Annotated in this window: 109 protein-coding genes, 7 tRNA genes and 9 pseudogenes (2 of these 125 only partly in view); 55 read left to right on the forward strand and 70 right to left on the reverse strand. The window is 65.0% G+C overall.

Going from position 1 to position 110,881, the window contains the following annotated elements:
* Nucleotides 1–523 carry the 3' end of a carboxy terminal-processing peptidase gene (locus tag KDW96_RS04465; protein WP_370295322.1) on the forward strand. 1,556 nt of this gene lie to the left of the window's left edge, so the window shows 523 of its 2,079 coding nt (coding positions 1,557–2,079); the start codon falls outside the window, past its left edge; it ends in the stop codon at nt 521–523.
* Nucleotides 524–620: 97 nt separating this feature from the next.
* A complete protein-coding gene (locus KDW96_RS04470; protein WP_255839228.1) occupies nt 621–2,381 on the forward strand; it encodes a bifunctional diguanylate cyclase/phosphodiesterase in 1,761 nt (586 codons plus the stop codon).
* Here KDW96_RS04470 and KDW96_RS04475 read toward each other — a convergent pair.
* From KDW96_RS04475 to KDW96_RS04505, 7 genes are all read right to left on the reverse strand, one after another.
* Entirely contained in the window at nt 2,378–2,845 is a 468-nt protein-coding gene (locus KDW96_RS04475) for an SEL1-like repeat protein (RefSeq protein ID WP_255839229.1), read from the reverse strand. The genes KDW96_RS04470 and KDW96_RS04475 overlap by 4 nt on opposite strands.
* On the reverse strand, nt 2,845–3,210 hold the full coding sequence (locus KDW96_RS04480) for a hypothetical protein (RefSeq protein WP_255839230.1): 366 nt from the start codon (nt 3,208–3,210) through the stop codon (nt 2,845–2,847). The genes KDW96_RS04475 and KDW96_RS04480 overlap by 1 nt, the downstream gene beginning before the upstream one ends.
* Nucleotides 3,207–3,524: a helix-turn-helix domain-containing protein gene (locus KDW96_RS04485; RefSeq protein ID WP_255839231.1), complete on the reverse strand. Its 318-nt coding sequence runs from the start codon at nt 3,522–3,524 to the stop codon at nt 3,207–3,209. Before KDW96_RS04485 ends, KDW96_RS04480 begins: the two co-directional genes overlap by 4 nt.
* Nucleotides 3,525–3,764: 240 nt before the next feature.
* Nucleotides 3,765–4,214: a YkvA family protein gene (locus KDW96_RS04490; protein WP_255839232.1), complete on the reverse strand. Its 450-nt coding sequence runs from the start codon at nt 4,212–4,214 to the stop codon at nt 3,765–3,767.
* Between the two features lie 368 nt (nt 4,215–4,582).
* Entirely contained in the window at nt 4,583–5,287 is a 705-nt protein-coding gene (bamJ, locus tag KDW96_RS04495) for a BamJ family beta-barrel-assembly machinery protein (protein WP_255839233.1), read from the reverse strand.
* Between the two features lie 208 nt (nt 5,288–5,495).
* Nucleotides 5,496–5,572, reverse strand: a tRNA-Asp gene (locus KDW96_RS04500).
* Nucleotides 5,573–5,592: 20 nt separating this feature from the next.
* Nucleotides 5,593–5,668: transfer RNA gene (locus tag KDW96_RS04505), tRNA-Val, on the reverse strand.
* Nucleotides 5,669–5,829: 161 nt separating this feature from the next.
* Here KDW96_RS04505 and rdgC point away from each other — a divergent pair.
* Together rdgC and sugE are read left to right on the forward strand one after the other, a co-directional pair.
* Complete coding sequence (rdgC, locus tag KDW96_RS04510) at nt 5,830–6,750, forward strand: recombination-associated protein RdgC (RefSeq protein WP_255839234.1); 921 nt, start codon at nt 5,830–5,832, stop codon at nt 6,748–6,750.
* 151 nt (nt 6,751–6,901) lie between these two features.
* Nucleotides 6,902–7,216 carry a quaternary ammonium compound efflux SMR transporter SugE gene (gene sugE / locus KDW96_RS04515; RefSeq protein ID WP_255839235.1) on the forward strand — a complete coding sequence of 105 codons (315 nt, stop codon included), beginning with the start codon at nt 6,902–6,904 and terminating at the stop codon, nt 7,214–7,216.
* Between the two features lie 54 nt (nt 7,217–7,270).
* On the opposite strand, the gene KDW96_RS04520 is transcribed toward sugE, so the two are convergent.
* From KDW96_RS04520 to KDW96_RS04540, 5 genes are all read right to left on the reverse strand, one after another.
* The gene (locus KDW96_RS04520; RefSeq protein WP_255839236.1) at nt 7,271–9,148 is read right to left on the reverse strand and encodes an MFS transporter; all 1,878 of its coding nucleotides are present in this window, start codon (nt 9,146–9,148) and stop codon (nt 7,271–7,273) included.
* 105 nt (nt 9,149–9,253) lie between these two features.
* Nucleotides 9,254–9,583: an AzlD domain-containing protein gene (locus tag KDW96_RS04525; protein WP_255839237.1), complete on the reverse strand. Its 330-nt coding sequence runs from the start codon at nt 9,581–9,583 to the stop codon at nt 9,254–9,256.
* A complete protein-coding gene (locus tag KDW96_RS04530; protein ID WP_255839238.1) occupies nt 9,583–10,296 on the reverse strand; it encodes an AzlC family ABC transporter permease in 714 nt (237 codons plus the stop codon). Before KDW96_RS04530 ends, KDW96_RS04525 begins: the two co-directional genes overlap by 1 nt.
* A 236-nt stretch (nt 10,297–10,532) precedes the next feature.
* Nucleotides 10,533–11,372: an AraC family transcriptional regulator gene (locus tag KDW96_RS04535; RefSeq protein ID WP_255839239.1), complete on the reverse strand. Its 840-nt coding sequence runs from the start codon at nt 11,370–11,372 to the stop codon at nt 10,533–10,535.
* A 3-nt stretch (nt 11,373–11,375) separates the two neighbouring features.
* Nucleotides 11,376–11,945, reverse strand: a complete 570-nt coding sequence (locus tag KDW96_RS04540; RefSeq protein ID WP_255839240.1) for a GNAT family N-acetyltransferase — start codon at nt 11,943–11,945, stop codon at nt 11,376–11,378.
* Between the two features lie 245 nt (nt 11,946–12,190).
* On the opposite strand from KDW96_RS04540, the gene KDW96_RS04545 reads away from it, so the two are divergent.
* Both KDW96_RS04545 and KDW96_RS04550 read left to right on the forward strand, forming a co-directional pair.
* The gene (locus KDW96_RS04545) at nt 12,191–15,673 is read left to right on the forward strand and encodes a hybrid sensor histidine kinase/response regulator (protein WP_255839241.1); all 3,483 of its coding nucleotides are present in this window, start codon (nt 12,191–12,193) and stop codon (nt 15,671–15,673) included.
* 81 nt (nt 15,674–15,754) lie between these two features.
* The gene (locus tag KDW96_RS04550; RefSeq protein ID WP_370295434.1) at nt 15,755–17,041 is read left to right on the forward strand and encodes an MgtC/SapB family protein; all 1,287 of its coding nucleotides are present in this window, start codon (nt 15,755–15,757) and stop codon (nt 17,039–17,041) included.
* Nucleotides 17,042–17,046: 5 nt separating this feature from the next.
* On the opposite strand, the gene KDW96_RS04555 is transcribed toward KDW96_RS04550, so the two are convergent.
* The 4 genes from KDW96_RS04555 to KDW96_RS04570 all read right to left on the reverse strand — a co-directional run bounded on the left by KDW96_RS04555 (nt 17,047) and on the right by KDW96_RS04570 (nt 20,718).
* The gene (locus KDW96_RS04555) at nt 17,047–18,411 is read right to left on the reverse strand and encodes a DNA recombination protein RmuC (RefSeq protein WP_255840474.1); all 1,365 of its coding nucleotides are present in this window, start codon (nt 18,409–18,411) and stop codon (nt 17,047–17,049) included.
* 187 nt (nt 18,412–18,598) lie between these two features.
* Nucleotides 18,599–19,006 carry a tetratricopeptide repeat protein gene (locus KDW96_RS04560; protein WP_255839243.1) on the reverse strand — a complete coding sequence of 136 codons (408 nt, stop codon included), beginning with the start codon at nt 19,004–19,006 and terminating at the stop codon, nt 18,599–18,601.
* A 515-nt stretch (nt 19,007–19,521) separates the two neighbouring features.
* Nucleotides 19,522–20,274: an RES family NAD+ phosphorylase gene (locus KDW96_RS04565; RefSeq protein ID WP_255839244.1), complete on the reverse strand. Its 753-nt coding sequence runs from the start codon at nt 20,272–20,274 to the stop codon at nt 19,522–19,524.
* Between the two features lie 75 nt (nt 20,275–20,349).
* On the reverse strand, nt 20,350–20,718 hold the full coding sequence (locus tag KDW96_RS04570) for an antitoxin Xre/MbcA/ParS toxin-binding domain-containing protein (RefSeq protein ID WP_255839245.1): 369 nt from the start codon (nt 20,716–20,718) through the stop codon (nt 20,350–20,352).
* A 138-nt stretch (nt 20,719–20,856) separates the two neighbouring features.
* Between KDW96_RS04570 and KDW96_RS04575 the strand changes: the two genes are divergently transcribed.
* From KDW96_RS04575 to KDW96_RS04585, 3 genes are read left to right on the forward strand one after another with little or no spacing between them, the layout of a single operon-like run.
* Nucleotides 20,857–23,466, forward strand: coding sequence for an intermembrane phospholipid transport YdbH family protein (locus tag KDW96_RS04575; RefSeq protein ID WP_255839246.1), 2,610 nt, complete (start codon nt 20,857–20,859; stop codon nt 23,464–23,466).
* Between the two features lie 13 nt (nt 23,467–23,479).
* On the forward strand, nt 23,480–23,671 hold the full coding sequence (locus KDW96_RS04580) for a YnbE family lipoprotein (RefSeq protein WP_255839247.1): 192 nt from the start codon (nt 23,480–23,482) through the stop codon (nt 23,669–23,671).
* A gap of 11 nt (nt 23,672–23,682) precedes the next feature.
* Nucleotides 23,683–24,027 carry a YdbL family probable chaperone protein gene (locus tag KDW96_RS04585; protein WP_255839248.1) on the forward strand — a complete coding sequence of 115 codons (345 nt, stop codon included), beginning with the start codon at nt 23,683–23,685 and terminating at the stop codon, nt 24,025–24,027.
* 226 nt (nt 24,028–24,253) lie between these two features.
* Here the strand turns inward: KDW96_RS04585 and KDW96_RS04590 are convergent.
* The 4 genes from KDW96_RS04590 to dapA all read right to left on the reverse strand — a co-directional run bounded on the left by KDW96_RS04590 (nt 24,254) and on the right by dapA (nt 27,509).
* Nucleotides 24,254–24,343 (reverse strand) — tRNA-Ser (locus tag KDW96_RS04590).
* A gap of 176 nt (nt 24,344–24,519) precedes the next feature.
* The gene (locus tag KDW96_RS04595) at nt 24,520–25,389 is read right to left on the reverse strand and encodes a phosphoribosylaminoimidazolesuccinocarboxamide synthase (RefSeq protein WP_255839249.1); all 870 of its coding nucleotides are present in this window, start codon (nt 25,387–25,389) and stop codon (nt 24,520–24,522) included.
* Nucleotides 25,390–25,494: 105 nt separating this feature from the next.
* Nucleotides 25,495–26,613: an NlpB/DapX family lipoprotein gene (gene bamC, locus KDW96_RS04600; RefSeq protein WP_255839250.1), complete on the reverse strand. Its 1,119-nt coding sequence runs from the start codon at nt 26,611–26,613 to the stop codon at nt 25,495–25,497.
* Nucleotides 26,614–26,630: 17 nt separating this feature from the next.
* Nucleotides 26,631–27,509: a 4-hydroxy-tetrahydrodipicolinate synthase gene (gene dapA / locus KDW96_RS04605; RefSeq protein ID WP_255839251.1), complete on the reverse strand. Its 879-nt coding sequence runs from the start codon at nt 27,507–27,509 to the stop codon at nt 26,631–26,633.
* Between the two features lie 227 nt (nt 27,510–27,736).
* On the opposite strand from dapA, the gene KDW96_RS04610 reads away from it, so the two are divergent.
* Nucleotides 27,737–28,294: a glycine cleavage system transcriptional repressor gene (locus tag KDW96_RS04610; RefSeq protein ID WP_255839252.1), complete on the forward strand. Its 558-nt coding sequence runs from the start codon at nt 27,737–27,739 to the stop codon at nt 28,292–28,294.
* 11 nt (nt 28,295–28,305) lie between these two features.
* Complete coding sequence (locus KDW96_RS04615; protein WP_255839253.1) at nt 28,306–28,779, forward strand: peroxiredoxin; 474 nt, start codon at nt 28,306–28,308, stop codon at nt 28,777–28,779.
* A 45-nt stretch (nt 28,780–28,824) separates the two neighbouring features.
* On the opposite strand, the gene KDW96_RS04620 is transcribed toward KDW96_RS04615, so the two are convergent.
* Both KDW96_RS04620 and KDW96_RS04625 read right to left on the reverse strand, forming a co-directional pair.
* Nucleotides 28,825–29,892, reverse strand: a complete 1,068-nt coding sequence (locus KDW96_RS04620) for an AI-2E family transporter (protein ID WP_255839254.1) — start codon at nt 29,890–29,892, stop codon at nt 28,825–28,827.
* A gap of 40 nt (nt 29,893–29,932) precedes the next feature.
* Nucleotides 29,933–30,184, reverse strand: a complete 252-nt coding sequence (locus KDW96_RS04625; RefSeq protein ID WP_255839255.1) for a sulfurtransferase TusA family protein — start codon at nt 30,182–30,184, stop codon at nt 29,933–29,935.
* A gap of 106 nt (nt 30,185–30,290) precedes the next feature.
* Here KDW96_RS04625 and KDW96_RS04630 point away from each other — a divergent pair, with 106 nt between their 5' ends.
* Nucleotides 30,291–31,724 (forward strand): M48 family metalloprotease, encoded by a 1,434-nt coding sequence (locus KDW96_RS04630; protein ID WP_255839257.1) that lies wholly within the window; start codon nt 30,291–30,293, stop codon nt 31,722–31,724.
* Between the two features lie 54 nt (nt 31,725–31,778).
* Here KDW96_RS04630 and nadA read toward each other — a convergent pair whose 3' ends face one another.
* From nadA to aspS, 16 genes and pseudogenes are all read right to left on the reverse strand, one after another.
* Entirely contained in the window at nt 31,779–32,837 is a 1,059-nt protein-coding gene (gene nadA, locus KDW96_RS04635) for a quinolinate synthase NadA (protein WP_255839258.1), read from the reverse strand.
* A 112-nt stretch (nt 32,838–32,949) separates the two neighbouring features.
* A tRNA-Lys gene (locus KDW96_RS04640) sits at nt 32,950–33,025 on the reverse strand.
* Nucleotides 33,026–33,082: 57 nt separating this feature from the next.
* Nucleotides 33,083–33,757 carry a 7-cyano-7-deazaguanine synthase QueC gene (gene queC, locus KDW96_RS04645; RefSeq protein ID WP_255839260.1) on the reverse strand — a complete coding sequence of 225 codons (675 nt, stop codon included), beginning with the start codon at nt 33,755–33,757 and terminating at the stop codon, nt 33,083–33,085.
* On the reverse strand, nt 33,758–34,405 hold the full coding sequence (queE, locus tag KDW96_RS04650; protein WP_255839261.1) for a 7-carboxy-7-deazaguanine synthase QueE: 648 nt from the start codon (nt 34,403–34,405) through the stop codon (nt 33,758–33,760).
* Nucleotides 34,406–34,523: 118 nt separating this feature from the next.
* Nucleotides 34,524–35,336 (reverse strand): tol-pal system protein YbgF, encoded by an 813-nt coding sequence (ybgF, locus tag KDW96_RS04655; RefSeq protein WP_255839262.1) that lies wholly within the window; start codon nt 35,334–35,336, stop codon nt 34,524–34,526.
* Between the two features lie 6 nt (nt 35,337–35,342).
* Nucleotides 35,343–35,840: a peptidoglycan-associated lipoprotein Pal gene (gene pal, locus KDW96_RS04660; protein WP_255839263.1), complete on the reverse strand. Its 498-nt coding sequence runs from the start codon at nt 35,838–35,840 to the stop codon at nt 35,343–35,345.
* A gap of 49 nt (nt 35,841–35,889) precedes the next feature.
* Nucleotides 35,890–37,191, reverse strand: a complete 1,302-nt coding sequence (gene tolB / locus KDW96_RS04665; protein WP_255839264.1) for a Tol-Pal system beta propeller repeat protein TolB — start codon at nt 37,189–37,191, stop codon at nt 35,890–35,892.
* Nucleotides 37,188–38,177, reverse strand: coding sequence for a cell envelope integrity protein TolA (gene tolA / locus KDW96_RS04670; protein ID WP_255840475.1), 990 nt, complete (start codon nt 38,175–38,177; stop codon nt 37,188–37,190). Before tolA ends, tolB begins: the two co-directional genes overlap by 4 nt.
* The gene (tolR, locus tag KDW96_RS04675; protein WP_255839265.1) at nt 38,174–38,626 is read right to left on the reverse strand and encodes a protein TolR; all 453 of its coding nucleotides are present in this window, start codon (nt 38,624–38,626) and stop codon (nt 38,174–38,176) included. The genes tolA and tolR overlap by 4 nt, the downstream gene beginning before the upstream one ends.
* A gap of 30 nt (nt 38,627–38,656) precedes the next feature.
* A complete protein-coding gene (gene tolQ / locus KDW96_RS04680; RefSeq protein ID WP_255840476.1) occupies nt 38,657–39,328 on the reverse strand; it encodes a protein TolQ in 672 nt (223 codons plus the stop codon).
* Nucleotides 39,329–39,332: 4 nt separating this feature from the next.
* Nucleotides 39,333–39,813, reverse strand: a pseudogene (gene ybgC / locus KDW96_RS04685) (tol-pal system-associated acyl-CoA thioesterase).
* A gap of 50 nt (nt 39,814–39,863) precedes the next feature.
* The gene (gene ruvB / locus KDW96_RS04690; RefSeq protein WP_255839268.1) at nt 39,864–40,916 is read right to left on the reverse strand and encodes a Holliday junction branch migration DNA helicase RuvB; all 1,053 of its coding nucleotides are present in this window, start codon (nt 40,914–40,916) and stop codon (nt 39,864–39,866) included.
* Nucleotides 40,917–41,072: 156 nt separating this feature from the next.
* Nucleotides 41,073–41,678: a Holliday junction branch migration protein RuvA gene (ruvA, locus tag KDW96_RS04695; protein ID WP_255839269.1), complete on the reverse strand. Its 606-nt coding sequence runs from the start codon at nt 41,676–41,678 to the stop codon at nt 41,073–41,075.
* Between the two features lie 21 nt (nt 41,679–41,699).
* Nucleotides 41,700–42,224 (reverse strand): crossover junction endodeoxyribonuclease RuvC, encoded by a 525-nt coding sequence (ruvC, locus tag KDW96_RS04700; protein WP_255839270.1) that lies wholly within the window; start codon nt 42,222–42,224, stop codon nt 41,700–41,702.
* Between the two features lie 175 nt (nt 42,225–42,399).
* Complete coding sequence (locus KDW96_RS04705) at nt 42,400–43,146, reverse strand: YebC/PmpR family DNA-binding transcriptional regulator (RefSeq protein WP_255839271.1); 747 nt, start codon at nt 43,144–43,146, stop codon at nt 42,400–42,402.
* 82 nt (nt 43,147–43,228) lie between these two features.
* Nucleotides 43,229–45,004, reverse strand: a complete 1,776-nt coding sequence (aspS, locus tag KDW96_RS04710) for an aspartate--tRNA ligase (RefSeq protein ID WP_255839273.1) — start codon at nt 45,002–45,004, stop codon at nt 43,229–43,231.
* 295 nt (nt 45,005–45,299) lie between these two features.
* Here aspS and KDW96_RS04715 point away from each other — a divergent pair, with 295 nt between their 5' ends.
* From KDW96_RS04715 to KDW96_RS04730, 5 genes and pseudogenes are all read left to right on the forward strand, one after another.
* Nucleotides 45,300–46,418 (forward strand): HD domain-containing phosphohydrolase, encoded by a 1,119-nt coding sequence (locus KDW96_RS04715; RefSeq protein ID WP_255839274.1) that lies wholly within the window; start codon nt 45,300–45,302, stop codon nt 46,416–46,418.
* Nucleotides 46,419–46,553: 135 nt separating this feature from the next.
* Nucleotides 46,554–47,024, forward strand: a complete 471-nt coding sequence (locus KDW96_RS04720) for a Dps family protein (RefSeq protein ID WP_255839275.1) — start codon at nt 46,554–46,556, stop codon at nt 47,022–47,024.
* A 109-nt stretch (nt 47,025–47,133) separates the two neighbouring features.
* Nucleotides 47,134–48,201, forward strand: coding sequence for a GGDEF domain-containing protein (locus tag KDW96_RS04725; protein WP_255839276.1), 1,068 nt, complete (start codon nt 47,134–47,136; stop codon nt 48,199–48,201).
* Nucleotides 48,202–48,371: 170 nt separating this feature from the next.
* Nucleotides 48,372–48,644 (forward strand): annotated as a pseudogene (locus tag KDW96_RS22060) (cold shock domain-containing protein membrane protein); the annotation flags it as partial.
* Nucleotides 48,645–48,740: 96 nt separating this feature from the next.
* A complete protein-coding gene (locus KDW96_RS04730; RefSeq protein WP_255840477.1) occupies nt 48,741–48,974 on the forward strand; it encodes a cold-shock protein in 234 nt (77 codons plus the stop codon).
* A 51-nt stretch (nt 48,975–49,025) separates the two neighbouring features.
* Here KDW96_RS04730 and KDW96_RS04735 read toward each other — a convergent pair whose 3' ends face one another.
* Nucleotides 49,026–49,232, reverse strand: coding sequence for a SlyX family protein (locus KDW96_RS04735; protein WP_255839277.1), 207 nt, complete (start codon nt 49,230–49,232; stop codon nt 49,026–49,028).
* Between the two features lie 3 nt (nt 49,233–49,235).
* On the reverse strand, nt 49,236–49,658 hold the full coding sequence (locus KDW96_RS04740; RefSeq protein WP_255839278.1) for an HIT family protein: 423 nt from the start codon (nt 49,656–49,658) through the stop codon (nt 49,236–49,238).
* 713 nt (nt 49,659–50,371) lie between these two features.
* Between KDW96_RS04740 and KDW96_RS04745 the strand changes: the two genes are divergently transcribed.
* Nucleotides 50,372–51,634 (forward strand): OprD family porin, encoded by a 1,263-nt coding sequence (locus KDW96_RS04745; RefSeq protein ID WP_255839279.1) that lies wholly within the window; start codon nt 50,372–50,374, stop codon nt 51,632–51,634.
* Nucleotides 51,635–51,727: 93 nt separating this feature from the next.
* On the opposite strand, the gene KDW96_RS04750 is transcribed toward KDW96_RS04745, so the two are convergent.
* Nucleotides 51,728–52,138, reverse strand: a complete 411-nt coding sequence (locus KDW96_RS04750; RefSeq protein WP_255840478.1) for a PaaI family thioesterase — start codon at nt 52,136–52,138, stop codon at nt 51,728–51,730.
* 115 nt (nt 52,139–52,253) lie between these two features.
* On the opposite strand from KDW96_RS04750, the gene KDW96_RS04755 reads away from it, so the two are divergent.
* The 3 genes from KDW96_RS04755 to KDW96_RS04765 are packed head-to-tail and all read left to right on the forward strand — an operon-like array spanning nt 52,254 to nt 55,527.
* Nucleotides 52,254–53,969, forward strand: coding sequence for a proline--tRNA ligase (locus KDW96_RS04755; RefSeq protein ID WP_255839280.1), 1,716 nt, complete (start codon nt 52,254–52,256; stop codon nt 53,967–53,969).
* Nucleotides 53,970–53,993: 24 nt separating this feature from the next.
* A complete protein-coding gene (locus tag KDW96_RS04760) occupies nt 53,994–54,947 on the forward strand; it encodes a hypothetical protein (protein ID WP_255839281.1) in 954 nt (317 codons plus the stop codon).
* Between the two features lie 7 nt (nt 54,948–54,954).
* Entirely contained in the window at nt 54,955–55,527 is a 573-nt protein-coding gene (locus KDW96_RS04765) for a lytic transglycosylase domain-containing protein (RefSeq protein ID WP_255839282.1), read from the forward strand.
* Here KDW96_RS04765 and KDW96_RS04770 read toward each other — a convergent pair.
* Nucleotides 55,524–55,799 (reverse strand): acylphosphatase, encoded by a 276-nt coding sequence (locus KDW96_RS04770; RefSeq protein ID WP_255839283.1) that lies wholly within the window; start codon nt 55,797–55,799, stop codon nt 55,524–55,526. The two genes, KDW96_RS04765 and KDW96_RS04770, sit on opposite strands and share 4 nt — an antisense overlap.
* 3 nt (nt 55,800–55,802) lie before the next feature.
* Nucleotides 55,803–56,282 (reverse strand): TlpA disulfide reductase family protein, encoded by a 480-nt coding sequence (locus KDW96_RS04775; RefSeq protein WP_255839284.1) that lies wholly within the window; start codon nt 56,280–56,282, stop codon nt 55,803–55,805.
* Between the two features lie 30 nt (nt 56,283–56,312).
* Between KDW96_RS04775 and KDW96_RS04780 the strand changes: the two genes are divergently transcribed.
* A complete protein-coding gene (locus KDW96_RS04780) occupies nt 56,313–57,719 on the forward strand; it encodes a PilZ domain-containing protein (RefSeq protein ID WP_255839285.1) in 1,407 nt (468 codons plus the stop codon).
* A gap of 126 nt (nt 57,720–57,845) precedes the next feature.
* Nucleotides 57,846–58,250 carry a hypothetical protein gene (locus tag KDW96_RS04785; RefSeq protein ID WP_255839286.1) on the forward strand — a complete coding sequence of 135 codons (405 nt, stop codon included), beginning with the start codon at nt 57,846–57,848 and terminating at the stop codon, nt 58,248–58,250.
* A 9-nt stretch (nt 58,251–58,259) separates the two neighbouring features.
* Here the strand turns inward: KDW96_RS04785 and KDW96_RS04790 are convergent, their stop codons facing one another.
* Nucleotides 58,260–58,445, reverse strand: a complete 186-nt coding sequence (locus KDW96_RS04790; protein ID WP_255839287.1) for a hypothetical protein — start codon at nt 58,443–58,445, stop codon at nt 58,260–58,262.
* Between the two features lie 170 nt (nt 58,446–58,615).
* Nucleotides 58,616–59,833: a virulence factor BrkB family protein gene (locus KDW96_RS04795; RefSeq protein ID WP_255839288.1), complete on the reverse strand. Its 1,218-nt coding sequence runs from the start codon at nt 59,831–59,833 to the stop codon at nt 58,616–58,618.
* Between the two features lie 119 nt (nt 59,834–59,952).
* On the opposite strand from KDW96_RS04795, the gene arsC reads away from it, so the two are divergent.
* Genes arsC through KDW96_RS04810 form a run of 3 tightly spaced genes read left to right on the forward strand, consistent with a single transcriptional unit; the run spans nt 59,953 to nt 61,311 of the window.
* Nucleotides 59,953–60,306 (forward strand): arsenate reductase (glutaredoxin), encoded by a 354-nt coding sequence (arsC, locus tag KDW96_RS04800; protein ID WP_255839289.1) that lies wholly within the window; start codon nt 59,953–59,955, stop codon nt 60,304–60,306.
* Nucleotides 60,303–60,908, forward strand: coding sequence for an NAD(P)H:quinone oxidoreductase (wrbA, locus tag KDW96_RS04805; protein ID WP_255839290.1), 606 nt, complete (start codon nt 60,303–60,305; stop codon nt 60,906–60,908). The genes arsC and wrbA overlap by 4 nt, the downstream gene beginning before the upstream one ends.
* Complete coding sequence (locus KDW96_RS04810) at nt 60,901–61,311, forward strand: DUF2069 domain-containing protein (RefSeq protein WP_255839291.1); 411 nt, start codon at nt 60,901–60,903, stop codon at nt 61,309–61,311. Before wrbA ends, KDW96_RS04810 begins: the two co-directional genes overlap by 8 nt.
* Nucleotides 61,312–61,403: 92 nt before the next feature.
* On the opposite strand, the gene hda is transcribed toward KDW96_RS04810, so the two are convergent.
* From hda to KDW96_RS04825, 3 genes are all read right to left on the reverse strand, one after another.
* Nucleotides 61,404–62,108 (reverse strand): DnaA regulatory inactivator Hda, encoded by a 705-nt coding sequence (gene hda / locus KDW96_RS04815; protein WP_255839292.1) that lies wholly within the window; start codon nt 62,106–62,108, stop codon nt 61,404–61,406.
* Nucleotides 62,105–63,196 carry an AI-2E family transporter gene (locus KDW96_RS04820; protein ID WP_255839293.1) on the reverse strand — a complete coding sequence of 364 codons (1,092 nt, stop codon included), beginning with the start codon at nt 63,194–63,196 and terminating at the stop codon, nt 62,105–62,107. Before KDW96_RS04820 ends, hda begins: the two co-directional genes overlap by 4 nt.
* Nucleotides 63,197–63,341: 145 nt before the next feature.
* On the reverse strand, nt 63,342–64,376 hold the full coding sequence (locus KDW96_RS04825; RefSeq protein ID WP_255839294.1) for a DUF2066 domain-containing protein: 1,035 nt from the start codon (nt 64,374–64,376) through the stop codon (nt 63,342–63,344).
* 205 nt (nt 64,377–64,581) lie between these two features.
* On the opposite strand from KDW96_RS04825, the gene purM reads away from it, so the two are divergent.
* Genes purM through KDW96_RS04840 form a run of 3 tightly spaced genes read left to right on the forward strand, consistent with a single transcriptional unit; the run spans nt 64,582 to nt 67,015 of the window.
* On the forward strand, nt 64,582–65,640 hold the full coding sequence (purM, locus tag KDW96_RS04830; protein WP_255839295.1) for a phosphoribosylformylglycinamidine cyclo-ligase: 1,059 nt from the start codon (nt 64,582–64,584) through the stop codon (nt 65,638–65,640).
* Nucleotides 65,640–66,290, forward strand: a complete 651-nt coding sequence (gene purN / locus KDW96_RS04835) for a phosphoribosylglycinamide formyltransferase (protein ID WP_255839296.1) — start codon at nt 65,640–65,642, stop codon at nt 66,288–66,290. Before purM ends, purN begins: the two co-directional genes overlap by 1 nt.
* Nucleotides 66,291–66,298: 8 nt before the next feature.
* On the forward strand, nt 66,299–67,015 hold the full coding sequence (locus KDW96_RS04840; RefSeq protein WP_255839297.1) for a DUF3108 domain-containing protein: 717 nt from the start codon (nt 66,299–66,301) through the stop codon (nt 67,013–67,015).
* Between the two features lie 47 nt (nt 67,016–67,062).
* On the opposite strand, the gene KDW96_RS04845 is transcribed toward KDW96_RS04840, so the two are convergent.
* The 6 genes from KDW96_RS04845 to cysM all read right to left on the reverse strand — a co-directional run bounded on the left by KDW96_RS04845 (nt 67,063) and on the right by cysM (nt 73,650).
* Complete coding sequence (locus KDW96_RS04845) at nt 67,063–67,338, reverse strand: Rho-binding antiterminator (RefSeq protein WP_255839298.1); 276 nt, start codon at nt 67,336–67,338, stop codon at nt 67,063–67,065.
* Between the two features lie 82 nt (nt 67,339–67,420).
* On the reverse strand, nt 67,421–67,960 hold the full coding sequence (locus KDW96_RS04850; RefSeq protein ID WP_255839299.1) for a DUF2058 domain-containing protein: 540 nt from the start codon (nt 67,958–67,960) through the stop codon (nt 67,421–67,423).
* Nucleotides 67,961–68,032: 72 nt separating this feature from the next.
* A complete protein-coding gene (gene mazG / locus KDW96_RS04855; RefSeq protein WP_255839300.1) occupies nt 68,033–68,869 on the reverse strand; it encodes a nucleoside triphosphate pyrophosphohydrolase in 837 nt (278 codons plus the stop codon).
* Nucleotides 68,870–68,980: 111 nt separating this feature from the next.
* Complete coding sequence (gene relA / locus KDW96_RS04860) at nt 68,981–71,224, reverse strand: GTP diphosphokinase (RefSeq protein ID WP_255839302.1); 2,244 nt, start codon at nt 71,222–71,224, stop codon at nt 68,981–68,983.
* Nucleotides 71,225–71,392: 168 nt separating this feature from the next.
* Nucleotides 71,393–72,745: a 23S rRNA (uracil(1939)-C(5))-methyltransferase RlmD gene (gene rlmD / locus KDW96_RS04865; protein ID WP_255839303.1), complete on the reverse strand. Its 1,353-nt coding sequence runs from the start codon at nt 72,743–72,745 to the stop codon at nt 71,393–71,395.
* The gene (gene cysM / locus KDW96_RS04870; RefSeq protein WP_255840479.1) at nt 72,745–73,650 is read right to left on the reverse strand and encodes a cysteine synthase CysM; all 906 of its coding nucleotides are present in this window, start codon (nt 73,648–73,650) and stop codon (nt 72,745–72,747) included. The genes rlmD and cysM overlap by 1 nt, the downstream gene beginning before the upstream one ends.
* A gap of 172 nt (nt 73,651–73,822) precedes the next feature.
* Here cysM and KDW96_RS04875 point away from each other — a divergent pair, with 172 nt between their 5' ends.
* The 4 genes from KDW96_RS04875 to KDW96_RS04890 are packed head-to-tail and all read left to right on the forward strand — an operon-like array spanning nt 73,823 to nt 78,474.
* The gene (locus KDW96_RS04875) at nt 73,823–76,579 is read left to right on the forward strand and encodes a response regulator (RefSeq protein ID WP_255839304.1); all 2,757 of its coding nucleotides are present in this window, start codon (nt 73,823–73,825) and stop codon (nt 76,577–76,579) included.
* A 32-nt stretch (nt 76,580–76,611) separates the two neighbouring features.
* Entirely contained in the window at nt 76,612–77,607 is a 996-nt protein-coding gene (locus KDW96_RS04880; protein ID WP_255839305.1) for a 2-hydroxyacid dehydrogenase, read from the forward strand.
* Between the two features lie 28 nt (nt 77,608–77,635).
* Nucleotides 77,636–78,061, forward strand: coding sequence for a hypothetical protein (locus KDW96_RS04885; RefSeq protein ID WP_255839307.1), 426 nt, complete (start codon nt 77,636–77,638; stop codon nt 78,059–78,061).
* An 8-nt stretch (nt 78,062–78,069) separates the two neighbouring features.
* Nucleotides 78,070–78,474, forward strand: coding sequence for an META domain-containing protein (locus KDW96_RS04890; protein ID WP_255839309.1), 405 nt, complete (start codon nt 78,070–78,072; stop codon nt 78,472–78,474).
* 86 nt (nt 78,475–78,560) lie between these two features.
* Here KDW96_RS04890 and dinB read toward each other — a convergent pair whose 3' ends face one another.
* Nucleotides 78,561–79,616 (reverse strand): DNA polymerase IV, encoded by a 1,056-nt coding sequence (gene dinB, locus KDW96_RS04895; protein WP_255840480.1) that lies wholly within the window; start codon nt 79,614–79,616, stop codon nt 78,561–78,563.
* Between the two features lie 338 nt (nt 79,617–79,954).
* Between dinB and KDW96_RS04900 the strand changes: the two genes are divergently transcribed.
* From KDW96_RS04900 to KDW96_RS04920, 5 genes are all read left to right on the forward strand, one after another.
* A tRNA-Met gene (locus KDW96_RS04900) sits at nt 79,955–80,031 on the forward strand.
* 123 nt (nt 80,032–80,154) lie between these two features.
* Nucleotides 80,155–80,231: transfer RNA gene (locus KDW96_RS04905), tRNA-Met, on the forward strand.
* Between the two features lie 123 nt (nt 80,232–80,354).
* Nucleotides 80,355–80,431: transfer RNA gene (locus KDW96_RS04910), tRNA-Met, on the forward strand.
* Nucleotides 80,432–80,735: 304 nt separating this feature from the next.
* The gene (gene rimO / locus KDW96_RS04915) at nt 80,736–82,058 is read left to right on the forward strand and encodes a 30S ribosomal protein S12 methylthiotransferase RimO (RefSeq protein ID WP_255839311.1); all 1,323 of its coding nucleotides are present in this window, start codon (nt 80,736–80,738) and stop codon (nt 82,056–82,058) included.
* A gap of 88 nt (nt 82,059–82,146) precedes the next feature.
* Nucleotides 82,147–82,503: a thiol-disulfide oxidoreductase DCC family protein gene (locus KDW96_RS04920; RefSeq protein ID WP_255839313.1), complete on the forward strand. Its 357-nt coding sequence runs from the start codon at nt 82,147–82,149 to the stop codon at nt 82,501–82,503.
* 8 nt (nt 82,504–82,511) lie between these two features.
* On the opposite strand, the pseudogene KDW96_RS22150 reads toward KDW96_RS04920, so the two are convergent.
* A pseudogene (locus tag KDW96_RS22150) lies at nt 82,512–82,676 on the reverse strand (tyrosine-type recombinase/integrase); the annotation flags it as partial.
* A gap of 201 nt (nt 82,677–82,877) precedes the next feature.
* Nucleotides 82,878–83,078 (reverse strand): annotated as a pseudogene (locus KDW96_RS04930) (IS110 family transposase); the annotation flags it as partial.
* Nucleotides 83,079–84,111: 1,033 nt separating this feature from the next.
* On the opposite strand from KDW96_RS04930, the gene KDW96_RS04935 reads away from it, so the two are divergent.
* Nucleotides 84,112–84,393, forward strand: a complete 282-nt coding sequence (locus tag KDW96_RS04935; protein ID WP_255839314.1) for a hypothetical protein — start codon at nt 84,112–84,114, stop codon at nt 84,391–84,393.
* A gap of 155 nt (nt 84,394–84,548) precedes the next feature.
* On the opposite strand, the gene KDW96_RS04940 is transcribed toward KDW96_RS04935, so the two are convergent.
* Entirely contained in the window at nt 84,549–85,583 is a 1,035-nt protein-coding gene (locus tag KDW96_RS04940) for a GlxA family transcriptional regulator (protein ID WP_255839315.1), read from the reverse strand.
* 208 nt (nt 85,584–85,791) lie between these two features.
* On the opposite strand from KDW96_RS04940, the gene KDW96_RS04945 reads away from it, so the two are divergent.
* Complete coding sequence (locus tag KDW96_RS04945; protein WP_255839317.1) at nt 85,792–86,760, forward strand: homocysteine S-methyltransferase family protein; 969 nt, start codon at nt 85,792–85,794, stop codon at nt 86,758–86,760.
* A gap of 102 nt (nt 86,761–86,862) precedes the next feature.
* Nucleotides 86,863–87,435, forward strand: a complete 573-nt coding sequence (locus KDW96_RS04950) for a GNAT family N-acetyltransferase (RefSeq protein ID WP_255839318.1) — start codon at nt 86,863–86,865, stop codon at nt 87,433–87,435.
* 6 nt (nt 87,436–87,441) lie between these two features.
* Here KDW96_RS04950 and KDW96_RS04955 read toward each other — a convergent pair whose 3' ends face one another.
* Nucleotides 87,442–88,059, reverse strand: a complete 618-nt coding sequence (locus tag KDW96_RS04955; protein WP_255839319.1) for a TetR/AcrR family transcriptional regulator — start codon at nt 88,057–88,059, stop codon at nt 87,442–87,444.
* Between the two features lie 83 nt (nt 88,060–88,142).
* Between KDW96_RS04955 and KDW96_RS04960 the strand changes: the two genes are divergently transcribed.
* Together KDW96_RS04960 and KDW96_RS04965 are read left to right on the forward strand one after the other, a co-directional pair.
* Complete coding sequence (locus KDW96_RS04960) at nt 88,143–88,610, forward strand: hotdog fold domain-containing protein (RefSeq protein WP_255839320.1); 468 nt, start codon at nt 88,143–88,145, stop codon at nt 88,608–88,610.
* Between the two features lie 316 nt (nt 88,611–88,926).
* Nucleotides 88,927–89,241, forward strand: a complete 315-nt coding sequence (locus tag KDW96_RS04965) for a YciI family protein (protein ID WP_255839321.1) — start codon at nt 88,927–88,929, stop codon at nt 89,239–89,241.
* A gap of 170 nt (nt 89,242–89,411) precedes the next feature.
* Here KDW96_RS04965 and KDW96_RS04970 read toward each other — a convergent pair.
* Both KDW96_RS04970 and KDW96_RS04975 read right to left on the reverse strand, forming a co-directional pair.
* Nucleotides 89,412–89,702: pseudogene (locus KDW96_RS04970) on the reverse strand (cell division protein ZapA); the annotation flags it as partial.
* Nucleotides 89,699–89,947: an MreC domain-containing protein gene (locus tag KDW96_RS04975; protein WP_255839322.1), complete on the reverse strand. Its 249-nt coding sequence runs from the start codon at nt 89,945–89,947 to the stop codon at nt 89,699–89,701. The gene KDW96_RS04975 and the pseudogene KDW96_RS04970, both read right to left, overlap by 4 nt.
* Before the next feature lie 477 nt (nt 89,948–90,424).
* On the opposite strand from KDW96_RS04975, the gene KDW96_RS04980 reads away from it, so the two are divergent.
* Nucleotides 90,425–90,841 (forward strand): CBS domain-containing protein, encoded by a 417-nt coding sequence (locus KDW96_RS04980; protein WP_255839323.1) that lies wholly within the window; start codon nt 90,425–90,427, stop codon nt 90,839–90,841.
* Between the two features lie 12 nt (nt 90,842–90,853).
* On the opposite strand, the gene KDW96_RS04985 is transcribed toward KDW96_RS04980, so the two are convergent.
* Both KDW96_RS04985 and KDW96_RS04990 read right to left on the reverse strand, forming a co-directional pair.
* Nucleotides 90,854–91,837, reverse strand: coding sequence for a 1-phosphofructokinase family hexose kinase (locus KDW96_RS04985; protein ID WP_255839324.1), 984 nt, complete (start codon nt 91,835–91,837; stop codon nt 90,854–90,856).
* A gap of 65 nt (nt 91,838–91,902) precedes the next feature.
* The gene (locus KDW96_RS04990) at nt 91,903–92,328 is read right to left on the reverse strand and encodes a 3-isopropylmalate dehydratase (protein ID WP_255839325.1); all 426 of its coding nucleotides are present in this window, start codon (nt 92,326–92,328) and stop codon (nt 91,903–91,905) included.
* A 959-nt stretch (nt 92,329–93,287) separates the two neighbouring features.
* On the opposite strand from KDW96_RS04990, the pseudogene KDW96_RS22155 reads away from it, so the two are divergent.
* The 5 genes and pseudogenes from KDW96_RS22155 to KDW96_RS05015 all read left to right on the forward strand — a co-directional run.
* Nucleotides 93,288–93,378: pseudogene (locus KDW96_RS22155) on the forward strand (methyl-accepting chemotaxis protein); the annotation flags it as partial.
* 169 nt (nt 93,379–93,547) lie between these two features.
* A complete protein-coding gene (locus KDW96_RS05000) occupies nt 93,548–94,147 on the forward strand; it encodes a hypothetical protein (RefSeq protein WP_255839326.1) in 600 nt (199 codons plus the stop codon).
* Nucleotides 94,148–94,283: 136 nt separating this feature from the next.
* Nucleotides 94,284–95,276: a chemotaxis protein CheX gene (locus KDW96_RS05005; protein ID WP_255839327.1), complete on the forward strand. Its 993-nt coding sequence runs from the start codon at nt 94,284–94,286 to the stop codon at nt 95,274–95,276.
* 88 nt (nt 95,277–95,364) lie between these two features.
* The gene (locus KDW96_RS05010; protein WP_255839328.1) at nt 95,365–95,733 is read left to right on the forward strand and encodes a response regulator; all 369 of its coding nucleotides are present in this window, start codon (nt 95,365–95,367) and stop codon (nt 95,731–95,733) included.
* A gap of 103 nt (nt 95,734–95,836) precedes the next feature.
* Nucleotides 95,837–98,995, forward strand: a complete 3,159-nt coding sequence (locus tag KDW96_RS05015; protein ID WP_255839329.1) for a GAF domain-containing protein — start codon at nt 95,837–95,839, stop codon at nt 98,993–98,995.
* Between the two features lie 23 nt (nt 98,996–99,018).
* Here the strand turns inward: KDW96_RS05015 and KDW96_RS05020 are convergent, their stop codons facing one another.
* Nucleotides 99,019–99,456 carry an HIT family protein gene (locus KDW96_RS05020; RefSeq protein ID WP_255839330.1) on the reverse strand — a complete coding sequence of 146 codons (438 nt, stop codon included), beginning with the start codon at nt 99,454–99,456 and terminating at the stop codon, nt 99,019–99,021.
* Nucleotides 99,457–99,607: 151 nt separating this feature from the next.
* Here KDW96_RS05020 and KDW96_RS05025 point away from each other — a divergent pair, with 151 nt between their 5' ends.
* Both KDW96_RS05025 and KDW96_RS05030 read left to right on the forward strand, forming a co-directional pair.
* Nucleotides 99,608–100,180, forward strand: a complete 573-nt coding sequence (locus KDW96_RS05025; protein WP_255839331.1) for a COG3904 family protein — start codon at nt 99,608–99,610, stop codon at nt 100,178–100,180.
* A gap of 80 nt (nt 100,181–100,260) precedes the next feature.
* Nucleotides 100,261–100,581 (forward strand): hypothetical protein, encoded by a 321-nt coding sequence (locus tag KDW96_RS05030; RefSeq protein ID WP_255839332.1) that lies wholly within the window; start codon nt 100,261–100,263, stop codon nt 100,579–100,581.
* A gap of 56 nt (nt 100,582–100,637) precedes the next feature.
* Here KDW96_RS05030 and KDW96_RS05035 read toward each other — a convergent pair whose 3' ends face one another.
* On the reverse strand, nt 100,638–101,543 hold the full coding sequence (locus tag KDW96_RS05035) for a DMT family transporter (protein ID WP_255839333.1): 906 nt from the start codon (nt 101,541–101,543) through the stop codon (nt 100,638–100,640).
* Nucleotides 101,544–101,676: 133 nt separating this feature from the next.
* On the opposite strand from KDW96_RS05035, the gene KDW96_RS05040 reads away from it, so the two are divergent.
* From KDW96_RS05040 to KDW96_RS22165, 3 genes and pseudogenes are all read left to right on the forward strand, one after another.
* A complete protein-coding gene (locus KDW96_RS05040) occupies nt 101,677–102,144 on the forward strand; it encodes an Lrp/AsnC family transcriptional regulator (RefSeq protein WP_255839334.1) in 468 nt (155 codons plus the stop codon).
* 253 nt (nt 102,145–102,397) lie between these two features.
* Nucleotides 102,398–103,075: pseudogene (locus KDW96_RS22160) on the forward strand (MCP four helix bundle domain-containing protein); the annotation flags it as partial.
* Between the two features lie 93 nt (nt 103,076–103,168).
* Complete coding sequence (locus tag KDW96_RS22165; RefSeq protein ID WP_370295435.1) at nt 103,169–103,969, forward strand: methyl-accepting chemotaxis protein; 801 nt, start codon at nt 103,169–103,171, stop codon at nt 103,967–103,969.
* Here the strand turns inward: KDW96_RS22165 and KDW96_RS05050 are convergent.
* Nucleotides 103,959–104,183: pseudogene (locus KDW96_RS05050) on the reverse strand (DUF3418 domain-containing protein); the annotation flags it as partial. The gene KDW96_RS22165 and the pseudogene KDW96_RS05050 sit on opposite strands and share 11 nt — an antisense overlap.
* Nucleotides 104,184–104,211: 28 nt before the next feature.
* On the opposite strand from KDW96_RS05050, the gene KDW96_RS05055 reads away from it, so the two are divergent.
* A complete protein-coding gene (locus KDW96_RS05055) occupies nt 104,212–104,409 on the forward strand; it encodes a hypothetical protein (RefSeq protein WP_255840627.1) in 198 nt (65 codons plus the stop codon).
* 161 nt (nt 104,410–104,570) lie between these two features.
* Here KDW96_RS05055 and KDW96_RS05060 read toward each other — a convergent pair.
* The 4 genes and pseudogenes from KDW96_RS05060 to hrpA all read right to left on the reverse strand — a co-directional run.
* Nucleotides 104,571–104,791: pseudogene (locus tag KDW96_RS05060) on the reverse strand (IS110 family transposase); the annotation flags it as partial.
* Nucleotides 104,792–104,889: 98 nt separating this feature from the next.
* Nucleotides 104,890–105,858 carry a mechanosensitive ion channel family protein gene (locus KDW96_RS05065; RefSeq protein ID WP_255839336.1) on the reverse strand — a complete coding sequence of 323 codons (969 nt, stop codon included), beginning with the start codon at nt 105,856–105,858 and terminating at the stop codon, nt 104,890–104,892.
* A 569-nt stretch (nt 105,859–106,427) separates the two neighbouring features.
* Nucleotides 106,428–106,952 carry a DUF3087 domain-containing protein gene (locus KDW96_RS05070; RefSeq protein ID WP_255839337.1) on the reverse strand — a complete coding sequence of 175 codons (525 nt, stop codon included), beginning with the start codon at nt 106,950–106,952 and terminating at the stop codon, nt 106,428–106,430.
* Nucleotides 106,953–106,970: 18 nt separating this feature from the next.
* Nucleotides 106,971–110,881, reverse strand: partial view of an ATP-dependent RNA helicase HrpA gene (gene hrpA / locus KDW96_RS05075; protein ID WP_255839340.1) — the 3' portion only. 112 nt of this gene lie beyond the right edge of the window; the window shows 3,911 of its 4,023 coding nt (coding positions 113–4,023); its start codon lies beyond the right edge, outside the window; it ends in the stop codon at nt 106,971–106,973.

Below are 110,881 nucleotides of genomic sequence, written 5' to 3' on the forward strand. Positions count from 1 at the left end.
GTTCTACCGCGTTTCCGGGCAGAGCACCCAGCATCAGGGGGTGATCCCGGACATCCAGTATCCCGACGTGATGGACACCAAGGAAATCGGCGAGAGCGCCCTGCCCGAGGCCCTGCCGTGGGACAGCATCCGCCCGGCGATCAAGGCCGAGCGCGACCCGATCATGCCGTTCCTCGCCGAGCTGCAGTCGCGCTACGACAGCCGCACCGCGAAGAATCCAGATTTCGCCTTCACCCGCGAACGCCTGGCCTTGGCGAAGAAGCTGATGGACGAAACCACCGTCAGCCTCAATGAGACCAAGCGCCGCGCCCAGCAGGCCGACATCGAGGCCCAGCAGCTGGTCATCGAGAACAATCGACGCAAGGCCAAGGGCCAGCCACCGTTGACCGAGCTGAAGGAAGAAGACGAAGACGCCTTGCCGGACGAGGAGAATGTCAAGGGCGATGAGGATGCCTTCCTCGCCGAAAGCGGACACATTCTCCTGGACTTCCTGGGCCTCAATGCCGCGGTGGCCAAGCAGTAATACTGCCCAGTCATCAAACGGTCACAAAACCGTCGTGAAATGCAGGGGCTGGTCGCAGGATCAGCCCCTTCGCTTTTTCCGGATATAGAGACCCTAGATGACCGTCACCGAGCAGTTGAGCGCGCTGGGCCATATCCTCGCTCACGGCGACCTGCATAGCCTGTTCCAACCCATCGTCTGCCTCTCCGAGCAACGTATTTTCGGCTACGAAGCGCTGATTCGCGGCCCCTCCAACAGCGCACTGCATTCACCGATCAACCTGTTCGCCGTGGCCCGTCACGGCGGACGCCTGAGCGAGCTGGAGCGGGCCTGTCGCAAGAGCGCCTGCGAGGGCTTCAGCGCCCTGAAGCTGGACGGCAAGCTGTTCCTCAACGTCTCGCCGGACTCGCTGCTGGAGTCCGGCCACCAATCCGGGCGCACCCTGCAGCTGCTGCAGAGCCTGGGCATCCCGCCAAGCCGGGTGGTCATCGAGCTGACCGAGCAATCGCCCACCGAGGATTTCGCCCTGCTCGACAACGCCCTGCACCACTACCGCGCCATGGGCTTCTCCATCGCCCTGGACGACCTCGGCGCCGGCTACTCCAGCCTGCGCCTGTGGTCCGAGCTGCGTCCGGACTACGTGAAAATCGATCGCCATTTCATCGAGGGCATTCATCAGGATTCGGTCAAGCGCGAGTTCGTCGGCTCCATCCTGCAGATGGCCAAGGCCTCGCGCGCCGAGGTGATCGCCGAGGGTATCGAGCAGGCAGAAGAGCTCGCCGTGCTGGCGGAGATGGGCGTCAACCTTGTGCAGGGCTACCTGATCAGCCGCCCGCAGGAGCAGCCACCACGCGAAGTGCGCGGGCTTCTGCCGGTACCGGCCAGTGCCCCGAGCACCCTGGTCGCGGGCGAAAGCGACCTGTCCGCCCTGCTCATCGCACAATCGGCGGTTTCCGTGCACACCTGCACTGCCGAGGTGCTGGAGGCCTTCCGTGCTCAGCCCAGCCTCAACTCCCTGGCGATACTCGACGAGGCGCAACAGCCAGTGGGCATCGTCCACCGCCACTCGCTGGCTGATGCCCTGCTCAAACCCTTCGCCACCGAGCTGCACGCGCGCAAGCCGATCAGCCGCCTGATGAGTGACGACTTTCTCGCCGTCGAGCGCAGCCAGTCGCTACAGAAAGTCAGTCGCCTGCTTACCAGCCGGGCACGCCAACGCATCGAGGAAGACTTCATCATCACCCTGGGCGGCCGCTACCAGGGCATGGGCCGGGTGATCGACGTGCTCAGGCAGATCACCGAACTGAAGATCCAGCAGGCCCGGCATGCCAACCCACTGACGATGCTGCCCGGCAACGTGCCGATCCAGCAGTGCCTGGCCCGCCTGCTGCAGCAGGGCCGCGAAGCGGTGGTCTGCTACGTCGACATCGACAGTTTCAAGCCGTTCAACGACCTGTACGGCTACGCCAAGGGCGACGAGGTGCTGCTGTCCCTGGCTCAGAGCCTGAACGAGCGGGTCGACACGGCGCGCGATTTCGTCGGCCACATCGGCGGCGACGACTTCCTCCTGGTGCTCGGCTCTGAAGACTGGCGCGCCCGCCTGAATCGCCTGCTGGAGGACTTTCAGAGCCGCTGTCGGCGCTTCTACAGCGAGGAGCATTTGCACGCAGGCTTCTTCACCTCATACAACCGCCTCGGCCAGCGCCAGGACTTCCCGCTACTGTCCCTGTCCCTCGGGGTTGTCCAGCTGCGCGGGGGCCACGCCCCCCAGCTGGACGCCGACCAGCTCGCCGCCCTGGCCTCGGAGGCCAAGCGGCAAGCCAAGGCGATACCCGGCTACAGCCTGCACATCATCGATACGGCGAAATTGTCGGCCTAGAGTCCAAGCGCCTGTGCCCGAGCGGCCAGTCGTGCCGCCGCCTCGGTATCGGCCGGCAGGCCAGGGGCACCGTCACGGTACAGGTCGGCCAGACGCCGGGTGGCCAGGGGATGCCCCGCGGCACTGGCCAAGGTCCACCAGCGCGCGGCCTGCCGAGCGTCTGGCGCCTGCCGGGCATCGCCGGCCAGGCTCAGCACGCCCAGTTGATAGGCAGCCTTGCCGTCGCCGCCGTGGGCGGCCAGGCGCAGCAGGCGAAGGCCCTCGTCCCGCGCACCCAGGCCCTGACCGCGAAACAGCAGGATATGCCCATAGAAGCTCTGCGCGCCGACATCGCCCAGGTTGGCCATGCGTGCGAACTGGCCCTCGAGCCAGCGCCAGCCACGCGGCTGCCTGACCCACCAGGACCAGTGGAACAGGCGCCTGGCCAGGGCGTAACTCAGACACGCGCGCAGCTGTCGGAGCACTAGACCTCTTCCGGGTAACTGAACTCGAACACCCGTGCCACTTCCCCGGCGTGCCAGGAAGCCGCGGCGACGCCGTCGGAGGCGCCACTGAAACGACCCAAACGGGTCACGCAGTCGAAGAAGCCGGTGCGCGGCAGGCGACTGGCGCCCTGACTGATCACCAGGGCGCTGCGCAGTGGTCGCTCGGCGCGGGCATCCAATGCGGCCAGGTGCTCGAGCGCGGCGGTCAGCGTCTGCATCGCCGGGCTCGGCAAGGCCAGGCGCTCGATCAACGCGCGATAGGTCAACAGATGGCGCTGGCGCCGCGCCTCTTCCAGTTCGGTGAGCAATGCCTGCCAATGCTGGCGACTGATACTGACGGTCAAGACTCCGCCTCCCAGCCCGCAACTCCGAGCGTCCAGGCCAGCGCACGCTGGATGGCGGCATCCGGCTGACGCTCACCGCTTTCAATCATCCCCAGGTAGTGCGGGCTGATGCCCACAGCTCGCGCCAACTCGTCTACCGACATGCCCTTGGCTTCGCGCAGGCGCGCCACCTGAGCCAGCGCCGGCGTACTTTCCGCTGGCGGCTCCGCCACCGGGCCTGGGCGGCCGGCGGCCTGCAGCAGCGCCTGGTACTCCGCCCATGGCAACACCGCATATTGCGGCTCGCCGTCATTCTTGATCACTTGCACATTCATCTTCGACTCTCCATCGAAAGCGGTACCGAGCCTTTCAGTACATTCCTTGCAGGGTCCCATGTTAACAGCCCGACGCTGCCAGGGGCGTGAACTATCCGGCCCACAGGCCACCTGTCCGAGCCAGCTGGCAGCGGAAGGGCATCATTGCGTCGTGAGATCACAGGGTCCGAACGACAGTGTCGGCAACCGCGTCACCCAAAGGACGCGGCACCTACCCCCTGCCCGCGCAATGCACGCCGCTCAGCGCTGCGGCCCGTCAATTGCCCCACCCTCTTCCTCCGGCAGCCGCTCGATAGCCTCGAGCGCCTGCGGCGCCTGGGCCTCACGCCAGGCACGAAAGGCGTCCAGCTCGGCGCTCCAGGTGCGCAGCACCCAGGCCAGCACGGCCAGGTCATCGATGAAGCCCACCCCGATCAACCAGTCCGGCAACGCATCCAGGGGTGTTACGAAATACAGCAGGGCGGCGACCACCGCCAACAGCGCGTCGGAACCAATCTCCCGGTATTCGCCGCGCCACCAGGCCAGGCAGAGGTTCTGCAGCAGGCGCAGGTCCTCCTTCAATTCGCTAAAGCGCTGGCCTCGACGACCGCTCTTGCGTGCCACCGCCAGCAGCAGACCCGGCAACCGGGCCCGGCTCAAATATTCTCGCGCCAACGGCAGAAACCGGGCGAAACCCCAGGGTGCTTTCATGGTCACTCCTCGCCAACCCGCATGCTTGCTGGGCTTCTTTGGGTTATCCACGCAAGCTGTGGATAACCCTGTGAACATAACCTGAATGAGGCGGCCAAAGGCCCGCCGTATCGGGCCTCGCCACAGATCGGCGATTTTTTGCTCAACCTATAAAAACCATTTAAATCAAACACTTAAAAAGTCAAAAGGTTTTTACTCGACCACCCGACCCGGCCTCGGCACGACGACAGGGAGAATGTGCATAACCGTAACACCGAAACGTCGAACCGGGCCCCTTTCAGACCCGACGGTCGATAGATTGCGCCCTTTTAGGCAAGCCAGAAACGACAACGCCCCGTCGAGACGGGGCGTTGCGCTGAACCGAACTGTTACTCCGCGGGGGCGGCGTCCTTGATGGACAGCAGCTCCAGCTCGAAGACCAGCACGGAGTTGGCTGGAATCGCCGGCGTCGGGCTCTGCTCGCCATAGGCCAGCTCGCTGGGGATGTACAACTTGTACTTCTCGCCGACATGCATCAGCTGCAGACCTTCGACCCAGCCCGGAATCACGCCACTGACCGGCAGATCGATCGGGCTGCCGCGCTCGATCGAGCTGTCGAACACGCTGCCATCGGTCAACTTGCCTTCATAGTGCACGGTCACCACGTCGGAGGCCTTCGGCTGGGCACCGTCCGCCTTCTTCAGCACTTCGTACTGCAGGCCCGATTCGGTGGTCACCACGCCCTCGCGCTTGGCGTTGTCTTCGAGGAATTTCTTGCCGGCCTTGGCCGACTCTTCATTCATCTCGGCCATGCGCTCTTCGGCGCGCTTCTGCAGGAAGGCGAAGGCTTCGATCAGCTCCTCGTCCTTCAGGCGCTGCTCCTTCTTGCCGATCGCGTCTTCGATGCCTTGGGCAACGGCCTTGGAGTCCAGGTCATCCATGCCTTCCTGGGCCAGGCTCTTGCCCATGTTCAGGCCGATGCCGTAGGAGGCCTTCTGCGCCGGCGTCTCCAGCTCGACACTGGTCTTTGAATCGCATCCCGCGAGAACCAGGCCAACCAGCGCAACCGCCGCTGCTAAACGATGCTGTTTCATGCTTATTCCTTGTTCGGTGCGCCCTAGGGCAATCGAGTGAAGGCGCGAGCTTAGCAGGCCGCCACGATCACTGGCTACCGGGATAGGATCCAGGAAATGCACATAAGTTCAGGTATTTAGCAGGAATTTCGGAGGAGTACAGCGAATGTTGCGAATGTTGCGAAGGAGGGGAAGGAGGGGAAGCAGAGGTGAAGCGAGGAGGAAAAAATGGCGCAGCGGACGGGACTCGAACCCGCGACCCCCGGCGTGACAGGCCGGTATTCTAACCGACTGAACTACCGCTGCGCGTAACCCCAAAAGCGAGTTGGTGGGTGATGACGGGATCGAACCGCCGACCCTCTGCTTGTAAGGCAGATGCTCTCCCAGCTGAGCTAATCACCCTTCACTCTCGAAGTGGGGCGCATTCTAGACAGGCCTTCTCACCTTGGCAAGCCCTGATTGGAAAATTTTTTATTGGCGTAGCAAAGGCTTAGCGCAGGGTTGGCCTGCGCGCCCGAGGGGAGAATAATGCGCGCTTTGCGTTAATGGAGAATCACCCGCTCATGTGGTTTCGCAACCTGCTGGTCTATCGCCTCACCCAAAACGTCCCGTTCGATGCCGAGGCACTCGAAGCCGCATTGGCCGCCAAGCCGGCGCGCCCCTGCGCCAGCCAGGAACTGACCACCTACGGGTTCATCGGCCCCTTCGGCAAGGGTGCCGACGCGCCACTGGTGCACGAGAGCCAGGGCTTTCTGATGATCGCCGCGCGCAAGGAGGAACGCATCCTGCCGGGCAGCGTGGTGCGTGACGCGCTGAAGGAGAAAGTCGACGAGATCGAGGCCGAGCAGATGCGCAAGGTCTACAAGAAGGAACGCGACCAGCTCAAGGACGAGATCGTGCAGGCCTTCCTGCCGCGCGCCTTTATCCGCAAGTCGGCGACCTTCGCCGCCATCGCCCCGGCCCAGGGCCTGATCCTGGTCGATGCCTCGAGCCCCAAGCGCGCCGAGGACCTGTTGTCGACCCTGCGCGAGGCCATCGGCTCGCTGCCGGTGCGCCCTCTGACGGTGAAGATCGCGCCGAGCGCGACCATGACCGACTGGGTCAAGGCGCAGCAGGCCGCGGCCGGCTTCCATGTGCTGGACGAGTGCGAACTGCGCGACACCCATGAAGATGGCGGCGTGGTGCGCTGCAAACGCCAGGACCTGACCAGCGACGAAATCCAGCTGCACCTGAGCGCCGGCAAGCAGGTCACCCAGCTGGCCCTCGGCTGGCAGGACAAGCTGTCCTTCGTGCTCGACGACAAGCTGGTGATCAAGCGCCTGCGCTTCGAGGACCTGCTGCAGGATCAGGCGGAGCAGGACGGCGGCGACGACGCCCTCGGCCAGCTGGACGCCAGTTTCACCCTGATGATGCTGACCTTCGTCGAATTCCTTCCGGCGCTGTTCGAAGCCTTGGGCGGCGAAGAGATTCCCCAGGGCATCTGATCGCCCCGGCACCCGGGCATCCGCCGGTCCCCGGCGGCTTGCCCCGGCGTGCCAGCCATGCACAATGGCCGACAGCCTGAGGACGACCTCAGCACTCCATGAGTGACCACCCGGGGACGGCCCCTACCCCTTGCCTACCCCGGAGGTGCCTATGTCCTGGATCATCCTGTTTTTCGCCGGCCTGTTCGAAGTCGGCTGGGCCGTCGGCCTGAAATACAGCGACGGCTTCACCCGCCCCCTGCCCACCCTGCTCACCGTCGCGGCGATGGTCGTCAGCCTGGCGTTGCTCGGCCTGGCCATGAAGGAGTTGCCCCTGGGCACCGCCTACGCAATCTGGACCGGGGTCGGCGCGGTCGGCACGGTGATCGCCGGCATCATCCTGTTCGGCGAATCCATGGCCCTGGTGCGCCTGGCCAGCGTGGCGCTGATTCTCCTTGGCCTGCTCGGCCTCAAGCTCAGTCACTGAATCCTGCGTGATGAAAAAAGCCCGCCGATTGGCGGGCTTTTACCTTCTGCCGGCTCAGCGTACCTCGCCGCGCAGCTCGCTCACCTGGGCCTGCAGCAGCTGGCGGTCGGCGACCTGCGGGGCGATCGGCGTCCCTGCCACCAGGCAGATGCGCGACCACAGGCGGCGGAACAGCCCCTTGTTCGGGTCGCGACTGAAGAAGCTGCCCCACAGCCCCTGCAGCGCCATGGGAATCACCGGCACCGGATTCTCCTGGAGGATGCGCTCGATGCCGCCCTTAAACTCGTTGATCTCGCCGTCACCGGTCAGCTTGCCTTCCGGGAAGATGCACACCAGCTCGCCGTTGCGCAGGTACTGGGCAATCTTCTTGAACGCCGCGTCATACACCAGCAGGTCCTCGCTGCGCCCGGCGATCGGCACGGTGCCGGCGGTGCGGAAGATGAAATTGAGCACCGGCAGGTTGTAGATCTTGTAGTACATGACGAAGCGTATCGGACGGCGCACCGCCCCACCGATCAGCAGGGCGTCGACGAAGGACACGTGGTTGCACACCAGCACCGCCGCGCCCTCCTCGGGAATGGCCTCCAGCCCCTTGTGCTCGACCCGGTACAGCGAGTGACCCAGCAGCCAGATCAAAAAGCGCATGCTGAACTCGGGGACGATCTTGAAGATGTAGCTGTTGACCGCCACGTTCATCAGCGAAATGACCAGGAACAGCTGCGGAATCGACAGCTCGGCGACGCTGAGAAAGACAATCGAGACAATCGCCGAGACCACCATGAACAGCGCGTTGAGGATGTTGTTGGCGGCGATCACCCGGGCCCGCTCGTGCTCCACGGTGCGCGACTGGATCAGCGCATACAGCGGCACGATGTAGAAGCCGCCAAAAAGGCCGATGCCGAGGATCGAGGACAGCACCCACCAGGCCTGGTCCTGCTCCAGCAACGCCAGCCAGTCATGGGGCTGCTCGCCCTGGACGAAACCGCCGGAGTGCCACCAGAGCAGGATGCCGAACAGGGTCAGGCCGATCGAACCGAACGGCACCAGGCCGATCTCCACCTTGTGCCCGCTCATCCGCTCACAGAGCATCGAGCCCAGGCCTATGCCTAGGGAGAACACGGTGAGAATCAGCGTCACTACGCTCTCGTCGCCGTACAGCCACTCCTTGGCGTAAGCCGGGATCTGGGTCAGGTAGACCGCGCCGAGGAACCAGAACCAGGAATTGCCGAGCAGCGAACGGGACACCGAAACCGGCTGCTCGGCCAGGCCCAGGCGCATGATGCGCCAGGACTGACGAAAGATGTTCCAGTCCAGCGTCAGTTCCGGCATCGCCGCATGGGCGCGGGGAATGGCGCGACTGGCCAGATAGCCGAGCACCGCCACCGTCACCACCGAACCGGCGACCAGGCTGGCGTACTCGCTGCTGGCCATGATGATGCCGGCGCCTATGGTGCCGGCGAGGATGGCCAGGAAGGTACCCATCTCCACCAGGGCGTTGCCGCCCACCAGCTCCTCCTCATGCAGATGCTGGGGCAGGATCGAGTACTTCACCGGACCGAACAGCGCCGACTGGGTGCCCATGCAGAACAGCACACCGAGCATCAGCGGCAGGCTGTCCAGCAGCACCCCGGCGGCGCCGGCCAGCATGATCAGAATCTCGGCGAACTTGATCGCGCGGATCAGCGCGTCCTTGGCGAACTTCTCGCCGAACTGCCCGCCGAGGGCCGAGAACAGGAAGAACGGCAGGATGAACAGCAGCGCGCAGAGGTTGACCAGCAGGCTCTTGTCGGCGCCGGAGCTGAGCTTGTAGAGGATCGCGAGGATCAACGACTGCTTGAAGACGTTGTCGTTGAAGGCGCCGAGCAGCTGGGTAAGGAAGAACGGCAGGAAACGCTGTTTACCGAGCAGGGTGAATTGCGAGTGCGGGGTCATCGTCCATGTACCTGTCCTGGGGCGTCCCGTATTGGACTGCATCAGCCCCGGGAAAAGCCACAGGCACAGCTCATATTTGCGTCCGTGAACGCACTCTCCAACCGCTCACAGCGGCAGCTGGCCCAGGCTCCAGCGCAGCAGGAAGAACACCAGCAGCCCACCGCCGATGGTCGCCAGCAGGTGCCGGGTGATGGCCGCGATGGCGATGGCCGCCAGGCCCGCGAGCATGTAGGCGTTGTCCAGACGCAACGCCCAGTGCTGGCCATCGGGCAGCAGCATGCCCGGCACCACGATAGCGGTCAGCACCGCGGTCGGCACGTAGTGCAGGCCCTGACGCACCAGCGGCGGGAAGCGCAGGTCGGGGAAGGCGAACAGGCTGTAGCGAATGGCGAAGGTGACCAGCGCCATGCCGAGAATCAGCATCCAGATCTGCATCACACGCCCTCCCCGGTCAGTTCGGTTGTCGCCCGGCGCTCCAGGGCGACGCCCACGGCGATGCCGCTGAATGCCGCGGCCATCAGCCCGAGCTTGTACGGCCAGGCATGACAGAGCAGCGCCACGCCGCCGGCCACCAGCGCTGCCGCGACCTGCGGCCGATTGCGCAATGCCGGCACCACGATGCCGATAAAGGTCGCCAGCATGGCGAAATCCAGCCCCCAGCCGGCCAGGTTCGGCACGCTCTGGCCAAACACCGCGCCGACCAGTGAACTCGACACCCAGGACAGGTAGAGCGCCAGCGCCACCCCGGCGTGATACCAGCGCCCGTGCCCTTCCGTGCCGCGGGCCAGGTAACGACGCTGCACCACGGCGAAGGTTTCGTCGGTGAGGCCGAAGGCCAGGGGCAACCGCCAACGCTGTGGCAACGGCCCGACATAGGGCTGCAACGCCGCGCTGTAGAGCACATGACGCAGATTGACGATCAGCGTGGTGAGCAGGATCACCGCCGCGCCCGTGCCCAGGGTCAGCAGGCTGATGGCGATGAACTGCGCGGAACCGGCGTACACCAGCAGGGACATGCCAAGGGCCTGCCACAGGCTGAGCCCGGCGCCGCTGGCCAGGGCGCCATAGATCAGGCCGAACGGCAGAATGCCGACGATCATCGGGATGCTGTCACGGGTACCGAATAGAAAGGCTTGCGAACGGGTCATCGACACTCTCCTTGTGGCGGCCAAGCTTATCTCGCCCTCGCCACGAGGTCTTGAACGATCTTGCGCCCTGGCCGATAGAGAGGCCGGCCGTCGAGCGGTTGCCATCATGGGCGAGGACCCAGGCCTGCTTGCAGGGTCGAGCGCCGTGGCGCCGCATCGGCGCCACTCCACCGATGCCTGGAGGCAGGCTATACCCGACGGCGCAGGGCGTCTTGAACGATCCTGCCCTGGCGCCGCTAGGCCCCGAGGCAGGCACGGCGGTAGGCGCCGGGGGCGACGCCGTAGGCCTGCTTGAACTGGCGGTTCAGGTGGCTCTGATCGGCAAAACCCAGCTGGATGGCCACCGCCAGTGGCGTACAGCCGCTTTTCAGCAACGCGCGCGCCTGCTCCAGGCGGCGCAGTTTGAGCCAGGCATGGGGCGGCAGGCCGGTGGCCCGGCGGAACACCCGGGCAAAATGAAACGGCGACAGATTGACCGCCAGGGCCATCTCCTCCAGCGATGGCGGTTCAGGCAGCCGGCTGGCCAGCAGTTCCTTGGCCCGCGCCACCGCCCGCGGCTCGCACCCCGCCCTGCTCGGCTGCGGCAGCCGGGCGTGACGCAGCAACAGCTGCAACATCGCCTCGCGCCAGTGCGTCTGCCGCTGCAGAAGTGTCGCCTGATCGTTTTCCAGCAGGCGATGCAGCTCGCCAAGGCTGGCCACCAGGTCGGCGTCCCGGTGCACGCTGCCGCGAAACATCGGCAGACCAGTGCCGGGCAACTCCAATTCCTCCAGCAACACCTGGATCTGTCGGGTATGTGGGTAGAACACCCGATAGCGCCAACCCTGATCACACCCCTTGGCGCCGGTGTGTACCTCGTCCGGGTTGATCAGGGCGATGCTGCCGGCGTTCGCCAGGTGCTCCTCGCCGCGGTAACGGTAGCGCTCGGCTCCGGCCTCGAGCACGGCAATCACGTAGCCGTCATGCACATGGGGAGCAAAGCGGTGCTCGATAAAACGAGCGGACAGCAGCTCCAGGTCACCGATATCCCCGGCGGTGCTGAACCGTACCTGCTCGTGCGTGCTCAATCTGTTCATGCCTCAGGCGCCGAAACGGGCTTCCAGCCGGCGCTTGATGGCCGGCCAGTCCTGGTCGGTGACGCTGTACAGCACGCTGTCGTCCAGGCGGCCGTCGGCGAGGCGGCGGTGATTGCGCAGCAGGCCCTCGCGCTGGGCGCCGAGCTTTTCGATGGCGCGCTGCGCACGCAGGTTGCTGGCTGCGGTTTTCAGCTGCACGCGGACCATCCGCCAGCTCTCGAAGGCATGGCGCAACATCAGGAATTTGATCATGCTGTTCAACCCGCTGCCGTGCTGGCTGCGGTCGAGCCAGGTCCAACCGATCTCGGCCGCCGGCAGGGTGGGCATGAAGTCGCCGAAACGGGTGGTGCCAACCAGCCGCTCAGCGAGTCGGATCACGAACGGCAGCGCCTTGCCTTCGCGCTGCTGCAGCAAACCCTGGCGGTACCAGTCGAGGCGCTGCGCCCCGCTCATATAGATCAGCTCCTGGCGGTTGGCTTCGGCCAGGCTGACCAGCGGCGGAATGTCGGCATCGACCATCGGCTCGATGCGCAGCGCACCGCGCTGCAGGGTCACCAACTGCGGCTTGAACACGGCTCCCTCCTCGGGCACGGACGCGAGAGTTTCACGCTAACAGGCCCCGCCGCCGCGCACAATTGCGCCCAGTGGCGAGCAGCGCCCCACTCATGGCAGGCTGCGACCTTGGTCGTACCTGACTGCAGTGGGCTTTGCTGCGACACTGTACAGTCGCATAGCGTATCGTCTGATTCGGGGTTGCCACTCGAACGGCCCGGGGGGCCGGTATCGAAGCACCCCCACTGTTTGCTGCCGGAGTGTGCATGTCGCTGTCCAGCGGGCTGATCGCCGCGGTCGCCCTCATCTATATGGCCATCCTGTTCGCCATCGCCTTTTACGGCGATCGCCGCAGCGCGCCTCTGCCGCCGCGCATGCGCGCCTGGGTCTACAGCCTGTCGCTGGCGGTGTACTGCACCAGCTGGACCTTCTTCGGCGCGGTCGGCCAGTCGGCCGAACAGCTCTGGTCGTTCCTGCCGATCTACCTCGGGCCGATCATCGTGCTGCTGCTGGCGCCCTGGGTGCTGCAGAAGATGGTGATGATCAGCAAGCAGGAGAACATCACCTCGATCTCCGACTTCATCGCCGCGCGCTACGGCAAATCGCAGTCGCTGGCCGTGGTGGTCGCGCTGATCTACCTGGTCGGCGTGCTGCCCTATATCGCCCTGCAGCTCAAGGGCATCGTCCTCGGCGTCAACCTGCTGATAGACACGGGCGCCGAGTCGGCCGAAACCCGCGCCCAGGACACCGCGCTGCTCGTGTCCATGGTCCTGGCGTTGTTCGCCATCCTGTTCGGCACGCGCAACCTGGACGCCACCGAACACCACCGCGGCATGGTCCTGGCGATCGCCTTCGAGTCGCTGGTCAAGCTGCTGGCCTTCCTCGCCGTCGGCGCGTTCGTCACCTACGGCCTTTACAACGGCTTCGATGACCTGCTCGGCCAAGCCAAGGCGGCCCCGGCACTGAGCGAATTCTGGACGGAAGCGGTGAACTGGCCGGCCATGCTGGTGCAGACCGGCGTGGCGATGATCGCCATCATCTGCCTGCCTCGGCAGTTCCATGTCGCGGTGGTGGAAAACAACGACCCGAACGACCTGCGCCTGGCGCGCTGGGTTTTTCCCGTGTATCTGGTGCTGGCCGCGCTGTTCGTCGTGCCGATCGCCTTGGCCGGGCAGCTGCTGCTGCCCACCGGCGTCAGCCCGGACACCTTCGTCATCAGCCTGCCGCTCGCCCAGGCACACCCGACGCTGGCCCTGCTGGCCTTTATCGGCGGCGCCTCGGCGGCCACCGGCATGGTCATCGTCGCCGCGATCGCGCTGTCGACCATGATCTCCAACGACATGCTGCTGCCCTGGCTGCTGCGCCGGCAGAACACCGAGCGGCCCTTCGAGGCCTTCCGTCACTGGATGCTCACCGCGCGGCGCGTCAGCATCGTGCTGATCCTGCTGCTGGCCTATGTCTGCTACCGCCTGCTGGGCGAAGGCGTCAGCCTGGCCACCATCGGCCAGGTGTCCTTCGCCGCCATCGGCCAGGTGGGCCCGGCAATGTTCGGCGCCCTGGTGTGGAAACAGGCCAACCGCCGCGGGGTATTTGCCGGCCTGATCGTCGGTTCGCTGCTGTGGTTCTACACCCTGATCATGCCCCTGCTGGCCCGTGGCCTGGGCTGGCAGCTGGAGAGCCTGCCCGGCCTGCACGCCCTGCTCTATGCGCCGCTGGGGTTCGAGGTGGACGCCCTGACCCGCGGCGTGGTGTTGTCGCTGGCCGGCAACTTCCTGCTGTTCGCCTCCGTCTCCTATTTTTCCCGTACCCGGGTCGCCGAACACTGGCAGGCCGGGCGCTTCATCGGCCATGACTTCGGCGCCAAGCCGAGCAACCGCAGTCTGCTGGCGGTGCAGGTCGACGACTTGCTGCTGCTTGCCGGCCGCTTCGTCGGCGAAGAGCGCGCCGAGCAGAGTTTCCAGCGCTTCGCCGCACGCCTGGGCAACGAATTTGACCCCAGCCAACCGGCCGACAGCGAGTGGATCGCCCACACCGAGCGGCTGCTCGCCGGTGTGTTGGGCGCCTCCTCGACCCGCGCGGTGGTCAAGGCAGCCATCGAAGGCCGGGAGATGCAGGTCGAGGACGTGGTGCGCATCGTCGGCGAAGCCAGCGAGATGCTGCAGTTCAACCGGGCCCTGCTGCAGGGGGCGATCGAGAACATCACCCAGGGCATCAGCGTGGTCGACCAGTCCCTGCGCCTGGTGGCCTGGAACCACCGCTACCTGGAGCTGTTCAACTACCCGGAGGGCATGATCTACGTCGGCCGGCCGATCGCCGAGATCATTCGCTTCAACGCCGAGCGCGGCATGCTCGGCAAAGGCGACATCGACATCGAGGAGAACGTCGCCAAACGCCTGCACTGGATGCGCCAGGGCACCGCGCACAAGTACGAACGCCTGTTCCCCAACGGCCGGGTCATCGAGCTGATCGGCAATCCCATGCCCGGCGGCGGCTTCGTCATGAGTTTCACCGACATCACCGAATTCCGCGAAGCCGAGCGCGCACTCAAGGCCGCCAACGAAGGCCTGGAACAGCGGGTGGCCGAACGCACCTTCGAGCTGTCGCAGCTGAACCAGGCGCTGGGTGAGGCCAAGGCCCGCGCGGAGACCGCCAACGAGTCGAAGACCCGTTTCCTCGCCGCGGTCAGCCACGACCTGATGCAGCCATTGAATGCCGCGCGGCTGTTCTCCGCCGCCCTCTCCCACCAGGACGAGGCGCTGCCGCGCGAGGCCCAGGAACTGGTTCGCCACCTGGACAGCTCATTGCGTTCGGCCGAAGACCTGATCACCGACCTGCTGGACATCTCACGGCTGGAGAATGGGCGCATCAATCCCGACCGCAACCCCTTCGCCCTGAACAGCCTGCTCGATACCCTGGGCGCCGAGTTCAGGGTACTGGCCGCCGAACAGGGCATCGACTTCCGCCTGCGCGGTAGCCGCCTACGCATCGACAGCGACATCAAGCTGCTGCGCCGCGTGCTGCAGAACTTCCTCACCAACGCCTTCCGCTACGCCAAGGGCCGGGTCCTGCTCGGCGTGCGCCACCAGGGCGGGCAGCTGCGCCTGGAAGTCTGGGACCGTGGGCCGGGCATCCCGGAAGACAAACGCAAGGTTATCTTCGAGGAGTTCAAGCGCCTGGACAGCCACCAGACCCGCGCCGAGAAGGGCCTGGGCCTCGGCCTGGCCATCGCCGACGGCCTCTGCAGGGTGCTCGAGCATCCGCTGCACGTGCGTTCCTGGCCCGGCCGCGGCAGCGTCTTCAGCGTCACCGTGCCGCTGGCCCGGGCGACGCAGTTCGCCCCCGCGCGCGCAACGCAGGAACTCAACGGCCAACCGCTGTCCGGCTCCCAGGTGATCTGCATCGACAACGAAGACAGCATTCTCGCCGGCATGCACAGCCTGTTGTCGCGCTGGGGCTGCCAGGTCTGGACCGCGCGCAATCGCCTGGAGTGCGAACACCTGCTCAGCGAGGACGTACGCCCGCAACTGGCGCTGGTCGACTACCACCTGGACGAAGGCGAGACCGGCACCGAGCTGATGGCCTGGTTGCGCACCCGCCTCGGCGAGCCGGTACCCGGCGTGGTGATCAGCGCCGACGGCCGTCCGGAGCTGATCGCCGAGGTGCACGCCGCCGGCCTCGACTACCTGGCCAAGCCGGTCAAGCCGGCGGCCCTGCGCGCCCTGCTCAGCCGTCACCTGTGCCTGCGCTAGGTCGCATCCGCCTCGCTATCCCCTGAGCCGCCGCTGCGTTGATCTCGCGCAAGGGGCCAAGGACGCCCGTTGGCTAGACTGCTGGGATCACGCCGCGCTCAAGGATGCACCGTGCCCGAGGCCCTCGACACCCTGCTGAATTTCGCCAGTGCCCTGGCCGCCGGCCTGTTGATCGGCGCCGAGCGCGGCTGGCAGCAGCGCGAAAGCGAAGACGGCCGCTTCGCCGCCGGCATCCGCACCTTCGCCCTCTGCGGCCTGCTCGGCGGCTTCGCCCAGTTGCTCGGCGAGTACCTGGGCGTGCTGGCCTGGGCGGTGATCTTCGCCGGCTTCGCCGCCCTGGTGATCGCCGCCTATTTCGGCGAGCTGATGCGTCGCGGCGACATGGGAATGACCAGCGAGGTGGCGCTGCTGATCACTTTCCTGCTCGGCAGCCTGGCCGTCGCCGGCCACCCGCAGCTGGCCGCCGCGGGCGCCGTGGCGGTGGCCCTGCTGCTGAGCCTCAAGCGGGCGCTGCACGGCTCGCTGCACCGACTCAGCGAACTGGAACTGTCCGGCACGCTGAAGCTGCTGTTCATCTCCCTGGTGCTGCTGCCGGCCCTGCCCAATCAGAGTTACGGCCCCTGGCAGGTGTTCAACCCCTATATCACCTGGTGGATGGTGGTGCTGATCGCCGGCCTGGGCTTCGCCGCCTACATGGCGATCCGCCTGGCGGGTACCCGCCAGGGCCTGCTGATCACCGCGCTGCTCGGCGGCATCGTCTCCTCCACGGCGATGACCATCACCCTGGCCCGGCTCGACCGCGGGCGGGAGTTGCGCGCCATCATCGCCTGCGGACTGCTGAGCGCCTCGGCGCTGATGTTTCCCCGGGTGCTGCTGGAGGTCGGCCTGGTCAATGCCAGCTTGCTGCCGCAGCTGATCTGGCCCCTGGGCGTTGCCGGGCTGGTGTACGCCGGCGGCGCCCTGGCCTATGTCATCCAGGGTCAGAAGACCGAGACGGAAAACGCCGAGCCGCCGCTGAAGAACCCCTTCGAACTGGGGCCGGCGCTGCGATTCGCCGCCCTGCTGGTGGCAATCCTGTTCGTCGTCGAGGGCGCCCGCCGCTGGTTTGGCGATATCGGCGTGTATCTGGTGGCGCTACTGTCCGGGCTGGCCGATGTCGACGCCATCACCCTGTCCCTGGCGCACAGCGCCAAGAGTGAAATGGCCGCCGACGTGGCGGTGCGCGGCATCTTCCTGGCGAGCCTGAGCAACAGCCTGGTCAAGGGTTTGCTGATTGCGGTGATCGGTGGACGCGACCTGGCACTGCGCACCCTGCCGGTGATGGCCGCAGGCCTGCTCGCCGGCCTGCTGATCCTGCTGCTGATCTAGCGGCGTCAGTCCTCGCCGACCTCATCCAGCAGCGGTACGCCGGCGGCCTGCTCGAGCAACTCGGCCGGCAGGCTCTTGCTGGCCCGGGCGCCCAGCAGTTTGAGGTTCTCCACCCGACTGATGATGTTGCCGCGACCGTCGCACAGCTTGTTGCGCGCCGCCCCATAGGCCTTGTCCAGTTGCTGCAGGCGGCCGCCCATTTCGTCGAGGTCCTGAATGAAGGCGACGAACTTGTCGTACAACGCCCCGGCCCGTTCGGCGATCTCGCGGGCATTCTGGCTCTGCCGCTCCTGGCGCCAGAGGCTGTCGATCACCCGCAGGGTGGCCAGCAGAGTGGTCGGACTGACGATCACGATATTCTGCTCGAAGGCCTCCTGGAACAGACCGGGGTCGGCCTGCAGGGCCACGGCGAAGGCCGCCTCTATGGGCACGAAGAGCAGGACGAAATCCAGGCTGTGCAGGCCCTCCAGGCGCTGATAGTCCTTGAGCGACAAGCCCTTGAGATGGCCGCGCAGCGACTGCACATGCTGCTTCAGGGCCTGCTGGCGCGCAGCCTCGTCATCGACGCCAATGTACTGCTGGTAGGCGGTGAGGCTGACCTTGGCGTCCACCACCACCTGCTTGTCTCCGGGCAGCTGGATCAGCACGTCCGGCTGGAAGCGCTCGCCCTCGGCGCCTTTCAGACTGACCTGAGTCTGGTACTCGCGGCCCTTCTCCAGCCCGGCGTGCTCCAGTACCCGTTCCAGCACCAGCTCGCCCCAGCTGCCCTGGGTCTTCTGTCCTTTCAGGGCACGGCTGAGGGTCATCGCCTCGTCGCCCAGGCGCTGATTTAGCTGCTGCAGGCGCTCCAGCTCCTTGCCCAGGGAGAAGCGCTCGCGTGCCTCCTGCTGGTAGCTCTCCTCGACGCGCTTCTCGAAGGCCTGGATGCGTTCCTTCAGTGGGTCGAGCAACTGGCCCAGGCGCTGCTGGCTGGTTTCGGCGAAGCGCTGCTCGCGCTCGTCGAAGATCTTGCCGGCCAGCTCGGCGAACTGCGCACGCAGCTCATCGCGCGAGCCCTGCAGGTCCTCGAGGCGCTGCTGGTGGCTGTCCTGCTGCTCGCGCAGCTCGGCGCTAAGCGCCGCCTTCTCGGCGCCCAAGCGGCGCAGCTCGGCCTCCTGCTGCTCGCGCTGGGCGTGCCAGGCCTGGGCGGCTTCGCGGGCGACCTGCCGCTCATGCTGCAACAGTTCGCTCTCGCGGCGCAGGGCGGCCAGCTCGGCCTGCTGGTCGGCCTTGATCTCGCTGATCTCGGAGACTTCCTCGCGACAGGCCTCGAGCTGGGCGCTCAGGCCGGCCTGGGTGAGCTGGGCGCCACTCAGGCGCTCCTGCAGCAGGCTGCACTCCAGGCGCGCCTCGGCGGCGCGGCGCTGCAGTGACCAGGCCAGGGCCAGTGAAGGCACGGCAACGACGAGGGCACCGAGCAGCAGGGCCGGCAACATAGAAGGAAGATCGATGGGCATAAGCGGCTCCGCGCAAGACTGCCGGGCAGTATAACCAGCCGCGCGGGCGGTCAGGCGCGGATCAGAGGCCGTTCAGCAGGCGCCTGGCCTCATGGGAGCCCTGCGCCGCGGCCTGCTCCAGCCAGTGCCGAGCCTGCTGCGGCTCATGGCTGCGGGGCTGGCTGTAGAAGCGGCCCAACTCCAGCTGGGCGCGACGATCGCCGGACCGCGCGGCCTGGCGCAGCAACTCCAGGCCGATGCGCCGGTCGCGGTTGTTGTCGCAGTCGCGGCAGAGCATCTGCCCCAGGCGACTCTGCGCCTGCACCACACCCTGGCGAGCCGGCTGCTTGAGCAGGTACCCGGCGAAGCGCTTGACGCTGGGGGCATGTCCCAGGCGCGGACTGTCCAACAGCCACAAGGCGACTCGCAGCGGCAGGCGCGGACGATTGGACGGGGTTTCGGTGGGCAGGCGAGGCAGAACGCGGGGCATAGGGAACAGCAGCAGTGGCGGCGAGAAAGGCGCGCCACTCTACTCTTTTTTTCGCCGAGGTAAAGCCTTGCAGACCGGTCCTTTCGCGGCCCGCGAATGCAGCCTTCGACAATCCACAGAAGCTGTGGATAACTCAGTGGACAACATGCGCGCAAGCGCCCCAATCACCCATGGCACAAGGCCTCGGGTCAAACTGACGATTTTTTCACCAACGGAAAAAAATCATATTTTTCATTGACTTATAAAATCTTCACGAAGAATCAAGGGTTTACATCGAACAATGATTGTGCCTTGACAAGGCGCCTCACAAATGTGCACAAGTCTTTCGCCAAAGTCCGCAAACGCCCCGTTTCAGCGCGTTTCCAGGGCTCTGTTCGCCCCCTCGGCAACGGCCGCCAGAGGCTCCTTCTGCGACCCTCGAACGGGCCTGCATGCTGCGGCAGCCAACCGCTCCGGCCAAGCCCTGCGGCCTATGGCCGCACGCCCTCAAACGGGTGTGCGGTACCCCCAATGACTCAGGCCGGCAGGGGCAGCTGTCCGTCGACCAGGTAGTCCTCGAAGTGGAACATACGCGGGGTGTCGGGCGCCTGGGCATGCTTGAACGCCACATAGCCGGGCGTGGTTTCACACAGCCAGGGCAGCAGGTTGCGCGGACGCTTCTCCGCCAGCGCCCCGGGGGCGTAGAGCGCGACGTTGCTGCCGCCCAGGGGGCAGCGCGCGGAGCGGTATTCGAAGGCCTCGACCCCGGCGGCGCGCATGGACGCCCCCAGCGCCTGGGTGCCGCGGTAATCGCTCGGATGACTCAGTGCGCGCTGAAACCGGCTGAACGGCGGCCGCTGCAGGCGAATGCCGCGCGCGACCTGATAGCGCGCCTCGAACGAGGCATGCTCGGACAGCACGCGCCCACTTGGCGGGGCACTGGCCATGCCATCCCAGAGCACAAAGCGGTAGTAGGCCGCCTCCGCCATGGCGGTTTCCAGGCGCAACGCCGCGTAGAACAGGCTGGGTTCCTGGCGGGTGCCGAAGCGCGAGCCCCAACGCAGCGGCGGATAACGGAATGGGGTTTTCAACAGGTAGTGCAGCGGCTCGGCATCCCGCGGCAGCGGCGGCTTGCTGCTTTCCAGCAGCTCCTCGAGCAATGCCTGCTCGGCCAGGTTGTCCACCAGCTGCAGGGTGGCGACCTGCTCCTGGCTCTCGACCAGGCGCACCAGCCGCCCGCGCAGGGGCGCCACCTGCTCGACTCCGCGACACGCTTGCCAGATGTCCATGGCGGCTCTTCCTTATAGTTGTTTGCCGGCTGCGCTGCGACATCACAGTACCGGCGCAGGCCTGTGCCCGGTTGCTCAGACCTTGCCGCGGATCGCGTCCAGGTACTCCACCACGTGCACCAATCCCTGCACCTGCCTCATCAGCGCCAGCGGCACGCCGGCCAGGTGACGGTTCTCGGTGCGCAGAAAATGACGCATGTCCTGCAAGTTGCCGCCAAATAACGCGAACAGGGCGCGGTACACGCGAATCAGCAGCAATGCCAGCTCGCCGGTCTTGCTTTGTGGTCGCAGACCACTGTCTGCCCAGCGGCTGATCGCCGTGCGGTGCACGCCGACGATGTCGGCCAACTCCTGCTGCGTCAGGCCCAGCTGCTCACGGGTATTGAGCAACGCCTTGGCCAACACCGCATCGGCATCGGCATGGGGTCGAGCGAGTGCACTCATGGCCTTCGACCTCTGTGTCTGTTTTCATCAATACTAATACCTAATGATGCGAATGCACAATTACCCGCACATCCCGATTGGCAGCCCGAGGCCCATGGGTTAACGTCCGGGGATGCTCCCCGCTATGGACCAGACCCCATGATCAGCCGGCGCACCTGGCTGCGACTCAGCTGTCTCCTGCTAGTGCTGGCCCTGCTCGGCGGTTACGCCTACTTGAGCTGGGGACGCCTGCTCGAGCGCCAGCATATCCAGCGCTTCGACTGGCATACGCCGCGCCTGACCCCGGACGGCTTAAGCCTCAGGCGCCTCGAGCTGCAACAGCAGAGCCCGGCCGGTACGCTGCAGCTGCAGATAGTCGGCCTGCAGCTGGGCTGGCGGGACTTCAGCCTGGAACCGCCCTTTTGGCAACAGGTCCGGATCGAACGACTGGCACTGCAGTGGCGCCCGGCTGCCGAGCGCGCGGAGACCGCCGAGCAAGCGCCCCCGCTGGATTTCCAGGCGTTGGGCCAACTCCTGGCCGCCCTGCCCCGCAGTCTGGTCGTTGAAGAGCTGCTCGCCGACCTGCCCTGCGCCAAGGGCCACTGCGAGCTGCGTGGCGACCTCCACCAAACCCGCACGGCTAGCGCAGGCACGCAGCTGGAGATGCAGCTACAGCGCCAAGGCGGCGACAGCCAACTGAGCGTCAATGCGCAACTGCACACCGACGCCGATACCCTGGAGCTGCAGCTGGCCCTGGCGCTCGATCAGCGCCCCCAGCTCAGCCTGCACAGCAGCCTGCAACGCACCGCCGATGGCCAGCAGTGGCACGGCGAACTGGCGGCGCCGACGCTGAACGAGTCCGCGGTCCTGCGCACCTGGCTCGAGGACTGGGCACCACTCCCTGAGTTGTCGCTGCCCGGGGCGCCGAGCGCCGCACAACTATCGGCCAGCTGGCAATTGCAACTGCCCCAAGGCGCCCCGGACCTCGACCTGCTGCGCCGCGCCAGCGGCCGGCTAAGCGCCAGCGGCACACTCCCCGAGCCCTGGCCCATCCCGGGGCTCGGCCAGCTGCAGGGCGAGTTCAGCCTGGCCCTGCTCGGTCTCGATGGGCACTGGCGGGCCGAACAGCTGGCCGCCGACCTCACGGTGCAGCAGCCGCTGGCCGACTGGCAGCGGACGCTGCCCGCCACACTGCGCAGCGACTCGCTGCAACTGCGCATCGAGGCGAGCGAGTCGCAGGACGTGCTCGCAGACAAGCTGACCGAACGCGCCCTGCCCCTGGCGATCCATCTGCGCGGCCAGGGTTCGACACCCTTCGAGCTGCGCGCTCAACTGGCCCTGACCAACGCGCCGCCCTGGGCCGCGCAGCTCACCGCCGCCCAGCTCGACATCAGCAGCCCGCGGCTCGATCTGGCCGACTGGCAAGCGCGCAAGCTGAAGGCCAGCCTGCAGTTCGAGGGTTACCTGGACGCCGAACAACTGAGCCTCGACTTGCTCAAGGGGTCGCAACTGAACCTCGAGCGGCTGACCGGCAGCGACCTGCAGCTGAAGCGACTGCGCGCCGACCTGGCTGGCCTGCAGTTGCAGGCTCAGCTGCAGGACGGAGCCGCCGAGGAGTGGCGCCTTGAAGGCCCCCTCGGGCTCCGCGCACGGCGCCTTGCCCATCCCGCCCTGATAACCCAGGGCTGGCGGTGGCAAGGCCGACTAAAGGCGATCGAGGAGCAGATAGAGTTGAACGGCCGGGTGTCCGCCGATTCGGACCTCCAGCTGCCTGTGCAATTGAGCTATGACGGCAATCGCGGCCTGCATGCCCACGCCCAGCTGCCGGAGCTGTTCCTGCGCGCCGGCAACCCGCTGGCCAAGACCCTGGCGCACTGGCCGGCTCTGCTCGAGCTGAACCGGGGACGGCTGAGCGCCAGCGCGGTGCTGAACCTGCCGCCCAATCAGGCGACGGCGCTGAAACTCGACCTGACGGCCAAAGGGTTGGCCGGGATCTATGACCGCGCCGCACTCAGCGGCCTCGACGCGCGGGCGCAGGTCAACCTGGCGCGAGGCGAGCTTCGGGTGACACTGGCCGAGCTGCGCCTGAAGGAAGCCAATCCAGGCGTCCCTGTCGGCCCGCTGCAACTGCGCGCCGACTACCGCGCGCCCATCGCACAGCTCGACCGGGGCCTGCTGGAGCTGCACCAGGCCCAGGCTGGGCTGATGGGCGGCACCGTGCGCGTGGCACCCGATCGCTGGCGCCTCGAACGGATTCCGCTGCTGGTGCCCCTGGAGCTGCGCGGCCTGCAACTCAACCGGCTGTTCACCCTGTACCCCGCCGAGGGCCTGGCCGGCACCGGCATCTTCGATGGCCAGCTGCCGCTGCACCTGAGCACGGAGGGTATCCAGGTCGAGCGCGGTCGGATCGCCGCCCGCACCCCGGGCGGGCGCCTGCAACTGCGCTCCGAGCGCATCAGGGCACTGGGCAGCAGCAATCCCACCATGCAATTGGTCACCCAGTCATTGGAAGACTTTCACTTCACCACGCTGCGCAGCCAGGTGGACTACGATCCCCAGGGCAAGCTGCTGCTGACCATGCGCCTGGAAGGACAGAACCCGGCCATCGAGCAGGGCCGCCCGATTCACTTCAACATCAACCTGGAAGAAGACATTCCCTCGCTCTTGGCCAGCCTGCAATTGACCGATAAGGTGAACGAAATCATCCGCCGACGCGTGCAACAACGCATACTGGAACGCAACGCCAACGCCGCTCCCAAGGAGCCTTGAAGGAGGACGCGCCATGCGCGTGCAGATCTGTCTACCGATCTTGCTACTGGGCCTGCTGAGTGCAGCCTGCACCCCGACCGTGCAGCTGACCGCCCCCAAGGAGCCGATCAACATCAACCTCAACGTGAAGATTGAGCACGAAATCTACATCAAGGTGGACAAGGCGCTGGACGACATGTTCAGCGAGTCCAGCGGACTGTTTTGAGGAGCCCAGCCATGACCCTGTCTAGACGCATCGCCAGCCTGTTACTGCTGCTCAGCCTGAGCCTGCCGGCCCTGGCCCTGAACCTCAACGAGGCCATGTCAGCCCTCGGCCCGGCCAAGGCCAGCGGCCAGCTCGGCGAGATGCCCAACGGCTACCTGGGCGTGGTGAAATCCGGCGGCCAAGCCGCGGAAATCGCCCGCCTGATCAACCAGGCCCGGCGCGCCGAATACCAGAAACTGGCCGACGAGAACGGCATCAAGCGCAGCGACGTGGAAGCCATCGCCGGGCAGAAAGCCATCGACAGAACCCCCTCCGGCCAGTACATCCAGCTCCAGGGTCAGTGGCGACGCAAGTAGTTCACCGCGAGAACGACAAAGCCCCCCCGACGCGCAAACCTCGGGGGCTTTGTCTTGTAGATGCGGTGGATAACACCAGAAAAGGCACGCTGGCCGCTCACTGTTGAGGGTCCGCCCCGAAGCCTCGAGTCAGGAGCTGGCCTTGCCACTCATATCCGGCGACTGCCGCAAAATTCCCCCAAACGAAAAAGGCTCCAGAGGCGTAAACCTCTGGAGCCTTTGAATATGGCGGGGAGATAGGGATTTGAACCCTAGGTACCATCGCTGATACAACGGATTTCGAATCCGTCCCGTTCGGCCACTCCGGCATCTCCCCACGGCGGCGCGCATGATAACAGCTGAAAGCGATTTGGCGAACCCCATTGAGATTTTTTTTCGCCTGCTTTCAGGTGCTTGCGTTAGGACCTGAGCCAGCCAGGGCACCAACGGCAGAAGTCCACTCCAACAAAAAGAGGCGCCCAAGCGCCTCTCCTGATCCGTCCGGCTTTCGCCTCAGGCGGTTAGCCGGGTCAGGGCTTCGCGGTACTTGTCGGCGGTCTTCTGCGCCACCTCGGCCGGGACAGCCGGCGCCGGTGGCTGCTTGTTCCAGCCGGTGGACTCCAGCCAGTCGCGCACGAACTGCTTGTCGAAACTCGGTGGGTTCCTTCCTTCGACATAGCTGTCGGCCGGCCAGAAGCGACTGGAGTCCGGAGTCAGCACCTCGTCCATCAGGGTCAAAGTGCCGTCGTCATCCAGGCCGAATTCGAACTTGGTATCGGCGATGATGATGCCGCGGGTGGCCGCGTACTCCACCGCCTTGCTGTACAGGGCGATTGCGGTGTCGCGCACCTGGGCGGCGAGCTCGGCACCGATGATGGCTTCGCACTGCTCGAAGGAGATGTTCTCGTCGTGATCGCCAACCGCCGCCTTGGTCGAGGGGGTGAAGATCGGCCGCGGCAGCTTGGCGGCCTCCTGCAGGCCAGCCGGCAAGGGGATGCCACAGACGGTGCCGCTCTTCTGGTACTCCTTCCAGCCGGAGCCGACGATGTAGCCGCGCACGATGGCCTCGACGGCGACCGGCTTGAGACGCTTGGCCACTACCGCACGTCCTTCGACCAGGGGCAACTCGGCGGCCGACACCACATCCTCGACGCGGTCGCCAGTGAAGTGGTTGGGCACCACGTCGGCCAGCTTGTCGAACCAAAAATTGGAGATCGAGGTGAGGATCTTGCCCTTGTCCGGAATCGGCTCGGCAAGAATCACGTCAAAGGCCGAGAGGCGGTCGGTGGCGACCATCAGCATGCGCTGGTCATCGATTTCATAGAGATCGCGGACTTTGCCCGAGTAGATCTTCTTAAGGCTCAGGGTCGCAGGAGTGGTCATATCGGGATTTCCGCCTTTAGCAAACGAAACAGGCGAAACCTGCGGGGTTTCGCCTATTGGTTTTCGCCCGGCCCGCACCTGCGGCCCGGGCCGATGGTTCGATTTCTAGCCGAGGTTTTCCTGGATCAGGCCCAGCACCCGACGGGCGACATCGGCCGGCGCCACGGTGTTGAGATCCTTCTCCACGGTGACCTGGACGCTGTCGCCGACCGGCGTCAGGCGTACCTGGTAGCGCTCGGCACGGGCCTCGATCTCTTCCTTGTCCGGTTCGCCGCCGAGCAATGAACCGAAGAAGCCGGGCTCCTCACCCTTGACCTTGGTGCCTTCGGCCAGGTTGATGTAGTACACGCCGAGGCTGCGATTGAGGTCGTCGACGCGCACGTCGGCCAGCTCCAGGGAGCGACCCACACCGGACCAGGCGCGATCGAAGTCGGCGCCCAGATTCAGCACCGGGTTGCCGTTGCCGTCCTCCGACAGGCTGACCCGGCTCGGCGCGTCGAAATCGCGCGCGGCCAGCAGGGACACGGAGCCACCCTGTTCGGCGCTACTCGCCAAGCTCGCCAGCAGCTCGTCGAGCAGCGCGGCATCCAGGCTCGTGTTGGCGCTGCGGCTGGTGAAGGCCACGTCGGCACTGCTGCCGGCCGGACGCTCGGCGCTGACCACGAAGATCTCGCTGGTGTTGCGCTGCACGCCCGGCTCGATGCGCACCCGCACGCGGGTTTCGGCATCGGCTGCCACGTCCGGAGCCTTGCTGCTCAGACGACGCGCCATCGCGCTGGACAGCGCGTCGAAACGCTGCCATTCGGTGCTGAACTCGCCAGTCTGCGGACGCTCTTCGACGATGCGAAAACCGTTGTCGGCAAAGAACTGACGGGCCACCGGCCAGACTTCCGCCGGCACGCGCTGGGCCACCAGCCAGCGCGACTCGCCGCTCTTCTGCAGGCTGAACTCACTGGCGTCGCCTCGCAGCACCAGGGACTGCGGGCGCGGCACCTCGTACTCACTCTCGGCCGCGCCGCTGGCCACCTGCTGCGGAATCGGCAGCAGCGGGTCGAGGCGCTTGGCCTCGACGTTGGCCGGCAACTGCATGGGCGCGGTTTGCCGTGCCTCGAGGTAATCACTCCCCCGATCGCGGAAATAACCATCTTCGCCCCACAACCAGCCACAACCGCTGGTGCTGGAGATGATCAGGGCAAGTGCAGAGAGTCCGGCCAGTCGCTTCATGCGTAGTATTTCCTCGATTAAACCAATACGCCGGACTGGCGCAGGGCCTGACGCAGCGGTTCATGACAGCGCGGACTGAGCCAGGTCAGCGGCAAACGGATGCCTTCCGGCATCATGCCCATCTCGTGCAGGGCCCACTTCACCGGAATCGGATTGGACTCGATGAACAGCGCCTTGTGCAGCGGCATCAGGCGGTCGTTGATGGCGCGCGCCAGGGCAGCATCGCCACGCATGGCCGCGGCGCACAGGTCGCTCATCGCACGCGGGGCGACGTTGGCGGTCACCGAGATATTGCCCTTGCCGCCCATCAGCATCAGCTCGACGGCGGTGGCGTCGTCACCGGAATAGACCAGGAAGTCCTTGCTCACGCGGTCCAGCACTTCCTGGCCGCGCTGCAGGTCGCCGGTGGCTTCCTTGATACCGATGATGTTGTCGATCTTCGCCAGCCGCTCCACGGTCTCCGGCAGCATGTCGCAGGCGGTGCGGCCCGGCACGTTGTAGAGGATCTGCGGAATCGCCACCGCCTCGGCGATGTGGCGGAAGTGCAGGTACAGGCCTTCCTGGGTCGGCTTGTTGTAATAGGGGGTAACCAGCAGACAGGCGTCGGCGCCGACATCCTTGGCCGCGCGGGTCAGCTCGACCGACTCGCGGGTGGAGTTGCCGCCGGTACCGGCGATCACCGGAATGCGCCCGGCCACCTGATCGACCACGCGACGGATCGCCTCGATATGCTCGGTCACCTCCAGCGTGGCGGACTCACCCGTGGTGCCGACCGCGACGATGGCGTTGGTGCCCTCTTGCAGGTGGAAATCCACCAGTTTGCTGAGGCTGTCCCAGTCGAGACCACCCTGCGCATCCATGGGCGTGACCAGTGCCACCATACTGCCCGCAATCATGCAACCGCTCCTGCTGGAAAATGAGAGCCGTAATGGTACTGGCGCCACCTGGCTTGCACAAGCGAAGGACAAGGCCTTGGGGCAAGTGGCGGCTCAGCTTTATCAGCACAATATTCGAGGTGCATGCGAGTCCCGAGCATTCCCCTGAGCGGCGCTTTTCGCTACCCTTCCGGCTTTGCTCGGTACCGCGCCTGCGGTCCGACCGTTCATCGTTTTAGGAAGGCTGCATGTCCACCCCCCCAGTTCGCGAACAATTCCTCGTCATCAGTGCACTCGGCCCCAACGCCATGGAGCTGACCAATGTGCTGTGCCGCGCCAGCCATGAGAACCGCTGCGCCGTGGTCAGCACTCGCCTGAGCCGCCACGGTGAGTTCAGCGCCCTGGTGCTGCAGATCTCCGGCAACTGGGATGCACTGGCACGCCTGGAATCGAGCCTGCCCTCCCTGGCCAAGAAGCACAGCTTTTCAGTCAACGTGATTCGCAGCGGCAACGCCGACAGCCGCCCCCAGGCTCTGCCCTACGTGGCTTACGTGAGCTCGGTGTACCGCCCGGACATCCTCAACGAGCTGTGCCAGTTCTTCATCGACCACCACGTCGAGCTGGAGAACCTGACCTGCGACACCTACCAGGCGCCGCAGACCGGCGGCACCATGCTCAACGCCACCCTGACCGTGACCCTGCCCGCCGGCACCCAGATCAGCTGGCTGCGCGACCAGTTCCTCGACTTCGCCGACGCCCTGAACCTCGACGCGCTGATCGAACCCTGGCGCCCGCAGAACCCATAAGGAGCCTTGCCATGGCCGTCGCACTCGACACCCCGATCCCTGATTTCCTCGCCCAGGCCACCAGCGGCCAGCAAGTCCAGCTGTCCGCCCTGCGCGGCCAGCAGGTGGTGATCTACTTCTACCCCAAGGACAGCACCCCGGGCTGCACCACCGAAGGCCAGGGCTTTCGTGACCAGTACCCGGCCTTCCAGGCGGCCAATACCCTGGTGTTCGGCGTGTCGCGCGACGGCTTGAAGTCCCACGAGAACTTCAAGTGCAAGCAGGCCTTCCCCTTCGAGCTGATTTCCGACAAGGACGAGGCGCTCTGCCAGCTGTTCGACGTGATCAAGCTGAAGAAGCTCTACGGCAAGGAATACCTGGGCGTCGACCGCAGCACCTTCCTGATCGACCAGCACGGCGTGCTGCGCCAGGAGTGGCGCGCAGTGAAGGTGCCCGGCCATGTCGACGCCGTACTGGCGGCAGCCCAGGCGCTGAACAAGGGCTGACCTCCACGCCCGCAAAGAAAAGGCCGCGTGATGCGGCCTTTTCTTTTACTCGCTTTGCACCTGCAGCTCTCGCCGCGGCCAGGCGCTCAGCACCGCCTTGAACAGGGTCGCCAGGGGGATGGCGAAGAACACCCCCCAGAAGCCCCACAGACCACCAAACAGCAGCACCGCGCAGATGATCGCCACCGGGTGCAGGTTGACCGCCTCGGAGAACAACAGCGGCACCAGCACGTTGCCGTCCAGCGCCTGGATCACCCCGTAGACCACCATCAGGTAGAGAAACTGGTCGCTCAAGCCCCACTGGAACAGGGCGATCAATGCCACCGGCACGGTGACCACCACCGCACCGATATAGGGGACCACCACCGACAAGCCTACCGCCAGGGCCAACAGCGCCGCGTAGTTGAGTCCCAGCGCGGCGAAGGCGATATAGGTCACGCCGCCGCAGATGAGGATTTCGATGAACTTGCCGCGGATGTAGTTGGCGATCTGCTGGTTCATCTCTTGCGCCACCTGGGTGATCAGGGCTCGCTCGCGCGGCAGATAGCCACGCAGCCATGCGCCGATCAGCTGCCGGTCCTTGAGGAAGAAGAACACCAGGATGGGCACCAGCACCACGTAGATCATGATGCCGACCAGCAACGGCAGGCTGGACAGGGAGAAGGACAGCGCCCATTGGCCGAATTGCCCCAGTTCGCCACGCACCGTCTCGATCAGCTGCAGCACCTGGGCATCACTGATCAGATTGGGGTAGCGTTCGGGCAACAGCAGGAACAACGCCTGCCACTCGCCGAGCATGCGCGGCAGCTCGTTGAACAGGTTGCTCAGCTGCCGCCACAGCAGCGGCATCAGCACCAGCAGGAACAGACCGAGCAGGCTCATGAACAGGGTAAATACCAGCCAGACCGCGGCCAATTGCGGCAGCCGAAGGCGCTCCAATGCATTGACCAGCCCCTGCATCAGGAACGCCAGCACCAGCCCGGTAAACACCGGCGCCAGCATCCCGCCCAGGGTCAGAATCACCGCAAAACCGAGGATCAACAACACCGCCAACACCACGGCCTGCTCGTCGGAGAAGTAGCGGTGCATCCAGTCGCGTAACACCTTGACCATCAAGATTCCTTAGATAGAAACGTCCCGCGCAAACAGTGCGTCAGGCTTTGCGCAGCCAATAACGATAAACACCCGCCTCGACTTCCTCGCGCAGCAGGCAATGCCCGGCGAGCGTCGCGAAGGCACGGAAGTCGCGCTGCGAGCCGGCATCCGTGGCGGTCACCTTCAGGACCGCACCGCTGGCCAGACGGTTCAGCTCCAGCTTGGCCTTGAGCAACGGCAACGGGCAGCTCAGCCCGCTGGCATCCAGCTCCGCATCGCAGGCGCCTGACCACTCTTGCGTATCGTTCATGCCACCCTCCAAATCAAGCGCCTAGGATACCGAAGGCCGCACAACCCTGGCCAGGCGAATGCCCGCCCGGCTACAGTAACGCCTTTGTTCGCCAAGAGCCCCGTGCATGAATGTTCTGCGCCCTACCCTGTTGACGCTCGCCTGCCTGCTCGCCCTGCCCACCACGGCCAGCGACCTGCCGTCGCTCGGCGACGCCAGCTCCGCCCTGGTTTCACCCCAGCAGGAACACCAACTCGGACGCGCCTGGCTGGGCCTACTGCGCGGCCAGGTCAGCCAGCTGTCCGACCCACAGCTCAAGGACTTCGTCGAGACCAGCGTCTACCGCCTCAGCGAAACCAGCGAGGTGCAGGACCGGCGCCTGGAATTCGTGCTGCTCGACAGCCCGCAGATCAACGCCTTCGCCGCGCCCGGCGGGATCATCGGCGTCAACGGCGGCCTGTTCCTCTACGCCCAGACCGAAGCCGAGTACGCCTCGGTCATGGCCCACGAACTGGCGCACCTCTCACAGCGCCACTTCGCCCGCGGCCTCGAGGCCCAGCAACGTATGCAGGTGCCGATGATGGCCGCCATGCTGGCCGGCATCGTCGCCGCCGCCGCTGGCGCCGGCGACGTCGGCATCGCTGCCATCGCCTCGACCCAGGCGGCGGCGATTCAGGAGCAGCGGCGCTTCTCGCGGCAGAACGAGCAGGAGGCCGACCGCATCGGCCTGGTCAATCTGGAAAAGGCCGGTTTCGACCCGCGCGCCATGCCCAGCATGTTCGAGCGCCTCATGCGCCAGTACCGCTACGACCGCAAACCGCCGGAATTCCTGCTCACCCACCCGGTTTCCGAGTCGCGGATCGCCGACACGCGCAACCGCGCCGAGCAGTATGGCGCCGGCGGCATAAAGGACAGCCTGCGCTACCAGCTGATGCGCGCCCGCGTGAGCCTGATCTACGAAGACACGCCGGGCCTCGCCGCCAAGCGCTTTCGCAGCATGCTGGAGGAGAACCCCAAGCTCGACGCAGCGCGCTACGGCCTGGCCCTGGCGCAGATCAAGGGCGGCCAGCACAAGCAAGCCCGCGAGACCCTGCAGCCCCTGCTGCAGAAGACCCCGAACGACCCGAGCTACAACCTCGCGCAGATCGAACTGGACATCGCCTCGAACCAGCTCGATCCTGCCCAGAGCCGCATCGCGCGACTGCTCACCCTGTACCCGAACAGCTACCCGCTGCAGCAGGCCCGGATCGATCTAATGATGAAGCAGGGACGTGTCGATGACGCCGAGCGCGCCCTCGACGACCTGCTGAAGAGCCGCCCCAAGGATCCGGACGTCTGGTACCTGGTCGCTGAAGTGCGCGGCCTCAGCGGCAACACCATCGGCCTGCACCAGGCCCGCGCCGAATACTTCGCCCTGGTCGGCGACTTCGACCAGGCCATCGAACAGCTCGACTTCGCCAAGCGCCGCGCCAGCAACAACTTCCAACTGGCGTCACGGATCGACGCACGGCAACGCGAGCTGATGGAAGATCAGCGCATGATCGAGCAGATGCTGCGTTAGGCAGACAATAGAAAGCCCGGATATTCCGGGCTTTTTTATTTGTCGGCGGCGCCTTCAGGCGTTGCCGGCCAGCTTCAGGCGTGCGGCCTGGGTGAAGTCCAGCATGCGCTTGAGCGGCTTGATCGCCCGCGGGATCAACGCCGGGTCGACATGGATCTCGTTGCTGCCCTCGCGCAGGCAGGCCAGGGTGCGCTCCAGGGTGTTCATCGCCATCCACGGACAGTGGGCGCAACTGCGGCAGGCCGCGCCATTGCCGGCGGTGGGCGCCTCGACGAACTCCTTGTCCGGACACAGCTGCTGCATCTTATAGAAGATGCCGCGGTCGGTGGCGACGATAAAGGTCTTGTTCGGCAGGGTCTGCGCCGCCTGGATCAGCTGACTGGTGGAACCCACCGCATCGGCCAGCTCGATCACCGCGGTCGGCGACTCGGGGTGCACCAGCACGGCCGCCTCCGGGTACAGCGCCTTCATGTCTTCCAGCTGCTTGGCCTTGAACTCCTCGTGAACGATGCAGGCACCGTCCCACAGCAGCATGTCGGCTCCGGTCTTGTTCTGGATGTAACGCCCCAGATGCTGGTCCGGCGCCCAGATAATGCTCTCGCCGTTGTCCATCAGGTGCTCGACGATCTCCACTGCGCAACTGGAGGTCACCACCCAGTCGGCCCGCGCCTTCACCGCTGCCGAGGTATTGGCATACACCACCACGGTGCGCTGCGGGTGTTGATCGCAGAAGGCGGCGAATTCGTCTACCGGACAGCCCAGATCCAGGGAGCAGGTGGCTTCCAGCGTCGGCATCAGCACACGCTTTTCCGGATTGAGGATCTTCGCCGTTTCGCCCATGAACTTGACCCCGGCCACCAGCACGGTCTGCGCCGAGTGCTGATTGCCGAATCGGGCCATTTCCAGGGAATCGGACACACAGCCACCGGTTTCCTCGGCCAGCGCCTGCAGGATCGGATCACAGTAGTAGTGGGCGACCAGTACGGCGTTCTGCTTTTTCAGCTCGGCGGCAATCTCGGCGCGGTAGAAGGACTCTTGCTCGGGCGTCAGCGGCTTGGGCTGCTTGGCGTCGAGATGAGCTTGAACCAGGAGGCGTTCGGAAATCTGCGTCATGTCATAAGGCCCTGTGAAGGTCTATTCAGAGCGGAGTTCTAGTATACCCGCCGATGGACGATGCGAGAGCAGACAGGACGGGAACACGGGGAGGTACTACGAGGAAGGAGGTTGGTGGGTCGTGTAGGATTCGAACCTACGACCAATTGGTTAAAAGCCAACTGCTCTACCAACTGAGCTAACGACCCAACGCGAGGCGTATAATACTGATTTAATTCAGAAAAACAACACCTCGTGAAAACTTTTTAGAAGTAGCGGGTAGGGTCGGCCACGCCGGCTCCAGCAAAGCCCGCCGCGCGCAGGCGACAGCTGTCGCATTTCCCGCAGGCGCGGCCATCGTCATCGGCCTGGTAGCAAGACACCGTCAGCGCGTAATCCACGCCATGCTGCAGCCCCGCCTGGACGATATCGGCCTTGCTCATGTTCTGCAGGGGGGCCTGGATACGAAAGCCCTGCCCCTCGACGCCTGCCTTGGTCGCCAGGTTGGCCATGCGCTCGAACGCCTCGACGAACTCGGGCCGGCAGTCCGGGTAGCCGGAGTAGTCCACCGCATTGACCCCGATAAAGATGTCGCGCGCCCCAAGCACCTCGGCCCAGCCCAGCGCCAAGGACAGGAACACGGTATTGCGCGCCGGCACGTAGGTAACGGGAATGCCCTCGGTGGGCGACTCCGGCACCTCGATGCTGCTGTCGGTCAGGGCCGAGCCACCGATACCATTGAGATTGAGCCCGATAACCTTGTGCTCGACCACACCCAGCTGCTGGGCGACTCGCTCGGCCGCCTGCAGCTCGGCCCGATGCCGCTGGCCATAGTCGAAACTCATGCTGTAGCAGACGTACCCCTGGGCCTTGGCCAACGCCACCACGGTGGCCGAGTCCAGGCCGCCGGAAAGAAGTATTACCGCGCGCTTATCACTCATTTAATGTCCCGGCTCGTCGTTCCAGAGAATCTTGTGCAACTGCATCTGCAGGCGCACCGGCAGGTTGTCGGCAACTATCCAGTCGGCCAGGGTGCGCGCCTCCAGCTCATTGTGACTGGGCGACATCAGCACCTCGCCGGCACGCCTGTCCAGCTGGTACTGGATCAGCTTGGTCACGGCCCAGTCATAGTCCTCGCGGGAGCAGATGACGAACTTGACCTGATCGTTGGGCGTCAGCAGCTCGATATTCTCGTAGCGATTGCGCGCCACTTCCGCCGAGCCCGGCGTCTTGAGGTCGAGCACCTTGCTCACCCGCGGGTCGACCGCCGACACATCCAGGGCGCCGCTGGTTTCCAGGGAGACCTCATAGCCGGCGTCGCACAGCCGCTTGAGCAAGGGGATGCAATTGGGTTGCGCCAGCGGTTCGCCGCCGGTCACGCAGATGTAGCGCGGCTTGTAGCCGGCGACCTGCGCGACGATGGCATCGAGCGACACGATCTCGCCGCCGCTGAAGGCATAGGCGGTGTCGCAATACTGGCAGCGCAGGGGACAGCCGGTCAGGCGGACAAACACGGTCGGCAAGCCGGCGGTGCGCGTCTCGCCCTGCAGCGAGTAGAAAATCTCGGTAATTCGCAGGGTTTCTTGCATATCAGCCACGGGCGTGACGGCTAAACAGGCCATCCGCCTCCGTTGCGGGAAAGGGGGCGCCGATTCTAACGAAAAAACCCGCGCCAGGCGCGGGTTTTGTTGATCGGCGATTCAGCTTTTAGGGCAGACGCTGCAGATCGCGCTGGGCCAGCTGGGCGGCCGAGCTGCCGGGATACTGGGCGATGATCTGCTGGAGGATGCCCTTGGCCCTGTCGGTGTTACCCAGACGCTGCTCGACATCCGCAAGCTTGAACAGCGAATCCGGCACCTTGGCGTGCTGCGGGTAGGCCTGACTGACCCGGGCAAACGCCTGGCCGGCCCCCTGCAGGTCGCCCTTGGCCAGATTCACCTCGCCCAACCAGTACTGGGCGTTGCCGGCGTACTGACTTTCTGGATATTTGCGCAGGAAGGCGGCAAAAGCCTGACTGGCCTTGTCGAAGTCCTTGGCCTTGATCAGGTCGAAGGCAGCGTCGTAGAACAGCCTTTCCTTCTCCGGATCGGCCGGACCACTGGCCGCTGGCGCCTGCCCAATGGGCGCCTGAGGTGTGCCGCCGGCGCCAATCGCGCCATCGGCTGGGGAATTCTGGGTGGCTGCAGCACCTGCCGCACCACTGCCCATGCGTCGATCAAGATCCTGGTATCGCTCCAGGCTTTCCTGCTTCAAACGCTGGATCTCATTCTGTTGCTCTTCGAGCATGCCGCGCAGTTGCGCGATCTCCTGCTGCATCTGCTGCAGCTGGGTGAACATCATGCCTTGCGCCGAGGCAGGGGCTTGCGCCCCTCCCCCGACGTAGGCGCCGGACGTGCCGTAACCGGCCGGCGGATAGCTGCTGCCATAAGCGGCATCGTTATCCACCACGGGAACCTCGGCCCAGGCCGCGAACGGCAAGGCGAGCGCCAATACGGTTACAACACGACGGCAATTACGCATGACGAATTACTTGCGCAGTTCGACGCGACGGTTCTGAGCCCAGGACTGCTCGTCGTTGCCAGTGGCAACTGCACGCTCTTCGCCGTAGGAAACCAGTTCCAGCTGAGCCGGGGAAACGCCCTGCAGTACCAGGTAGCGCTGAACGGCCTTGGCACGACGCTCACCCAGAGCCATGTTGTACTCGCGGGTGCCGCGCTCGTCAGCGTGGCCTTCCAGAACGACGCGAGCGCCGTTGCCTTTCAGGTCCTTGCCGTGAACGTCCAGAGCGCGCATGGCTTCCGGCTTCAGGTCGGAGCTATCGTACTCGAAGTAGAAGGTGGTGATAGCGCGCAGAGCAGCTTCTTCGCTCAGGCTGCCATCAACAGCACCGCTGTCAGCGCCGTAGCCAGCGTTCGGATCAACAGCGCCTTCACCAGCAGCGTCACCGCCCTTCGAGGAACAACCTACAGCCACGGCCAGAGCCAGGCTCAGAGCAGCAAACTTGCCGAATTTCAGCATTTCCATCATGTAACCCCAATGTGTTAAGCAAAAGATTTAAAGGTAAAACGCCGCATCAGTTCAGGTAGGGGGACCAGGAAGGCTCTCGAACTTCGCCTTGAGCGGTAGGAAGAGGGAGCCTCACGCGTCCATTGATGGACGCTAACATCAAGACTCCCCGACCCTGCTGGCGGGTGGCGTAGATTAGCATGGTGCCATTAGGCGCAACAGTGGGAGATTCATCCAAACTGGTATCAGAAAGGATGCGCGGCGCCCCACCGCGAGCCAGATCCATGGCAGCTACCTTGAACACGGTAAAACCATCCTGGCGATGGATCATCACCAGGGTCTTTTCATCAGCAGAAAGCTTCGGGTTGGCATTGTAGTTGCCGACGAAGGTCACGCGCTCCACCGAACCGGTGCTGATGTTGGTCTTGTAAATCTGTGGTTTGCCGGCGCGGTCCGAGGTGAAGTAGAGGGTCTGGCCATCTTTCCCCCAGAACGGCTCGGTATCGATCGAGTAGTGATTGGTCACCCGGCGCAGTTGGCGCGAGCCCATGTCCATCACATAGATCTCCGGGTTGCCGTCACGGGACAACACGAAGGCCAGGCGGCTGCCGTCCGGCGACCAGGACGGCGCACCATTGAGCCCTTCGAAATTGGTGATCTGCTCGCGACGACCGGTGTCGATATGCTGGACGAAGATGCGCGGGCGTTTCTGCTCGAACGACACATAGGCGATGCGACGACCATCGGGCGCGAACGAAGGCGAGAGGATCGGCTCGCGGGACTGCAGCAGGGTCACCGCGCGGGCGCCATCGTAATCGGAGCGCTGCAGCGTATAGCGGGTATTGTTCACGGCAAAGCGCTCGGCCGTGACATAGAGCATGCGCGTGGAGAACGCGCCCTTGACCCCGGTCAGCTTCTCGAACGCCAGGTCGGCGATATGGTGGGCCATGTCGCGCAGCTGATCGACGCCACCGCCAACGCTGCCGGTCAGCACCTGCTGCTCGGTGGCGACGTTGAACAGGCCGAACTGCACCTGAAGACGGCCTCCGGTGGGCACCATGCTACCGACCAGCACATATTGTGCGCCCAGGGCCTTCCAGTCGCGGTAGATGACTTCACTGGCCTGGGTCGGCAGGCTGATCATGTTCTGCCGTGGAATCGGCTCGAACACCCCGGAGTTGCGCAGGTCGTTGCCGACGATTTCAGCCATGTCCTCGGGCAGCACGGTGCCGCCCTGCCAGCCGAAAGGCACCACGGCGATCGGGGTCGCTCGATCGGTACCACTGGTGATCACCAGTGGATCAGCTGCCTGCACGCTGCCGACCAACAGGGTCAGCCCTAACAGGGCGATACGCATCAGGGTATTCACAGACCTAAATCCTCCGGTTTGAAGATGACGCGACGCTGCCGGTAAAGCCGGTCGAACGTGGCGCGATCAAGTTGTTGCATTTCAGCGATACGCCCAACGTTGCGCACCGCCTGTACCGCCGAACTGTCAAATGGTGCATCGCCACTGCCACGGGTGACACTGGCGTTGATGATGGTGCCGTCGGGCAGCATCTCGATCAGCACCTCGACACTCATCCCGTTGCGCGCCGAAGGCGGGCGACGCCATTGCTCGCTCACCAGCCTGACGATCAAGTCGTCGAGACTACCGGCAACCTGGTCGCCATGGGTATCGGCCAGCGCCTGCTGATGCTGAACATCGTCCGACAACAATTCGGCCAATGCCGCGGCCTTCTTGTCTTCGACTGCCTTGCGCGCCTGCTCTGCAGCCTTCTTCTTGGCATCTTCGGCGGCTTTTTTCTTCGCCGCCTCGGCTGCAGCCTTTTTCTTGGCTTCTTCAGCCGCTTTCTTTTTAGCCTCTTCGGCGGCCTTCTTCTTGGCATCCTCGGCGGCTTTCTTCTTCGCCGCTTCGTCTGCCGCCTTCTTCTTGGCGATGTCGGCCAGCTTCTTCTGTTCCGCCGCCTTGGCGGCTTCGGCCTGCTTCGCCGCCTCGGACTTTTTCGCCGCTTCGGCCTTTCGAGCCTCCTCGGCCTTCTTTTGTTCCGCCGCCTTGGCCGCCGCCTGCTTCTGCTGCTCGGCCTTCTTCAGTTCCAGCTGCTCGGTTTCGAATTGCGGCGCGGCGGTTTTCTTCGCCTCACCGGCAATCTTCTGATTGGTCTGGGTGGTCGCCTGGCTCTGGGATTTCAACTGATACAGCGTGGCCTGAACGATCGGCCGGGCCGGCGGCAGATCCGGCGCGAAGGCGAAGCTGACGAACAGCATGGCAAACATCAGGACGTGCAGACTCACGGCCCAGACCACCGGCCAGAACAGGCTTTCCGAAGGAGAGCGCTCGCGCTGCTGCATCAGGGCGCCTCGGTGATCAGCCCGACGTTACCCACGTCAGCCTGCTGCAAGCCGCTCATGGCGGCCATCACGGAACCGTAATCCACCGCCTTGTCGCCGCGCACGAAGACCTGCACCTGCTTACCCTGGCTGCGGCCCTGATTGAGGATGGCGGTCACCGCCCGGACCATCTCCTCGAGGGTCAGGGCCTGGTCCTGCACCGTGTCGACATCGACTTCGGTGCCCATGTTCCAGTAGTAGGACTTGTCGGCCTTGATCGAAATGGTCAGCACCTGGGCATTGTTGTCCTGCGGCAACACCTCGCTGCTGACTTTCGGCAGGTCGACCTTGACCCCCTGGTTGAGCATCGGCGCGGTCACCATGAAGATCACCAGCAGCACCAACATCACGTCGATGTAGGGCACCACGTTCATCTCGGCGACGGGCTTGCGTCTGTTGCGAATTCTGGCCATGGCCTGAAACCTATCCTGAACGCCTGAGGCTTAGTCGTCGGTGGTATGCACTTTGCGGTGCAGGATCGCCTGGAACTCGTCGGCGAAGGTGTAGTAGCGACCAATCAGCATCTCGCCGCGGGCAGCGAAGCGGTTGTAGGCGATCACCGCCGGAATCGCGGCAAACAGACCGATGGCCGTGGCGATCAGCGCCTCGGCGATACCCGGCGCCACCGTGGCGAGGGTGGCCTGCTGCACCTGGGCCAGGCCGCGGAAGGAGTTCATGATGCCCCATACGGTTCCGAACAGACCAATATACGGACTGGTGGAACCCACGGTGGCGAGAAACGGCAGCGCGGTTTCCAGCTTTTCTTCCTCCCGCGAGATGGCCACGCGCATGGCCCGCGACACACCGTCCATCACCGCATCCGGGTCGACCCCCTGCTGCTGACGCAGCCGGGAGAACTCCTTGAAGCCGGCACGGAAGATCTGCTCCAGGCCCGAGTCCGGGTCCGGATTGCTGCCCGCCTGACGGTACAGCTTGGACAGGTCGATACCCGACCAGAAGCGCTCCTCGAAATTATCCAGGGCACGCTTGGCCGCGCGAATGGCGGTGCTGCGCTGGAAGATCATCACCCAGGAAATGACCGAAGCGGCCACCAGGGTCAACATCACCAGCTGCACTACCAGGCTGGCGTTGCTGATCAAGCTCCACATCGACATATGGTCAACGGCGTTGACGTTGGCTTCCACGCTTACTCTCCTGCTCTAGATGGACCGGCACCGCCCGTCTCGGCAAAGGCCGCTCGCAGCGTTTCGGGAATGGCCCGGGGTTTCAAATTGTCGGCACGCACACAGGCCACCAAAAACTGCCCTTCACAGAGCAGCACATCATCCGCCACCCGCCTGACTCGTTGACGAAAACGCAGGCTGGCGCGGTTCAACTCGATTACGTCGGCGCTGACCAGCAGCTCATCGTCCAGACGTGCCGGCGCGTGATAACGCGCCTCTGCGGAATGCACGACGAACAACAGGCCCTCACCGGCCAGCGTCGACTGGGCAAAGCCCAGGTCGCGCAGCCGCTCGGTGCGGGCCCGTTCCATAAACTTGAGGTAATTGACGTAGTAGACGATGCCGCCGGCATCGGTGTCCTCGTAGTAAACACGACAACGATGGGCGAACGGCTGAACTCCGTTTTGCGCGCGCATACTCTAGTGCCAGCTCCTGCTCTTGCCAATCGGGTGCAGCAAGTATTTTTTCACGGGCCACCGTCCTCGAATAAGTCCGCTACCGGCGCCTCCCCCATCCGCTTCGGGGTATTCAGGCCGAAGTGCAGGTAGGCGTGACGGGTCACCACCCGCCCCCGCGGGGTGCGCATCATATAGCCCTGCTGGATCAGGTAGGGCTCCAGCACGTCCTCGATGGTGTGGCGCTCTTCACTGATCGCCGCCGCCAGGCTATCGACGCCGACCGGGCCGCCGTCGAACTTCTCGATCATGGTCAGCAGCAAGCGACGATCCTGGTGATCGAAGCCGCGCTCGTCGACGTCGAGCAGGTTGAGCGCCAGGTCGGCGATCTGCCGGGTGATCTCGCCCTTGCCCCGCACCTCGGCGAAGTCACGTACGCGGCGCAGCAGGCGGTTGGCGATACGCGGCGTACCGCGGGCGCGGCGGGCGATTTCGAAGGCGCCCTGGGCCTCGATCGGCAGGCCGAGGATACCGGCCGAGCGATCGACAATGGTCGCCAGGTCCTCGACGCTGTAGAACTCCAGGCGCTGGACGATGCCGAAGCGGTCGCGCAGCGGGTTGGTCAGCATGCCGGCCCGGGTGGTGGCCCCCACCAGGGTGAACGGAGGCAGATCCAGCTTGATGGAGCGGGCCGCCGGCCCCTCACCGATCATGATGTCGAGCTGGAAGTCCTCCATGGCCGGATACAACACTTCCTCGACGATGGGCGACAGGCGATGGATTTCATCGACGAACAGCACGTCGCCCGGCTCGAGATTGGTCAGCAGCGCCGCCAGATCACCGGGACGCTCCAGCACCGGACCGGAGGTGCTCTTGATGGACACCCCCATTTCCTGGGCGATGATATTGGCCAAGGTGGTCTTGCCCAAACCGGGCGGGCCGAAGATCAGGGTGTGATCGAGGGCCTCGGCACGGCCTTTGGCCGCCTGAATGAACAGTTCCATCTGCTCGCGGACACTCGGCTGACCAATGTACTCGGCCAGCTTCAACGGGCGAATGGCACGATCCACCTGTTCGTCGCGGTCACGCGGGGTGGCGGTAATCAGGCGGTCGGCTTCTATCATCTGCGATTCTGTCTCGGGATTGGGTTGAGGGGTCACTGCGATCGTCGCGTCAGGCCGTGAACGGGCCACACTGTACGCCGGCAAGCGGCAAATCAAGCGGCACCGCTAAGCGGCCGACGAACCCCCACTGCCGTTCTGCGCGACCAGGGGCGCCGACTAGATCATGCCCTTGAGGGCACGGCGGATCATATCTTCACTGCTCAGCCCCTCTTCCTTGACGGCCGAGACCGCGCGACTGGCCTCCTGCGGCTTGTAGCCGAGGGAAATCAGTGCGCTGACCGCATCATTCTCCGCGCTTGAGACTGCGCCGATGCCCTGAGGTTCCACCACCAGGGTCGCCATGCCCGGCACGGCCTCCCAGGCCTTGAAGCGCCCCTTCAATTCCACCAGCAGGCGCTCCGCGGTTTTCTTGCCGACGCCCGGCACCCTGACCAGGGCCGAGGTGTCCTGGGCCTGCACGCAGCGCACCAGCTCATCGACCTCCAGGCCGGACATCAAGGCCAGGGCCAGCTTCGGGCCGACCCCGTTGAGGCGGATCAGCTCGCGAAACAGCTCGCGCTCGCGCTTCTCGAAGAAGCCGTAGAGCAGGTGGGCGTCCTCGCGCACCACCAGGTGGGTGTGCAGGGTCAGCGACTCCCCCACCGCGGGCAGACGGTACAGCGTGGTCATGGGCACCTCCAGCTCGTAGCCCAGGCCATTCACATCCACAATCACGTGCGGCGGCTGTTTCTCCGCCAAGGTGCCGCGCAAACGTCCGATCACCACTGTTTTCCTTGAGTAACGTTACAAACGAAGACGCCCACCGCGCCGCTTGGCCCCGGACAGGCCGTGGGGGATCAGGCTCTGCCGATGATGGGCATGGCACAGGGCGATGGCCAGGGCGTCCGAGGCATCTATCTGCGGCTTCTGCACCAGTTTGAGCAGGTGCATGACCATCATCTGCACCTGCTCCTTGTCCGCCCCGCCGCTGCCGGCAATCGCCTGCTTGACCTGGGTGGCGGTGTACTCGGCCACCTCCAGCCCGGCCTCGACACCGGCAAGGATCGCCGCGCCCCTTGCCTGACCGAGCTTCAGCGCGGAGTCGGCATTGCGCGCCATGAACACCTGCTCGATCCCCATGGTCACCGGACCGTAACTCTCGATCACCTCGCGCACCCCGCGAAACACGATCTGCAAGCGCTCGGGCAAGGCTCCGCTGCCGGTGCGGATACAACCGGAGGCGACATATTCGCAACTGCGCCCGGTGTCGCGCACCACCCCGTAGCCGGTGATGCGCGAGCCGGGATCGATGCCGAGGATCAGGGTCATGACCGGTCTTCCATCCAGGCTGCCGAGACTTGCCGACAACCCTACTGTTTATTTATCCAGCTAGCGAGTATAGGGACTGACCCGCGCCCAGTCACCCGACCAACGCCCATAAAAAAGCCGGAAGCACTCGGGCACGCCTCACCCGATAGCTTCCGGCCCCTCAGCCCCGACTCGATCAGCCAAGCTGCTCCATGATCTCGTCGGGAATCTCGGCGTTGTGGTAGACGTTCTGCACGTCGTCGAGGTCTTCCAGCATGTCGATCAGCTTGATGACCTTCTGCGCGGTTTCCAGGTCCTCGATGGGCGCACCTATCGAGGGAATCATGGCGATCTCGGACTCGTCGCCCTTGAAACCGGCTTCGCCCAATGCCTCGTTGACCGCATGAAAGTCGCTGAAGGGGGTGTAGACCTCGACCGAACCGTCCTCACCGCTGACCACATCGTCGGCGCCGGCCTCCAGGGCGGCCTCCATCAGGGCGTCTTCGTCGACGCCCGGGGCGTAGCTGATATGGCCCTTGCGTTCGAACATGTAGGCCACCGAACCATCGGTGCCGAGGTTGCCGCCGCACTTGCTGAAGGCGTGGCGCACTTCGGCGGCGGTGCGGTTGCGGTTGTCGGTCATGGCCTCGACGATGATGGCCACGCCGCTCGGTGCATAGCCCTCGTAACTCAGCTCGGTCATGTTGTCGGCTTCGTTGGTGCCGGCACCACGAGCGATGGCCCGATCGATGACATCGCGCGTCATGTTCGCGGTCAGCGCCTTGTCCACCGCCAGGCGCAGACGCGGATTGTCCGCCGGCACCCCGCCACCTTTGGCCGCTACGGTCAGCTCACGAATGATCTTGGTGAAAATCTTGCCGCGCTTGGCGTCCTGACGCCCCTTGCGGTGCTTGATGTTGGCCCATTTGGAATGACCAGCCATATTTCACTCCATCTTGCTTCGAATCGGATTGTGCCGCCCAAAACCAAGGAGCCTGGCAAATCCAGGCTCCTGTGGGTAAGGCTTACTCGGCCGTGGGCTGCTCGCGCAGGCGGATGTGCAGCTCGCGCAGCGCCTTGTTGTCCACCTCGCCCGGGGCCTGGGTCATCACGCAGGCCGCACTCTGGGTCTTCGGGAAGGCGATCACTTCGCGGATCGACTGGGCGCCGGTCATCAGCATGACCAGACGATCCAGGCCGAAGGCCAGACCACCGTGAGGCGGGGCGCCGAACTTCAGGGCGTCGAGCAGGAAGCCGAACTTCTCCTGCTGCTCATCCTCGCTGATGCCGAGCACGCGGAACACCGCCTGCTGCATGGCCTTGTCGTGGATACGGATCGAGCCGCCACCCAGCTCGGTGCCGTTGAGCACCATGTCATAGGCCCGCGACAGTGCGGTGGCCGGATTGGCCTCCAGCTCCTCGGACGAGCAGCTCGGCGAGGTGAAGGGGTGGTGCAGCGAGGTCAGGCTGCCGTCGTCGTTCTCTTCGAACATCGGGAAGTCGACCACCCACAGCGGCGCCCACTCGCAGGTCAGCAGGTTCAGGTCGTGACCCAGCTTGATGCGCAGCGCACCCAGGGCCTCGCTGACGATCTTGGCCTTGTCGGCGCCGAAGAACACGATGTCGCCGTCGACCGCACCGACGCGGTCGAGGATCACCTCGAGATTCTCCGCCGGGATGTTCTTGACGATCGGCGACTGCAGACCCTCGACGCCCTTGGCGCGCTCGTTGACCTTGATATAGGCCAGACCCTTGGCGCCGTAGATGCCGACGAACTTGGTGTAGTCGTCGATCTGCTTGCGCGGCATGCTCGCCCCGCCCGGTACGCGCAGTGCGGCCACGCGGCAGTTCGGGTCGTTGGCCGGACCGCTGAACACCTTGAACTCGACCTGCTGCAGCTGATCGGCCACATCCACCAGTTCCAGCGGGATGCGCAGGTCCGGCTTGTCCGAGCCATAGCGGCGCATGGCCTCGGCGAAGCTCATGTGCGGGAACTCGCCGAACTCCACGTCCAGCACTTCCTTGAACAGCTGGCGGATCATCTTCTCGGTGATGCCCATGATGTCGTGCTCATCGAGGAAGCTGGTCTCGATGTCGATCTGGGTGAACTCCGGCTGACGGTCGGCGCGCAGGTCTTCGTCACGGAAGCACTTGGCGATCTGGTAGTAGCGATCGAAGCCGGCCACCATCAGCAGCTGCTTGAACAGCTGCGGCGACTGCGGCAGGGCGAAGAAGCTGCCGGCGTGGGTGCGGCTCGGCACCAGGTAGTCGCGCGCACCTTCCGGCGTGGCGCGGGTGAGGATCGGTGTTTCCACGTCGAGGAAGCCGTTCTCGTCCAGGTAGCGACGGATGCTGCTGGTGATGCTCGAGCGCAGCTTCAGCTTGGCCGCCATTTCCGGACGACGCAGGTCGATGAAACGGTAACGCAGACGAGTTTCCTCACCGACGTCAGAGTACTCGTTGAGCGGGAACGGCGGGGTTTCCGCCTCGTTCAGCACTTCCAGCTCGTAGCCGAGCACCTCGATGGCCCCCGAACTCATGTTCGGGTTCACCGCACCAGCCGGACGCAGGCGAACCTTGCCGGTGAGCTTGACCACGTACTCGCTGCGCACCTTGTCGGCGGCGGCGAAGGTATCGGCGCGATCCGGATCGAAGACCACCTGGGCCAGGCCTTCACGATCGCGAATATCGAGGAAGATCACCCCGCCATGGTCGCGGCGGCGGTGCACCCAGCCGCAAAGGGTGACTTCCTGGCCGTCCAGGCTTTCGTTCAGTTGGCCGCAATAATGGCTGCGCATCATGGTGGTAGTCGCTTCTCTCGAGTCTTGAATTCATTGAGCCGCAGCATCTGCGGCGCGCTTGATCATTCCAGTGACTTGCCGACAATCGGCTAGCCTAACCTGCAGGTAAACGCGGCATGTTCGGCGTTCCAGCGCCCGAATGGGCCAGCGCCACCCGCGCGCCAGACAGCCTTCGACCGGAATGCTGCGGCAAAGCGCGAGATTATATATGGTTAGGCCGTGACATGCAGCCGCCGGCCCGCGCGCAACTGCCAGGCGCCTCTATACTCAGGGCGGATTTCAGGGGAGATCGAATATGGCCACACCGCGCATTGCCGAGCTGAGCAGCGACCAACTGGATGACTTCCGCCAGGAAGCGAGCGAGCAGTTCCAACGCTGCGAGCAGCTGCTGATCGAGCTGGAGCATGCGCCGGAGGATGAAGAGCATCTGCGTGACCTGTTTCGCCAGGTACACACGCTCAAAGGAAATCTCGGCATCGTCGGCCTGAGCGCGCTGTTTCCCCTGCCGCAGGCCCTCGAGGATGTGCTGGACCGCCTGCGCCAGAGACAGCTGGACTTCGACAGCCTGCTCGGCGACATCCTGCTACTGAGCCTGGATCACCTCAAAGAACTGCTCGAGCAGGCCTATGGCGGCCCCGCCGCCCGCCTGAGCGACGAGCAGATCGACGCCCTCGGCCAGGCCCTGCGGGCACTGGCAGCCGCACCGCAGGAGCGACAAGCCCACGTGCGCCGCGCCTTGCTGGAACAGCTGGACCCCAGCACCAGCTTGCTCGCCCCCACCGCAAGCAGTGACCTGCCCGCCGCAGAGCTTGCCAAGCGTCATGGCCTGGCGCTCGACGCGGACCTGCTGTTTTTCCTGGAATTGATGCAGGCCAGCGAGCGCCGCTCCCACTACTGGCAAGGCCGCGGCATGCGCATCCTGGACCTGGCACTGACCATCAACCGCCTCGGCGAAAACCCCGAGGATCCGGCCCAGCTGGCGGCAGCCGTATGCCTGCACGACCTGGGCATGGCATTTCTGCCACTGGACATCCTGCACAAGAACGCCCGCCTCTCGGATGCAGAGCGCACGCAGATGCGATCGCACCCGGATGTCGCCTACGACATGCTCAGGCGCATGCCCGACTGGACGATCGCCGCGGAAATTGCCCTGCAGCACCATGAGCACGCCGACGGCAGCGGCTACCCCAAAGGACTCAAGGAAGCTGAAATTCGACCCGGAGCCCTCATTCTTAATATCGTCGACACCTTCGATGCACGCACCCACGAACGCGCTCATCAGACCCTGAGCAAGCGCCCCCTGTTGCGCGCCATCCTGGAGATCAACGGCCTGGCCGGCAGCCAGTTCAGCGCCGCCTGGGTCGAAGCCTTCAATCGCACCCTGCATCAGGAGCCCGAACTGGGTCACCGCTAAACACCTTCTGCATCGAACAGCGCCGCTCTATCACCGCCATTAGTATGAGGCTAGGGCGTGTGCGGCCAGGCCCATGCTAGGCTGCGGCTCTTTTCAGGGCGAATCCTGCCCCAGCCAACTGAGAGGAGACATGGCATGGAAATCAACATCGGAATAGCCGAACAAGACCGCGCAGCGATCGCCGAGGGCCTGTCACGCCTGCTGGCCGACACCTACACCCTGTACCTGAAAACCCACAATTTCCACTGGAACGTCACCGGCCCGATGTTCAACACCCTGCACCTGATGTTCGAAGGGCAATACACCGAGCTGGCGCTGGCCGTCGACCAGATCGCCGAACGCATCCGCGCCCTGGGCTTCCCGGCACCCGGCACCTACGCGGCCTACGCGCGCCTGTCCTCGATCAAGGAAGAAGAAGGCGTGCCGAGCGCGCCAGACATGATCAAACAGCTGGTGCAAGGCCAGGAGGCCGTGGTGCGCACGGCTCGCGGCATCTTTCCGCTGCTCGACAAGGTCAGCGATGAACCCACTGCGGACCTGCTGACCCAGCGCATGCAGGTCCACGAGAAGACTGCCTGGATGCTGCGCAGCCTGCTGGCTGCCTGATTCACCCCGGACACCGGCACAAAGCCCGCCTTATACGGGCCTTGTGCTAGGCGCAGGGCGCGGCCTTGTTCTATGCTTTGGCCATTCGCAGCCTGCCACAGTGACGTGCATGAGCCAGCCAAGCAAAGCCCCGACCATCCTAGAGCTCTACCCCGAGGGAACCCGCGAATCAGCCGAACTCCTGAAACAGGCCGTGCCGCTGATGATGCGCCACGACATCCCGCCCAATCCGCTGCACTATGCCCTCTGGTACACCTACAGCAGGGGCGAAGAACCGGAACTCAATCGCCGCCTCGACAAGACCCTCGATGACTTCGAAAGCTTCCCCCCGGAAACGGCGGCCAAGCTGTTTCGCGACTTCATCATCCGCGGCGAGCTCGAAGAAGCCCGCGCCGGCCAACAGCAGGTCATTGAGCTGGTGGACGACATCGAAGGCGATATCTCGCGCAGCGTAGTCGGCAGCCGCAATTACCAGCAGAGCCTGGAGCAAGGACTGGCGGCACTGCATGAGCCGCTGATCGACGAACTGCCCCACGTCCTCACCGACCTGCAGCACAGCACCCAGCAGATGCAGGATCAGCACGAAAAGTTCCTCTACCGCCTGCGTGCAGCCCAGGACGAGATCCAGCACCTGCGCAGCCAACTGGAGCGCGCCCACCTGGCCGCGACCCTGGACAGCCTGACCCATGTCTTCAACCGCCACGCCTTCACTCGCCTGCTGGAACAGTCGCTAAGCGGCGACCACCAGGGCGTTGCCTTGGTGATGCTGGATATCGATCACTTCAAGCAATTCAACGACCAGTACGGTCACCCACTGGGCGATCGGGTCCTGCAGACCATCGGCCAGTTGCTGCGCGAAACCCTGCCGCCCCGCGCCATGGCCGCCCGCTACGGCGGCGAAGAATTCTGCGTCGTCTTGCGCGAGTGCTTCGACCTGGAAAGCGCCCGCGTCTTTTCCGAGCAATTGCGCCTCAAGATCCAGTCCCTGCGAATCAAGGTCCGCCGCACCGATCAGGTACTCGACAGCATCACCGCCTCGTTCGGCTTCGCCCTCGCCGAAGCCGGCGACAGTGTCGAGAGCCTGCTCACACGCGCCGACGACGCCCTCTACCAAGCCAAACGCAATGGTCGAAACCAGGCCCAACCCGGCCCTACGGAAGCCGAACTCAGCGCCTGATTTGAGTACCCCTCCTCTTTGCTGTTAAATACGCCCCGTGCCGCCGACCCGCAACTCCGGGTCTGCGCATAGGCTGGTCCCGCCCGCATCTTCAACGCCCTCCTTCACATGGCCAAGCATGCAGAGCCAGCTCTTCCTCGCGACCCTTTATCAAAGTGAGTTCATCAAGCATGTTGAAAATTGTTCATCTTCTAACAGGTGCCGCCGCCCTGCTGCTGTCCTTGACACCCAGCCTCGGCGGTACCGCCTTGCCGCTCCTGCAAAACCCTGACGCCCTGTGCCTCGCCCTGTTTGGCCTGCTGAACCTGCTCCTCGCACCGCAACTGCCGATCTGGCACGCCGGCCTGCGCCACCAACTGCAGAACCTGGTTTCTGCCGTACTGATTCTGGCCGCCCTATTGCAAGCCCTGATCCTGCTGGCCCCACTCCCCCTGATCGCCGGCCAACCGGCCCTGCTCTTCAGTTTGCTGGGCGTCGGCGCCGCGGTGGCACTGCACCTGGGTACCAACCTGCGCCTGCAGCCCCGCGAGCAGGCCTCGATGCCGAGCGGCGCAGACCGCGAAACTGGAACGGTGAAGTGGTTCAACACCTCCAAGGGTTTCGGCTTCATCTCCCGCGATTCGGGGGACGATATCTTCGTTCACTTTCGCGCCATCCGCGGCGAAGGCCATCGGGTACTGGTCGAAGGCCAACGCGTGGAGTTTTCCGTCATGCAGCGCGACAAGGGTCTGCAAGCGGAAGACGTCATAGCCGCCCCGCCACTGCGCCGCTGATCCAGCGCCCACAGAAAAGCCCGCTATTCGCGGGCTTTTTTATTTGATCCATTAGTAGTGAGGCGGCGGCGCCTCATCCTCATCATCACCGAACTGCCCACCAAGTTCCTCCTGACGCTTGGCCAGGGCCTCCAACTGCAACTGCACGCGCTCGAGCAGTCGCTGCTGCGCCACAATCTCGTCACTAAGAGCCTGAATAGTGTCATCCTGGAACGCCAAGCGGCTTTCCAGTTCTGTAATACGCGCTTCTACACTCATCGGTCATTCCTCAAAGCGGAAGTTATCGGTCAGCACCAGGCGTAACTTGGCCTTGATCGCCGTTACTTGCTCATCGGCATAAAGCTGCGTCGGATGCTTGCCCCACACCGGCGCCGGCCAGGCGGCATCGCTGCGACGCCGCACAATGACATGCATATGCAACTGACTGACCACATTACCCAGGGTCGCGACGTTCATCTTGTCGGCCGCGAAGGTATCCTTGAGCGTCTCTGCCAACAGCGTGGTTTCCTGCCAGAGCTCCCGCTGATCGCGGGCATCGAGCTGGAATAGCTCGCTGACTTCCTCACGACGCGGCACCAGAATAAACCAGGGATAGTGCGCATCGTTCATTAGCAGCAACCTGCACAGAGGGAAATCCCCGATGACCAAGGCGTCCTGCTGAAGACGTGAATCCAAGGCGAACATACCGCAGCCTCCTGCTCGACCAGTCAATAGAAACAGCTTAGCGGCAGAACCCCAGGTGGGGCGCACCAAGCGATGGAGCGCGAAGAATACGCGGGAAGTGCAGGCACTTCACGCCCAGCCACCGGAACAGACACGCCTGCACTGCTACACAGCGCGGCCCCGCCGATTGCACCGGCAGGCGCACCATTATGTTTCTTCCCGTAATAAATAGTGTGCCTGCGTTACCGTCCTCTCGCAGAGGCATAACGGATATCCAATGCCTGGCAGCGAGCACGAGCTACATCGCCGCCGTACTACCCAAGCGACGCGCCCCCCCGGAAAGCACCGTTTCCAGGCAGGTTGAAGCGCCCAAAAGCAGCAACCGAGAAAGCCAAAGCCCTGACATGACGATTCGTATACAGTTTGAGCACGCATTTTGCTTTAAGCTCCGACCATGCCCGGACGCCTATGCGCGCCCCGGCATGGCTTGGTTGCTTGCAACCGAAACGCCAGATTTTTGTCAGCGCTCCATCGCCGCACGTTGAAATCTACAAGAAAGCGACATCCACCACCGGCATTTGCGACACCGCCCGGATGAACGCAAAACGAATAGATTGCAACTATCGCCAACTTTGGCTGCGTGCTATAAGTTAGCGCCGACACAAAAAGAAAGAGCCGCCCATATAACAACTAGATGGGCAGCGCAACTCTTCCAAACCAAAGGAGCAGTCACGATGCAAGTGATGAAGTGGAGCGTAATCGCCCTGGCAGTAGCCGCGGGCACCACCCAAATGGCAGTCGCCTCGAGCCAGTCCGAGTCCAAGGGTTTCATCGAAGACAGCAGCTTCAACATCTTCAACCGCGCCCTGTACCACAACCGCGATTTCAAAAACGAGACTCAGGCTGCTGGCAAGCCGGGTTACCGTGAAGAATTCGGCCTGGGCATCCGCCTGCTGGCCGAATCCGGTTTCACCCAGGGCACCGTTGGCGTGGGTGTTGACGCTCACTCCCTGTCCAGCATCAAGCTGGATACCGGTAAAGGCCGCCGTGGTCTTGGCCAGTTCGACGTGGACGGCGATGGTAGCGCCGAGGACACTCAGACCGAAGTAGGCGGCGCGATCAAGTTCCGCATCTCCGACACGGTGCTGAAGCACGGCAACCAGATGGTCGCCAGCCCGGTATTCTCTACCGACGACAGCCGCATCCTGCCGGAAGTTGCTACCGGTACCCTGCTGACCAGCGATGAAATCGCAGGCCTGCAACTGACCGCCGGCCGCTTCACCGCACTGAGCAGCCAGGTCAGCACCGACCGTGACACCTTTGGTCTGGAGTCGGCCAATATCGTTGGCGCCAGCTACAGCTTCACCGACAACTTCAGCGGCGCCATTCACGCCTCCGATGTTGCAGACCAGTTCACCAAAAAGTACATCAACCTGAACTACAACCTGCCGCTGGCCGAATCTCAGTCCCTGAACTTCGACTTCAACGGCTACAAAACCGACGATACAGGCAGCAACCCGAACGAGATCGACAACAAGATCTGGTCCCTGGCAGCAGCCTACAACATCGGCGCACACACCCTCACCCTGGCCCACCAGCGCTCCAGCGGTGACACCGGCTACGTCTACGGCATTGACGGTAACGGTACTATCTGGCTGAGCAACTCGGTTCAGGTTTCCGACTTCGATCAGGCGGATGAGCGTTCCTGGCAAGTTCGATACGACCTGGACATGGCCTCCTATGGCGTCCCGGGCCTGAAGTTCATGACCCGCTACGTCACCGGTGACAACGTCGACCACGGCGTAGGTGTCGAGGAAGGCAAAGAGCACGAGTGGGACCTGGAAGGTCGTTACACCATTCAGGAAGGCGCTGCAAAGGACTTGATGGTCCGCGTGCGTAGCGCGATTTATCGTGCCAACAGCTCTCATAACGCCAATTACGCCAGCGACCGCAATGACTTCCGCGTCATCGTCGAATACCCGCTGAACGTGCTGTAAGCCAGCGTTAGCTCGATAGCAACACGAAAAAGCCCGGCTCTGCCGGGCTTTTTCTTTTCCGCATTATCTATCCCGACCGAGTCACAGCCAAACCTATGCCAGGGGCAGGGCGTAGGTCCCGGTTACATGGGCGACCAACTCATCCTCAATGCCCGCCGAGTACAGCGACACCTCACACACCGCCTGACGCCGACTCAAGCGCAGAATGCGCGCCTCGGCCAGCAGGTCCACCGGCCTGGGTTTGACCAGAAAGTTGATATTGAGGTTCGAGGTCACCGCCATCTCGACCCGCCCCAGGCTTCCGAGCACCACTGCGTACATGGCCGCATCGCCCAGGGCCATGATGGTCGGGCCGGAAATGGTGCCGCCCGGGCGCACCAGCTTGGCGTGAAACGGCACCCGCGCCAGCACACCGGACTCGTCCAGCCGATCGATGCGCAGGTCGATATCCTCGGCCATCGGCAGCCCCGCGCGGATCAGTGCCTGCACCTCGCGTGCAGTCAGTCCTGCCATATGTCCTCCTGAATAGCAGCGGCCCTTTGCAACCTGTACGCCACAGTACAGGCACCGTACAATGCCGGCCTATTAAACGCCCCTGCAACCGACATAACGGCCAATCATGCGTACCAGTCAGTTCCTGCTCTCGACCCTGAAAGAAACCCCTTCCGATGCCGTGGTGATCAGCCACCAGCTGATGCTGCGCGCCGGGATGATCCGCAAACTCGCTTCGGGTCTCTACACCTGGCTACCGATGGGCCTGCGCGTGCTGCGCAAGGTGGAGAAGGTGGTGCGCGAGGAGATGAACGCCGCCGGCGCCCTCGAGGTGCTGATGCCGGGCATTCAACCGGCCGAACTGTGGCAGGAGTCGGGGCGCTGGGAGCAGTACGGTCCCGAGCTGCTGCGCATGCAGGACCGTCACGGCCGCGACTTCTGCGCCGGACCGACCCACGAGGAAGTGATCACCGACCTGGCACGCAATGAGCTGAACAGCTACAAGCAGCTGCCGATCAACCTGTACCAGATCCAGACCAAGTTCCGCGACGAGATCCGCCCGCGCTTCGGCCTGATGCGTGGCCGCGAGTTCATCATGAAGGACGCCTACTCCTTCCATGCCGACCAGGCCTCGCTGCAGGAAACCTACGACCGCATGCACCAGGCCTACTGCAATGTGTTCAGCCGCCTGGGCCTGAACTTCCGCCCCGTACAGGCCGACACCGGCTCGATCGGCGGCACCGGCTCCCATGAGTTCCATGTCCTGGCCGACTCCGGCGAAGACGACATCGCCTTCAGCGACAGCTCCGACTACGCCGCCAATATCGAGAAGGCCGAGGCCATCCCCCGCGAGACGGCCCGTGGCGCGGCGACCGAGGAACTGCGCCTGGTCGACACCCCGAACACCAAGACCATCAACGACCTGGTGGAAAAGTTCGGCGCACCGATCGAGAAGACCATCAAGACCCTGGTGGTCAAGGGCGCCGAAGCCGGCACCCTGATCGCCCTGATCATCCGCGGTGACCACGAGCTGAACGAGATCAAGGCCGCCAACCTGGAGCAGGTGGCCAGCCCCCTGACCATGGCGACCGAAGCCGAACTGCGCGCCGCCATCGGCGCCGGCGCAGGCTCCCTCGGCCCGATGAACCTGCCGCTGCCGTGCATCGTCGACCGTTCCGTGGCCCTGATGAGCGACTTCGTCATCGGCGCCAACATCGATGACAAACACTACTTCGGCGTGAACTGGGAGCGTGACCTGCCGCTGCCGGCGGTGGCCGATCTGCGCAACGTCGTGGCCGGCGACCCCAGCCCCGACGGCCAGGGCACCCTGGTGATCAAGCGCGGCATCGAAGTCGGGCACATCTTCCAGCTCGGCACCAAGTACAGCGAAGCCCTGAACTGCCAGGTGCTGGGCGAAAGCGGCAAGCCGGTCACCCTGACCATGGGCTGCTACGGCATCGGCGTGTCCCGGGTGGTCGCGGCCGCCATCGAGCAGAACAACGACGAGCGCGGCATTCTCTGGAACGACGCCCTGGCGCCCTTCCACATTGCCCTGGTGCCGCTGCGCTACGAAACCGAGGCGGTGCGCGAGGCCACCGACAAGCTGTACGCCGAGCTCACCGCTGCCGGCTACGAGGTGCTGCTCGATGACCGTGACAAGAAGACCAGTCCGGGCATCAAGTTTGCCGACATGGAACTGATCGGCATCCCGCATCGCATCGTAGTCAGTGATCGCGGCCTGGCCGACGGCAACCTGGAGTACAAGAGCCGCCAGGAAACCGAGGCGCAGGCCGTGCCGGTCACCGACATCCTGCCCTATATCCAGGCGCGCATCCGCCGCTGATTTCAGCCCTTACCAAGAGCCATCATGTTCAAGCGAAGCTCCCTCCACCTCGTCGGCGCCGCAGTCTGCGGCGCGGTCCTTATCAGTGGCTGCGCCAACCAGTTGCCGCAGCGCAGCGAACATGAAGAGCGTATCGAGCGCAAACTGCTGGCCCACAGCCTGCAGATCGATGCCGGTGAGCCCGGCGTACTGGAGCTGCCGCAGCGCCGCGTGCGGATACAGGAACAGAAGACGTTCGAGGTCACCGCATTCGAGGTCACCCGCCGCTACGACCGCTACACACCCTACCAGCCGTGGCGCGAGCTCTATGAGGTGCCGCTCGGCGCGGTGGCCCTGGTCGCCGGCATCGGTGCCAATGCGCTCAACGTCGTGATGCTCGGCCGCCTGCCCGACAGTGCCACCAAGGACTGGATCAGCTACGGCTTCGCCGGCCTCAACCCGGCGATGAACGTCGAGTCCAACGGCCGCTCGCAACAGAACCTGGCCAGCCTCGAGGAGCTGCGCCAGGATGCGCGCATGGAGTACTCCAGCCTGCCCTGGGCCGAGCGCACGGTGCAGATCAAGGCCGGCGAGCAGACCCACGAACTGCTGACCGACCGCAACGGCGTGCTGCGTCTCAACCTGCTCGACAGCCCCTTCGCCGAACAGGATCTCAGCCGTATCGGCACCCTGGCGCTGCAGGTTGAAGACCCGCAGGGCTCGGCCCGTGCGGACGCCACCCTGCTGGTCAGCCGAAGCCTGCGGGGCAAACTGGAGGAAGCCCACGGGCTGATCTACGACGATCTGGAAGACGACGATGTCGAGCAGTGGGTACACCGGGTCAAGCGCCTGTCCGAACTGGGCCTGGAAGAGGAAGCCAGCGAGCTGGAGCAGAGCCTGATCGAGCTCACCCGCAACGACCCGGAGCTGCAGGAAAGCTTCCTGCAGGCCCTGACGCAAAAAGCCGGGCGCCTGGTCGCCGACCCAGGCGCCGACTGACGGAGTCATGGCCTTGCGCCTGCCCCTGATACCGCTGCTGCTAAGTCTGAGCATGACCTGTCATGCCAGCCTGCGCCAGGCGCCGGAGCCCGAACTGCGCGAACTGCTGCTGCAAACGGTCGCCGAAGCCGACAGCTTTCAGGACCGTTTCGACGCCGAAGTCTGGCTACTGGACATGTCCACCCGCCTCAAGCGCTACATGCCGGCGACGCAGGAGCGCCTGACCCTGCTCCGGCTGGTCCATCGCGAAGCCAGCAAGGCCGGGCTCAAGCCCGACCTGGTGCTGGCGTTGATCCATGCCGAGAGCCACTTCGACCGCTTCGCCATTTCGCCGGCCGGCGCCCAGGGCATGATGCAGGTCATGCCGTTCTGGAAAGCCGAACTCGGTCGCCCGCAGGACAACCTGACCGACAACGCCACCAACCTGCGCTACGGCTGTACCATCCTGAGCTTCTACTTACGCAAGGAAAACGGCGACCTCAACCGCGCCCTGGCCCGGTACAACGGCAGCCTGGGCCAGCACCGCTACCCGGCCAAGGTCATCGGATTCTGGCAGGACTTCTGGTACGTCAAACCCTAGCGCCGCAGCACGAAGCCGGCGATGCCCTGCAGGGGCTGCTCCCGCAGCTCGACGGCGCTGACCTCGGCAGCGCTCGGGCCCTTTTGCAACCAGGCGGTCAGGGTTCGCACGGCCTCCTCGTCGCCCTCGGCCAGCACCTCGACCCGCCCGTCGCCGAGGTTGCGCACCCAGCCATTCAGGTGCAGCTGCTCGGCCTGCTCGACAGTGCTTTGGCGGAAGTACACACCCTGCACCCGACCACTGACGTATCCGTGCACACATATCTGTGACATTGCCTAATCTCCGCCACGCAGAGCGCTCAATCGGGCCGTCAGCCCGACAGCCGTCTGCTCGCCCAGCAAACGCTCGCGCATCTGCCCTTGGTCATCGACGATATAGGTGACCGGCAGCACCTCGTTGCGCGGCAACTGGTAACGCGCTGCCGGGTCCTGCTCCAGGACCCGGAACTCGATGCCAAGCGCGTGCGCAGCCTTGTTCAGCTCCTCGCCCTGCAGCCCATCGAAGTTCACCCCCAGCACTCGCACCGGCTGGCCCTCCAGCTGCCTGGCCAGCGCATTCAACTCGGGAATCTCGCTGCGGCACGGGGCGCACCATTCGGCCCAGTAATTGATCACTAACCACTGGCCTTCGAGCGGCTCAGCCGCTACCTTTCGTCCATGCTGATCGACGCCCGCGTCATCGGAGCAGCCGGCCAGGATCAGGCCGGCGCAAAGCCCAGTAACCGCACGTACCACAGCCCGGAGTCGCGTTCCCATGCATTCGATCCTCGTCCACGCAGGGTTGATATGACGCTTGATGCCTTGCGCCTCGAAGTACCGGACCTCCTCGAAGAAGACGCCGCCTCCCTCGCCGACCTCAACGAGCAGCTCCTCCAGGCCCGCCGGCAGCCGCAAGAGACCGCGCTGCAGCAGGTACTCAGCCTGCTGTTTCGAGTCAACCGCAGTGCCATGACCTTACTCGAAAGACAGCGCGCGCTGCAAAGCTTCAGCGACCAGTATCGTCACTACGCCGCAGCCTACCAGGACGATGCACCACCGCCTGCACTCTTCGTGCACCTGTGCGGCGAGCTGGCGATCGGCTTCAAGCGTTTGCTGCTGCAGATCCTGCAAGGCCGACAACCCTCCCGCCCGCACCTGGCCTGGTGCCTGTACATGGCCCAGCACTTTCTCGCACAAAGCCTGTTACGACATTACCAGCGCTACCATGAGCCGCCCCCCAGCCTGTGGCGCGACAGTCACCTGCTGTACTGGATCGGCGAGCACCAGGAGTGCCTGGACGAGCCGGTGGCGGCAACTTTCTGCCCACAACCAGCCAACACCCTGCGCGGCCTCTACCAGCAAATCCTGCTCGTGGCCCTGAGCAACCCCTTCCATCTCGCCGAGGGCGAGTGCCCCCGCCTGTTCGGCGCCCTCGCGCCGCTGGCCGAACTTGCCCGGCTGCTGCCCTGGGACGAGGAAGACGACACCGAAGGTCCGACGGTCGACCTGACCGAGTCCCAGCCCTGCCTCGCCTATACCCAGATGCCGGATGGCGACCAGGTCAATTTGCGCCGCTTCGAGCTCGGCGCCCTGCTGATCGCCCTGCATGACCCGGCCCCCCTGCAAGACCCCGAGGAACGGCGCCTGCTCGGGCAGGTGCAGCGCCATTGGCTGGGCCGCCAGCAGCGGCAACACCCACGCACCGAACAGGCCGCGCCCTGCGAACTGGTGATCGGCCTCACGGCCATTCACGCCCAGCTCCTGGAACAGCGCCCCCCCCGCTCGCCCGCCCAGATGCTCGATACCAGCCCCGGCGGCGCACGCTTGCTGTGCAACCCGGATCAAGCCACGCGGCTAGCCGTTGGCCAGCTGGCGCTTCTGCTCACTGGCAGCACCCCGATTCTGGCCCTGGTGCGCTGGCGCCACCAGAACGACGAAGGCCTGCACCTGGGCCTGCGTTATCTCAAGGGCCTGCCGCGCCCGGCCTGGCTGCGCCGCGCCCCCAGCGCACAAACCCACCCGGGGATTCTGCAGAGCACACCGGCGCCAGGCAGCGGTTGGCATCACGGCCTGTGGCTGCCCAAGGGCCAGTTCGTCGAAGGCGAACACCTCTGGCTGCAACTGCCCGGCATGCACAATCAGGCGGTCCTGCCCTTGCCAGTCGCCAACCTTGGCACCAACTCCGTCACCCGCTACCCACTGCAGATGGCCTGACGAGAAAACTGCGAGAAGGATCACGCCATGCGCCGGCGGAGTGCACAGATTGGCCGGCAGTGCCCCGCGTATAATCCACCGGCCTCGTGCTTGACTCACCCGCCATCAGCCTGGAAGACAGCGTTCATGACCCAAGCCCACGACAAACTGATCGGTCCCGTGCCCGCACGCATCGTCGAAGTAGCCCGCCCGCAGGTCACCCCCTATGAAGGGCGTGTCGTCGAGTACAACGTCGCCGCGTGGCTGCAACTTCCGGGGCTCGCCAGCCTGCCCGTGTCCCTGCTGATCAGCTACCGCGATGGCGACAAACGCCGCGAAGTCGCGGTGGACCACGGCAAAGTCAGCATACACAGCAAGATTCTCCTGTCCGGCATTGCCCGCCTGCCGATCAAACAGAAGATTGAAGACATGCAGGTGCGTCTGCGCTCGGCGGTGCCGACGCAGAGCCTGGTGGTCGAAGAGTTGTTCGTCCAGGCCGTCGAGTACGCGGTCAATGACAGCGCCCAGCCACTTGCAGGCAGCCTGGCCTAGCTAGCCCGACTAGGCACCCAACCTCGCGGTGAGTTCATTCGTCTGCTGCACCGCCTGAGCATCCGCTGTCGACGACTGCAGCAGCGACTCCGGCCAGCGCGCGAAACTCAGGCCAGTAATACGGTTGAGCCGCTCCAGCGCCGCCTGCGGATCGCGCTGATAGAGATGAACCACCTCGCCCTTGGTCTTTGTCATAGCTCGCCCGTACCCTTCATCGAATCCAGCCGCGTCGACAGGCTGCCAGTCATCTGAACAAGTCGACTGCCAGAAGCGTGCCAGCCCTCCCACCCCCTTGCAACACACCCATTTGGGTACAGCCCAAGCTCGCCAACACGGGCCACGCCGCAAACTGACGCTTTTTGTCACTACTGCGGGGGGTGCAACCAGTCGGCCAGACTCTCGCCGAACAGCGTCGACTGCTCCTCATGCAGACGCTCCAAGGCACTGCGCAGCGCCGGGTACCAGGGCTCGTCCAACTGCTCCGGTAGCTGGCCGAGTCGCGGCAACGGCCAGGGGCTGCGGCTCATCAACTGCTGCAGGCTGTAGTGGGCCAGGTCACGACTCAATACCCAGGCCCCGGCGCCCGTCGGCGCGACCAGGTGCTGGCTCTCCAGAAACGCCAGCACCTCCTCCCACTCATGCTCCGGCAGCGGCCAGCCCTGGCGCGGCAAATCGCGGTGGCGCACCTTCAAGCCGGACTGCTGGCGTTCATGGAACACACGCAGGATACCCAGCACCACCAGCAGCCGCGGCATGCCGCGCCGGCGCCACTGGTGGGCCGCCCCGAGGTTGCAGACCAACTCGGCGCCAAACAGCACGATCAGCCAGGACAGGTAGATCCACAGGAGAAACAGCGGCACCGTGGCGAAGGCGCCATAGACCAGTTGATACCCTGGAAACAAGTTGACGTAGAGGCCGAACAGCGCCTTGGCCACCTCGAACAGCACCGCGGTGAACACCCCCCCCAGCAGCGCATGGCGCAGGGGGACGCGGGCGTTCGGCACCGAGGCATAGAGCAGGGTGAAGGCGGCCACGCTGAAGACCAGCGGCATGAAGCTCAGCAGGGTTTCGGCGCCCAACAGCGCGTCGGGACCCGAGATCAGCGAAAGCGAGGCGATGTAGGTGCTGATCGCGAAGCCGGCGCCCAGCAGGATCGGACCCAGGCTGAGAATCGCCCAGTACAGGAGAAAGCTCGATACCCCGCGCCGCGGCTGGCGCACCCGCCAGATGGTGTTGAACGCCTTTTCGATGGTCACCAGCATCCAGAACGCCGTGACCGCCAGCACCACCACCCCGACCCAGGTCAGTTGCCGCGCCTGGGTGGTGAAGTCGCGCAAATAGCCCTGCACGGTCTCCCCGGCCGAGGGCACGAAGTTGCGGAAGATAAAGCTCTGAATCTGTTCGCCCGTACCCTGGAAGGCCGGCACCGCGGACAACATGGAGAAGGTCACGGTCATCATCGGCACCACGGCGAACAGCGTGGTGTAGGTCAGGGCCGCGGCATTGTTGGCGCCGCGATCGGCAAAGAATCGCTGCAGCAGAAAGCGCCAGAACTCCAGCCAATCAGTAAACCGCTGCCCCATGCCCGCTCCTTAGCGAATGATCCAATGGCCCGATCCGGCCGTCGAAACGCCCAGCTGTTCAGACTCGGGCGCCGACGCGGTTAGAATAGCCGCCACTCGACCCCAGATGCGACCCGCCCATGACCGACCTGACCCTGTATCACAATCCTCGCTGCTCGAAATCGCGCGGCGCCCTGCAACTGCTCGAGGCGCGCGGTCTGACCCCGACCATCGTGCGCTACCTGGAAACCCCGCCCAGTGCCGCGCAGCTGCAGGCGCTGCTGGGCAAGCTCGGCATCGACGCCCGCCAATTGCTGCGCACCGGCGAGGAGGAGTACCGCGCTCTCAACCTGGCCGAGCCCGGCCTGAGCGACGCGCAACTGATCGAGGCCATGGTCAACCACCCCAAGCTGATCGAGCGCCCGATCCTGATTGCCGGTGACAAGGCGGTGATCGGCCGTCCACCGGAGAAGGTGCTGGAGTTGCTGCCGTGAGTTCAGCCTACATTCTGGTGCTGTACTACAGCCGCCATGGCGCCACTGCCGAAATGGCCAGGCAGATCGCCCGCGGCGTCGAAATGGGCGGCATGGAAGCACGCCTGCGCACCGTGCCGGCGGTCTCCACCGAATGCGAGGCGGTGGCGCCGGACATTCCCGCCGACGGCGCGCTCTACGTCAGCCTCGATGACCTCAAGCATTGCGCCGGCCTCGCCCTGGGCAGTCCCACGCGCTTCGGCAACATGGCAGCGCCGCTCAAGTACTTCCTCGACGGCACCAGCAGCCTGTGGCTCAGCGGCGGCCTGGTCGGCAAGCCGGCCGGCGTGTTCACCTCCACCGCCAGCCTGCACGGCGGCCAGGAAACCACCCTGCTGTCGATGATGCTGCCGCTCATGCACCACGGCATGCTGATCACCGGCCTGCCCTACAGCGAGTCGGCGCTGCTGGAAACCCGCGGTGGCGGCACGCCCTATGGCCCCAGCCACCATGCCGGCGCCGATGGCAAGCGCGCCCTCGACGAGCACGAGATCAGCCTGTGCCGCACCCTCGGCCAGCGCCTGGCGCGGACCGCGTTGAAACTGGAGAATGCCCGTGGCTAGAACCCCCAAGCCGTTGCCGGCCCTCGAGTGGTTGAAGCCGCGCCTGGCGATCAGCCGCGCCATCAGCCTGCTCAGCTTCCTGGCCCTGGCCATCCTGTTGCTGGTATGGAACCTGGTGTTCGCCGAACTCCCGGACAAGCTGCTGTGGCTGATCCTGGCCTTCCAGCTGCTCCCCCTGCTGCTGCTGGCGCCCGGCCTGATCCTCGGCAGCGCCCGCGCCCATGCCTGGACCTGCTTCGTGGTCAACCTGTACTTCATCCAGGGGGTATTGGCCGCCTTCGACCCCGCCAAGGCGCTGTTCGGCTGGCTGGAAACCCTGCTCAGCCTCAGCCTGTTCTGCGCCGCGCTGATGTACACCCGCTGGTGCTTCCAGTACGACCGCAAACTGGCCGGGGAAAGCTGAACACAAGGGTAAGTGGACGCCTGACCGGCTGACTCGTCTAAGGCGAGCCAGCCCAGGCCGCCGACTCAGGCGCGGCTGCGCGCCGCGCCCGGTTACCAGCCCAGGGTTTCCTTCAGGAAGGGAATGGTCAGCTTGCGCTGAGCCTGCAACGAGGCCTGATCGAGTCGCTCGAGCAGCTCGAACAGCGCACTCATGCTGCGCTCGCCGCGGGTGAGGATAAAGCGGCCGACCTCATCGCTCATGTTCAGGCCGCGGCGCGAGGCGCGCAGCTGCAGGGCCCGCAGCTTGTCTTCGTCGGACAGCTCATGCAGCTGGAAGACCAGCGCCAGGGTCAGTCGCGACTGCAGGTCGGGAAGCCCGATCGACAGCTCCCGCGGCGACTTGTCGGCCGCGAGCAGCAGGCGCCGACCGCTGTCACGCAGGCGATTGAACAGGTGAAACAGAGCCTCCTCCCAGTCGCAGCGACCGGCCACGGCATCCAGCCCGTCGAGGCACACCAGCTCGCACTGTTCGAGGTTGTCGAGGATATCCGGCCCGTACTCCACCACCTCCGCCAGCGGCAAATAGACCGCCGGCTCGCCGCGCTGCTCGAAACGCAGACAGGCGGCTTGCAGCAGGTGGCTGCAGCCGACGCCCGCGGCGCCCCACAGGTAGATCAGGCTTTCCGTCCAGCCGGCCTCGGCCTCGCACAGCCGCTCGACATAGCCGAGCGCGGCGGCATTGGCGCCGGGATAGTAGTTGGCAAAGGTGGCGTCATCGCGAAGACGAACGCCTAACGGCAGTTGAATGGGTGTCATGCAGGACTCTGCGGTTCGTCGGAGCCGCGGGGGGACTCTCCGTAAAGAGCGGAAAGTTTATAGAAATCATGGGCATGGCGCAGCAAAACCATGATAACGGCGGCCACCGGCAGGGCCAGCAGCACACCGCTGAAGCCGAACAGCTGGCCACCGGCCATGATCGCGAAGATCACCGCCACCGGATGCAGGCCGATGCGGTCACCGACCAGCCAGGGGGTCAGCAACATGCCCTCGAGCAACTGACCGACACCGAACACCGCGGCGATGGCCAGCAGCGGGTAGAGCTCGCCACCGAACTGGAACAGTCCCGCGGTGAGCGCCGCCGTGACGCCGACCACCACGCCCAGATAGGGCACGATGCTGGCCAGGCCGGCCAGCAGGCCGATCAGCAGCCCCAGCTCCAGGCCGATCAGCATCAGGCCGGTGGCATACACCAGGCCCAGCGCGAGCATGACCATCAGCTGCCCGCGCAGGAAGGCGCCGAGCACCTCGTGGCACTCGCCAACCAGGGTCACCACCAGCCCTTCTCGGCTGCGTGGCAGCATCCCGCGCACCTTGGCGATCATCAGGTCCCAGTCGCGCAGCAGGTAGAAGGTCACCACCGGCACCAGCAGCAGATTGGCCACCCAGGCAACCAGCGCCAGGCCCGAGGCAGTGGCCTGCGACAGGACCAGGCCGAGAATGTCGGTGGTCTTGCCCAGATGCCCGGAGAGCGCGGCCTTGAGCTGGTCAAAGCGCCAGAAGCCATCGTTCAGTCCCAGCTGCGCCTGCACCCACGGCAAGGCCACGTGCTGCGCCCAATCGAGCATCTGCGGAGTCAGCTCATAGAGTCGCATCAGCTGCTTGCCCAGCAGCGGCACCAGCACCAGCAGCATGAGCGCGAGGATCAGGCCGAACAGGACGAACACCAGGATCACGCCCCAGGTGCGCGAGAGCTTCCAGCGCTCCAGGCGATCGACCAGCGGGTCGCCCAGGTAGGCCAACAGCACGCCGATCAGAAAGGGCGAGAGAATCGGGTGGAGCAGATACAGCAACCAGCCGAGCAGCAACAGCCCAGCTATCCATAGCCAGCGACGTGAATCGTTCATCCTCAGCCCTCAGTTGGCGAAACGGACTGCCCGGGAAAACGCCAAAGCCGAGGAGTGCCCAGAGCCCCACTCCGCAGCCTCCCAAGGCCCCTCCGCTGCAAAAAGGCAGGGCTTGGCCCAGGTCAGCGTTTCAAGGGGCGACAGTCTACCAGCGAAAGCGCAGGATTTCGGTGCGCGGCAGCAGCTGGGGCGCCGGCTGCTCTGCAGGCGGCTGGCCGGCGTCGATCGGTGCCGCCTCAGCCGGCACCTCCTGCAGGCGCAGCAGGCCCATCTGCGCGCGCAACTGCTCGGCGCTGGCATTGATCCGGTAGGTCAGCCGATCGCCCTGCACCTGACTGAGCTGGGCGCCGAGGGGCTCCAGCGTGCGCTGCAGCTCCGCGTAGCGCGCCAGGTCGACGCCCTGGACCTCCAGGGTCAGGCTCGAGGCGGCACCGGGCGCCACCACGAAGCGCGGCGCCAGGCGCTCGCTGACGGCGAGGAACACCGCATCGGCCAGGGCACTCTGGTCGGCGCCCTCGGCCTTGCCCTGCTCACGCTTGTCACCCAGCCACAGGCGCCACTGCGCCTGCCACTGGCCATCGGCCTCGCGGGCCAGCACCGCCAGCAGCGCATCGCCGGCATAGCGCTCGGAGGCCGAGCGCAGGGCTTCCGGGTCATTGGCCGCGAGGCTGTCCGGCGTCGCCAGCAGCTGCTCGCCGAGATCGGCCAACGGCAGGAGCAGCGGCAGGCCGCGGTGCTGCGCCGCCCGGCGCAAGGGAGCGGCACTGTCCTGACCATCGCCGATCAGGCTGGAACCGCCGACGCCCTCGCTCAGCCACCAGGCGACTATGGCCGGGCGATTGGCGCCCCACAGCGACAGGCCGGCCTGACGCAGCTGACGATCGGTGCTGAGCGGGTCGAAATCCACCAGCAGGCTGTCACCCTCGTAGCCATACTGGCTGACGATCTGTTGCGGATCCTTGCGCAACTCGGCGAGCGCCGGGCTCTGCGCTGCGTTGCGGCTGCCGGTCAGGCGCAGCACCAGGGTCTCCAGGGCGCGTCCCAGGGCGGCATCGCGCTCATCCGGCTGCTGGCTGGCGACCGGCTCGCGCACCTGGTAGAGGTCGCTCAACGTCGCCGCAAGGCCGGGCAGGCTCAGCAGCGACAGACTCAGAACAAGCAGGCGAGCGATAAGGCGCATGGAATTGGCTCTCGACGGGCGGAAGGCGGCGCGCCACGGCCTGAACGGCGGCGCACAGAGGCTCCTACCTTAAACAGCCGCCCGCGCGCCGGCAACCACGGCGGCTGGCCGCTGCCCGGCAAGCCTGATAAAATCGCGCGCCTTCGCAGGCCGGCCGCTGCAGCGCCGGTGCACATCCGATTTCCCCCTTCAAAGGCCTGGATCTATGAGCAAGCAACCCTCCATCAGCTACAAGGACGCAGGTGTAGACATCGACGCGGGCGAAGCCCTGGTCGAGCGCATCAAAGGCGTGGCCAAGCGCACCGCACGTCCGGAAGTCATGGGTGGGCTGGGCGGCTTCGGCGCGCTCTGCGAGATCCCGGCCGGCTACAAGCAGCCGGTGCTGGTATCCGGCACCGACGGCGTCGGCACCAAGCTGCGCCTGGCGCTGAACCTGAACAAGCACGACAGCATCGGCCAGGACCTGGTCGCCATGTGCGTCAACGACCTGGTGGTCTGCGGCGCCGAGCCGCTGTTCTTCCTCGACTACTACGCCACCGGCAAGCTCAACGTCGACGTCGCCGCCACCGTGGTCACCGGCATCGGCGCCGGCTGCGAACTGGCCGGTTGCTCCCTGGTCGGCGGCGAGACCGCCGAGATGCCGGGCATGTACGAAGGCGAAGACTACGACCTGGCCGGCTTTTGCGTCGGTGTGGTGGAAAAAGCCGAGATCATCGATGGCTCCAAGGTGAGCACCGGTGACGCGCTGATCGCCCTGCCATCCTCCGGCCCCCATTCCAACGGTTACTCGCTGATCCGCAAGATCATCGAGGTGTCCGGTGCCGACATCGAAGCCACCCAGCTCGACGGCCAGCCGCTGACCGAGCTGCTGATGGCGCCGACGCGCATCTACGTCAAGCCGCTGCTGCAGCTGATCAAGGACACCGGCGCGGTCAAGGCCATGGCCCACATCACCGGCGGTGGCCTGCTCGACAACATCCCGCGCGTGCTGCCCGAAGGCGCCCAGGCGGTGGTCGACGTGGCCAGCTGGCAGCGTCCGGCGGTGTTCGACTGGCTGCAGGAAAAGGGCAACGTCGACGAGCATGAAATGCACCGCGTGCTGAACTGCGGCGTGGGCATGGTCATCTGCGTGGCCCAGGAGCAGGTCGACAGCGCCCTCGCCTGCCTGCGCCAGGCCGGCGAGCAGCCCTGGGTGATCGGCCAGATCGCCGCGGCCGCCGACGGCGCCGAGCGCGTCGTGCTGAACAACCTGAAGCAGCACTGATGGCGTCGACCTGCAATGTCGTGGTGCTGATCTCCGGCTCCGGCAGTAACCTGCAGGCGCTGATCGACAGCATCAGCCATGACGACAATCCGGCACACATCTGCGCGGTGATCGCCAACCGCGCCGATGCCTATGGCCTGGAGCGGGCCAAGGCCGCCGGCATCGCCACCCGGGTGCTCGATCACAAGGCCTTCGACGGCCGCGAGGCCTTCGACGGCGCGCTGATCGAAGCCATCGACGCCTTCGAGCCGCAGCTGGTGGTCCTGGCCGGCTTCATGCGCATCCTGACCCCGGACTTCGTCCGCCACTACGCCGGCCGCCTGCTGAACATCCACCCCTCGCTGCTGCCCAAGTACAAGGGCCTGCACACCCACCAGCGGGCACTGCAGGCTGGTGACTGCGAGCATGGCTGCAGCGTGCACTTCGTCACCGAGGAACTCGACGGCGGCCCCCTGGTCGTACAGGCAGTGATCCCGGTGCAGCCGGACGACTCGGCCGAGAGCCTGGCGCAACGGGTCCACGAACAGGAGCACCTGATCTACCCGCTGGCCGTGCGCTGGTTCGCCGAGGAGCGCTTGTGCCTTGGCGAGCAGGGCGCGATGCTGGACGGGCAGCCGCTTCCGAGCACCGGCCACCTCTTTCGAACCTAGGAGACACCATGCGTCGCGCCTTATCGTTCGCCCTCGCCCTATTCTGCCTGCCGGCCTTCGCCGCCGAGCTGAAGCCGTTCTCCGCCAGCTACACCGCCGACTGGAAGCAGCTGCCGGTCAGCGGGTCGGCCGAGCGCGGCCTGCAGGCCCTGGACGACGGCCGCTGGCAGCTCAGCTTCGAGGCCTCCATGCTGGTCGCCAGCCTCAGCGAGACCAGTACCTTCCGCCTAGACAACGACGCCTTCCTGCCACAGAGCTACCGCTTCGAACGCAGCGGCCTGGGCAAGAGCAAGGTGATCGAGCAGGACTTCGACTGGAGCAACAAGCAGGTAGTGGGCAACGATCGCGGCGAGGCGGTGCGTTTTCCGCTCAACCGCGGTCTGCAGGACAAGTCGACCTACCAGTTGGCGCTGCAGCACGACGTCGCCGCCGGCAAGAAGAGCATGAGCTACCAGGTGGTCGACGGTGACGAAATCGAGACCTACGACTTCCGCGTGCTCGGCGAAGAAACCGTGCGCACCCGTGCCGGGCTGATCGAGGCCATCAAGGTCGAGCGCGTGCGCGACCCGACCCAGAGCAAGCGCAAGACCATTCTCTGGTTCGCCAAGGACTGGAGCTACCTGCTGGTGCGCCTGCACCAGGTGGAAAAGGACGGCAAGGAATACCAGATCATGCTCGAGGAAGGCACGGTCGACGGCAAGCCGGTGGAAGGTCGCCGCGACTGATCGCGATGGAAAACCGAAGCCGGGCGACGCCCGGCTTTTTTATGTCATCAGCACTGCCCCCTGCCCAGCACCACGCGGGAGAAGCTGGCCCCCGGCGTCAGCGGGGTGATCGCCAGCAGCCGGTCCAGACGCAGGCGCTGCTCGCCCTGCTGATCTCGCACGACCAGGAATTCCTCCTTGCTGGGCGCGGTCTGCGTGGGGAGCGCCTCGGCCTCCAGGCGCCCGCCGTCCAGCAGTTCGATACATAGACGGTAGTGATGCAGGCAGGCGATCTCCAGATAGTCATGGAGGTCGCACGCCAGCGGCTGGTAGCCGTTACCCATCTTCGGACTCTCCCATAGGCACCCTGCAAAGCATGCAGCCAAGAAAAAGCCGGGACTCGCCCGGCTTTCATGCTTGCGGCCATTACCACATCAGGTCATCCGGCACCTGGTAGGCGGCGTAGGGGTCATCGGCGTCCGGCGCCTCGGTCGGCGTATTGAGCAGGACGATGCGCTGGGCATCGCGCGCCTGGATCTTCAGCGCTGCCTCGCGCGGAATCACCTCGTAGCCGCCGCCGTGGCGGACGATGGCCAGCGAACCGCAGCTGAGCTTGTCGCGCATCAGCTTGTTCACCGACAGGCGCTTGACCTTCTTGTCGTCGACGAAGTTGTAGTAGTCCTCGGTGGTCAGCTTGGGCAGGCGGGAGACCTCGATCAGCTGCTTGATCTGCGCCGCGCGGGCCTTCTGCTCGGCCTTCTCCTGCTGCTGACGATTGAGCTCCTGGTCGCGCGCGGCCTTGGCGGCCATGGCCTGCTGGGCGGCGAGCTTCTGCGATTCATCCTTCTCGACCTGGCCCTTGTGCTCCAGGCGCTTCTGCTTCTGCTTCTCTTTGCTGACCTGCTTGGCCTGCTTTTCGTTGACCAGCCCGGCTTTGAGCAGCTGATCCCGTAGTGAAATAGCCATAACCTACCTATACCCGCGAACAAAAAATGTAGGGTGGGCTCGCTCCCACCGACCACGACCCATCGACGCTGCCTAACAGGCCGACGGCTTATCCCGCTTTTCCAGTTTCTTGGCCTCGCCCCAGAGCGCGTCCAGTTCCTGCAGGGCGCAATCTTCGATGGCCCGGCCCGCTTCGCGCAAGGCCTGCTCGATGAAACGAAAGCGCTGCTCGAACTTGCCGTTGGCCGCGCGCAGGGCCGACTCCGGGTCCACCTTGAGGTGGCGGGCCAGGTTGGTGACCACGAACAGCAGGTCACCGATCTCCTCGGCGATCGCCTCGGGGTCGTCCTCGCTCATGGCCTCGAGCACTTCGTCCAGCTCCTCGCGCACCTTGTCCACCACCGGCAACGCCTCGGGCCAGTCGAAGCCGACCCGGGCGGCGCGCTTCTGCAGCTTGGCCGCCCGACTCAAGGCCGGCAGCGCCTGGGGCACGTCGTCGAGCAGGGACAACTGCTCCGGCGCGGCGACCTTCTCGGCGCGCTCCTCGGCCTTCAACTCTTCCCAGCGCTGCTTGACCGCAGCCTCCTCCAGCCTGGCCGCATCAGGCGCGCCGTAGAGGTCGCCATCGGGGAACACATGGGGATGCCGCCGCAGCAGCTTGCGGGTGATGCCGTCGACCACCTCGGCGAAGGCGAAGCGCCCCTCCTCGCCGGCCAGCTGGCTGTAGTACACCACCTGAAACAGCAGGTCACCGAGCTCGCCGGGCAGATGCTCGAAATCGCCCCGCTCGATGGCGTCGGCCACCTCGTAGGCTTCCTCGATGGTGTGCGGCACGATGCTCGCATAGGACTGCTTCAGGTCCCAGGGACAGCCGTGCTGCGGGTCGCGCAGTCGGGCCATCAGGTGCAGCAGGTCGTCGAGTTGATACATGAATAGCTCCGATCGACGTAGGGTGGATGACGCTTTAGCCAGCCACCGACGGGGTTATCCGCGCACGCGGGTGAACCAGGCTGGTCCACCCGATCCCAAGGGCGCGCTGGCTCAGGACGCCCGCAAACGACGCGCCTCGATGATATTGGGCAGCTGCGAGATGCGTCCGAGCAGTCGGCCCAGGGCATCCAGCCCGGGAATCTCCACCGTGATCGACATCGATGCGGTGTTGTCTTCCTTGTTGGACTGGGTATTGACCGCCAGCACGTTGAGCTTCTCGTTGAGCAGCAGCTGGGTGACGTCGCGCAGCAGGCCGGAGCGGTCGTAGGCGCGAATGAGGATGTCCACCGGGTAGGTTTGCACCGGCACCGGCCCCCAGCTGACCTGGATGATCCGCTCCGGCTCGCGGCCGGCCAGCTGCAGCACCGAGGCGCAGTCCTGACGGTGGATGCTGACGCCGCGACCGAGGGTGATGTAGCCGACGATCGGGTCGCCCGGCAGCGGCTTGCAGCAGCCGGCCATCTGCGTCAGCAGGTTGCCGACGCCCTGAATCTGGATGTCGCCGCGCTTGCCCGGCCGGAAGCCCAGGGCCTTGCGCGGGATCAGCTCGAGCTGCTCGCTGCCGCGCTCCGGCTCCACCAGCTGCTGGGCCAGGTTGACCAGGTGGGCCAGGCGCACATCGCCGGCACCGAGGGCGGCGAACAGGTCCTCGGCGGTCTTCAGGTTGGCCTTCTCGGCCAGGGCATCGAATTCCACCTGGGGCAGCGCCAGGCGGCCAAGCTCGCGTTCGAGCATGGCCTTGCCGGCGGCGACGTTCTGGTCGCGGTCCTGCAGCTTGAACCAGTGGACGATCTTCGCCCGCGCCCGCGAGGTGGTCACGTAGCCCAGGTTGCTGTTCAGCCAGTCGCGACTCGGCGTGCCGTGCTTGCTGGTGATGATCTCCACCTGCTCGCCGGTCTGCAGACTGTAGTTGAGCGGCACGATGCGCCCGTTGATCTTGGCGCCGCGGCAGTTGTGGCCGATCTCGGTGTGCACCCGGTAGGCGAAGTCCAGCGGCGTGGCGCCCTTGGGCAGGTCGATGGCGTGGCCGTCCGGGGTGAACACGTAGACCCGGTCGGGCTCGATATCCACCCGCAGCTGCTCGGCCAGGCCGCCGATGTCGCCCAGCTCCTCGTGCCATTCGAGCACCTGGCGCAGCCAGGAAATCTTCTCTTCGTAGTGGTTGGAGCCGGACTTGACGTCGGTGCCCTTGTAGCGCCAGTGGGCGCACACGCCCAGCTCCGCCTCTTCATGCATGGCGTGGGTGCGGATCTGCACCTCCAGCACCTTGCCCTCCGGGCCGAGCACCGCGGTGTGCAGCGAGCGGTAGCCGTTCTCCTTGGGGTTGGCGATGTAGTCGTCGAACTCCTTGGGGATGTGCCGCCAGAGGGTGTGGACGATGCCCAGCGCGGTGTAGCAGTCGCGCATCTCCGGCACCAGCACGCGCACCGCACGCACGTCGTAGATCTGGCTGAACTGCAAGCCCTTGCGCTGCATCTTGCGCCAGATCGAGTAGATGTGTTTCGCCCGGCCGCTGATGTCGGCCTTGATCCCGGTGGCCTCCAGCTCGGCGCGCAGGTGGTCCATCGCATCGTTGATGTACTGCTCGCGGTCGAGACGGCGCTCGTGCAGCAGCTTGGCGATCTGCTTGTACTGCTCGGGCTCAAGGTAGCGGAAGGACAGGTCCTCCAGCTCCCACTTGATATGGCCGATGCCCAGGCGGTGGGCCAGCGGTGCGTAGATGTCGAACACCTCGCGCGCCACGCGCTGGCGCTTCTCGTCGTCGGCGCCCTTGACCGCGCGGATCGCGCAGGTGCGCTCGGCCAGCTTGATCAGGGCCACGCGCACATCGTCGACCATGGCCACCAGCATCTTGCGCAGGTTTTCCACCTGGGCCTGGGAGCCGAGCACCAGGGAGTCGCGCGGGTTGAGACTGGCGCTGATCGCCGCCATGCGCAGCACGCCATCGATCAGCTTGGCCACCACCGGCCCGAAGCGCTGATGCACCGCGGCCAGGGTCACCTTGCCTTCGCGCACGCCCCGGTAGAGCACCGCGGCGACCAGGGAGTCCTGGTCGAGCTTGAGGTCGGCGAGAATCTCGGCGATCTCCAGGCCGGCGCGGAAGCTCGAGGCGCCCTCGGCCCACAGATTCTGTGCGGCATTGGCCTGCTGCTCGGCCTCGCGGGCGAACTCGCAGGCATCATGCAAGGCCTCGCGATCCAGTGCCGGATCGACACTGAGCACATGCTCGAGCCAGGCCTGGAGGTTGATGCTGCCGTCATCGTTGATCGGCTGGTGCGCTCTCACCTGAACCATACTGCTTACCTTCCCTCGTGACGCGCACGCGGCACGCCGAACAAACGCCGGCCTTCTCCGGGCCGGTCGGTTTAACTGCTTAAGGTGCGCGTCCTGCGCGCCCCGTTGAACCTAGATAAGGTTACCCCAGCGCAAAAACAAGGCGCCTTGCAAGGGGTCGATCCTGACCTAGGACTTTTCGAATAACGCCATCGCCTCGACATGGGCGGTCTGCGGAAACATGTCGAGGATGCCCGCCCTGCTCAGCCTGTAGCCCTGGGCCACCAGCTCGGCGCTGTCGCGCGCCAGGGTCGCCGGGTTGCACGAGACGTAGACCAGACGCCTGGCGCCCAACCCCGCCATCTGCCGGACCACCTGCAACGCACCGTCGCGCGGCGGATCGAGCAGCACGGCGTCGAACCCACCCTGGGCCCAGCCGGAATCGGCCAGGGGCTCGGCCAGGTCGGCGCGCACCACCCGCACATTGCCGAGGCCGTTGCCGGCGGCATTCTGCGCGGCCCGCTCGACCATCGCCTGCACCCCTTCCACCGCCACCACCTCGCGGACCGTGCGGGCCAGCGGCAGGGCGAAGTTGCCCAGGCCGCAGAACAAATCCAGCACCCGCTCGTCCGCCCGCGGCGCCAGCCAGTCCAGGGCCTGGGCGACCATCGCCTCGTTCACCGGCGCATTGACCTGGACGAAATCGCCCGGCCGGTAGCTCAACAGCAAATCCCAACGCTCCAGGCGAAAACCCAGGCCGGCGCCACTGTCGTAGGCCTGCGGCTCGCCGCTGCCCTGCAGCCACAGCTGGCCGTCGTGGGCCGCGCAGAAGGCCTGCAGGCGCGCCAGGTCGGCCTCGCCCAGGGCGCTGGTATGGCGCACCAGAATGGCGCTGGCGGTGCCGTTGAACAGCTCCACATGACCGATGGCCTGGGGCTTGTCCAGGCTCCTCAGCACGCTCGGCAAGGCCTGGAGAATCGGCTGCAAGGGTTGTACCAGCACCGGACACTCATCGATGGCGACGATGTCCTGGCTGGCCGCCGCGCGAAAACCGACCTCCAGGCGCTTGGCCTTGGCGTCCCAGCGCACGGCGATGCGCGCGCGGCGCCGGTAGGCGAACTCGGGGCCGACCAGCGGCGCCGCCCAGTGCTCGGGCTCGAGCCCGGCCAGGCGGCTGAACTGCTCGGCCAGCTGGCGCTGCTTGAGGGCCAGCTGATCGCCATGGGACAGGTGCTGCACGCTGCAGCCGCCGCAGGTCCGGGCATGGGCGCAGGGCTCGACGCGGCGCTGCGGACTGGCGTCGAGAATGCGCTCGCTGCGCGCCTCGACCACCTGACTGCGCGCGCCCAGCACCCTTGCCTCGACCTGCTCACCGGGCAACGCGCCACTGACGAACCAGGTGCGGCCGTCGACGAAGCCGATGCCACGGCCGTCGTTGGCCAGGCGTTCGATCGTCAGGCGCTGCTTCTTGCCCACCGGCACTTGCGGTGCGCGGGCGCCGCCGCTGGGCTGGAAACGCAGCCCACTGCTCTTCTTAGCCATCAGTCGTGGGGCGCGTCATACACGCCGGTGGACAGGTAGCGGTCGCCGCGGTCGCAGATGATCGCCACCATTACCGCGTTCTCCACCTCCTGGGACAGGCGCAGCATGGCCGCCACCGAACCGCCGGAAGACACCCCGCAGAAGATGCCCTCCTCGCGCGCCAGGCGGCGCATGGTGTCTTCGGCCTCGCGCTGGGCCATGTCGATGATGCGGTCGACACGCTCGGCCTGGTAGATCTTCGGCAGGTATTCCTGGGGCCAGCGGCGGATGCCGGGAATCGAGGCGCCTTCCATCGGCTGCAGGCCGACGATCTGCACCTGCGGGTTCTGCTCCTTGAGGTAGCGCGACACCCCCATGATGGTGCCGGTGGTACCCATGGAGCTGATGAAATGGGTGATCTGCCCCTGGGTCTGGCGCCAGATTTCCGGGCCGGTACCGCTGTAATGGGCTTGCGGGTTGTCGCCGTTGGCGAACTGGTCGAGCACCTTGCCCCGGCCGCCGCGCTGCAGGCTTTCGGCCAGGTCGCGGGCGCCTTCCATGCCGTCCTCGCGCGACACCAGCACCAGCTCGGCGCCGTAGGCGGTCATCGCCGCCTTGCGTTCGGCACTCATGTTGTCCGGCATGATCAGGATCAGTTCGTAGCCCTTGATCGCCGCCGCCATCGCCAGGGCGATGCCGGTGTTGCCGCTGGTGGCCTCGATCAGGGTGTCGCCGGGGCGGATATCGCCGCGCAGCTCGGCGCGGGTGATCATCGACAGCGCCGGGCGGTCCTTCACCGAGCCGGCCGGGTTGTTACCCTCCAGCTTGACCAGCAGGGTGTTGGTGGTAGTGCCCGGCAGGCGCTGCAAACGCACCAGCGGGGTGTTGCCGACGCAATCGGCAATGGTGGGAAATTCCAGGGTCATGGCGTCGATCGAGTCCAGACGGCAAGAAGGGGCACCCATGATAACGGCAAACCGGCGGTGGCCATAACGCGACGATCAGCTAGCGAGTCGCGAGCGGGCCTGTCATTCCCGCGAGACCAGCCGCTAAACTGGCGCACTGAGGACAGTGACCGCGCCGTACGGGAGAAAACGAGTGTTCAAGGACCTAAGCATCAAAGGCCGCGTGCTGATGCTCACTCTGCTGCCGACCAGCCTGCTGGCGCTGGTGCTCGGCGGTTATTTCACCTGGGTGCAGCTCTCCGGGCTGCAGGCGCAGCTGCTGCAGCGTGGCGAGATGATCGCCGAACAGCTGGCGCCGCTGTCGGCCCCCGCCCTGCTGCGCGGCGACGCCGCCCTGTTGCAGCGTATCGCCACCCAGGCCCTGGAGCAGCCCGATGTACGTTCCGTGCGCTTTCTCGGCGCCGCGCGCGAGCACCTGGCCCATGCCGGCCCCAGCATGCTCAACGCCGCCCCGACCGGCGGCGACCTGCAGGCGGCGCGGCGCAGCAGCCAGGACGCCACGCGCTTCCTGCTGCCGGTTTTCGAGCAACACCTGAGCCTGACCGGCGCGCCGCCGGGCGAGTCCGCCAGCCGCCTGCTCGGCTGGGTGGAGCTGGAGCTGTCGCACCACAGCACCCTGCTCAGCGGCTACCGCAGCCTGTTCGCCAGCCTGTTGCTGATCGTCACGGGTCTGGCCGTCACCGCCCTGCTCGCCCTGCGCATGAGCCGCAGCATCAATGAGCCCCTGCGGCGCATCAAGCAGAAAGTCGCCCTGCTCAAGGACGGCAACCTGGCAACCCGCCTGGCGCCGCTCGGCAGCCACGAGATGGATGAGCTGGCCTCGGGCATCAACCGCATGGCCGAAGCCCTGCAGAACGCCCAGGAAGAACTGCAGCACAGCATCGACCAGGCCACCGAGGACGTGCGGCAGAACCTGGAGACCATCGAGATCCAGAACATCGAGCTGGACTTCGCCCGCAAGGAGGCCCTGGAGGCCAGCCGGATCAAGTCCGAGTTCCTCGCCAACATGAGCCACGAGATCCGCACGCCACTGAACGGCATCCTCGGCTTCACCAACCTGCTGCAGAAAAGCGAGCTGACCCCGCGCCAGCAGGACTACCTGGGTACCATCGAGAAGTCCGCCGACAGCCTGCTGGGGATCATCAACGAGATCCTCGACTTCTCCAAGATCGACGCCGGCAAGCTGGTCCTGGAAAGCATTCCCTTCAACCTGCGCGACCTGCTGCAGGACACCCTGACCATCCTCGCCCCGGCCGCCCACGAGAAGCAGCTGGAACTGCTCAGCCTGGTCTACCGCGACACGCCGCTGTCGCTGGTCGGCGATCCGCTGCGCCTCAAGCAGGTGCTGACCAATCTGGTCAGCAACGCCATCAAGTTCACCCGCGAAGGCAGTATCGTGCTGCGCGCCATGCTCGAGGACGAGAGCGCCGACCACGCGCAGCTGCGCATCAGCGTGCAGGACACCGGTATCGGCCTGTCCGACGAGGACCTGCGCGCGCTGTTCCAGTCCTTCAGCCAGGCCGACAACTCGCTGTCGCGCCAGGCCGGCGGCACCGGCCTGGGCCTGGTGATTTCCAAGCGCCTGATCGAGCAGATGGGCGGCGAGATCGGTGTCGACAGCACCCCGGGGCAGGGCTCGGAGTTCTGGGTCAGCCTGAGCCTGCCGAAAGCCCGCGACGACGCCGAGGACCTGCCGCGCCCGCCGCTGCTCGGCCGCCGCGTGGCGATTCTCGAAAGCCACGACCTGGCGCGCCAGGCCCTGGAGCATCAGCTGGAAGACTGCGGCCTCAAGGTCAGCGCCTTCGCCGACCTCGACAGCCTGCTGGAAGCGGTCGACGCCGCCCACCACGGCGAGCAGCCGATCAACCTCGCGGTACTGGGCGTCACCGCCCAGAGCCTGCCGCCGGAGAACCTGGGCCAGCGCATCTGGGACCTGCAGCACCTCGCCTGCAAGACCGTGGTGCTCTGCCCGACCACCGAGCAGGCGCTCTATCACGAGGCCCTGCCCGACGCCTACAGCCAGCTGCAGGCCAAGCCCGCCTGCACCCGCAAGCTGCAACGCGCCCTGGCCGAGCTGATCAGCCCCCGGCTGCCCCTGCGCCGGGAAACCGACCCGCCGGCGCCCGGCCGCACCGCGCGGATCCTCTGTGTCGACGACAACCCGGCCAACCTGCTGCTGGTGCAGACCCTGCTCGAGGACATGGGCGCCACGGTGACTGGCGCCAACAGCGGCTACCAGGCCCTGGAAGAAGTACAGCAAACCAGCTTCGACCTGATCTTCATGGACGTGCAGATGCCGGGCATGGACGGCCGCCAGACCACCGAGGCGATTCGCCTGTGGGAGGCCGAACGCCAGCGCACGCCGGTGCCGGTCATCGCCCTCACCGCCCACGCCCTGGCCAACGAGCGGCGCGCCCTGCTGCAGAGCGGACTGGACGACTACCTGACCAAGCCCATCAGCGAACGCCAACTGGCCCAGGTGGTGCTCAAGTGGACCGGCCTGGCCCTGCGCGGCCAGGGACCGGAGCGCACCGCCGCACCGCACGCTGGCGATGGTGGGCTGGCCGTGCTGGATACGGCCGAGGGCCTGCGCCTTGCCGCCGGCAAGCCCGACCTGGCCGCCGACATGCTGAACATGCTGCTGGACGGCCTGCCCAGCGACCGTCAGGCGATCCGCCAGGCGCGCGAGGCCGGCGAGCGTAATGCGCTGATCGAGCGGGTCCACCGCCTGCACGGCGCCACCCGCTACTGCGGCGTGCCGCAGTTGCGCGCCGCCTGCCAGCGCAGCGAAACCCTGTTGAAGCAGAACGATCCAGCCGCCCAGCAGGCACTCGATGAACTGGACGCGGCGATCGACCGGTTAGCCAACGCGGCCCAGGTCAGCGCCTAGCGGCGGACAGCCAGGGCACCAAGGAGCCAGCGATGCGCATCATCCTGTTCAGCAGCAAGCCCTATGACCGCGACAGCTTTCTCGCCGCCCAGCGCCCCCAGGGCTGGAGACTGGAGTTCCAGGAGGCCCGCCTGGGGCTCGAGTCCGCCGTCCTGGCGCAGCACTGCGAAGCGGTCTGCGCCTTTATCAATGACGACCTCTCGGCGCCGGTACTGCAGCGCCTGGCCGCCGGCGGCACGCGACTGATCGCCCTGCGCTCGGCCGGCTACAACAACGTCGACCTGAAGGCCGCGCAGCAGCTGGGGCTATGCGTGGTCCGGGTACCGGCCTACTCGCCCCATGCGGTGGCCGAGCATGCCGTGGCACTGATTCTGGCCCTGAACCGGCGCATCCACCGCGCCTTCAACCGCACCCGCGAAGGCGACTTTTCCCTGCATGGGCTGATCGGCTTCGACCTGCACGGCAAGACCGTCGGCGTCGTCGGCTGTGGCCATATCGGCCGCGTCTTCACCCGCATCATGGCCGGCTTCGGCTGCCAGGTGCAGGTCTACGACCCCGCCCCGGTCACGGACCTGCCCCAGTTGGGCGGGCTACAGGTGGACCTCGATCGCCTGATCGCCGAGAGCGACATCATCAGCCTGCACTGCCCGTTGAACGAGAACAGCCACCATTTGATCGACGCCGCGCGCCTGGGCCAGATGAAACGCGGCGCCATGCTGATCAATACCGGCCGCGGCGCCCTAGTCGACACCCCGGCGCTGATCGAGGTCCTGAAGAGCGGCCAGCTCGGCCACCTCGGCCTGGATGTCTACGAGGAGGAGGCCGAGCTGTTCTTCGACGACTGTTCCGACCAGCCGCTGCAGGACGACATACTGGCCCGCCTGCTGACCTTCCCCAATGTGATAGTCACCGCCCACCAGGCCTTTCTCACCCGGGAGGCGCTGGCGGCGATCGCCACCACCACCCTGGGCAACATCGGCGCCTGGGCGGCCGGCGCGCCGGTCAATCAGCTGCCCCCCGGCCCGTGATAGCATTCGCGCCTATTTTGGAGGAGCCATGGCCGACCACGACTTTCGCTACAACCTGCTCAACCCCGAGCACACCCTGATCGAATGCCGCGCCCTGGCGCCGGGCCGCTATCAGGTCACCGGCAACGGCGGCTCGATTCACAGCGGCGACGGCCTGCTGGTGACCCTCAAGGGCAGTCGCGACCTGAGCATGCGCCTGCAGGTCGACAAGGTCCGCCACCTGATCAACCCGCGCGGCCAGTGGGTCGCCACGGCCCACGGTCCGGCGTTCGGCGAGCTGGCGATCTTCAACTGGCAGGTCAAGTGCGACGGCTGCGCCACCCAGCTGGACTTCGAGTTCGCCGTGGACGCCGCCCTCGGCAAGAAGGCCCAGGCCCCGGCCGCCGAGGCGCGCATTCGCGAACTGGGCTGGCGCAGCCAGGACGGCCGCCACCTGTGCCCGAAGTGTCCTTAGGCCGGGCCGTGACACGCGCCCTGGTGATCGGCCTGCTCGGTGCCGGCCTGCTTGGCTGCGCCAGCACCCCGCCGCTGCTGGAAACCGAACGCAGCTACCGGGTCGAGTGGATCGGCGCGCGCCCGGTGCTCGACGACAGCCACCCGACCCTGACCCTGGGCGAGGACGGCCGGGCCTACGGCAACACCGGCTGCAACCACTGGTTCGCCCGCTACGAACTGCAGGGCCAGCGCCTCAGCTTCGCCCGCGCGGGCAGTACCCGCAGGCAGTGCACCCTGCCGCGGATGGAGCAGGAAGCGCAGTTCCTCGACAGCCTGGGCAAGGTGCGGCGCTGGGATTTCTCGCCGCTCGACCAGCTGCGCCTGTGGCCCGAGGCCGGTAAGCCGCTGCGCCTGTGGCCGGCTGAAGGCTAGACGCCTCTCTGACGACCGAGCGCCGCTGCCGGATCGATTTTTCCACCAACACTGCCTCCACGGCGGATGAAAAAACGCCATCCACCCTAGGGCGCGAACAGCTCCAGCTGTTCATGGCGCCCGCGCAGGTCATGCAGCCGCACCCCCACCCCGAGCAGCCGCACCGGTTTGTTGCCGCGGGCGAAAGCAGTGCTGAGCAGCAGCCCGTAGCTGTCGAGGTCGCGGCGGGCGCCGGCCTGCTCCAGGGTGGTCTGGGTGAAGTCGTGGAACTTGATCTTGACGAAGGGCTTGTCCGGCCTATAGCTGGCATCCAGCCGCGCCATGCGCCGGGCCAGCTCGTCCAGCAGCTGCGGCAACTGCGCGAGGCAGGCCGTTAGATCCGGCAGATCCTGATCGTAGGTGGTCTCCACGCTGACCGTCTGCCGGCGGCTGTCGGTCTGCACCGGCCGCTCATCGATGCCCCTGGACAACCCCCAGAGGCGCTCGCCGAAGTGGCCGAACTCCTTGACCAGCGTCAGCTTGGGCCACTGACGCAGATCCGCGCAGCTGCGAATCCCCAGGCGTGCGAGCTTGTCGGCGGTCACCTTGCCCACACCATGCAGCTTGCCGACCGGCAGTTCGGCGACGAACGCCTCGACCTGATCCGGGGTGATCACGAACAGGCCGTCGGGTTTCTTCCAGTCGCTGGCGATCTTGGCCAGGAACTTGTTCGGCGCCACCCCGGCGGAGACCGTGATGTGCAGCTCCCGGGAGACCCGCCGCCGAATTTCCTGGGCGATACGCGTGGCGCTGCCGGCAAAGTGCGGGCTGTCGGACACGTCCAGGTAAGCCTCGTCCAGGGACAGCGGCTCGATCACCTCGGTGTAGTCGCGAAAGATTTTGTGAATCTCCCGGGACACCGCCTTGTATGCCTCCATTCGCGGCTTGACGATCAGCAGGTCCGGACACAGCTTCAGCGCATGCCCGGAAGCCATCGCCGAGCGAACGCCAAAGGCGCGCGCCTCGTAGTTGCAGGTGGCGATCACCCCACGCCGGTCCGCCGCCCCGCCCACCGCCAGCGGCTTGTTCGCCAGGCTGGGGTCGTCGCGCATCTCGATGGCGGCATAGAAGCAATCGCAATCGACGTGGATGATCTTGCGCACGCTCATGATCGAAGCCCGTTACTCACGCAGCGTCTGATGGCCGAGCGAGCGGGCCAGTGCCCACTGTTCGGCCGAATTGCCGGCAGTTCTAGATATTAACGCCATGACGTCCCCTGAAATGGCCACGGACTCTAGCCCAGGGGCCGCCCCGTCGGCTACGTCGGCCGATATCGAAACCGATAGATGCCCGGCTCCGTCAGCCGAATCCCCGCAAACGCCCGCCTGGCGCGGCCAGTATCCGCAACCCCCAGTGTCACAAAACGCTAAGCATCTGAACAGAAAACGATTTTTACCGAACTAAAGGTTGACAGCCTGCCTCTAAACTATAGAATGGCCGCCGCGGGATGGAGCAGTCTGGTAGCTCGTCGGGCTCATAACCCGAAGGTCGTAGGTTCAAATCCTGCTCCCGCAACCAAATACCCGAAAAGGCCACTCAAACGAGTGGCCTTTTTCGTTTGCGTCCGATTCTCTTATTTAAGCAATTGATTAAAAAGTAGAAATCGATTGACAGAAGCGCGCATCCAGATAGAATTGGCGTCGCGGGATGGAGCAGTCTGGTAGCTCGTCGGGCTCATAACCCGAAGGTCGTAGGTTCAAATCCTGCTCCCGCAACCAGATACCCGAAAAGGCCACTCAAACGAGTGGCCTTTTTCGTTTGCGTCCGATTTGGCCGCCCAAGTAATTGATTCAGTGGCAGAAACAGATTGACCAAAGCGCGTATCCCTATACAATGGCCGCCGCGGGATGGAGCAGTCTGGTAGCTCGTCGGGCTCATAACCCGAAGGTCGTAGGTTCAAATCCTGCTCCCGCAACCAAATACCCGAAAAGGCCACTCAAACGAGTGGCCTTTTTCGTTTCAGCGCTACCAGTCCGGCGACTGAGGCAGGCGCTGGGGTGCGGCAGCTCTTGTCGTGGAAAACTTACGCAAGCCATTACGGCAACCGGCACCCATGCTTTAGGGCCAACCGCCTGAGCCGGGCGCAAGCCGATCTTCATGACCAGCCACCACGCGCAATCGCTCGCGGCGCTGGTCAAGCACGCGATCCGCCGCTAGAATTGCGCACTTTTTGATCAATGGCGCCTTTTCGCGCCCATCCTCCAAAGCCTGAGGTCAGCCGCATGTCCACCCCTGCCACGCCAAAAGTCGGATTCGTTTCACTGGGTTGCCCCAAGGCCCTGGTGGACTCCGAACGCATCCTGACCCAGCTGCGCATGGAAGGTTACGAGGTAGTGCCGACCTACCAGGACGCCGACGTGGTGGTGGTCAACACCTGCGGCTTCATCGACAGCGCCAAGGCCGAATCCCTGGACGTGATCGGCGAGGCCATCGCCGAGAACGGCAAGGTCATCGTCACCGGCTGCATGGGCGTGGAAGAAAGCGCGATCCGCAACGTCCACCCATCCGTGCTCTCGGTCACCGGCCCGCAACAGTACGAGCAGGTGCTCAACGCCGTGCACGAGGTGGTGCCGCCAAGCAAGGAGCACAATCCGCTGATCGACCTGGTACCGCCCCAGGGCGTCAAGCTGACCCCGCGCCACTACGCCTACCTGAAGATTTCCGAAGGCTGCAACCACAGCTGCAGCTTCTGCATCATCCCCTCGATGCGCGGCAAGCTGGTCAGCCGCCCGGTCGGCGAGGTGCTCAGCGAGGCCGAGCGCCTGGTCAAGGCCGGGGTCAAGGAACTGCTGGTGATCAGCCAGGACACCAGCGCCTACGGCGTCGACATGAAGTACAAGACCGACTTCTGGAACGGCCGGCCGGTGAAGACGCGCATGACCGAACTGTGCGAGGCGCTGTCCTCCATGGGCGTGTGGGTGCGCCTGCACTATGTCTACCCCTACCCCCACGTCGACGAGCTGATCCCGCTGATGGCCGCCGGCAAGCTGCTGCCCTACCTGGACATACCCTTCCAGCACGCCAGCCCCAAGGTACTCAAGGCCATGAAGCGCCCGGCCTTCGAGGACAAGACCCTGGCCCGCATCAAGGCCTGGCGCGAGATCTGCCCGGAGCTGACCATCCGCTCCACCTTCATCGTCGGCTTCCCCGGCGAGACCGAAGAGGACTTCCAGTACCTGCTCGACTGGCTGACCGAAGCCCAGCTCGACCGCGTAGGCTGCTTCCAGTACTCGCCGGTGGAAGGCGCCCCGGCCAACCTGCTGGACAACCCGGTACCTGACGAGATCAAGCAGGACCGCTGGGACCGCTTCATGGCCCACCAGCAGGCCATCAGCGCCGCGCGCCTGCAATTGAAGGTCGGCAAGGAGATGGAGGTGCTGATCGATGAGGTCGACGACCAGGGCGCCGTTGCCCGTTGCTACGCCGACGCGCCGGAGATCGACGGCAGCGTGTTCATCGCCAGCACGGCCGTGAGCCCCGGCGACAAGGTTCGCGTGCGCATCGTCGACGCCGACGAATACGACATGTGGGCCGAGCTGATCTAAGCCCTTCGGCCCCTTCCCCCTGCGGGAAGGGGCCTTCCCCGCCTCGCCCCGCTAGACTGACCATAAGCCCCGCCACCAGGCCACGCCCATGGCCAGACTCAAGGTGTTCTATGACGGCGCCTGCCCACGCTGCGTGGCCGACCGTCGCCGCTACGAACGACTCAGCCATCACGACGACAGCGTCGAATGGCTCGACATCACTGGCCAGGAGCAGAAGCTGCGCGCCCTCGGCATCGACCCCTACCGGGCGCTCACCGAGCTGCACGTACAGGATGAACAGGGCCGCATCCACCGCGAACTGGACGCCTACATCCTGCTGATGGCGCGCACCCCAAGGCTGCGCCCGCTGGCCTGGCTGCTCGGCCTGCCCGGCCTCAAGTCGATACTTTCCTGGTGCTACCGCCACTGGGTGTTGCGCCGCCTGCGTCGCGAGGGGCGTCTGTAGCCCTCTACTCAGCGATCCAGTGGACTCAACACCCCCAGGCCACAGCGATTGAGCACATGGGTGTAGATCATGGTGGTCTTGACGTCCGCATGGCCGAGTAGCTCCTGCACCGTGCGGATGTCCTGGCCGCTCTCCAGCAGATGGGTGGCGAAACAGTGCCGCAGCATGTGGGGTGTGGCCGGCTTGATGATCCCCGCCGCCCGCAACGCCGGCTTAAAGGCCCGCTACACCCGTTTCTCATCGACATGATGGCGGCGCTGCGCTCCGGAACGCGGATCGGTCGAACGCTGTGTGGCGGGAAACACATACTGCCAACCCCACTCCCGCGGCGCCGCCGGATACTTGCGCGCCAGGGCGAACGGCAGGTAGACCTCGCCGAAGCCCTCAACCAGATCCCGCTCGTGTTGCGCCGTGCCACAGGCCTCCATCAGCCACTCGACCGGCTCGGCCTGCTCCTGTATATATCGCCCGAACGCCTCACGACTCAGCCGCCTGTGCTGACTCACCACGCCGGCACGGACACTCTCGGCAACTTGGTAAACGGACTTGGCCAGATCAACCGCTATGCGTTTCATCACACCCTCCCAGCGAACAGTCAGCACCGCTATCGGTATAGAAGCGTGGCGCGGGGAGCGTCCATTACAGCATTCAAATCGTTCGCTTCGCTCACTGAGACGGGCTAAAGCCCGCCCATTAACCAAACGCTAGGTGTCAATCCATGCTAATCAGAACGTTAGCAATTTTAATACCGCTATTTCTAACTGGCTGTATGATGATGCCATGGCCACATTACTCAAATGTAACACCTCCCATATCCGGCACAGTTAGTACTCATCTAGGTCCTTTATCAGGAGTAAAGTTAAGTGCTTGCTCAACAGCATCTGAAGAATGCTGCACCACAAAAACAGCACTATCAGAAACCTCGGAAGATGGGCGGTTTTATATCCCACCGACTCGCGAACTGAATTTCCTCATTATAATGATGGCCCATAAAAAATATAGAACATGCGTATCATTTAGCAAAGCAGACAAGCTGTATGCCGCAGGCCCTTTCTACGACTATGCCCTTGTGGATTCTGGTCCCTATAGAGAGCTAAAAATACACTGCGAGCTTTCAAACTTAGAAATATCATGTGAGCAGAATGAGCCTGCATACTAGCAACCACCTAACCACAAGCTAAAATCGCTCACTGGGACGGGCTAAAGCCCGCCCCTTAACCAAACGTTATAAGTCAAGGAAAGCATGAGTATTGTGAAGGAGCAATTAGCAAAAGTTAGAACACCATATAGAGTGTTATCAGGCCTTGTATTTGCGCTGTCAATTTTGCTTGTCCCAATGATAGTCTTTATTGCTTTCACTGAACCTTATGATCATCTTATTTGGGTTGTTGTCGCTGTAATTTTAATAATGGGGTACATTTCAGGTCATGTAACATTTACGGGTTACGCCCCAAAATCTTTACTGTTTACGCATGGTGCCAACGATGGCTTATAACAAGTCGCCTAAGTACGCCGCAAAAAAACACGGCGGGGACAAATACTCACTGGGCTTCGCCCAACAACGTTCGCATTGGCCCCTTGGCAAAGCGTTATGTGTCATGAGGGAATATGGGTAATCCCCTAAATAAAGATTCCAAAATGGAGTGCAGCAGGCACGGTGTTCGTAGTCCTGCATTTATCTGCAAGCATCTACAGCATGGTGAGCAGATTGGCTTTTTTGAGCCTGAGGATGCTCCTGAACCTGACTGGCCATTTAAGAATGCATGGTGTTCGGAATGCGAAGCGATTGCTATCGAGCAAGGTGGTTGGAACGATACGTCAGAAGCTTTTGCTCAAGTCATGACTATATGCGAAGGTTGTTTCGAAGAAATTAGGCAACGCAATGTTTAGCAAAACACATAACAAGCATATATGGGCGCTCCCAACAAGCAGTGAGGAATCGCTTTTCAAGCCTGTCGTCAGCGCGGTTGCATGCGGATATCCGGCCTTGTCATGTGCTGCTCGCCCTGGCCACCCGATCTCGCTCGCTCGCCGAGACTGATCCGCTAAACACCCGCGTTAAGCGCTCGGCGCATCGAGCCGAAACGCCTGCGGTACTGCGCCGGGGTGAGGTTGACGCTGCGGCGAAACAGGCGGCTGAAGAAGCCGGCATCTTCGTAACCCACTGCATTGGCGATGGCCTCGATCGGGTCGTCGCCGGACTCGAGCATCTGTTTGGCTTCCTCGAGCCGCACCCTGTGCACATAGTCCAGCGGCGACATGCCGGTGGCCAGTTGGAAGCGGCGCTTGAACGAGCGCTCGGCCAGTCCGCTGAGGCGCACCATGGCGGCGACGGGGGAATGTTCGCAGTAGTGCTCGGCGATCCAGGTCTGGCAGCCGGCGATGATCGCGTCCTCAACCTGGCGCGTGCGCGCCAGCCGCGCGAAGGGCTGCTGTCCGATCGCGTGCCAGTCGATCAGGTTGATGCGCGCGACCTGCATCGCCGCATCGACCCCGACCGAGCGCGCGATGAGGAACAATGCCAGGTCGAGCCAGGAGGTGCCGCCCCCGGCCATGACCAGGCGCTGCCCTTCGCCGGACACCACCAGCGCACGCTGAGCGCGCACCATGACCTTGGGATAGCGGCGTCGCAACTCGTCGCAATAGGCCCAGTGGACCGTCGCCTCCTGGCCATCCAGCAGCCCGGCCTCGGCCAGCAGCAGGGTGCCGGAACAGGCGGATGCCAGGGTGGCCCCGGCCGCATAGCAGCGCCTGAGCCACTCGACCTCCTCGGCAAAGCGCCCCTCGAGCGATTCGCCCGGTGGAATGTTCAGGTCCGGCACGCAAACGAAGTCCGCAGACGAGCATTCCTGGAGGCTGGCCTGGGCCTCGATGCGCACCTCATTGGTGGCCAGCAGCGGCCCGGCGCGCGCCGCAACCACCAGAGGGCGCAGCAGTGAAGGGCCCGCCTCGCCACTGGTGACGATGCCCCAGTCGCGGCCGGTGGCCATGAACAGGTCATACATGCCGTACACCACCGAGGCGGTAGCCTCGGGGTAGGCGAGGATGGCGACAGTGGCGGGCTGCTGCGGGTCGCTCATGGCCGATTTGTCCAGTTCGCTGCCGAAATGGCTTTAGTCGCTAAGGCGCGGCGGTCTTACCCTTTCAATCGAGTCATTCGAACAGATGGACAACGTCATGCCAACCCCACGCGAGGCGCGTACTGCCCAGCCCGCTTGCGAGCCTGTCCATCGGCACCCGCCCTGGGCCGGCGCCTGACTTTCCCGATACGCACGAGGAGAGACCGTGATGAGCAAGTACCGAAACCAACTGCCGCAATTGCAGGAGCAGTTGTTCATGACCGATGGCGGACTGGAAACCACCCTGATCTTTCACGAGGGCATCGACCTGTCGCTCTTTGCGGCGTTCGATCTGCTGAAGAACGCCGCCGGAGTCGCGGTGCTGCGCCGCTATTTCACCGCCTATGCCGAGCTTGCACGCACGCACGGGGTCGGCCTGGTGCTCGAGAGCCCGACCTGGCGAGCCAATCCCGACTGGGCCGCGCAGCTCGGTTATGACGCGGGCCAGCTGGCGGACGCGAACCGCAAGGCCATCGAGCTGCTGCTCGAGGTGCGCGCGGACTACGAAAGTGCCACTACGCCAATCGTGATCAGCGGCAACATTGGGCCGCGCGGCGACGGCTACCGCCCCGACCGACGCATGAGCGCGGGTGAAGCCCGGGACTACCACGGGCCGCAGGTGCAGACCTTCACTCAGACCGAAGCAGACATGGTGGCGGCCTTCACCCTGAACTACGTGGAGGAGGCCATCGGCATAACCGCCGCTGCGAAGGCGTGCGACATGCCAGTGGCCATCGCCTTCACCCTGGAAACCGATGGCCGCCTGCCGTCCGGCGACACCCTCGAAGCGGCGATCCGCCGAACCGATAAGGAGACCGGCGAGTACCCGGCCTACTACCTGATCAACTGCGCGCACCCCAGCCATTTCGATGCGGTGCTGCGCGAGGGCGGCGAGTGGCGCGCGCGCATTCGCGGGCTGCGCGCCAACGCCTCGAAGCGCAGCCATGCCGAGCTCGATCAGAGCCCCGACCTCGATGCGGGCGACCCCGAGGAGCTGGCCGCACAGTACCGGGCGCTGCAGTCCGCCTTGCCGCGCCTCTCGGTGGTGGGCGGTTGCTGCGGCACGGACCATCGCCACGTGGATGCGATTTGCAGCGCGATGGATCTGGCGTATCAGCCAGAGCGGGCCTGGAACTAGAATCCGCGATGCGCCGGTAGTTATGCAGAGCACTGCCGCAGAATACGAATGGGTTTAGCGATAGGTCCATTCGCCACACCGTCCTGTATCGGAGACAGGCCTATGCCTCAGCCACGATTTCGCCCCGCCCGTCGAGAAGATTGCGCGGCCATTGCCGCCCTCTTCCGCATCTCTTCGGACGGTATTGCCGACTATATCTGGACCCAGCTGGCGCAGCCGGGCGAAGACATCCTGGCCGTCGGCCGGCGCCGCTACGAACGCGAGGACTCGGCGTTCAGCTACCGCAATTGCACGCTCGTCGAAGACGAAGGCGGCATCATCGGCATGCTCGTCGCCTTCCCCATGCACAGCGAGCCGACAGGCGAGCAGAACGACCCGGTCCTGGCCCCGTACAGCACGCTCGAGGTGGACCGCAGCTACTACATCAGCGGCATGGCGCTGTTGCCGGAGCATCGCGGTCGCGGGATAGGTGCCCGGTTGCTGCAACTGGCCGAGGAGCAGGCGCGGGAACAGGGCTACAAGGCGCTCAGCCTGATCGTTTTCGAGCAGAACAGCGGCGCGAAGCGGCTGTATGAGCGCTACGGATATCGGGAGGTCAAAAGGGCCACCGTCTACCCTCACCCGCTGATCCGTTACACCGGCGATGCCGTGCTGATGCTGAAGGCGCTTGCCTAGCGCCAGCTAGCGGCTCACGGCCTCGGCAACCGATCGCCACGCGGCATCGGCGAAGATATCGGCGTGGACAGTGGGTGCACCCTTGACCCGTCCGGACAGCCAAGCGCGGCAGTAGTTTTCCGCCTGGCCTATCAACAGCGACGCATAGAGCTCCCGGGGCAGCCTCCGGATCACCCCGGCCTCCACGCCTTTTGCCAACCACTCGAGCAAGGCGCCGTAGCGGCGCTGGTTGCGCTCAGTCAGGTCGTCTTTGCGCGGCCCCGAAGCCACCGCGTGGCGCGCCTGGAAGAGAAAACGCGCCAGTTCTGGTTGCTGCTCAACCCAGCCCAGGTAGCTTCGAATCAACGCCTCTACCGCCTCGCGCGGTGTGGAGGCGGCCAGTATGCGAGGCTGCATCAAGGCCAGCTGGTCGTCCAGGGCGGCGAAATAGAGTGCCGCCACAAGCCCTTCCTTGTTGCCGAAATGGTGGTAGATCGAGCCGATGCTGCTCTCTGCTCGCTGGCGAATGTCGTCTATTTTCGTCGCTTCGAGGCCCATCTCGTCGAAACACGCCAGGGCACACGCCATGATGTGGCGCTTGCTCGAGCTGCGCTTGCCGGGCTCGACGCGCTCCAGCGCCGCCAAGGCGGCTTCGTTGTGGTGACTTGACATAGAAATAGAAAAATACTCTAGAATAATATTCCAATTTATACATGAGTAACGCAGCGATGAGTACAGGCACCCTTGCAATTTGGCAACGCTTCGCCAGCAAGCCCGGCGGAAAATGGGCCTTCTCCAGGCTCCTGTGTTTCAAGGCGCCCTACTTTGCGTCCATCCGCCCCCAGTTTGTCGAGTTGCGGCCCGAGTACTGCGAGGTGTCGATACGCAAGCGCCGCGCGGTGCTGAACCACCTGGGTACCGTGCACGCCATTGCGATGTGCAACATGGCTGAGCTGGCCGGCGGAACCATGACCGAGGTGACGGTTCCCCGAACGCATCGCTGGATTCCCAAGGGCATGACGGTCGAGTACCTGAAGAAAGCGACGTCCGATCTGACCGCTGTCGCCACACTCGATTCGAGGCCGGATTGGTCGGCGTCCGCAGACCACAAGGTCAATGTTGAGGTCAAGAATCAAGCGGGTGAAACGGTCTTTCGTGCCGTTATCACGATGTGGGTGACGGCCAAATCGGCGTAGCCATGCGGGCGTCTCCTGGCGCCGGCCAACAACGCCCAATCGGCTGAAACCCGCTGTTGATGCCGCCGCTTTCGATCGGCGATGCACGGTTCAAGCCGCCGCAGAAACGCCGCTCCTGGCACCACTGAGCCCGGTAGATGCGACCCGCCGTCCCATTGCATCGGTTAACGCTCGCCGGTGCCCGGCCGAATGCGGCGTTTGCTCGGTGATCGCACAGAGCAGTCCGTCCAATCGACTGACTACACTTCAACAGCCAGCGCGATGCGCTGGCCAACGGAAGTGCTTACCAGGCTCAACTCCAACGAAGGGGACTCAGATGACCAAGTACCTGTTCGTATATCACGGCGGCAGCGCACCCGATGACCCCGGCGAGGTTGCCCAGATCATGCAGGCCTGGGGCGACTGGTTTGCCTCCTTGGGCGGCGCGGTAGTCGATCCGGGCAACCCGGTCGGTCTCTCGACAACGGTCAACAGCGATGGCTCGGTCACCCCGAACGGCGGCAGCAACCCGGCCAGCGGCTACAGCATCATCGAGGCGGCGACCACCGAGGAGGCGATCGAGCGGGCGAAGGGCTGCCCGATACTGGCGGCCGGCGGCAGCATCGAGCTGGCCGAGATCATCCAGATGTAGCCGCCTGCCGTTGTTCCGGCCTGGGCGGGCCAGCGGCTCGCTGCGCGCCACAGCCGAACCGGCCCAGCCCAGCCTAGAGTGCCGGCAGCCCGGCCGCCCTAGCGCGACCGCCCCGGGACAGCCACTGCGATCTCGCCTGGCGAGGCCAGCGTATCCTCGACTATCCGGGGGATCAGGCTGGCGATATCGGCCACCCGGTTGCTGAGCCGCTCTTCCAGCTGCTGCAGCTCCCGGCGGTGGCGCTGCTCCAGTTCGGCCTGCTGGGCGCAGAGCTTCAGCGCCGTCAGCACCAGCAGCCTGTCGCCGATCAGTGACGGCGAGGCGGCCTTGGTCTCCGCCAAAAGCTTCTTGAGCAGCTGCGCCGATTCATTCAGGGCCTGCTGTTTACCGGCAGGCGCCTTGACGCAGTAGTCATTGCCGAGAATGGAAATGACCGTGACCGTATCCCCGTCCTGGCTCATTGCTGGGCAGGACTCGGGCCGGCTTCAGGGCTGCGGCTGGCCAGCTCGACCAGGGCCTGAATGCGCGCGGCGGTGGTGCTGTGCAGCTCCTCCTGCTCCAGCGCGCTCATCTGCAGGGCGTCGTTCTCGTCCTTCAGCTGGGCCAGTTCGCTGCGAATCTGCTGGTTCGCCTCCTGCAGCGCCTTGTTCTCCTGCACCAGATCGCCGACAAGCTGTTCCAACTGACTCAGGTTATTTTCCAACATATTGATTACTCGGGCTTTTTGGCGGGGCGCCACAATAAAGAAAAGTGCCGGCAGAAGCCAGGCAAGCCGCCATACGGCGGCCGCCTGCGCGCGTCACCGACGACGGTTAGTCCGGCCCAAGGAACAGGTCGGTCGCTCCTCCGACTTCCCGCTCCGTGACGAGTTCCCCTGTCTGCCGCCCAGCGTGATCCGGTGGGAGGCGGGATGAACGACGGACGCGGGATCGAGCAACAGGGTTGGCCCCAGCCGCCCCAGCCACCCTGGCGCACCAGAACGGATCATCGCTGCACCGTCCCGAGTCCGCGCGACTGGCCAGTCAGCTTTGCGCCGGGAATCAGCCTCAGGAAAAACAGCCACTCCAAGGTCGCGGCCTGGAACTTGCTTTGGCCACTGCCAAGCCGGCCGGTCGAGCCCCTCGGGATACAAGCACGAGCCGGCCAATTATCTCGCCGACCCGACCCGAACTGGAGCACCACTGTGATTTCTACCTCTATCGCCCGCTGCATGAGCAAAGACTTCGCCCGCATCCACCCCGACATGCCGGTGGTGGCGGCGTCCGCCAAGCTGATGAAGTACGCCATGTTGGGCGGCCCGGTGGTCGATGGCGAGGGCCAGCTGCTGGGCTGGATTTCCGAGCAGGAATGCCTGCAGGTGAGCATCCAGGTGGCCTACCACAACCAGCGGGTGGCCACCGTCCGCGACATCATGCGCAACGACGTGCTGTGCGTGACCCTCGATGACGACCCACTCGAGCTGGCCCAGCAGATGCTGGGCGACAAGCCCAAGAGCTACCCGGTGGTCGATGCCAGGCGCAAGGTGCTCGGCGTGATCACCCGCCGCCACGTACTCAACCTGCTGATCGAGCAGCTGGCCAGCTTCGGCAAGACCGCCTGAAAGGCGCCGCGCTCAACCATGACCATGGGCCTGCAGCCAGCCGAACAGCCGCTCGGTGTCGGCGAGCCGACAGAGCTCGCTGCCATCGCTGATGATCGCCGCACTGCCCGCCGCCACGCCATAGCGCAGCGCTTGGCTCCAACTGGCCCCGGCGGCCAGCTTCAGGGTCACACCGGCCACCATGCTGTCGCCGGCGCCGACCGTGCTGCGCCGCTCGACCGTCGGCGCGGCGATCCGCTCGCTCATGCCCGGGCCGACCAGCAACGCCCCCTGGGCACCTAGCGATACCAGCACATGCTCGCAGCCCCCGCTGTCCACCAGGCCCTGGGCCAGGCTGGCGAGCCGTTCCGGTCCGGCGATGGTCTCCCCCGCCAGCTGGCTCAATTCGTTGAGGTTGGGCTTGATCAGGAACAGTCCTCCCACCGCCAGGGCCTGGCGCAACGCCTCGCCGGAGCTGTCGAGGATGCAGCGCACCCCGCACCGGCTGGCGCCCTGCAACAGCTGCGGAAGGAAGTCGGCGGGCAACTCGGTCGGCAGGCTGCCGCTGATCACCAGATAGTCCGGAGTCGGCAACGCCTCCAGCGCCGCCAGCAGGCGCTGCTGCTCGGCCGCAGTGAGGCCCGCGCCGGGCAGCACGAAGCGGTACTGCCGGCCGCTGGCCTGCTCCACCACGTTGAGGCATTCGCGGGTCCGCGCGGCAATCGCCAGGGGCTGATTGGCCACGCCTTCGGCGTCGAGCAGTTCGATCAGCTGCTGACCGCTGGCACCGCCGGCGGGAAACAACGCCAAGGCGTGACCGCCAAGCCGGTGGATGGCCCGCGCGACGTTGATGCCGCCACCACCGGGAGCGTACTCAGGCAGGGCGCAGCGCAACTTGACATCCGCACACAGACGCGGAATCTGGGTAGCGATATCCAGCGCCGGACTCAGGGTGAGGGTGACGATGGATGCCGGCGCGCCGCCCTGGTGCTTGGTTTTGCGTGAGGTGCTGGCCATAGCGAAAGCTTAGGTCAGCACCTCGACAGGCGTCGGCCAGCCAGCGGCCCGTAGGTGCGGGCCTATCAGGGCGCCAGGGGGCGGATATCGAAACCGCTCTTGGCCTCGCTGACGATGCGGAAGTGCTGACGCTGCCCCGGGGTGACCGGCACCGCCAGTTCTCGGTTCAGGCGCCCCATGCCGCACAGGGTGTCGTCCTGCTTGTCGACGCCGATGCCCAGGACGCGAGTACCGCTCGGCACCTGCAGGCGCACCTGCTCGCCGACGCCGATGCGCGCCGCCACCCGGCGGTCGACCAGCACTGCCACGTAGCAGCCACCGCCGAGCATGCCCAGGTCGCGGTTGACCACCAGCTCGCCTCCGCTCTCGACGGGCTGCTGATAGGCCAGCAAACGCTCCTCGGGCACCGGTGTGACCTTGTCCGGGTGAGCCTGGAAGGAAGAACAACCGGCGAGTGCCAGCAGCGGCAATACGGCAAGAGTCAAGCGCATGGGCCCTCCATGGGCGCAATGGGTGCCGGCTGAGTATTGGCGCAGACGGACCAGGGCTCAAGCGGCGCAGGCATTATCGGGCCATCCGGCGCCCGGATGCGTGGCCTCAGGTTCGACTCAAACCGCGCAGCGATAGCAAGAATGCAGATGAGTCCGGCCGATTCATCAAAAAAAACGATGGAACTCACCCATTTGGTTGATGGATTTTCCCGCAGCGCTCGGAGTAGATTCACCGGTAAATATTTGGCGCCATTTTTTGTGGCCTGAATCACGGCTTTCGGGCCGAACCCATCGCACGGATGCGGCTGGCGTTAGCGGACGCTTGCTGGACATTCTACGCGGGGCCTGATGCCGGCCCCCACGAAGCCAGGCGCGCCCGGCCAACACCAAGTCTGTCTTCCTTATCTTGGCGCGGCGAGAAGCTGCGCCATCTGGACACCATCATGATCGGCGATGCATCCCTGCTCCTTGTGGCCACCCTGGTCCTGGTTCCCCTGGTCGGCGGACTGCTTTTCTGGCGGCTCAGCGCCCGGCATGCCCGCACTGTGGCACAGCTGACGCAGGCCCTGAGCGACAGCGAGCGGCAACGCCGCGAGATGGTGCCGCCGCACGAAATGGAGCGATGCCGCGCCGACAACGCAGCGCAGCAGCAGGCCCTCAAGCAGGCCCTGGCCGACAGCCAGAAGCAGCACCAGCAGGAGCGTCAGGCGCTGGTGCAGGAGCACGAAACAACCCGTAGTTTCCTGGAGCGCGAGCTGCAGCAGCTGAACAGCGCCCGCGACGCCAGCCTGCAGGACATGGCGCGCAAGATGGCCCTGCTGGAAAGCGCCGTGCAGGAACTGCTGGAGATCACCGCCACCATCGAACGCTGGCACGACGGCATGAGCAGCATCATGGTGCACAACAACATCATGCAGAAGCAGATCGGCGACTTCCGCAACATCGTCGGACAGATCGCCATTCTGTCGCTCAACGCCGCCATCGAAGCGGCGCGGGCCGGCGAATCGGGCCGCGGCTTCGCCGTGGTCGCCGACGAGGTGCGCAAGCTCTCGACCAGCGCCAACGCGCTGAACGAGGACTACCGCAGCAACCTCAACAAGAACACCCTGGTGACCACCCTGGCGTTCCAGGACATCCAGGCCGGCGGCAACATGATCGTCACCGCGATTCACGGCGTGCAGAGCCAGATCCGCACCCTGGGTCAGACCCTGGAAGGCGCATGACCATGCGCTCAGCCAACCATGCGGTCGATCTCACGCTCGGCAAGCTGCTGCAGGCCGCGCTGGAGCAGACCCTCAAGGGCAGCTCGGCCAGCACCCCCTGGGTCATTTCCCGCATCGACAACCTCGACGCCCTGCGCCAGGAGCAGTGCATCGTCCTGACCATCTCCTCGTTCAAGTTCCGCATCATCTGCCTGCTGCATGTGTCCATGGATCAGGCCACTCGCCGCTTCGTCGGCGAGGCGACCTCGGCGCGCGGCGACAACCTCGATGAAACGGTCTTCAAGGACTACCTGCTGGAGCTGAGCAACAGCTTCTGCGGCACCCTCAAGCGCCACCTGCAGAGCAGCTGTCCGCCGCTGGGCATGTCCACCCCCAACTTCATCGAACGTTCCAGCTTGGCCCATTACGAGTCGGTCAAGCCCTTGCACAGCGCCCACGCCAAGGCGCAGACCAGCAGCAGCGGGCCGGCGCTGTTCGCCGCCAGCGTCATGGTCAGCGCCACCCAGGCCGGGGACTTCCAGCTGGAGCACTACCAGGCACCCGCCCAAGTCGCCGCCGACGAATCCGACGGTTCCGGCGAGCTGGAGCTGTTCTAGGCCAGCACAGGACGCAACCAGGGCGGCATCCTCGACGATGCCGCCAGCACAGGGACGGCAATAACAATAACGGCTGACGGCCCCTCTCCAGGCTGAAGGCTCAATAAAGACGTGCGGTCCACTAGCGAGAAACAACATGATCGGTTTTGAGAAGCGGCTGGTCAGCAAGGTGCTGATCTTCGAAGAGGACGCCTGTGCCCAGGGAAAGATCAAGGCGTTCTGCAACGACCATGGCCTGATCGGCCTCAAGCAAACCAACAGCTCCACCATGCAGATGCTGGAGGCCAATATCGACCTGGGCGCCGTGCTGATCTCCGAGCACAGCAGCGACCCCGCCGCCGGTATCGAAAACGGCTACGAGCTGGCCCGGCGCATTCACCAGCTGCGCCGCGAGCTGCCGATCTTCATGCGTCGCGAGGGCCGCGCCGACCTCGACGACCTGCAGCCCATCCAGACCATCGGCATCGCCGGGGCCTACGACATCGAGCGCCCGGAAACCCTGAAGCGGCTGCTCGACCAGTACCTGGCCAACACCGAGTACCCGATCTCGCTCATCCGCCGCATGGAGGAGGTCACCCTCGCCTCGCTGAACGCGCTGTTCCGCGATGTCGAGGTCAGCTGCGACCTGCCCTACCTGGTCAAGGACAAGCTCACCTACGGCGACATCCTCAGCCTGCTGCCGGTCGAGTCGCCCTGGTTCTGCGGCTACATGATGGTGCAGTCCGAAGAGCAGCCGATGGTCGAAATGATCAAGGACGGGCGCACCGCGATCGCCCGCCACGACGTGGATTTCCGCGATGTCATGGGCATGCTCAGCGAGATCACCAACCTCGCCTGGGGCGGCCTGCGCACCCGCCTGCTGGCGCTGCACCCGCCGATGAGCAACGACGGCACGCGCATCAGCGTGCCGATCACGGTCAACCACTTCAAGGAATACATCTCCTTCGGCACCGACCGCTCGCAGCTGTGCTTCAAGTTCACCCTGCGCGATCGCCACGGCAAGCTGGCCCCGGTGACCCTCTACCAGAAGTTCATCTTCAACATCCGCTGGGCCCCGGAGGAGTACCTGGAGGCCGACGAGAACAAGGTCGAGGACCTGGTGGAGAGTGGCTGCCTGGAACTGTTCTGAAGCCGCCGCCACAAGGCCGGCCTACCCGACCCCGAACACCTGAAATCACCACATTGGCTCCACAACAACAATTAGAAGGCAGAACCCCATGGCACAGATTCTCGTAGTCGACGACAGCGCGGCCATTCGCAACGAAGTCACCGCGTTTCTCAAGTCCCACAACTTCAGCGTGGAAACCGCCGTCGATGGCAAGGACGGCCTGACCAAGCTCAAGGGCAACCGCGACATCAAGCTGATCATCTCGGACGTCAACATGCCCAACATGGATGGCCTGACCATGGCCGAAAAGGTCCGCGGGGAGCTGGGCAACCAGAGCGTCAACATCATCATGCTGACCACCGAGAACGACCCCAACATGAAGAGCCGCGGCAAGGCGGCCGGGGTCAAGGGCTGGATCGTCAAGCCCTTCAACGGCGCCAATGCCATCGGTGCCATCCAGAAGCTGGTCGCCGGTTGACCGGCGCCGCGCCAAGGAAACGGGCTGCCGTCACGGCAGCCCCCAGGCACCGGCTGAGCAGCGCCCCGTTCGCACAAAAACAATAAGCCCAACCAGGTGTGACATGCCCAAACTCAAACTCAGCTTCAACCACAAGGTCGCCTTAGGCTTTGCCATCATCCTGGCGTTGTTGATGATCTCGGGGGGCATGTCCCTGTGGAATCTCAACGACATCAGCGGCTCCAACCAGCGCGTCCAGGAACAGGCGGTGCCGGTGGTGACGGAAGTCAACAAGGTGCAGATCCAGCTGCTCAAGCTGGCCAACCTCAGCGCCCTGGGCTTCAACGCGCTCAGCGAGGCCGACATCCGCCCGTACCGCGACGACTTCGACAAGGGCGCCGCCGCCTTCGCCGAGGACTACAAGCGCCTGGAGTCCCTGGCCCAGGATGACCCGCAGATGACCGCCGTGGTGGCCGACATCAAGCACAACTTCGCCACCTACAACGAGGCCGTGCGGCAGATGTTCGACGCCAAGCTGGCCGTGCTGGTCGCCAAGCAGGCGGTGGAACAACAGGTGGGCGTGGTGATGGAGCGGTCGGACGACGTCGGCTTCTCCTTCATGGACATCGTCAACGCCCGCGCCCCGAGCAAGGCCATGGAGAAGGACCTGGCCCTGGCCCAGGGCTTCGCCAACCAGGCCGACGCGCTGATGGCAGGGGTGGCCAAGGCCGCCCAGGAGCTGCAGAGCAGCAGTGACCTGGAGCGCCTGGACAGCGCCCAGGAGGATTTCGAGTTCATCATCAACGGCGCGATGTTCTGGTTCGACAAGGTGGTGCCGGTGTACCAACCGATGGACACCGAGGGCTATATCGACGCCACCTACCAGCACGTCGAAGCCCTGCGCCAGCAGCTCAAGACCCAGCCCAACCTGATCGACCACAAGCGCGAGGAGCTGACCCAGGCGCAGACCGCCTGGGAGCAACTCAGCAATTCCAAGGCCGCGGTGCAGAAGGCGGTGGCCGGCCTCGACCAGGTGCTGGTGGCCGCCGACGCCCAGTTCAACCGGCTGCAAGGCGAACTGGCCGACAGCGTCAGCTTCGGCTTCAAGAGCACCCTGGCGATGCTGATCATCCTGCTGGTGCTGGCCTCGCAGAACTTCAACTCCATGCGCCTGGCGATCCGCAAGAAGATGATCGACCTGGCCAAGCTCAACCGCATCGGCGGCACCCTGGCCACCGCCCGGGACCAGGACACGGCCCTGGACCTGGTGCTGCACGCCATGAGCGAGAAGATCGGCATCGAACGCGGTTCGGTCTACCTGTTCAACAAGGACAACGAACTGGAGGCCAAGGCCTTCCTGCCGCCCAAGCAGATGGACGGGGCGCCGGCCGCCATCACCTTCACCCTGGGCGAAGGCGTGATCGGCCGTACCGCCGCCTCGAAACGGGTGATCTTCGTGCCCGACACCAGCCGCGACAGCACCTACGTCGCCGGCGAGCAGGAAAAGGCCAAGGCCCTGCTCTGCGTGCCGCTGCTGGACAAGGACATCCTGATCGGCGTGATGAACGTCTCCGGTGCGGTCGACAAGGTCAACTTCGCCGACAGCGACTACGAGTTCGTCGCCTCCGTGGCGCGCTCGCTGGTCACCACCATCAAGAACATCCGCATGGTCGAGGTGATCGAGGAGCACAACCGCACCCTGGAGAAGAAGGTCGAGGAGCGCACCGCGGCGCTGAAGCAGAAGAACGAGGACATCGCCAACATGTTCTCCAACATGCACCAGGGCCTGTTCACCATCGTCGACAACGGCCTGATCCACCCGGAATACGCGGCCTACCTGGAGACCATCTTCGAGACCAAGGAGATCGCCAACCGCAACTTCGTCGACTTCATGCTCAAGCGCTCGACCCTGAACGCCGAGATGATCGACGGCATCTCCACCGCAGTGGCGTCCATCGTCGGCGAAGACGCGATGATGTACGAGTTCAACTCGCACCTGCTGATCGGCGAGCTGACCCTGGAGTTCCCGGGCCGGCCGCACAAGCTGATCGAGCTGGACTGGGACCCGATCGTCGATGACCAGGATGTGGTCACCAAGCTGATGGTCACGGTGCGCGACGTCACCGCGCTGAAGGCCCTGCAGGCCGAAGCCGAGGGGCAGAAGCAGGAGCTGATGATCATCGGCGAGATTCTCGCGGTCGACGCCGAGAAGTTCAGTGCCTTCATCGACGGCTCCTCGAACCTGGTCGGCCAGTGCCGCACCATCATCGAGCAGACCGAGCGCAAGGACCCGGGCAAGCTGGCCGAGCTGTTCCGCAACATCCACACGGTCAAGGGCAACGCGCGCACCTACGGCCTCAAGCACATCACCGATACCGTGCACCAGGTCGAGAACACCTTCGACCAGCTGCGCAAGGACGAGGAGAAGCTCTGGCAACCCGCCGAGCTGCTCGAAGAGCTGGCCTACGCCGAACGGGCCCTGCAGTTCTACCGCGGCATCTTCAAGGACAAGCTGGGCCGCGACCAACTCGCCAGCGGCGCCAGCCTGATCGACAGCGCGCAACTGAGTCAGCTGCTCACCAACCTGGCGACACTGTGCAATGCCGAGCTGCCCGACAGTGCCCGCCGCGTGGTCAAGGCCACCTATCAGAGCCTGCTCGCCCTCGAGTCGGCTCCGCTGGAGCGGGTGATCGCCGATGTTCTCGATTCGGTGGCGTCACTGGCCGATGAGCTGGACAAGCCGGCCCCGGCGATCCTGATCCCCGATCACGAGGTGCTGATCCGCAAGGAGGCCCACAGCATGATCGGCAACATCTTCATGCACGTGCTGCGCAACGCCATCGACCACGGCATCGAGGGCGCCGACGAGCGCCGGGCGAAGGGCAAGGGCGAACAGGGCTGCATCCGCATCGAGGCGATCGAAGACGGTGGCGCCATCACCTATGCCGTGCGCGATGACGGCCGCGGCGTGGCCCTGACCAGGATATTCGCCAAGGCCGTCGAGCAGGGCCTGTACCCGGCCGATGCGCCGCGGCCGAGCGCTACGGAAGTCGCCAACCTGATCTTCGCCTCCGGCTTCTCCACCGCCGATAAAGTCACCGAAGTGTCGGGGCGCGGGGTGGGCATGGATGCCGTGCGCGACTTCCTCGAGTCAGCGGGCGGCAGCATCGAGGTGCGCCTCGATGCGGGCGATGAGCACGCCGACTACCGCGCCTTCACCACCCTGATCCGCCTGCCGGCCGAGTGGTGCACCCTGCAAGAGCGGTTCGACCTGGCCAGTTGAGCCGGGGCCGCCTGGCCAGCGACTCAGCTGGCCAGGCGCTTGACCAACCGCGCCTGCAGCGCCTCCAGCTCGGCCGGATCGGCCTTGTTGGCGGCGTGGATTCCCAGGCCCTGGCCGGCGAAGCGCGGAATCACGTGCATGTGCAGGTGGAACACCGTCTGCCCGGCCGGCGCGCCATTGAACTGCGCCACCTGCACCCCGTCCGGTTGCAATTCCTCCACCAGGACCTTGGCCAGCCGCTGGGTCGCGCGCATCAGCGGGCCCAGGCTGTCCGGGTCGATCTCCAGCAGGTTACGCGCCGCCGCGCGCTTGGGAATCACCAGGCTATGGCCGGGCGACTGCGGGAACAGGTCGAGAAAGGCGAGCACCTCGTCGTCCTCGTACAGCTTGTAGCAAGGGGCCTCGCCGCGAATGATCTGGGCGAAGATGTTCTGCGGGTCGTAGTCGCCATACAGGCTCATCGGGGTTCTCCGTTACCGGTGGATGGAATCGCCGCACCATAGCGGCTGGCCCCTGTTGCAACAAGAAATCTATAAGCCGCCGTAAGGCAGGTGCACCGGCGCGCGAGCGCGGTTATCTTCAGCCACCCACTGGTTCAGGATCGCCCCGTTCATGCACAGCCCCCTCCTGCACGCCGCCCTGCTCTGCCTGCTGACGCTGCAATCTGCCGCCGCCCTGGCCAAGGTCGAAGTCGAAGCCGGCGACGATCCGCGCCGCGGCCGCCTGCTGGTTGCCAAGGTCTCCGAAGACATCGCCCCCGGCGATTACGAAGCCCTGCTCAAGGGCCTGCGCGCCAACCCCGGGCGCTATGCGCGCAAGATCCTGCTGCTCGACAGCATCGGCGGCAGCGCCCCCGAGGCCATGCGCATGGGCCGTCTGCTGCGCGAGACCGGTTTCGACGTGCTGGTTCCCTCGACAGGTATCTGTCAGGGCAGCTGCATCTACCTGCTGGCCGCCGGGCGCAAGAAGACCGTGCGCGGCCATGTCGGCCTGCACCGCCCGCCCTTCCCTGCCGGCGACTCGGCCCTGGCGCACGCCGCCCACCATGGCCAGCGCCACGACCCGGCCGCCTACCTGCGCGAAATGAACGTCCCCACCCGCCTGGCCGAGGAGATGCAGCGCATTGCACCGCACAACATGCGGGTGCTCGACCCCAAGGAACTGGCCCGCTATCGGCTGAATTGAAGCGCGTCCCAGGGATAGAGGCGCGCCCTTCGCTGTCGTATCGCAGTCAGGCTGATGAAGCGCTTACGCGAGGTGCTGGGATGAACGTGAAAAATCTGCTGGGTTTCTGCCTGCTGTTCGCCATGGCCGGCGGCTGGCTGAGCCCCGTGTCGGCCGACCATCGGCACACCCATGAGCATGAGAAGTGGAAGGACGAGTTCTGGGATGGCCCCTGCCGGGTCAAACGCGAGTACGACCACGGCGACTACAAGGAAGAGGTCAAGTGCCCCGATGGCCACGGCGCCTACTGGCGCCCCGGCAGGTGGAAGGACCAATACTGGGAGCACGGCTGCCGGGTCAAGATCGACGCCAAGCACGATGAGTTCAAGAAGGAGGTCAAGTGCGACCATGACGACGATTGAGCGCCGCCTGCGCCGCGCGCGGAGCCAGCCTAGCGGCCCCGCGCTTTGCTTCGGCCTCAGTCGCTGACCTGCTTGCCCTCCACCGGCACTGCGACCTTGCGCAGCGACCAGCCGAGGTTCATGCCAGCGGCGGCCAGCAGAATGGCGGCGATGCCGACCAGCTGGACCGGGTGCAGCTGATGGTCGAACGCCAGGTAGTCGACCAGAATCGCCACGATCGGGTAGATGAACGACAGCGCCCCGGTCAGGTGGGTCGGCAACTTCTGGATCGCGCCATACAGCAGGATGTACATGATCCCGGTGTGCACCACGCCAAGGGCGATAAGCGCGCCCCAGGTGCCCGCCTCGGTCGGCAGCTGGCTCAGGTTGGCGAAGGGGGCGAGCATCAGGGTGCCGACGCAGACCTGGATCAGGGCGATCAGGTGCGGCGGGGTGCCGGTGAGCTTCTTGGCGACCAGCGCGGCCAGGGCATAGAAGAAGGCCGCGCCCAAGGCCAGGAGGATGCCGCCGACGTAGTCCGTGCCGACATAGCCGGCGTCGGGCTTGGCCTGGACGATCAGCAGCATGCCGACGAAGGCCAGGCCCAGCCACATCAACTTACTCGCGGTCAGGCGCTCGGCGAGGAAGAGCGCGCCCAGCCCCACCAGGATGAACGGCTGGGTGTTGTACACCGCCGTGGCGATGGAAATGGACGCCCTGGGGTAGGCGGCGAACAGCAGCAGCCAGTTGAGCACGATGGCCACCCCGCCGAGAGCGGCGAAGGCCAGCAGGCGCGGCGTCAGGGTGCCGCGCAGCAGGCCCAGCGCGGCGCACACCGCCAGCAGCACCGGCGCGCCGATGACGCAACGCCAGAACACCACATCCATCGCCGGCTGCCCGGAGTGCAGGACGAACCAGCCGATGGTTCCGGAAATGATCATCGCTGCGGTCATTTCGACCGAGCCACGGGTCTTGCTGTTCATGGGGCACCTCCCTCAGTTATTAGAGGCTAAGATATTATGCACAGTGTCCATTTCACATGGCGAAAATTAGGCTATACACAATATAAACCTAATTAAGAAAGGCTAATCACCCTATATAACGGAGCAACGGAAAATGCTGGATTCTCTCGACCAGAAAATACTCGAATCCTTGCTGCAGGACTCGCGGATTTCCCTCAAGGCGCTGGCCGGCCAGGTCGGCCTGTCCTCCCCCGCCACCTCGGAGCGCCTGCGGCGTCTGGAGGAACGCGGGGTGATTCGCGGCTTCACCATCGAGATCGACCCGCGGGCCCTGGGCTACCAGCTGCAGGCGATCGTGCGCATCAAGCCATTGCCGGGCATGCTTCACGCAGTGCAGAAGCTGATCGAAGACACCGCCGAGTTCTGCGAGTGCGACAAGGTCACTGGCGACGACTGCTTCATCGCGCGCCTGTACCTGCGCTCCATCGACCAGCTCGACCATATCCTCGACCGCATCGCCGACAAGGCGCAGACCAGTACGTCCATCGTCAAATCGCAGCCGATCAAGCGCCGCCCGCCGGGCATCGGCCGACGCATGCCGGCGACCAACCCGCCGAGCTGATGACTCGAACGCCAATCGAGCCGGTCCTCGGCGGGTGCAGTGCAGAACGCCTCAAGGCTCGATCGCCGACTATCCCCTGACATTTCCTATTCGCCTCATCGGGCGCTTAAAGGTTGCTGAAAGGTTCGCGTTGTAATAATCCGCGCGCGCCCTTCGTGCACCCTACAAGAACAAAATAGGAGAACTCGGTTTGTTGACTCTGAAAACCCGTCTGATCGTCGCGGTCGCCATTCCCTGCTCCGCCCTGATCCTGGTGGCACTGACCAGCCTCGGCAGCATGTCCAATATGCACCGGAACACCGAGGCGCTCTACCTCAACACCGCAGCCCCGCTGCGGGCTATGGCCGAGGCAGCCTCGCGCATCCCTCGCATGCGCGTCGGCATCGACATGATGCTGCTGCAGGACACCCCACTTCGTGACGAGCGGGGGGTGAAGACGCGGGTGCAGGAAGCCCGCGGCGAGGATATCCCAAGCATGCGCGAGGCCATGCGCAATGCGGTGGACACCCAGGTCAATCTGGAGCGCAAGGCCCAGGCGCAATGGCTGCTCGATCAGTTCGAGACGATGGTAAGCAATGAGCTGGAACCCATGCTGAGCGCCCTCGACGCCGGCGATATGGCCAGAGCCCAGCAGATCTACCGCGACCAGTACGCCAAGAGCTACGGCGTGATGCGCCAGGGTGCCAACGAGCTGCTCGACGCCCTGCTGCAGCAGGCCGAGCAACAGAACCAGTACAGCGCCGAGAGCTACAGCGACGGGCTCACCCGCCAGATTGCCATCATCGTACTCGGCCTGCTGGTGTCGTTCGTCACGTCCTTGACGATCGTCGTCTACCTGCGCCGCCGCGTGGCCGTGCTGCAGAACAGCCTGGGTCTGGCCGCCGATAACCTGGCTCTGGACACCCGTATCGAGCTGACAGGCCAGGATGAGCTGAGCGAGATCGCCCGCAGCTTCAACCGTTTCATCGACAAGGTTCATGATGCCATGCGGCAACTGGCCGACAACGCGAGCCAGCTCGCGGCAATGGCCCTCGAGGTGGCCGAGCGTGCCCGGCTGACCCAGAGCAACTGCACATCGCAGAGCGACCGTACCGTGCAGGTGGCCACCGCCATCAACGAGCTGGGCTCCACCGTCAACGAGATCGCCCACAACGCCGAGAATGCCGCCAACGTGGCACGCGAGGCGACTCGGCATGCCTGCGACGGTAGCCAGGTGGTGAGCCAGGCGAATCAGCAGGTCGATGCCTTGAACGGCGAGCTGGAACAGGCAGCCAGGGTAATCGAATCGCTGGCCGAACAAACCAACGCGATCAGCGCTACGCTCGACACCATTCGCAGCATCTCCGAACAGACCAACCTGCTGGCGCTGAATGCCGCCATCGAGGCCGCTCGCGCCGGCGAGCAGGGTCGTGGTTTCGCCGTGGTGGCCGACGAGGTGCGTACCCTGGCCAGCCGCTCCGGCGCATCCACCGACGAAATTCAGCAGGTCATCAACCGTCTGCAGGCCGAATCCCACTGCGCCGTTACAGCCATGGCCAAAGGCCGGCGCCAGAGCGCGCTGGTGGTCGAGTACGCCAGCAAGGCATCGGCAGCGCTGGAACAGATCAGCGGGCATATCAGTCAGATCAGCGACCAGAACATTCAGGTCGCCACTGCCACGGAAGAGCAATCCTGCGTGGTCGAAGAGATCAACCGTAATATCGAGGACATTAACCAGCTCACGGTCGATACCACCGACATCGCGGATCAGTTGAACAATGCCAGTAGCAGTCTGCAGACGCTCTCCGAACAGCTGAATGGCCTGGTCGGGCGCTTCAGACTGTAGAGTGCGGCGACCAGGTGCAGCTTGAATGCTGACCCTGGTTGTCGCTGGATAACGCCTCAGGCGACGACGGCGAGGCGCGCTTGTCCGACACCGCCATGCGGGTGCCCAGTTGTTGGGCGAACAGCGACACCCGGTACTCCTCGAGCATCAAGCGGTACAGGGTAAGCTGCGGATCGTCCTTGCCCTCTTGACGGTGCTCGCCCAGGCGCTGTTCGATGGCCTTGAGCTAGCGCGGCACTTCCTTGAAACATTCGCCCAGCGTCCCCCGCCACCTCTCCCTGCGCTCCATCGACCAACTCGACCCCATTCTCGACTGCATCGCCGACAAGGCCCTGACCAGCACCTCCATCGTCAAATCGCAGCCGATCAAGCGCCGCCCGCCGGGCATCGGCCGACGCGGGGCAGGCGGCAAGGCGGCCGAGGGGGCGAACCAGGCGTGACTGGCGAAGCGGCGCTGTTCGGAACCCAGGCCGCAGGCAAGCTGATGCGGCGAGTGGCAACGCACTGCCCCATCAAGGCGGCATCAGATCGCCAGGCGCGCTTTCAGCCAGAGTAGGCGTTCAAACTAAGAAAATAGACCTGCCACCCACTTACCGAGCACGTCCATGCCTGCCTCGCACAGGATACCGCGCAGCAGGTTGCTACGCTGGGTGCGGCTCTTGCTCCAGCTCTCGCGCAGGCCGTGCAACTGTTGCAGTTGCTGCTGCTCGTGGCTCTTTACCTGGATCGACTGGATGCCCTGGCATCACGCCCCTCGGGAATGGCGTCACAGTCGTTGGGGTCGGTCTTGTGGCGGGAAGTTAGAAGGGGGCGGAGTGATCTGTTTTAATTCACTCCGCCCCCTTTACTCGTGCAATCCTCGGATGAGCCGTTAGCCAAGCTTCAGATTGTCCCGAACCTTTTCACATCCAACGGAGCTTTCACTCTCGGGGCATCGCAGTCAGCTCGCGAAGGGCGTCTGAAATCCGTCGGGTTGCCGGCACCTCGCCTCGACCCGCTGGCCAGCCTTCCCGCTGTTTGGCGCGATCGCCATCGGTCTCCTCGGTCTGATCGTGGAACAGGTGCACCTGCGTCGGATAGGGCATGTCGATGCCTTCTTCGTCGAGTCGTAGATAAACGGCCTGCAGGACCTCGCCGAACACATGGATCTGAGTCGCTCGGTCCGACCTGGTCCACCAGCGCAGGCGCACGATATTGGCGAAGTCCCCGAGTTCGATGGGAATGGTTTCCGGCGCAGGGTCGGACAACACACCGTCGACGCTGGCACAGGCCTCCACCATCAACTTCCGTGCCTTCGCCCAATTATCATTGCAGCCGATGCCGATGTCGTATTGCGATCTGCGTTCCTCGAACGCGGTATTGACGACCACGCTGCTGGTGTAGATCTCCGAGTTCGGAATGACCACGCGGCGCCCGTCATAGGTCTTTATCAGTGTTGCCCGCGTTTCGATTTTTTCCACGGTACCCTCGTGTCCGCCCGAGATGATCTGATCACCCACTTCGAACGGTTGGCGCAGCAGTATCAGAATGCCGGCCAGCATATTTTGCAGGATGTCCTTGAACGCGAAACCTATGGCCACCGAACTCACACCAAGGCCGGCAAACAGGTCCCCCGGCGTAAGGCTCGGAGCGATGATCGTGGCACTGAGCATGAAGCCGACAATGACAATGCTCCAACGGGTCAAGGCTCCGCCCACCTCGCCCAAACTGGGACGGTCGCTCTTTTCGGCCCGCGCCCGAATGAGCCTTCCGATGGCCCGACCGACGAACCAGAAAATCGCGAAGACCACGAGACCCACCGCGATGCTGGGCAATAGTTTGAAAAGGCCGTCGAGCCAAGCGTCCAGCCGATCGAATATCAGGCCCGGGTTTACGTCGACTTCATTCATCGAAATGCGTCCTCAGTGTGAGTTCGGCAAACTACGCAATGCAGTCCTGACAAACTCCTATAGGCCGAAAGAGTTGCTGACACTTCATGGGAGTATAGGCCGGCCTAAAGTCACCAGGACTAGAGGTATCGGGCCGCCTACCGCCTCGACATAGTCGTTCTTGAACGCCGTCGGAGCCGCGACACTGAAAATGAATGCACCAGCAACGGTCCGAAAAGCGCTCTGGGATGCGTCGTCGGTAACCAGAATGAGTTACTGCGCAGTGCCGATCTGGAGCGTCCAGGCAAGCCCGCACAGAGCGAGGTAGTCTGGGTGACCACTGGTGGAAAACGCTTTGCGGTTTTCCATCCTACGCGGACGTGAGGCTGCTGTAGGGTGGACAACGTTTACTTGTCCACCGACTTCCGTGATAGCCCGCAACGGGTCGACTTCGGGCTGTCATCACCGGCAAAGCCAGCCCATCGCGACCGCCTGCATCGTTTAGGAACCCGCGAAGATCGCTCCCGATCTCCCGGACGGCGCCGCGCGATGTCGAATTCATCGTCCGCGCATCGGCGGGCAGCAGCGGCTCACTTGAAGGCCTTGAGCGCCTCCAGCCAGGCCGGGTCGAGGCGCGCCTGCTCCGGGTCCAGGCCGCGTTGTTCCAAGGCTTCGCGGTGCGCGTCGATCTCGCGCACCAGTTGCCCGAGTTCGCTGCTGTTGCCGTCCAGCTGGTGCATCTGGGTCAGGCCCAGGTGGTAGAAGCGCAGCAGCTTCATGGAGCGCTCGTCGCCCGCGGCCACTCCGGCCTTGACCTGGTGCATCTGGTTGGTCACGCGCATCAGGCTGCGCTTGAGCCGCCAGCCGTACACCGCCGCCGCCATGAACGGGCGCGACCACAGTTGCAGGCGCACGAAGGCGACGGTCAGGGCCAGGCCGGCGAGCACGCCGATCAGGTTCCACTTGAAGTTGTCGCCGCCGGGGGTGCCGAACAGCTGGCTGCTGGCTGTGGCGCAGAGCATGCCCAGCAGCAGGAACAGGGCCACGATCACCAGGGTGCTGCGGCGGGTCTGCTGGCGGTAGTGCTCGGGGTTCATTGGCTGGATTTCGAACATCTAGTACTCCTGGCGCGGTCAGGCTTCGACCGCGCTCCACTGTTTGCCAAGGCGCTTGTCCGATACCGCCATTTTGGTGCCCAGCTGCTGGGCGAACAGCGACACCCGGTACTCCTCGAGCATCCAGCGGTACTGGATAAGCTGCGGATCGCGCTTGCCCTCCTGGCGGTGCTTGCCCAGGCGCGCCTGGTACTGCTCCCAGTAGCCGGCCAGCTCGCCGCTCCACACCCGGTCGCGCTGCACCTGGGCGCCGATCTTGTCCAGGCGCTGCTCGATGGCCTTGAGGTATCGCGGCAGTTCCTTGAGCCATTCACCCGGCGTCTCGCGCACGAAGCCCGGGTAGACCAGGTTGGCGAGCTGCTGCTTTATGTCGTTGAGCGCCATGGCCTGGGCCAGGTCGATCTTGCCCTTGAAGCTTTTCTGCAGGCCGTGCCACAGCTTGAGGATTTCCAGGCACAGGCGGGCCAGGCGTTCGGCGTGGGCGGTCCAGTCGCCGCGCTTGCGCTCGGCCAGGGCCGCCAGGGCGGCGCCGTCGCGGGGCAGGCTCCCACTGCCTTCATGAAGAGCGCCCTCGAGGATGCAGCTGTCCAGGCTGGCCAAGAGGATGTCCTCGACCAGCGCCTCGATGCGGCCGATCTCGCGGTGCAGCAGGCCCAGCTCGGTCAGCCCCGGCAGCTTGCCGCGCAGGTACTTGGCCGGCTCGGCCAGTTGCTGCAGCAGCAGGCGCTGCAGGGCGCGGCGGTGCTGGAACTCGGCCTCGGCCTGGGTCGGGAAGCGCCCTTCCTTGACCTCTCCGCCCTCCTCCACCAGCGCCGGGTAGACGGTCATGGACAGTCCGGCGACCTTCTGCTGGGCCTTCTCGGCCACTTCGGCGAAGGCCTTGGCCTGCACCGGCTGCTGGGCTTTCTCGGTCTTCGGCAAAGCCAGCGCGGCCTGGCTGGCCTCGTTGAAGCGGGCGCACAGCTCGGCCAGGTCGCGCCCCTCGCCGAGGGGCTTGCCATGGGTGTCGACCACCTCGATGTTCATGCGCAGGTGGCCCTCGATCTGCGCGGCGGCATCGATCCAGGCTTCCTCGGCCACGCGCACCCCGGTCATGCGCAGCAGTTCGCGGCCCAGGGCGGCGGGCAGGCTGCCCTCGGCGAAACCGATCTTGGCCAGGGCCGCGCCGACGAAGTCCGGCACCGGCACGAAGTTCTTGCGCACCGCCTTGGGCAGGTTGCGCACCAGGGCCACGCACTTGGCCTCCAGCAGGCCCGGCACCAGCCACTCCAGGCGCTCGCCCGGCAGCTGCGGCAGCAACGGCGCCGGCACCCGCAGGGTGACGCCGTCGCGCGGATGATTGGGTTCGAAGTGGTAGGACAACGGCAGTTGCAGCTCGCCCAGGTGCAGGCTGTCGGGGTATTGCGCGGCGGTGACCTCGCGGGCGTCGCGGGCCAGCACATCTTCCTCGCGCATGATCAGCAGCTGCGCATTGCCGGCGCTCTCGCGCTTGTACCAGCTGTCGAAACTGGCGGTCTGGTAGATGTCGGCCGGCAGGCGCGCCTCGTAGAAGGCGAACAGGGTTTCCTCGTCGGCCAGGATGTCGCGCCGGCGCGCCTTGGCCTCCAGCTCGTCGAGCTTTTCCAGCAGCTGGCGGTTGGCCGACAGGCAGCGGGCGCGGGACTGGATCTCGCCGCCGACCAGGCCCTCGCGGATGAACAGCTCGCGCGACACCACAGGGTCGATGGGGCCGTAGTGCACCGGGCGGCGGCCGACCACGATCATGCCGTAGAGGGTGATCTGCTCGTAGGCCACCACCTGTCCGCGCTTCTTCTCCCAGTGCGGCTCCAGGTGATTCTTCTTGATCAGGTGGCCGGCCAGGGGCTCGATCCAGTCCGGCTCGATCTTCGCCACCATGCGGGCGAACAGCTTGGTCGTTTCCACCAGCTCGGCGGTCATCAGCCAGCTGGGTTTCTTTCTACCCAGGCCGGAGGAGGGATGAATCCAGAAGCGCCGCTGGCGCGCACCGAGGTAGTCGCCCTCTTCGGTCTTCTGGCCGATCTGGCTGAGCAGGCCGCTGAGGATGGCCTTGTGCACCTTGGCGTAGTCGATGCTGCGCTGCTGGGCCTCGTCCTTGACGGCCTTGGCGGACTCTCGGGCAGCGTCCGGGCCCTTGCCGGGCTCCGGCTTGGCCGGCTTGCCCTCCGGCGCCTTGGCCTTGAGCTGCAGCTCGCGGCTGATCAGGGTCAGCTGGCGGTGCGCGTCGCGCCATTCGCGCAGGCGCAGGTAGTTGAGGAAGTTCTTCCGGCACCAGCTGCGCAGCGCGTTGGAGCCCAGGGCCTGGCGTTGCTCCTCGAAGCCGCGCCACAGGTTGATCAGGGCGGCGAAGTCCGAATCGACGTCCTTCCACTGGGCATGGGCCTGGTCGGCGGCCTGCTGGCGGTCGGACGGGCGCTCGCGCACATCCTGCACCGACAGGGCGCTGGCGACGATCAACACCTCCTCCAGGCTGCCCTGCTTGGCGCCCTCGAGCACCATGCGGCCCATGCGCGGGTCCACCGGAAGGCGCGCCAGCTGGCGGCCCAGGGGGGTCAGCTGGCCGTCGCGGCTGACCGCCGAGAGCTCCTGCAGCAGGGTGTAGCCGTCGCTGATGGCCTTGCCGTCCGGCGGCTCGATGAAGGGAAAGGCGTCGACCTCGCCCAGGCGCAGGTGGAGCATCTGCAGGATCACCGCGGCCAGGTTGGTACGCAGGATCTCCGGGTCGGTGAATTCGGGGCGGGCGAGGAAGTCCTCCTCGCTGTACAGGCGGATGCAGATGCCCGGCTCGACCCGGCCGCAGCGGCCCTTGCGCTGGTTGGCGCTGGCCTGGGACACCGCCTCGATGGGCAGGCGCTGGACCTTGGCGCGGTAGCTGTAGCGGCTGATGCGCGCGGTGCCGGAATCGATCACGTAGCGGATGCCCGGCACGGTCAGCGAGGTCTCGGCGACGTTGGTGGCCAGGACGATCTTGCGCCCGGCCATGGGCTGGAAGATCTTCTGCTGCTCGGCCGGGGTCAGCCGCGCATACAGCGGCAGCACCTCGGTGTGCCTGAGGTTGGCCTTGCGCAGCACCTCGGCGCAGTCGCGGATCTCCCGCTCGCCGGGCAGGAACACCAGCACGTCGCCGGGGCGCTTGCCCTCGCTGCGCTCGAAGGCGGCCAGCTCGTCGAGGCTGGCGAGAATCGCCTGGTCCACCGAGAGGTCCTCCTCGACCCGGTTGCCCTCCTCGTCCTGCTCGGCGGTCAGCGGCCGGTACCAGGTTTCCACCGGGTAGGTGCGCCCCGACACCTCCACCACCGGCGCGCCGCCGAAGTGCTGGGAGAAGCGCTCCAGGTCGATGGTCGCCGAGGTGATGATCAGCTTGAGGTCCGGCCGGCGCGCCAGCAGGGTCTTCAGGTAGCCGAGCAGAAAATCGATGTTCAGGCTGCGCTCGTGGGCCTCGTCGACAATGATCGTGTCGTACTTGTCGAGGAAGCGGTCGTGCTGGGTCTCGGCCAGCAGGATGCCGTCGGTCATCAGCTTGATCAGGCTGCGCTCGTTGCTCTGGTCCTCGAAGCGCACCTGGTAGCCCACCAGCTCACCCAACGGCGTGCCGATCTCTTCCGCCACCCGGGTGGCCACGCTGCGCGCGGCCAGGCGGCGCGGCTGGGTGTGACCGATCAGACCATGGGTGCCACGGCCCAGCTCCAGGCAGATCTTCGGCAGCTGGGTAGTCTTGCCCGAGCCGGTCTCGCCGGCGATCACCACCACCTGATGGGCGCTGATCGCCGCCTTGATCTCGTCGCGCTTGGCGGCGATCGGCAGGGCGTCGTCGTAGCGCATGGCCGGCACGCTGAGGCGGCGCGCCTCGACCTTGGCGGCGGAGGCCTGGAAGCGCTCCAGCCACTGCGCCAGCTTGGCCTCGTCCGGCG

It is taken from the genome of Pseudomonas benzenivorans (assembly GCF_024397895.1).
In the GTDB taxonomy this organism is placed as follows: domain Bacteria; phylum Pseudomonadota; class Gammaproteobacteria; order Pseudomonadales; family Pseudomonadaceae; genus Aquipseudomonas; species Aquipseudomonas benzenivorans_A.

Bases quoted from the DNA above. Each gene is read 5' to 3' on its own strand.
- KDW96_RS04565 (WP_255839244.1), bottom strand. From the start codon at position 20,274: ATGGACATCTGGCAAGCGTGTCGCGGAGTCGAGCAGGTGGCGCCCCTG.
- KDW96_RS04470 (WP_255839228.1), top strand. From the start codon at position 621: ATGACCGTCACCGAGCAGTTGAGCGCGCTGGGCCATATCCTCGCTCAC.
- KDW96_RS04745 (WP_255839279.1), top strand. From the start codon at position 50,372: ATGCAAGTGATGAAGTGGAGCGTAATCGCCCTGGCAGTAGCCGCGGGC.
- KDW96_RS04770 (WP_255839283.1), bottom strand. From the start codon at position 55,799: ATGTCACAGATATGTGTGCACGGATACGTCAGTGGTCGGGTGCAGGGT.
- KDW96_RS04730 (WP_255840477.1), top strand. From the start codon at position 48,741: ATGCCGAGCGGCGCAGACCGCGAAACTGGAACGGTGAAGTGGTTCAAC.
- KDW96_RS04840 (WP_255839297.1), top strand. From the start codon at position 66,299: ATGCGTCGCGCCTTATCGTTCGCCCTCGCCCTATTCTGCCTGCCGGCC.
- relA (WP_255839302.1), bottom strand. From the start codon at position 71,224: ATGGTTCAGGTGAGAGCGCACCAGCCGATCAACGATGACGGCAGCATC.
- KDW96_RS04595 (WP_255839249.1), bottom strand. From the start codon at position 25,389: ATGACCACTCCTGCGACCCTGAGCCTTAAGAAGATCTACTCGGGCAAA.
- KDW96_RS04950 (WP_255839318.1), top strand. From the start codon at position 86,863: ATGCCTCAGCCACGATTTCGCCCCGCCCGTCGAGAAGATTGCGCGGCC.
- rlmD (WP_255839303.1), bottom strand. From the start codon at position 72,745: ATGGCTAAGAAGAGCAGTGGGCTGCGTTTCCAGCCCAGCGGCGGCGCC.
- KDW96_RS05000 (WP_255839326.1), top strand. From the start codon at position 93,548: ATGACCATGCGCTCAGCCAACCATGCGGTCGATCTCACGCTCGGCAAG.
- KDW96_RS04705 (WP_255839271.1), bottom strand. From the start codon at position 43,146: ATGGCTGGTCATTCCAAATGGGCCAACATCAAGCACCGCAAGGGGCGT.
- KDW96_RS04845 (WP_255839298.1), bottom strand. From the start codon at position 67,338: ATGGGTAACGGCTACCAGCCGCTGGCGTGCGACCTCCATGACTATCTG.
- purN (WP_255839296.1), top strand. From the start codon at position 65,640: ATGGCGTCGACCTGCAATGTCGTGGTGCTGATCTCCGGCTCCGGCAGT.
- ybgF (WP_255839262.1), bottom strand. From the start codon at position 35,336: ATGCGTAATTGCCGTCGTGTTGTAACCGTATTGGCGCTCGCCTTGCCG.
- KDW96_RS04935 (WP_255839314.1), top strand. From the start codon at position 84,112: ATGGGTAATCCCCTAAATAAAGATTCCAAAATGGAGTGCAGCAGGCAC.
- arsC (WP_255839289.1), top strand. From the start codon at position 59,953: ATGACCGACCTGACCCTGTATCACAATCCTCGCTGCTCGAAATCGCGC.
- KDW96_RS05025 (WP_255839331.1), top strand. From the start codon at position 99,608: ATGCACAGCCCCCTCCTGCACGCCGCCCTGCTCTGCCTGCTGACGCTG.
- KDW96_RS04785 (WP_255839286.1), top strand. From the start codon at position 57,846: ATGACCCAAGCCCACGACAAACTGATCGGTCCCGTGCCCGCACGCATC.
- KDW96_RS04725 (WP_255839276.1), top strand. From the start codon at position 47,134: ATGAGCCAGCCAAGCAAAGCCCCGACCATCCTAGAGCTCTACCCCGAG.
- KDW96_RS04885 (WP_255839307.1), top strand. From the start codon at position 77,636: ATGGCCGACCACGACTTTCGCTACAACCTGCTCAACCCCGAGCACACC.
- KDW96_RS04525 (WP_255839237.1), bottom strand. From the start codon at position 9,583: ATGCAGATCTGGATGCTGATTCTCGGCATGGCGCTGGTCACCTTCGCC.
- KDW96_RS04760 (WP_255839281.1), top strand. From the start codon at position 53,994: ATGTTCAAGCGAAGCTCCCTCCACCTCGTCGGCGCCGCAGTCTGCGGC.
- KDW96_RS04990 (WP_255839325.1), bottom strand. From the start codon at position 92,328: ATGCGCTTGACTCTTGCCGTATTGCCGCTGCTGGCACTCGCCGGTTGT.
- KDW96_RS04945 (WP_255839317.1), top strand. From the start codon at position 85,792: ATGAGCAAGTACCGAAACCAACTGCCGCAATTGCAGGAGCAGTTGTTC.
- KDW96_RS05070 (WP_255839337.1), bottom strand. From the start codon at position 106,952: ATGTTCGAAATCCAGCCAATGAACCCCGAGCACTACCGCCAGCAGACC.
- tolR (WP_255839265.1), bottom strand. From the start codon at position 38,626: ATGGCCAGAATTCGCAACAGACGCAAGCCCGTCGCCGAGATGAACGTG.
- KDW96_RS04530 (WP_255839238.1), bottom strand. From the start codon at position 10,296: ATGACCCGTTCGCAAGCCTTTCTATTCGGTACCCGTGACAGCATCCCG.
- KDW96_RS04545 (WP_255839241.1), top strand. From the start codon at position 12,191: ATGTCGCTGTCCAGCGGGCTGATCGCCGCGGTCGCCCTCATCTATATG.
- bamJ (WP_255839233.1), bottom strand. From the start codon at position 5,287: ATGAAACAGCATCGTTTAGCAGCGGCGGTTGCGCTGGTTGGCCTGGTT.
- KDW96_RS04585 (WP_255839248.1), top strand. From the start codon at position 23,683: ATGACCCTGTCTAGACGCATCGCCAGCCTGTTACTGCTGCTCAGCCTG.
- queC (WP_255839260.1), bottom strand. From the start codon at position 33,757: ATGAGTGATAAGCGCGCGGTAATACTTCTTTCCGGCGGCCTGGACTCG.
- KDW96_RS04740 (WP_255839278.1), bottom strand. From the start codon at position 49,658: ATGTTCGCCTTGGATTCACGTCTTCAGCAGGACGCCTTGGTCATCGGG.
- bamC (WP_255839250.1), bottom strand. From the start codon at position 26,613: ATGAAGCGACTGGCCGGACTCTCTGCACTTGCCCTGATCATCTCCAGC.
- KDW96_RS05035 (WP_255839333.1), bottom strand. From the start codon at position 101,543: ATGAACAGCAAGACCCGTGGCTCGGTCGAAATGACCGCAGCGATGATC.
- KDW96_RS04850 (WP_255839299.1), bottom strand. From the start codon at position 67,960: ATGGCTATTTCACTACGGGATCAGCTGCTCAAAGCCGGGCTGGTCAAC.
- KDW96_RS04780 (WP_255839285.1), top strand. From the start codon at position 56,313: ATGACGCTTGATGCCTTGCGCCTCGAAGTACCGGACCTCCTCGAAGAA.
- purM (WP_255839295.1), top strand. From the start codon at position 64,582: ATGAGCAAGCAACCCTCCATCAGCTACAAGGACGCAGGTGTAGACATC.
- rimO (WP_255839311.1), top strand. From the start codon at position 80,736: ATGTCCACCCCTGCCACGCCAAAAGTCGGATTCGTTTCACTGGGTTGC.
- sugE (WP_255839235.1), top strand. From the start codon at position 6,902: ATGTCCTGGATCATCCTGTTTTTCGCCGGCCTGTTCGAAGTCGGCTGG.
- KDW96_RS04720 (WP_255839275.1), top strand. From the start codon at position 46,554: ATGGAAATCAACATCGGAATAGCCGAACAAGACCGCGCAGCGATCGCC.
- KDW96_RS05020 (WP_255839330.1), bottom strand. From the start codon at position 99,456: ATGAGCCTGTATGGCGACTACGACCCGCAGAACATCTTCGCCCAGATC.
- KDW96_RS04795 (WP_255839288.1), bottom strand. From the start codon at position 59,833: ATGGGGCAGCGGTTTACTGATTGGCTGGAGTTCTGGCGCTTTCTGCTG.
- KDW96_RS22165 (WP_370295435.1), top strand. From the start codon at position 103,169: ATGGCCCTCGAGGTGGCCGAGCGTGCCCGGCTGACCCAGAGCAACTGC.
- mazG (WP_255839300.1), bottom strand. From the start codon at position 68,869: ATGTATCAACTCGACGACCTGCTGCACCTGATGGCCCGACTGCGCGAC.
- KDW96_RS04960 (WP_255839320.1), top strand. From the start codon at position 88,143: ATGAGTACAGGCACCCTTGCAATTTGGCAACGCTTCGCCAGCAAGCCC.
- KDW96_RS05040 (WP_255839334.1), top strand. From the start codon at position 101,677: ATGCTGGATTCTCTCGACCAGAAAATACTCGAATCCTTGCTGCAGGAC.
- tolQ (WP_255840476.1), bottom strand. From the start codon at position 39,328: ATGTCGATGTGGAGCTTGATCAGCAACGCCAGCCTGGTAGTGCAGCTG.
- aspS (WP_255839273.1), bottom strand. From the start codon at position 45,004: ATGATGCGCAGCCATTATTGCGGCCAACTGAACGAAAGCCTGGACGGC.
- KDW96_RS04940 (WP_255839315.1), bottom strand. From the start codon at position 85,583: ATGAGCGACCCGCAGCAGCCCGCCACTGTCGCCATCCTCGCCTACCCC.
- KDW96_RS04625 (WP_255839255.1), bottom strand. From the start codon at position 30,184: ATGAACGATACGCAAGAGTGGTCAGGCGCCTGCGATGCGGAGCTGGAT.
- KDW96_RS04615 (WP_255839253.1), top strand. From the start codon at position 28,306: ATGGCCGTCGCACTCGACACCCCGATCCCTGATTTCCTCGCCCAGGCC.
- KDW96_RS04630 (WP_255839257.1), top strand. From the start codon at position 30,291: ATGAATGTTCTGCGCCCTACCCTGTTGACGCTCGCCTGCCTGCTCGCC.
- KDW96_RS04820 (WP_255839293.1), bottom strand. From the start codon at position 63,196: ATGAACGATTCACGTCGCTGGCTATGGATAGCTGGGCTGTTGCTGCTC.
- KDW96_RS04775 (WP_255839284.1), bottom strand. From the start codon at position 56,282: ATGGGAACGCGACTCCGGGCTGTGGTACGTGCGGTTACTGGGCTTTGC.
- ruvB (WP_255839268.1), bottom strand. From the start codon at position 40,916: ATGATAGAAGCCGACCGCCTGATTACCGCCACCCCGCGTGACCGCGAC.
- KDW96_RS04735 (WP_255839277.1), bottom strand. From the start codon at position 49,232: ATGAGTGTAGAAGCGCGTATTACAGAACTGGAAAGCCGCTTGGCGTTC.
- KDW96_RS04620 (WP_255839254.1), bottom strand. From the start codon at position 29,892: ATGGTCAAGGTGTTACGCGACTGGATGCACCGCTACTTCTCCGACGAG.
- KDW96_RS04985 (WP_255839324.1), bottom strand. From the start codon at position 91,837: ATGGCCAGCACCTCACGCAAAACCAAGCACCAGGGCGGCGCGCCGGCA.
- hda (WP_255839292.1), bottom strand. From the start codon at position 62,108: ATGACACCCATTCAACTGCCGTTAGGCGTTCGTCTTCGCGATGACGCC.
- KDW96_RS05015 (WP_255839329.1), top strand. From the start codon at position 95,837: ATGCCCAAACTCAAACTCAGCTTCAACCACAAGGTCGCCTTAGGCTTT.
- KDW96_RS04485 (WP_255839231.1), bottom strand. From the start codon at position 3,524: ATGAATGTGCAAGTGATCAAGAATGACGGCGAGCCGCAATATGCGGTG.
- KDW96_RS04765 (WP_255839282.1), top strand. From the start codon at position 54,955: ATGGCCTTGCGCCTGCCCCTGATACCGCTGCTGCTAAGTCTGAGCATG.
- KDW96_RS04560 (WP_255839243.1), bottom strand. From the start codon at position 19,006: ATGCCCCGCGTTCTGCCTCGCCTGCCCACCGAAACCCCGTCCAATCGT.
- KDW96_RS05030 (WP_255839332.1), top strand. From the start codon at position 100,261: ATGAACGTGAAAAATCTGCTGGGTTTCTGCCTGCTGTTCGCCATGGCC.
- KDW96_RS04570 (WP_255839245.1), bottom strand. From the start codon at position 20,718: ATGAGTGCACTCGCTCGACCCCATGCCGATGCCGATGCGGTGTTGGCC.
- KDW96_RS04535 (WP_255839239.1), bottom strand. From the start codon at position 11,372: ATGAACAGATTGAGCACGCACGAGCAGGTACGGTTCAGCACCGCCGGG.
- KDW96_RS04715 (WP_255839274.1), top strand. From the start codon at position 45,300: ATGGCCACACCGCGCATTGCCGAGCTGAGCAGCGACCAACTGGATGAC.
- cysM (WP_255840479.1), bottom strand. From the start codon at position 73,650: ATGACCCTGGAATTTCCCACCATTGCCGATTGCGTCGGCAACACCCCG.
- KDW96_RS05065 (WP_255839336.1), bottom strand. From the start codon at position 105,858: ATGAATGAAGTCGACGTAAACCCGGGCCTGATATTCGATCGGCTGGAC.
- KDW96_RS05005 (WP_255839327.1), top strand. From the start codon at position 94,284: ATGATCGGTTTTGAGAAGCGGCTGGTCAGCAAGGTGCTGATCTTCGAA.
- dapA (WP_255839251.1), bottom strand. From the start codon at position 27,509: ATGATTGCGGGCAGTATGGTGGCACTGGTCACGCCCATGGATGCGCAG.
- KDW96_RS04920 (WP_255839313.1), top strand. From the start codon at position 82,147: ATGGCCAGACTCAAGGTGTTCTATGACGGCGCCTGCCCACGCTGCGTG.
- rdgC (WP_255839234.1), top strand. From the start codon at position 5,830: ATGTGGTTTCGCAACCTGCTGGTCTATCGCCTCACCCAAAACGTCCCG.
- queE (WP_255839261.1), bottom strand. From the start codon at position 34,405: ATGCAAGAAACCCTGCGAATTACCGAGATTTTCTACTCGCTGCAGGGC.
- KDW96_RS05010 (WP_255839328.1), top strand. From the start codon at position 95,365: ATGGCACAGATTCTCGTAGTCGACGACAGCGCGGCCATTCGCAACGAA.
- KDW96_RS04490 (WP_255839232.1), bottom strand. From the start codon at position 4,214: ATGAAAGCACCCTGGGGTTTCGCCCGGTTTCTGCCGTTGGCGCGAGAA.
- KDW96_RS04610 (WP_255839252.1), top strand. From the start codon at position 27,737: ATGTCCACCCCCCCAGTTCGCGAACAATTCCTCGTCATCAGTGCACTC.
- KDW96_RS04965 (WP_255839321.1), top strand. From the start codon at position 88,927: ATGACCAAGTACCTGTTCGTATATCACGGCGGCAGCGCACCCGATGAC.
- KDW96_RS04580 (WP_255839247.1), top strand. From the start codon at position 23,480: ATGCGCGTGCAGATCTGTCTACCGATCTTGCTACTGGGCCTGCTGAGT.
- pal (WP_255839263.1), bottom strand. From the start codon at position 35,840: ATGGAAATGCTGAAATTCGGCAAGTTTGCTGCTCTGAGCCTGGCTCTG.
- KDW96_RS04790 (WP_255839287.1), bottom strand. From the start codon at position 58,445: ATGACAAAGACCAAGGGCGAGGTGGTTCATCTCTATCAGCGCGATCCG.
- KDW96_RS04755 (WP_255839280.1), top strand. From the start codon at position 52,254: ATGCGTACCAGTCAGTTCCTGCTCTCGACCCTGAAAGAAACCCCTTCC.
- KDW96_RS04575 (WP_255839246.1), top strand. From the start codon at position 20,857: ATGATCAGCCGGCGCACCTGGCTGCGACTCAGCTGTCTCCTGCTAGTG.
- KDW96_RS04880 (WP_255839305.1), top strand. From the start codon at position 76,612: ATGCGCATCATCCTGTTCAGCAGCAAGCCCTATGACCGCGACAGCTTT.
- ruvC (WP_255839270.1), bottom strand. From the start codon at position 42,224: ATGACCCTGATCCTCGGCATCGATCCCGGCTCGCGCATCACCGGCTAC.
- KDW96_RS04825 (WP_255839294.1), bottom strand. From the start codon at position 64,376: ATGCGCCTTATCGCTCGCCTGCTTGTTCTGAGTCTGTCGCTGCTGAGC.
- KDW96_RS04520 (WP_255839236.1), bottom strand. From the start codon at position 9,148: ATGACCCCGCACTCGCAATTCACCCTGCTCGGTAAACAGCGTTTCCTG.
- nadA (WP_255839258.1), bottom strand. From the start codon at position 32,837: ATGACGCAGATTTCCGAACGCCTCCTGGTTCAAGCTCATCTCGACGCC.
- KDW96_RS04975 (WP_255839322.1), bottom strand. From the start codon at position 89,947: ATGTTGGAAAATAACCTGAGTCAGTTGGAACAGCTTGTCGGCGATCTG.